This window comes from Segatella paludivivens DSM 17968 = JCM 13650 (assembly GCF_000373185.1).
Taxonomy (GTDB): Bacteria; Bacteroidota; Bacteroidia; order Bacteroidales; family Bacteroidaceae; genus Prevotella; species Prevotella paludivivens.
In genome coordinates, this window is record NZ_KB890686.1 from 1 (window position 1) to 108,745 (window position 108,745).

The following is a 108,745-nucleotide window of genomic DNA, read 5'->3' on the forward strand; positions in this document are numbered from 1 at the left end:
CATCGAAATCAGCATCACCAGCTAGAATTAATTTAGGAAAATCAGAACTATTTGATTGTGACTTCAACTTTATATAAGCCTCTACTAAATGATGAAGATTTTTCTCAGGAACAAAACGACACATACCAAGCACANACTTACCTTCTTCTATTCCTAATTTATTGAAATACTCAGTATTGTGGCAAATATCAGGTTGAGGAACACCATTATAAATTAGATGAACGCTCTTTGTTCTATTATACTTTTTTGATATCAAATCTTTAATAACATTTGATATAACTATCACATCATCGGCAAACATACATCCCATTCTCTCACCTAGCTTAAGAATAGTCTTGGCAGCAATTCCCCACTTATCTCGATCATAGTCTGGTCCATGATGAGTGAAAACAACTTTCATTCCTAACAATTTAGCATAAGGTACAAGTAATGTTGGACCAATAGCATTCACATGAAGTATTTCTGCACCGTTTCTTTTAGCATAATTAATAGCTTTAAAAGTATGAACAATCGCCTCTAAAGACTTTTTCTTTGGCGATTCTATATTAACTAGCTTCACATTTTTCCACACTTTCAAGTCATCATTAACATAATTACGGCGTCTAATGACAGTTACATCTCCCCCTAAACGTACATTGCGAGGAAATAATTCCTCGCAATGTGTTTCCACTCCTCACATTATATTAGGGATTCCACGTGTACCCGTAACAAATATCTTCATTATAATCCAAAACAAAGATTAATACAACTATTATTTATCTTCTTAATTCCTTTTGATATTAATACTGGTATATATATCCCTACAAAAATACTAAACACGTATAATAGCCAAAAAGGAACAATATATTTAATTTCACTATATAAATATAAATACCGAACTCCCATTTGGAAAAATATGCCCATAAGAAAAATTTGATAGGTATAATTTCTATATGAAGAGAATAGATTAGAGAAAAATTTACATAAATTTTGACAAAGTGAAAAAGAGAATATTATCCCAACCAAATTTCGAACAATAGGTACAATCGGAAGTTCAACATTAACAACAACAAATAACATTAACGACAAAATTAATACATATTTGTTTTGTGCATATTCATACCACTTGTATTTTGAAACTAAGATCCCACTATAAAAATAAAATAACATATAAGAGACTTGCCCTAACTGGAAATATTTACATTGTATATTTGAAACTGATAGTATAATAGAAACTACAAGTATTATGTATTCTAACACTTTGTTATGATTTGCAGACTTATATATTGGATATAAAAGCATCAAAATAAACAAAGAAACAACAAACCACATTTCACTTAATGGATTTGTTTTATATAAAATGAAAACATCAACAAAGTAACTCCAGGATATATCCGCAGGATGCTTCATAAGTGTTGGCAATATTACTTTAGGTAATAATGCGACACACGTAAAAAAGATCATTGGTATATAAAGTCTTTTAAACTTAGCTAAAATGGTCGTTCCATATAACTTTTCTTTGTTTATTTTTGTTATATAAAATAAGTATCCAGATATAAACATAAACAAGGGCATGTGAAATCCATATATTGTTGAATGTATTAAATTTACAAAAGGATGTTCAGGATCTACTATTTCATTATTTAAATCAATATGACCTAACACGACTAACAGCATAGCCCATCCCTGCAGAACAGATAACCACGCTATTTTATTTGATTTCATAATCTATCTCTTAAATCACCTTGACATGAATCCTGACCTACATCACACCATTGAGCATCAAGACATGCAGGTTTCCCATTCATACTACGTAGCTTATTTTTCAAAGCCCACATTGCTGGGTATTTTAAATATTTATGCATAACAGGGCTAGCAGTACCGACCATCCAACAGTTTTTAGGACATCGTCTAACCATACTTCTAACTTGTTCTGCTTGTTCGCTGTTCCATATTTCCATAAATGGCTTGTCGTGTATATTACCCATACTCCATGATAATGGAGTACCATGATTAGGAGTTGATGATGCATTATTTTCTGTAGCAGATTGATCGTTCATTTCTCTAACATCAATAGGTTCAGCTATACCATTACATGGCATTACTTCCCCCCATGGGTCAATAAAAAAATTAGCGCTACCTGCCTCACAGGGTAACATACGTTTACCACCATGAATATAATTGATAAGTCCCATGTTAAACCACGCACGGAACCAGCTCTTAGGATGATTTTCTTTTAACTGCCATTCAATAAGTTGCTTGAAGTTATTAGTTACTTCTTCTTTATTTGTTATCACATTATCATCTTTATGGAAGTAATAAGAGTTATGAAAAGCAGCAGTAGCAAATTCCAAACCCAAAGACTGTGACAACTGGTATAACGAAAGCATATCGTTAGAATTATTGTTTGATACTGTGCAGCCAAAGCCTATGTCCTTAAGTCCCATGTGCTTTAATGTCAATAACGTACGAAGTCCTTTATCAAATCCACCTTTATGCCCACGTAATTCATCATTCTTTTGGCTTAATCCCTCTATAGATATTCTTATTCCAATGTTTGGGAAACGTTTAGCCAAAGCCACAACTCTATCTTCAAACCAACCTGAAGTAGAAATTACAATACGATCGGTATGCTTATAACATTCCTCAACGATATCAGCTATATCTTCACGAATGAAAGGTTCTCCACCTGTCAAATTAATAAACTTCAACTTAGGGAGGCTTTTCAAATCTTCTGCCCTAATCTCATCCTTCTTATTTGTAGGATTTTTCCATATATTACACATTACGCATCGCATAGGACAGCGATAAGTCAATATGATACTTGCATCTGTTGGTACATGTATATTTTTATCCATAACACACCTAATTAATTCTTATATATTTTCATAATTTCGTCATAATACTTTTCTGCATTATACCTATCTTGAGAAACTTTTGCTATCTCAGCGTACTGAAATGACGCATTCCACATCTCATCAATCTTACAACGCAAATTTTCGACATTACGACTTTCAAACAACATTCCATTGAAACTTTCATCTATTAGTTCTGGTATTCCACCAATGTTTGCACCAAGAACGGGGGTTCCAAGACATAAGGCTTCTATTACTGACAAAGGATTGTTCTCATACCATTCAGATGGTATTACGATAAATCTTGCATTGCCTACAAGTCCTTTTATTTCATTCCAATCTTTCTTACCGACAAATTCTATTTTATTTGCTGTAGATAATCTTTCCAATTCTTGACGCAAAGGTCCATCACCAATTACTTTTAGTTTATATGGCAAACTATTCGCTGCATTGATTAGTGTTTCAACACCTTTCTCTTCACTCAGCCTTCCAATATAACAATAATAATTCTTTCTGCTATAATTTTCTCTATAGCATTTCTTTATATCAATAAAATTATTTAGAACAAAAAGCTTTTTTTTACTAAATTTTCCTTGATTCATTTTACTTGCCATAAATTTACTTGGGCAAACATAGATATCCGTTATTGATTCTATTTTTTTACGATTCCATTTTGTTGCCTCAAAATAAGACAAATAACTAGCTATCACTGAATTTTTCATGCACTTATAACGCAAAACATTATGCTTGTCATCAAAACATTTCTCACACACTTTAATTCCGTTTTGCAAACAGTCATATCTTGGACATAATAGTTTATAATCATGAAGTGTCCAAATTACCTTAATACCTTTCTTATGTGCTATTTCTGCTATCGCTGGAGACAATTGAGAATGTATATTATTGAGATGTACTACATCTGGGTTAAAATCATTGAGCAACATTGCAAACTTTCTCATTACCTCAGAAGTTCCAAAAGGCCTCATAAAAGCCTCAATCATACCTAAACCAAATTTAAAATTAACTTCTGACGGAAAATATTTATTCCATTCAGTGTTTATATTATTTGGAAAATTCATCGCAAACACAGCTACATCATGACCATGCTGTTTCAACAATTTTTCCAAATTAATCGTATAGATACAATCTCCACCTCTATGATAATAGAATTTATTTGCTAATATTATTCTCATTAAATTTATAATTTATCACACCCAATTGATTCTATTTAACATCTCCTAACTTGGACTATGGAATATATTATACTTGTTTAGAATATTTACTTAATTCAAACAATTTTATATACGAATTTGCGCAAGATTCTATCGATAATTTTTCCTTATATGTACTAATTAGCAAATCCTTATTAATTTTTTGCTTATTATTTATTGCATTTTCTATTGCCTTAATATATGAATCATCTCCAAAATCATGCGCAACAAACCCATTTACCTCATCTTTAATAATGTCATTAAACCCACTTACAGGTGTTCCTACAGGAATACATCCGACACTAAGAGCCTCAATTAATGTTATTGGCATACCTTCATAATCAGAACTTAACGTAAAAAAATCTGCACATTTGAAAAAATCTACAACATTATGTTTTAATCCAAGAAATATAATACCACTACATGCACTTTTCTTTGCAAGGATCCCAATTTCATTATCATAACCACCACCTATAATTAACAACAATGTATCTGGATATTTACTAATAACCTTATTAAAACACCGTACAAGTCTTGGGATATTTTTTTGAGGTTGACAACGACATACAGAAACAAAAATATTTGAAACTCCCGTTTTTCTATAGTTGTCGAAAATTTTTTTTACCTCAAAAAATTTATCCGTTTCTTTTAATAGCTCCCTACCATTATAAATAGTAGCAATTGCCCTCTTTCCAAAAACGTTTAATAGAGAAGTTGAATTCTGATCAGAAATACCAATTAGTTCAAATCTCTTAAATTTAAACAATATCTTTTTTATAAGAAATCTTATGTTACCCCTTTCTGACTCTGCTTGGTTATGAGATGTCACAAAATATCTTGCTTTCCTATGAAATATAAGAGGCAAAACACAAAAAAAAGGAACAGAAGCCAAATGCATGTGAACTATATCAACTTGTTTATTATTAATTACCTTAAACAACTTAAAGAATATAGTTGGTCCAAATTTTCTTAGACCTAATGATTCAACACGTACCTCCTTATGGATATCATTTAAATAGAATCCATAATTCTCATATTTAAGATCTTTCAAAGTAAGTAATGTTACAGAATGTCCTTCTTTTGTAAATTGATTACACAAATCAACAACAAATCTTTCTGCTCCACCAGACGTTAATCCTATTATAATTTCTAAAATTTTCATATTTTTTAATTAAAGAAAACTGACTGATAATGATTAATAGCATCATTGTTAATTATATGTCTAATATGGAGGAAGAAATATATAAACAAAATACTAAACAAAAGGCTTTTTTTAATAATTAAATGTTTTTTACTATTCCAAAGGTAATGGCAATAAAAACTCATTACTATAATTTTATGCAAACTGAAATAATAATTAACCCTTAAAAATATTGTATTAGCAGAAACTATAGGTGTTAAAATTTCGCCTATGACAAATAAATTATAGAAAAAAGAAAAATGATATTTATTATATACTGTTTTGAGCTGAGTTGACGATAATATTAGAAAAAAATCTATTACTAAATATAAGTTTTTTGCTATACCTTCTCCTTGATTAGCAGCTGAATATAATTCGAATTGTTGCATTCTCCAACTATCATTATAATCGGCAATATTTCCGCCCATCAAACCAGCTCCAGCCATCATGATATTTTTAAAATCGCTATAGAATACGGATCCAAGAACACATGATAATAATAAAATACCTAATGTTATATATTTATTTTTAAATAGATCTAACTTTATAAATGGTAACCATATTAAAGACAATATTGATGATTTATGAATGAAGAAACCAAGAAGAGCAATACTAAATATTTTCTTTTTATTTGACTTTTTAAAATATAAGCAATAAGCATAAAACCATAAAAAGAAAGCCGCAATTTGACGCATTACATTTAAACTTTCATTAAAGATTATAGTAAAATAAAAGAAAAAGAAAAGTGGATATAAAAACTTTGCGAATTTTAAGCTTTTGCTTACAGGTATAATTATCAAAAACGTCAGTATTATATTAATAAAAGTAAAAGGCATCCCTAATAATTTAGCAATATAATTTAACAACAAATATCCTCTATCTTGTCCCTCAACAGGAAACTTGTCCGTCTTACAATATATATTATACCAACTTTCATAATTAAGATAGTCAACACCAACTTGATACCTGAATCCAACTATTAATATATAGACAAATAATAAAAGAAACATTGCATATTTTGGTTGCATATTTATGGTTTGCTTTCCATTTTTATCTATAAGATAATCACTTTGGCGAAATATAATACCACATTCTATTATAAAGAACATGAGAAACATATATACAAAAAAAGTCAATATATCCATATTACACTAACCTATAATTTCTTTCAATGTATCTAAATATTTATGACCAAATTTTAAATCGGGTTCCATATAATTACCTTCACCCCACTCATTCCATGAACGCAAAAATAATATACGATGTTCAGGTTTTTTATTTTTCACTATTTCTAACGCCTCAATAACATGTTTCTTAAATAATTCAGGAGTAGAGCCTGTGTATATCACAGCATTCCTTCCACTTCGAGGTGATCTATCCCAATTAGGAACAATTGATGGATAAGAACATTCCATTCTATCATAATCATTAAACAAAAATTTAATAATATCTTTATACTTATACTTGTTTAATGGAGATAGCCATGGACATAATTGGCGCAACTTATGCGTCAGCATTTTTTTAAAATATCCGTTGACCTTAGTTTCTGCATACCATAAATTAGAAGGCGTTATGGCATCAAGTCCCATCTCCAAAACTTTTTGGTAATTTTTTGTCCATCCTGTCGTCATACCTACAAAATGGAAACCATTTAGACCATTTTTTAAAGCCAACTCGTTCCATTTTTCCTTAAATTTTTCAAAATCAGGCATATCCATTGGTGCATAAATTACAAATAACAATTTATTATCAACTTTGATATACCTTTTGTCTTTAAAGGCTTTTAAATATTTATCAAAATGCAAGATATAATCTTTTTCTCCTGGATAATCCATTTTTGCAATTATCTCTTTTCGATTTCCATTGGCAGTCCACGTATTAGTAGCCCAATCATGATTTGCCCATCCCAAGCAAAATGGGAAATCAGGAGATCCACTATCAACAACTTCATTAAAAGGTTGCTCCAAAAGTTCTTTTCCATTGCCAAACCAATAATGCCAATAACAAAAACCTTCAATCCCTGCACTCTTTGCAAGTTCTGCTTGCTGCTCTCTAACCCAACCATTACGCAAATCATAATAACCTAAATCAGCAGGAACTCTAGGTTGGTAATGTCCCTTAAACAAAGGTTTTGCTTTACCAACATTAGTCCATTCGGTGAAACCCTTACCCCAATATTTATCATTCTCTGGAATTGGGTGATATTGTGGGAGATAATATGCTATAACTCGTGCTTTCTTATTCATATAGATTCAGTATCTTAATTATTTAATTATTTTTGCAGGAACCCCACCTACAACAGAATATGCAGGAACATCCTTGGTAACGACAGCATTAGCAGCAATAACAGCTCCATCTCCAATTTTAACACCAGATAAAATAGAAACCTTATCTCCTATCCATACATTATTTCCAATATGTACAGCTCCTTTAGAATTCAACTCTCGCTTTAATGGTTGCTGTAGTAACGTATTATATTCACAATCACCATGATTATTATCAGAAATATAGACATAACGGCCTGTTAAGACACCGTTTCCTATTATTATCTCATTTATTGATGTTATGTGATTGTACTCACCAATGCAACAATTATCACCTATAATAATTCTTGGGTTATATATGACATTAATATATTCCTTCCAACAACCCAATATACAATTTTTAGCTATACATGTGTTATTTCCAATATAAATATTTCGTTGACCACCACCTTGAAACTGAATTCCGGGGGCAAGAGAACTACCATCACCAATAAAACCAACAAAATGCTTTATCCATTCATTGAAAAGAATTTGTTGTAAATATTTGTATTTCTTATACATGTTGTAAGTATAAATTATACTTACAACATGTATAAATATTTTTATTATCTTTTTAAAATAACGCATTGTATTTATATATACATTAATTTGTCATAGTCCTAAATTCAAAAGCCGATATGGCCTAAAATCAGATACAAAAGAAACACTTTGATTAAGGATTGTTCTTAGCATATTTCCCAAGCAATAAAGTATTAAGGCTGTTCTTAATTACATTATTCTTAGTATTATGTATGCGACTTAACATGATATTTTATCTTATTGACTATATCATTTTGCGTATTCGCTCATTATAGTCATTGTATGATTTTTTCACTGAATCTACATATGCCTTTTTTGATGTAGTTTTCAGAGCTTCTAACCGACAACATTCTCTCATATTTTTTTTCTCTTCAGGCGACAATCTGAACATTTTAATTATACACTCTGCAAAAGCTTCAGAATCTTTCAACGGAGCTAAGAAACCAGTATTTTTATCTTTAACGGAATCAATACAAGTTCCCATCTCAAAGCTAATAACAGGTGTTCCACAAGATATTGATTGATTCACCATCATTGGACCTGCATCATTAATTGACGGGCTTAAGAAGGAATCTGATAAAGCATATATTTCGGCCAAGTCATTTGTTTGTAAGAAACCAAGTCCTTTTCCTTCAAAATTCAATTTGTTCAATATTTCTTTAGATTCATTACCTGCAACAAGCAAGTAAAATTTAGAACATTCATCTTTTGTTAGCTTTGCTGAAACAAAATCAAAAGCTTCAATCAAAAAACTCATACCTTTTCTTTCATCAGTAATAGATTGACTACCAAAGAATAGTATAAATTGTTTATTTTCAGGAATACAATATTTTATTCTTAATAGATTTCTGTCCATAGGCTTAAAAATATCCTCTAATATAATTGGAAAAGAAACTGTATGTTGGAGTCCATTCATTATCTCCGATTGATTAAACCATTTAAACATGTATGTATTAGCAATAATCAAAGGATTAATTTCTTTGATTACCTTTTTTCTAAACAAGAAATTGAAATGCGTAAAATCATTTTCGTTACTAGAACATATTGCGGGACATTTACCGCATCCAATTTTGTATCTTTGACAATTTCCTGGAAAATGACAACCTCCAGCAAAAGGACCATAATCAACGCATTCGAAGAAGATCGGGCATTTAATCTTCTTATGAATTGCAAATACTGTTTTATAGCTTAACATTCCCTGCCAGAACTTTATCAACACTAAATCATATTCTCTTTTAATTGATTTTATAACTAGTGATGAAGGAACTGGAGGACAATTCTCGTTTTTATAAAATAAGAAATAAGGTCCAAATTGTTTTGGTATAATTGATAATAAGCGCTGATATAATTTATATGTAAATAAACAGAATTTATTGTTCTTTAAAATATACTTATATTCACTATGATTTTCAACCTCAAATAGTGTTAACACATCAACATTTAGATTATCATTTTCCAATGCATTTTTTGCATCTCTTGCCAAGACCCCAGGACCAGACTCAGGATTAGCAGATGAAATAATCAGTATATTTTTAATGTTTTTTTTCATAGAAATCCCTAATCGCATTTATAACATATTCTACTTCTTCGTTTTTTAGTTCATAAAACAGAGGAAGTCGAATAAGAGTATCTGCAAACCTATCACAATTTGATAGATTAGGAATAATATTATTATGTCGCTTGTAAAACTCGCTAAGATGCAAACTTAAATAATGAAAAACAGCCAATACCCCATTTTCTTTTAAGAATGCAATCAATTCAGTTCTTTCTTCCAAACTACGACATGTCATGTAAAACATATGTGCATTATTTGTTGCATATGAAGGAATATTGGGCAATTTTACGAAACCTTCTAAAGCTAAATCTTTTAAGCCATTATTATACGCATTCCATATATCTCTACGCCTATTTTGAATTTCTGTAAGTGACTCTAATTGAGCATAAAGGAATGCAGCATTAATTTCTGATGGCAAAAAAGAAGATCCAGTATCAACCCAACCATACTTATTAACCATTCCTCGGAAAAATTCTGCACGATTAGTACCTTTCTCCCAAATTATTTCAGCCCTACGAATATATTGTTCATCATTTACTATCAAAAGTCCACCTTCGCCTCCTGCTGTAACATTCTTCGTTTCGTGAAAAGAAACACAGCCAAAATCACCAATACTTCCCAAGGGGCGTCCCTTATAGAATGAATCAATAGCTTGTGCAGCATCTTCCACCACAAAAAGACCATGTCGATGAGCAATATCCATGATTTTGTCCATATCACAAGAAACACCAGCATAATGAACAACAACTATAACCTTAGTTTTATCTGTTATAAGAGATTCTATCTTGTCTGGATCTATATTGGGATTATCATCACAACTGTCAGCAAAAACTATTTTAGCACGCTCTCTCACAAATGCAAGTGCAGAAGATACAAAAGTGTAAGATGGTACTATAACCTCGTCACCTGGATTTATATTACATAAAATTGCAGCCATTTCAAGCGCATCCGAGCCAGATGTTGTCAATATGGCTTTTTTAAAACCATATCGACTTTCAAAAAAATCATGGCATTTTTTTGTAAACTCACCGTTACCAGACAATTTGCCAGCATAAACGGCTTGATAAATATAATGAGCTTCTTTTCCTGTAAGAAAAGGTTTATTAAACGGTATCATACTGTATATATATTTAATTTATATGTTTTACAAACACGTATGTTGTTTTTATAATCTTATAATTAAGATAATTATATAATTGCACAACAGGAGCATTATTAGACGAAATACTAGTTACAACATTTTTGTATTTCTTCTTTAAAACGTCCTGTGCAAGGAAGAGAAAAGAAGGAGTTAACAACCCTAAACCTTGCTCTTGAAAATCATGGAATATGCCACCTAACAATCCATCTAAATTATTTTCATCATCTTTAGCCATGGCAAATCCAATATCGTTATTTTGTTTGCTCGCTACAATAAAAATTGATGTATTATTTTTAAATTCATCTTTCATCCAGTTTATGTAGCGTTTTGTCCCTATCTCTGGACCAAAAACAGGATCAATGCAAATCCGATCTGTAGAAAACATATTTACAGTCACACTAGCAATTAATTTATTAAAATCATCTTGTGAATCAACAATTCTAAAATCCAAATCTGATTTTAATAATTCTATTAAATAATCATTGCTATCAAAACTTTTTATTTTTTTTAACAATCTAAATTGACATTCAATGAAAGTGAAATTTTTGTTAGAGAGTAATATATTAGTTTCTGGCTGATTAACAGGCACCTTAACTACAATATATTCAAAATTTGTTTCAAGATAATTAATATCATCTAATGTTATATTTTCACCTTTATCTAATACAACTTCAACAGTTGAACAATCAAGATTTTTCTTTTCCCAAAAGCAATCAGTTATTTTCATGAATTAAAATTTAAGTATTACCCCCCCCCAACTTAGGCCTACACCAAATCCTGTGACCATCACATGCATTCCTGGTATGATATTTTTGTGAACAAGACAATCCTTTAATCCAATTAAAACTGTAGAAGATACAGTATTACCTGTTTCGCTCAAATTAATATAAAACTTATCTTTAGACAATTGACACACCTTCCTAATCGTATTTAACATAAACTTATTAGCTTGATGAAAGACGTAATAGTCAACATCGTCTTTTTTGATGTTATTTTTTCTCAATATCTGCTTAAACAATTCAGGCACGGCATCCAATGTAAAATTGAAAATCTCGCTACCATTCATATATAGATAATCATCATATTGATAGTGTTCTTCCTCATCAAGCTGAACTTTACTAGTCTTATCTTTCATGCGAGCTCCACCAGACCGTATTATTAACATATCAGCACCACTTCCATCCGTACCTAAAACAAACTCACCGATTTCTGCAAATCCATCTGTTGAAATCAAACAAGCAGCAGCACCATCTCCAAAAATAGATCTATTACTCTTATCACTAGGGTGAAGATATTTTGTATACGTTTCCGCAGTAAGTAATAATACATTCTTTGCTATACCAGCATAAATTAGCCCTTTAGCTATTGCCATACCATACACACAGCCAGAGCATCCTAAGTCATAATCAAAAGCACCAGCTGAAGTTGGTATTCCTAGTTTATGTTGAAGTAAACATGCAGTTGATGGCAAATGGTAATCAGGACTTTGGGTACAAAGTAAAATAAAATCAATATTTTGGGGATTAATACTATATTCTTTAAACAAATTAATAGCTGCTTTTTCTGCCATGTCGCCAGCCGTTTCATCAGCTGCAGCTAAATGTCGAGAATCAACTCCAACCTTTGCTGCAACTTTTTCCACGTTCCACTCAGGAAAATCATTAACTAAATCTTCATTAGTAACAATTGCACTAGGTAAATAATAACTAATTCCTTTTATAAAAGCCTTCATTTATCAGTTCAATTTAATAATACACCCAGCCCAAGAAAGACCTATACCAAATCCAGCTAACATTATTATTTTTGCAGTTTTATCTTTTTCAAGAAATCTCTTTAAAGCAATTGGAATTGTTGATGACGTAGTATTTCCAACATCAGTGACATCATTATAAAATTTAATTTTATCAAAGCCACAAATCTTTCGTATAGAATTAAGAGTAAATTTATTAGCTTGATGAAAGACAAATTCATCAATATCGTTCACATTTAATTCATTTTTTACTAATACATTATTTACTAGCACGGGAACTTTGTCCAATGTGAAACTAAATACCTCAGAACCATTCATATAGAAAAAATCCGATGATTGAAAAGCACCACTTTCATCAATTCCTAAGTCACCAACAATCTTTTGCTTACGTGCGCAACCAGATTCAACAATTATATTTTGAGCACCTGAACCATCTGTTCCAAAAGAAAAATCACATATTTCGGCAAAGCCGTCAGTAGAGACTAATGTTGCACTAGCTGCTTCTCCAAATAACATACGATTTCCTTTATCCTTCTTATTAATGTACATCTGTATTGTATCACCAGTAAGTAAAAGAATATTCTTACACATTCCCCCTAGGATATATCCCTTTGCTATAGATAGCCCATACACAAATCCTGAACATCCCAAATCATAATCAAAAGAGCCACAAGTTGTTGGTAGATTTAATTCTTTTTGAATAATACAAGCAGTAGATGGTAAATGATAATCAGGACTTTGAGTACAGAATAAAACAAAATCTATGTCATTAGTATCTATCTTATTATCTTTAAACAACTGCTTTGCTGCATTTACAGCCATATCTTTTGCAGTTTCTCCATCATCAGATATATGTCTTTCACAAATACCTAAAGATTTAGCTATTTTTTCTATATTTTCAGACGGAAATTCATTTTGTATTTCTTCATTAGTTACTATACGTTTAGGTAGATAATAACTAATCGCTTTAATATATGCTTTCATCTTTTGTTCATGTTAAAATTCCTTCGCCACCACCAGATATATCTATGGCATTACCTGTCATCCAGCTGCTTGCATCAGATAACAAATATAATACAAGATACGCAATATCTTCTGGTTTACCATAACGCTTTAGTGCATATTTATTTTGCAAAACTTCCAAATCTTCTTTTGTAACACCATCTTGTATTATTAAATCTGTCCAAACCATTCCTGGACAAACACAATTAACTCTAATTTTACGTGGTGCAAGCTCTAATCCTAGACATTTTGCATAAGATACAATAGCACCTTTAGATGCACTATAAACAGAATTAGCAATATTAGGATGCTTTGCTCCAATTGAAGATATAAAAACTATTGATGAGTTTTTATTTATTACTTTATGCTGAAGTAATAGAGCTTGAAACAATATTGGAGCATAAGTATTAGGCAAAAAATCATGAGTCAGATTTATCATGTTTATATTTTTACATAATACTCGACTACCGACACCTGCATTATGGACTATACCATCAAGATGAGGAAGTTGAGACACTAAAGCCTCAGCCTCTTTTTCTATAGTAAGATCTGCAATAACTTTCTTATTGAGATTACCTTCCATCATAGATAGAGTTTCGTCCAATTTAAGTTTGTTCCTTCCTGTAATAATTACACGTGCACCCATTTTTGAACATTCTATTGAAATAGCACGTCCTATACCGGAAGAAGCCCCTGTTACAAGGATTGTCTTACCAAATAAAGAAAACGGATTATCCATATTACAACGAAGATACAAAATTAAACAAATCTAGAACCGTGCTGCATGTGCGTATTTCCTTTCCTGTAATACTTTTGCCATATTCTGTCTTAATAAAAGCAATAATAGACAAAGTCGTTAATGAGCTCCATTCATCTAGATCTGAATAAACTGTTTCTGCTGTTATTTCAGACTCGTCTGTATCATCAAACTGTTGAGCAAATTTTGCAATAAAATCTTGTAATTCCATAATATATACTTTAATTTATAATCGATTTTTGTAATCTTATCCTAAAATTTATATTTATCATTCATAATTTTTAAATGCTTTATATTTTATACAGAAAAACCTACGTTTGTTTCTATATTAACTTATTATGATATTTTTACCAACTTCAAACAATAATATAATTATCTACATCAAATTATGTGCTTTCTACAAAAGAATCTATCATAAAACTTACAAAGTTCTAATTTAAGATATTCATTCTCTTCTATTCTGAAAATAAAAAGAGAACCTATAAATACAACTAAACCAACAAATCCTCCTATAATAAATTGAAGATAATAATTATCAAATATCAATAGTACTAAATATATAGCTAATGCTGTCAAAATTGAAATACCAAGTAAATCTTTTGTAAATCCAAGTTGCTTAGATATTGTAATACCACCTGATGTTCTTGCAACTCTCAATGATATATACATTTCTATAATGTTACTTATTACTATACTTAAAGCAATAGCTGTTATATTAATATTAAGTGCTATTATGATTAAAACGAACGAAAATATTCTCTTTATTACGGAAGCTTTAGCATTTAACCCAGCATAACCTAAAGCTACTGAATAATTACCACAATTGTACAAATAAGGGTATGTAATAAAAGAGATACAGAATATTGAAAGCAATGGTGCTGCCTCTACCCATTTTTTTGTAAGTAGAATTATAATCAAAGGTTTTGATAAAACACATATTAAAATCAATATCGGAAATATTGCCATACAAGAAAGACGAAGGTATTTTCTATAAGCTATATCTAATTTGTCTTTATTGTTTTGCAAGCCACAATATATCGGATATATTGTTCTACCTAAGACTTCCATTATGGAAGCTGAAGGTAACATGGATATGGTAAATCCTTTATTATAATATGCAAGTTGTGCAGGCGAATAGATCTTGCCAATGACAAGATTTGTTATTTGGATATAACAAGTAGTTAAGAAATCTGTGAACAGTAATTTTGAACCAAAGCCAAACAAGTTACGAAAAGATTTTATTGAGAAAATAAATCTTGGCATCCAATGAGAAAAAGACATAAGCATAATAGAGGAAAGTAATGTGCTTGATACACTTTGAATAACTAAAGCCCACGCTTCCATACCTTTGTATGCACAATATACACCAATAACTCCACTTATAATAACAGACGTTGTACGGGCTTTTGCCTGTGTTTTAAAATCAAGAACAGCTTGTAACTTTATCAATTGTGTTATAGACAAGCTTGAAAAAATTAAATTCAACGCTATAACACGAGTCAAATTCTTTAGTTCAGGTGCATGATAAAAGTCTGCTATATATGGTGATGATATGAAAATAACAAGATATAATATAACAGCTATAACCATATTAAAAATAAAAACTGTATAATAATCTTTATCAGTCCTATCTTTCTTATGAATTAAAGCGCCCTTAAAACCACCATCAATAAATAATTGAGCAAATGCCATAAATACCTGAACCATAACAACTACACCATATGCAGAAGGAGAAACGAGCCTGGCTATAATTATGCTTATTATAAAAGATATGCCTTGAACAGAAAAGTAATCAACTGCACTCCAAAAAAAGCCTTTAGAAATTTTCGACATTATTCTTTAATTTGTCTATACTTTAGAATAGTTCATTTATAAAATTCGTTCTTGTACAAATCGATAGCAGAACCAATAGCAACATCCATATTACAATATTCCCATTCAGCAAAGCGACCTAGAAGATAAATACCATCTCTAGCCAAAATATCTTTAAGATTACTTATCATATTACGAGTATTATTATCTTGTATTGGATATGTATACTTCTCAAAATTATGCGCTAAATACTTAGGATGAAATGAAATTTTATTTAGGTTATCTATTATATCTTCTTTAGAAATATAATCTGTAAACTCTACAGTTGCAGTCATTTTACCATCAGCATTATTTGTTTCCGAAAAATTACCTGTACATATTATACGATGTGATTCATGAATACGATTAGGTAAATATACCCAACTATATGGATTATTATCTATCTCACAAAACACAGAAGTAGTACCATGCGCCTCAAGATCCTCTATCTGCTTTTCAAATGCCCCCAATGCATACATTTTCGGTAAAGACTTTATATTGCCACAGAATATAACACGATTACATTTTTCACCATTTACCAATAAAATACCATTTATTTTATCTATTTTATCTATCGTAGTATTATATTTTATCGTTAAATTTTCAGCTAACCTATCAGCCAAAAACTGAGAGCCTCCCCTCTTTGCATAATAAAAAGAAGAATGTACAAATTGATGTTCTTCTATATGATTCATATTATTAAAAATCATTTCTTCTACACTTGGCATTGGGAGTTTTCCTTCAAGCCAAGACAGTGGAACTTTGGTAAGATCTCTACGCCATACTTTATAATTATAAGGATGAAAATATAATTTATAAAGAGTTTCACCAAAGCGTCCTTTCAGAAATTCCTCAAAATTATGTGGCGCAGAGGTACTTTTTGTAATTCTTAACAAATCTGCAATAAATGCTTTTTGGGTGTCAACATCAAAATAATACGCATGATTTTCAATAGGATATGGAACAACCAATTTATCATTAAATACAACTGCTGAATTACGAATTGTTTTAGTAAATTCATTCTCCCTATCAAAATAATTCCAAAACCAATTCATAACGTCTTGACGTTTTGTATTGAATACGTGACCACCTGTTCTATGAAAAAGTGAACCATTCACTACGTCACATTTGACCATACCTCCAGGACGAGAGTCTTTTTCAAATACAACTACTTCCTCCCCATGACTCTGTAGTATATTAGCTATTGCAAGACCAGACATACCTGCACCAACAACAATATATTTCATTAATTAAATTTTATATATGATAATAGTTAAAGAGTTTTAAGTAAATTCATTAATTCATGTACTCTTGTTGAGGTATAATGTTTCTTTAAGTATTCGTTATACTTTGAAATATCAACCGGAGTCTTAATAGCTCTATCCATATAATATTCAAATGATTCATAAGATTCTATTGATGGAGAGAAATCACACAATTGATAATACTTTGAATCTGGACATTCAGGATAATGCGCTAGAATATGACATCCACAAGCAACTTGTTCCAAAAATCTTGGGGTTACATGATAAAAGCCGGTAGTAATGCCATCCATTACATAACCTTGAGTACCATATAGACTCACTCTACCTTGTGAAAGTAAATCCATATAACCTTTTCTTGTTTTTATATCACCTAACAATGTTGTTCCATTAATATAATACTGTAAATTTTTCACATTACCATCGCCTTTACCTCTTTCTACATAAGTAACTTCAGGATGTTTTTTTATATACTCCTTAAAAAAAGAATATAATAATGGATCTTGCCTACCCGTAAGTACTATATCATACTTTTTATTAAAAGTTCTGTTATCCAGAGTATATTCATCTGATAAAGAATAAGCCATTAATGCTATTGGAATCGGGCATTTTTTTTCAATTAAATATTCATAATCAAAAGGACTAGACAATAATATTAATTTATTGTTAGAATGTATAGAATAAAAATGTTGTAATTGTTCATCTTTAAGAAAGAAATCAATAATACATGGAATAATATTTTTTTTATTTATCGACAATTCTTCGTCTCTTGCATTTATAACATAATATAAACTATTTTTATATGTAGTAAGAAGAGTTGGAAATATATGAAGACGTTTATATGCTCTTTGAATCTTTGATATGCTTGTTATAGATAAACTCATTTCTTTTGAAATTACATTTTCCCATTCATAGATAATATCTAAAGCATGACATTTCTCCAAATAAGACCTTCTAGAAATAATTTGTTTTATATTCATTTTAAATTATGTATAATTATATATTCTGAAATAAACGATTATAATGATATAGCTGCATTTTTTATATGTTTATTAGTAGAAACTTTACTAATTAGATAATTATATTTTAGAACTAAATCATGAAAAAACAACACTGGAATATTAACAATTAGACAATATATTACATTCCAACTAACTTTTTTAACTCACCCTCTTTAGCTAATGCGTAAACTGTTGGTATTAGAATGCCGACGAAGAGAGATAAGAGAACAATCAGGCTACCCTTTGGTCCAGCTTTCTGCGTAGGGACCGTTGCACTCTGAAGTGTTGTGAATACAGGAGTTACTGCCTGAACCTTGGCATAGGCAGCCTGAAGGCTAGCGGCGAGAGTATTATAATTGTTGAACTGGAGCTGCATATCATTCTCCAAGTCTTCTTGTTTACTTCTCACACTCTCTAAGATTACTTCCTGATTAGCATCACTAAAGGCTCCATATTGCTGACGTACCTTTTCGTAACGACGCTTAGCCTCTATACACAGTCTCTTAGTGGTTTCAAGATCATTGCGAGCCTTGTTAGTACGATACTTTGTGATAAATGTCTGAAGACGAGTCTTTACCGAGTCTGCCATCGTAGCAGCAATCAAAGGGTCTTGATCGGTAACATTGATTGTTATTACCCCTGTTTTGTCATCAACATCGCAGACAACATTATTTTTTATAACAGAGGCTATTGCTGTCTGTTTCTTTGTCAACATGAATGTATTCACCTTTTCACGGCGGATAGTATCTTTTCCGCTGAAAATTTTAGACCACCACGGGGTCTTCTGATAATACAGAAGGTAATCATAATATGTCATTACCTTGCTGCTATCCATGCGATGCACCTTTACATCAAATAAACTAGTCTTGAAATCAACAGAGTTCATTAAATCTGGATAGAGAGTAGGAGTAATGGCATCAGCATCAGCTTTACTGCCGCCAACTTTATAGCCCATAGATGAAGCCAAAGAACTGAGGGCACCTCCTCCTGTTGCTCCACCAAGTTCAGGAGCAAGAGTCACTTGGCACTTATAATATTTAGGCAAGGACTTGGCGTATATTACCCCAATAACTATTGACAGAGGAAGCACTATTATATATAGCAATTTGTGTTTCCATAAGGCTGCGAATATAGCCTTAAAATCAATAGAATTTTCTTCGTTTTCAATTGAGACCTTCGTATCAGGAGTCTCATTTATATTCGTTGACTGCGTGTCTTTTGATTCTAAATCCATTGTATGTAGAAATTATAAAATGGTTTTACTAACGATATTATTTCACGAGATTGCTTATTGTGGCTATCATCGTTGCCAACGAAGCTATACTTGTTCCTATTCCTAGGATATTTCCGATGCCATTGCCCTTTGACTTTGGCTTGCTAGGAACAATAATTTCACATCCTGGCTCTACCTTTCCATGTCCAACCTCGCAGACGGTACCATTCTGATAGACAATAAATGCCTTACTTTTCTTGGCACGAATGCCAAAGCCACCAGCCTGATTGATATAATACTTATATCTTTTGTCTTTCGCGTAAGCTACGGTATTTGGGAACATCACATCACCGCTGACCTTGACAGTTCCATTATATTCAGGAACAACAAGTTTATCCCCCTCGCGAAGCACAATATCATCATTGCTTCCAGGATTTGCTATTGCTTTATCAAGATGAATACCAACATAATAGGTATCACCGAGATCCAATTTAGCTGTTTTTATAGAATCCTTTGCATCCGCATTCTGCATATTGGTGATGCGCAATACATTCTGCATACGAGCACGCTCATCATCATTCATCAAACGTTCTATACGAGCGCCACGAACATAAGCATCACGAGTAGTACCTCCAGCTGCTTTGACGAGTTCACTAAGTCGCATGTTCTTACTATTTAGAGTATATGAACCTGAGAAGAGTACCTCACCCTCGATGCGCACATTACGCTGAATCTGGAAACCTGGGCTGCGACGTACATAAACTTCATCATAAGGTTCTAGTTTAAATTCTTTTTTACCATCAATGACAAATCCATCTTTCAAAGTGAAACTAAATGTCTTGGCAATCTCTCTTGATGACTCTGTTGCCGCTGGGTCCATGATGCGACGAGACACATCTACTTTTGCCGTTGAAGCGGCATCGGTGAGACCGCCAGCCTGCATGATAAAATCCTCAATGGTTTCATTATCTGCATACTGATAGGTTCCAGGGAACTGGATTTCTCCATGAATAGTGATTGAACGGGTTGAAGTACGGTTTGACTGAGTTGGGATGAAAAGTACATCCTCATTCTTCAAAGGAATGTCAGCAACAGTGCCCTTCATGATTCCTGCTATATCAACGGATAGCACTTCAAGCGTGCGGTCTGCTTTCTTACGATGGAGAACAGCATGATCAGTGAAAGCATCTTCAGTTACACCTTCGGCATGGCGAATAAGCGAACGGACACTGTTGATATCATTTCCAAGCTGATACATTCCAGGACGGAAAACAGCACCTTTCACCTCAACCATATTTTCATAGCGATTGAGAATTGAATCTACGCCTAAAGAGTCTCCATCAGCAATGCGGAAATTGCTCATATCAAACTCATTGATATTAAATACTGACTTGCCATTACCTGTGGCACGATTCAGACGAATCGATTTCTTATAAGCATTACCTGCAAAACCTCCAGAATATCGTAACACAGAAGAAACACTTTCGTTCTTGCGCATTTCATAGGTCATTGGGCGCTTTACGGCTCCACCGATATCTACCAAGCAATCATAAGGTCCAACGACAATGACATCATTATCACGCAGGCGAATATTACCTGTGAGGCGACCATTCAAAATATAATCATATACATCGACAACAGTTGCCAAGCGACCATTGCGGAATACTTTGATATTACGAAGTGTTCCTAAGCCATTGATACCTCCAGCCATATAGAGTGCATGGAAGACACTGGCGAAAGCACTGAGAGTATAGGTTCCAGGAACCTTCACCTCTCCCATCACATTTACGATGATGGTGCGAGTCTGACCAATTGAAGTCTTAATCTGGCTGCTACTAAAACGTGAACCAAGGGTAGCACGAATTTTTGCGTTGGCTCTATCGACACTCATACCGCTTACATAGATAGGACCATAACCAGGAACGGTTACAGTTCCTTCTGGTGAAACGGTAAGGGTAAGGCTTTTCTGCGAAGCTCCATAGATTTCGATAACAACTTCATCACCAGGCCCGATTGTATAATTAGTCGGCGTGGCGATATTCATATTCGGTTCGAAACTTAATAGTTTATTATTAAAGATATCTCGTCCAAAAACTTTCTTTCCACTGGGAGTAAGGGTTTCAGAGGTCTGATCTTCATCACCCCGTTCCATCTTGACGTATCTATCTTTTTGCGACTCGTCGTCATTGGATTGCTTATCTTTATCATCGTCAGTATTCGCCTTTGCATCAAGCTTTTTAGAAGTAAAGTCACGACGTTTTGCTCCGTTGTTTTTACGAAGATTGCCAGTTGATCCTGTAGAAGGATCGGCAGAAGACGAAGAATTGGCTGCGTCCTTTGCCTGATTGGTATATTGGTCACGAACACGGCGTATCTGGTCAATGCTGACACCACTTTGCATCAATTTGGTAACAATCTGTCCCTGCGACGTTCCAGCTTTTGCCTCACGTTGATAAAAGCTCATAATTTGACTGTCACTCATCTGAGCGAATGAGCCTAGAGATAAAATAGAGAGGAATAAACTAAAAAGAATCCTTTTCATATAATTTGTTATGATGTTTTTTTAATGTGACGTTAATGAACATAAATACTCCTCCCTCCAGACAAATGCCAAGAGGTGGAAGGGAAACTGCACGATCCGCACCGTTTTGAAGAATAGAGACATGAATATATATGATTAAACTAAAGCTAGAAAAGAATGCGTGCCTGTGAATATTCAAAAAACCAGCTATTAAATTATTCAAATTCAATCAAAATATATAATGGTCGTTGTTATAAAAACATACGATAATAATCACTATTCTTACAGTTCGGGTAATAATAATATCCCTGAAATCGGCACAAAATTACAAAAAATAATAGTAGCATGCTAATTATTAGTTGACAAAAAGCTAAAAATATATTAAAATGGATGGAATGAATGAAAAATAGATACAGAAATCACTTATTGGTATCACACACAGGGAAAAAACATGAAAAAAAGGTAGCGTGCAAACACACTACTATTTGATGTTAATGGTATAAATATTCTACCAAATTAAGCTATCGCCAGCTCTCATTTTTGCGTGAGAAAAACAAAATCATATTGGGAATGAACTACAAACAAAAAAGCCGTTCTTAAATCTATTGTTCTCTTGTTTATTTCATAAGGATAAAAGAGTTGTTTTTAAAGACATGCCGTGCAAACGAGAGCAGAGACATCAAGCTTACTTGAATGCTATGCCGAGTGTAGCCGATTTTCAAAGAATTTAAATGTCGCGTAAACGAAGACTGGGGCAAGTTTACTTGAAGTATGTTGAGTGCAGCTGAACTTCTTCAAAGAAAAATCGCATGTGTGGGTTCTTTGGTGATTGATCGAGTACTCTTACATGAATTTTCTCCCGCAGATAGCGCAGAGGATGCAGAGGAATACAGCAAAGCTGCATTATTTCGCAGAGAAAGATATGTTGGAATTAGTGTGTGTTTGGGGGTTCGTCTGCGATTATCAGCGAGATCTGCGAGAGACATTAGGGTTTCTTTGGTGATTACTTGAGTACTCTTACGTGAATATTCTCCCGCAGATAGCGCAGATCACGCAGAGGAATACAGCTTAGCTGTATTATTTCGCAGAGAAAGACATGTTGAAATTAGTGTGTGTTTGAGGGTTTCGTCTGCGATTATCAGCGAGATCTGCGAGAGACATTGGGTTTTTTTTTGGTGATTACTGGAGTACTCTTGCGTGAATATTCTCCCGCAGATAGTGCAGAGGACACAGAAGAATACAGCAAAGCTGCATTATTTCGCAGAGAAAGACATGTTGAAATTAGTGTGGTTTTGGGGGGCGTCTGCGATTATCAGCGAAATCTGCGGGAGAAATTGGGGGCTCTTTGGTGATTGCTTGAGTACTCTTATGTGAATATTCTCCCGCAGATGGCGCTGATCACGCAGAGGAATTCAGCAGAGCTGCATTATTTCGCAGAGAATTTCGTTTGGATTATTGGAATTATTGGGGTTCGTCTGCGATTATCAGCGAGATCTGCGAGAGACATTGGGGTTTCTTTGGTGATTACTGGAGTACTCTTGCGTGAATATTCTCCCGCAGATAGCGCTGATCACGCAGAGGAATACAGCAAGCTGTATTATTTCGCAGAGAAAGACATGTTGGAATTAGTGTGTTTTGGGGTTCGTCTGCGATTATCAGCGAGATCTGCGAGAGACATTAGGGTTTCTTTGGTGATTGCTTGAGTACTCTTACGTGAATATTCTCCCGCAGATAGCGCTGATCACGCAGAGGAATACAGCTTAGCTGTATTATTTCGCAGAGAAAGATATGTTGGAGTTCGTGTGTGTTTGGGGGTTCGTCTGCGTAAATCTACGGGAGACATTAGGGTTTCTTTGGTGATTGCTTGAGTACTCTTACGTGAATATTCTCCCGCAGATAGCGCTGATCACGCAAAGGAATACAGCTTAGCTGTATTATTTCGCAGAGAAAGACAGATTGTAGTTAGTATAGTTTAGGGGTTTGTCTGCGATTATCTGCGAGATCTGCGAGAGACATTGGGGTTTCTTTGGTGATTGATTGAGTACTCTTGCGTGAATATTCTCTCGCAGATAGCGCTGATCACGCAGAGGAATACAGCCAAGCTGCATTATTTCGCAGAGAAAGACAAATTGGAGTTAGTGTAGTCTAGGGGTTGTCTGCTATTATCAGCGAGATCTGCGAGAGACATTGGGGTTTCTTTGGTGATTGCTTGAGTACTCTCACATGAATATTCTCTCGCAGATAGCGCAGAAGACGCAGAGAAATGCGGAAAGTTTTCGCTAAGTTATGAGCAGAGGAAGCTCACTTACTTTACCAAGCGCAGCTAGATATTCATGAAATAAAACGTCTTCAAAGAAGAAATCTATATGACATATTGGGTTTGACAAAAATTATAGGAAACGCACCTAAAGGTGCTCGGAAAAAATTACAAGGAAGTTGCGAGTATGAAAATTACGATATAATAATTACAAGAAAAGTATGCTGATGATATATTTCTCAAACGAATTTTTTGATAAAGAATATCGGCTACACTCGGCATAGCCAAAGCTAGCTTGGCTCTGCTCTTGCTTGCAAGATATTTTTTCTTTGAAAAAAGTTATTTCATGAGTATCTAGCTGCGTTCGGCATAGCTCAAGCTAGCTTAGCTCTGCTCTTGCTTGCAAGATAGTGCCCTCGCCACAGCATCGTAAGCAAGCTTACTCTGCTCATGGTTTAACGGGAACTTTCATGTCTGTTTTTCTTGGCATTATTAGATTACCTTCATAATAACTGTAGATTACATAAACTCTTAATATTTATAAACTCGCAGTGCGATATTCATTTACCCCCTAATTATTAAAATAAAATTTTAAAAGATTTATCATTAATCTCTATGCTACTACCTATTGAAACTTTACATGTATGAGAAAAATTTTACCTAAAAAATCGCTTAGAGTAACCTTAATATTTGTAGTACCTTCTGATACCGGAGATATTACTCCTCTATCTGAAACTGTAGCAACTTTAGAATCATCGCTACTCTATAAAATTCGAGAGGACTTTTAATCTAAAGGAGTAGAAAATATAGTAAAGACACCTATTTTCATCATGTTAGATCCAGATTATTTATAAATTAAACGACACCAGTAAAAGTGGTATAATGATGTCCATCTATAATAGTTGATTTTTATCATTATGCTCCCACTCCCACAATAATCGATTGTTTTTAATAGTAGCAGCATTTTTTGATTATATATTACTATATTTGCAACAAAGTTTTCTGTATAAAAAATCCATTGTTTATTTTTCCTTCTAGAATCTTTAACCGCATTAGCTAAAACTGATATAGTAAAGATACTTGTTATTTTTAATGGTTTTGCAGAGACTAAAGAAATAAGACTATCGAAAATAATATATCAGCATCAACTAAATTATCATTATTTTTCAAGATCTATTTATTAATAATGTCCTTTGCCTCTACATGAAGGACATACTTTGCAACCATGACAGTGAGATAAAGGAACATTTGCATTACATCCAGGGCACCATTTTGTTCCAGTCTGACCATACGTGGGAACCTCATCATCTATAAAACCAGTTCCATGACATAGCGAACAAACTGCACCACTTGTGGTAGACGAGTAAGCGGAAGATTGAGTGCTACCACTATTCATCGAATTCATAAAACTAAGAAAGTTTCGATTAGCTTGACGCTGTTCATTTATATAGTTTTGATATTCTGCGGTCGCCTTATTTGGTATTGTAAATGTATACATCAGCTTTTGATTATTAATGTCTCTTACTGTTACTCTATCACCTGGTAACACACTCGCAGTTGTAAATATATAAGACATTGAAGCTGCTCCATTTAAGACACTGCTTACATTTATTTCATACCAATTTTCATCATCTTCACTTCTTATTATTTCTACATTACGTGCCTTCTTTGATGTTATAACAACAAGAGAAAATCTATCGTTTGCTTCTGGGAAAACACGGACGATAGTAACAGGATTATTCTCTGCTTCTTGTTCTTGCTGTTGTGCTTGTTCCTGTATAGAATTAAGTAAATTCATTGTCATCTGATACTGTTGCATCTCCAGTATCAGTCCTAAATCAACTTGTGCATTTACTTTAATTGATAATATTATCAGTAAAAATAATAAAGATATTTTTTTCATTATCTCTTCGTTTCTTTAATGGTACAAAATTAGGAATCATTTGCCATATACACAAATGTTAAAATTCGAATTATGTATCATGTTTATCAAATGTGTGCTTGAACTATTAAATTTCATACTTGTTCTAATTAAAACAAACATAGGCATTGCCTTCAATTTAACACTAAGCGAACATGGGTTCAACTACTTATTCATCATTCCATTTTTTACATGTGCAAACGGCATGTTCTCCCGCAGATGCCGCAGAGGAATACAGGCAAGCTGCATTATTTCGCAGAGAAAGATATATTGGAGTTAGTGTAATTGGGGGTTCGTCTGCGTAAATCAGCGAGATCTGCGAGAGTCATTGGCGTTTCTTTGGTGATTACTTGAGTACTCTTATGTGAATATTCTCCCGCAGATAGCGCAGATCACGCAGAGGAATACAGCAAAGCTGCATTATTTCGCAGAGAAAGGCAGATTGTAGTTAGTATAGTTTAGGGGGGCGTCTGCGATTATCAGCGAGATCTGCGAGAGTCATTGGCGTTTCTTTGGTGATTACTTGAGTACTCTTGCGTGAATATTTTCCCGCAGATAGCGCAGATCACGCAGAGGAATACAGCAAAGCTGCATTATTTCGCAGAGAAAGACATATTGTAGTTAGTATAGTTTTGGGGTTCGTCTGCTATTATCAGCGAGATCTGCGAGAGTCATTGGCGTTTCTTTGGTGATTACTTGAGTACTCTTGCGTGAATATTTTCCCGCAGATAGCGCAGATCACGCAGAGGAATACAGCAAAGCTGCATTATTTCGCAGAGAAAGACATATTGTAGTTAGTATAGTTTTGGGGGGCGTCTGCGATTATCAGCGAGATCTGCGGGAGAATATGTAGTTTAAGTTGATACATTAAATCTGCGGGAAAAGGGAAAATTTTCCGCTAACTTTATGATTCGTCAGAACTTGCGGAACGTCAACAGGAGACTGTCGGAACGCAACTGCATTCTATCTGAATTGAGTAACATTATCTTGAATGCTTCCTGCTCTTTATTTATTCCATAAGGACGAAGCGCTGAAACGGGATACATTACATGCCCATCACTGCTAGCGGGTTTCAATTTCAAAGAGTCGGCAGTATGCTCAAAATGAAAATACATATCACTACTGATATTATCATTATAGGCTTTCAGACATAATAGCCTTACCTGAACTGCATAGAACAGTTGATATTCCTTTACATCATTTCTGCCACCAGTGGCAAGAGTATCTATCTGTATCAACTGCCAATTACCATCAAGATTACCATTATCAGAAGTTTCTAACTCACAACTCTGAAACACTAGCAGTGATAGCGCCACGGACAATATATATATTATATTTCTTTTCATTTCTTCTTAAAATTTAGTATGCCACTCTTTGATATCGTAAACTGGAATCCTCTGTTGTTTCCTCTCAGAGCTCCATCATCTAAACCGAATGCCATTTTAGCACTCCATCCGCGAGTGCGGACATGCCCTATTCGTTCTGGCATGGTATATCCTACTTCTGCCAACAGGTTATAACTTCTCTTTATATCTGAATATGGTACGAAATAAGTTCCCCACCCCTTCTGCCATGTCATAAGAAGACGATAGTGCAAACCTTCAACAGGATCTCCACTAATACCGAAATGCCATGACACAAAGCGATTGTCTTTTATATATAAATTACCATCTTCATTGTATACAGGAGACAGATAGAGCGGATTACCAACCACCTGTCCCCAATGCTGCCATCCAACATACGTGCCATGATTATAATAGTCATCACGACCACCGATATGATCTGATATATCTTTTGTATGGTCATAGTAAATAGGTCCTGACTGATATTTGGTATAAAGATATTCTCCGACAAAAGTAGAGACGAAACGATTTTTTGGAAGAGTAACCTCAACACCATACATACCATCCTTTGGATCATAAACAAGGAAACGATTACCGACCTTTTCATTCCACCTATCTCCACTTCCATACGCATCATAATCTAAAAGATACATTTGGGAACCATCTTCAAAATAATGATCGGTGTAGGCACGAAGCTTCCAAGTATTGAATTTATAACTAACAGAAAGAAGTAAAGAACCAAGCATATTGCCTTCTGCCGAATATAAAGACTTATCATCATTACCATTAAAAGGGATGAATGCACTGACATAATCTTTAAATCCTGAAGCATAAGAATATTTATGACCATTACTATAAACAGAGCCACCAAACGTAGTAGCCATTTCCAGTCCCAACATCGCTTCTAAAGGATGCCGATTTTCATTGCCAAGTCTTATATAACCAGCCCTTCCACAATAGAGCACATTTTTCTGATATTTCGCGCCAGATGTATTAAAACGCTCTTGCCAGTCACCGTCTGAAAGAACTCCGTAAGAAACATATCCCTTGAAAGCTAAAAAGCCGTTAGTTCCTGGGATATTCCAAAAGTCAGGAAGGCTAAGACGAACCTGTGGAATAGGTCGTGAGTTGATACCAAAACATTGGCTACCACTGCTAAGTTCCTGATTTTTCTGTTCCATTGGTTGCTCTTTACTACCAACGGTAAGCATACCTTTACGCCAGCGCACATCAACATAAGCTTGTTGGACGACAAAATTACTGGTGAAATTATATGGCGCAACGATATCTGCGCAATAACCTACTGCCCATTTACGCAAAGAATCTCCCTGGATTGATTTCATGACAGCCCCACGGACATATCCATTCCGGGTATCGAGTGAACTCAAACCATATTTATTGGCATTGAGCCACAAGGGGTTATGGCTGCCAGTGCCTGTAGTGTTTTGCATTTCAACTTTATACGTAAGTTGTGCGTAAGTTGGACTTGCAAATATTGTTAGTAGTGGCAAGAACCATTTTAAATCAATCATATTCTCTTTTAAATCTAAGTTATAGTAAAATGTTGTGCTAGCGAGAGCAGAAACTTCAAGTTTACTTGAATGTTATNNCGAGTGCAGCCTATCTTATGCAAAGATAGCGCAAACGAGAGCAGAGACATCAAGTTTACTTGAATGCTATGCCGAGTGCAGCCTATCTTATGCAAAGATAGCGCAANCGAGAGCAGAGACATCAAGTTTACTTGAATGTTATATCGAGTGCAGCCTATCTTATGCAAAAATACTGCAAACGAGAGCAGAAACTTCAAGTTTACTTGAATATTATGCAGATTGCAGCAAATATTATGCAAAGGTAACGCAAACCAATGGAATAATCAAAAATAATTATGTTTTTCCGTTTTTTTCTTTGTTTGTTATCTTTATTGCACTATAAAGACAGGTTAATCACATGATAAAACGGTCGTTCTCACGGGCATGTCGTGGAAACGAAGACTGGGTCAAGCTAGCTTGAACGATGTTTAGTACTGCTAGATATTCATGAAAGAAGACTTCTTTAAAAGAGAATTTCGCCTGAAGAACAAACTAATTAACAAGCTGAATTGCTTACTTCAATTTCAAAAGACACTTCATTGATTTCATCCATAATTTGGCGATTATAAAGGCTCAGTTTGTAAACTTGGGGATTTAACAATTCTAAAAAAAATGCTTATCTTTGCACCATGCAAAGAAAGTCAATAGATTATAAAGAAATACTGTCAATGTTTCTACCATCAGGAATATTGGATTATTTTGAGTTTACCGATTACTCAAATATGGGAAGTTATTATGTGTTTTGCCTTCAGGAAAAGTCTGAAATACCGACAGAGTTAAAGTCTTTATCTTTGGTATCTAAAGGCTTTTATCCAGAAATAACGATAACAGATTTCCCTGTCCGTGACCATACTGTCTATTTTAAAATTAAACGCAGACGCTGGGAAGACAATACGACTGGTCGTACTTATAGTAGAGATTGGAAACTAGTTGCTGACGGAACTCATATAACCAATGAGTTCGGTTCTTTTTTAAAAGAATTACTTGGACACTCATGAAGTGAGCATTAAATCCTTAGCTGATTTCTGTGGAATGAAGTCTTCTACTTTGACAGACTATTACAAGGAACATCTGAGTGACTTCCGCTCATGGAACCAAATTTCACATTCTGATGACTATATATATTTCACCCATAATCTTGGTGAAAGTATTTCCATTGATGAGACTGCATTCAGCAATGGTGAACTGTATACAATAATAACGAACAAGGACGGCCATGGTAAAAAAGGAACGCTTGTTGCCATGATACGAGGTACGAAAGCCGAGGAAGTATGTAAACGTCTTAATAAAATTCCAGAAGGTAGACGCAAGAAAGTCCGGAATATAACATTGCATATGGCAGGAAGCATGTACCAAATTGCAAAGAAATGCTTCCCAAATGCTACACAGACGATAGACAGGTTTCATGTTCAAAAACTTATGCTTGAGGCATTGCAGGATCTCCGCATACAGTACCGATGGAATGTCATGGAACAGGAGAATGATGAAATACGTAAGGCTAAAATACGTAATATCGAATACAAGGCTAAACGTTTCGATAATGGGGACACTTTAAAACAACTACTTGCCAGAAGTAGATATCTCTTGTTTAAATCACCAGAAAAATGGACGAAAAGCCAGAAGCAAAGAGCAGATATTCTATTCTCTCAGTTCGATGACATCAAACAGTTTTATTACTTAGCCCTACAGTTGGGTAAAATATATTCTTTAAAAATAAGTCATGATGCTGCAAGACTGAAGTTAGCATTATGGTTTAACAAAGTTGAACAGTGGGGATATCCACAATTCAACACCGTCATAAATACATTCAAACAACATTATGAGAGAATATTGAATTTCTTCGACAACAGACTTACAAATGCTAATGCTGAATCATTTAATGCAAAGCTAAAAGGGTTTAGGGCCACGTTCAGAGGTGTAGATGATGTCAGATTCTTCCTCTTCAGAGTGGCTAAACTTTATGCATAGAATTGTTAAATCCCCAAGTTTACAAACTGAGCCATTATAAACCTTTTAACCATCTTTGTACTGCAAAACAGGTACAAATGCACCAAAAGTTGTAGTAAAAAAAGGCTCAGTTCACAAGTTCTCATACCAAAGTTAACGGATAGCTTTTAAAACAAATTAAGGGAATCACAACTAACGTTGTAATTCCCTTATTTTCTAAGTTTTTTAACTTTTTTGTAGCGGGGGTGGGACCCGAACCCACGACCTCCGGATTATGAATCCGACGCTCTAACCAGCTGAGCTATCCCGCCATCACAACAAGCATTACTGCTGTTTGCGGGTGCAAAGGTAATACAAAGTTTTTAATTACCAAAATTTATTTGGAAATTATTTTCGATTGATAGAAAAAATATAATTATGACAAAAAAACAGATGCAAAGAATGTTAAGCATATCTAGCATTTTCAATCGTTTTTAGTGTTTTGCAAAACCATGGAAAATGAAAGTATCACATACGCTATAAGAGGTGCTATATACGATGTATATTCCACACTAGGTCCGGGACTATTAGAAGTTGTTTATGAAAAAGCTCTAAAAATCGAATTGGAGACAAAAGGATTTATTGTAAAAGAACAAGGCAACATTATTGTTAATTAGAAAGGACATGAGCTTGACTGCAACTTACGATATGATCTTTTGGTTAATGATTGCGTCATCATTGAATTAAAAGCTGTGGATGAGTTCAATAATGTATTTTTCAAGCAAGTTGTTACATACTTGCGTTTATTAAACTTACGTACGGGCATATTGGTAAGCTTCAACACGGATAATATTCTAAAATCTATGCGTAGAGTGTATAACAATTACTATGACAAGAAATAACTATCATGTTGTTTTGTCGTTTAATCATTTAGTACGAAATATTTATATAAATATGAGAGATCCAAAACGATATTTATCATAAAATAGCTTGCAAAAAAAAGATATATAAAATTTACTTAAGATGCAAACGGCTGTTCTCACTTATGCTATTTTCTTTGAATAGATTTTATCATACAAAGAAACGGCCGTTCTCAGGGGCATGTCGTGCAAACGAGAGCAGAGTCAAGTTTACTTGAACTATGCCAAGCGCAGCTAGATATTCATTGGATAAATAAAATGAAGAAAATTATATTACACGTTAAACTTTTAAAAGTTACAAAAGGCGCACATAGTGGTGACTAGAAAAAAGGAAAGGAAATATGATATAAGGAAATAACAGAAATGCTTATCTCTGAGATATCACACGTATATTTCTCATGAAATACATCAAAAAATTTCTTATTTCTCACAAAAAGAAAGAAAAGCATCGTCGGAGGTTATTTGATAAAAAAGATGAAAAATGGGAGATTTCTAATATTTTTATACTAATTTTGCAAACTAAATTACGCGCACGTGCGTGAATATTACATTAGTACAGATGTTTCGAATAAAGAAATTAGACATATTTATCTCAAAGCAATTCGGAGTGCTTTTCATTGGCACATTCTTCATTTGCCAATTCGTGCTTATGATGCAGTTTCTTTGGAGATATATTGACGAACTTATCGGTAAAGGCCTGTCGATGGAGATACTGGCACAGTTCTTCTGGTATATGGGACTGATGCTTGTTCCACAAGCCATGCCACTAGCCATATTGCTGTCTTCTTTAATCACTTTCGGTAACTTAGGTGAAAGCAGTGAGCTAACAGCAATAAAAGCAGCAGGAATATCACTGATACAATCTTTCAGATCACTTATTGTTCTTACCGTTGTTATCAGCGGCATCTCTTTCTATTTTCAAAATAACATAGGACCTACAGCAAATATGAAAATAGGACAGCTGCTTATATCTATGAAGCAGAAAAGTCCTGAAGTAGAAATTCCTGAAGGTATATTCTATGACGGAATACCTAACAGCAACTTGTATGTTCAGAGAAAAGACGTCAAGACAGGTATGCTATATGGCGTGATGATATACCGAATGACAGGTAGTTACGAAGATCAAGCAATAATCCTTGCCGACTCTGCGATGCTACAAGCTACTGCTGAGAAAAAGCACTTGCTATTACACCTGTGGAGTGGCGAATGGTTTGAGAATATGCAGACTGATGCGTTCGGAAACAGTGCAGCTGTGCCATACCGCAGGGAGACCTTCACGGCAAAAAAGATTGTACTTGATTTTGACGGCGACTTTAATATGGCAGATGCAACCAGTCTATCAAACGATGCCAGAGGAAAAAGCCTCAAGAAAATATTTCATGACATCGACTCGCTCAACATAACCTATGACAGCATAGGAAATGCATATTATAAGGACGAGAAAATGGGTATGTATTTTACGCCGAAGATTAATAAGCGTGACTCCTTAGCCGCTATAAAGGCAGGCATGGCAAACAACTTCAATATAGACTCTACATATAGTCATCTGTCGGCAAGCAAGAAGAGCCAAGTTGTGAACGACGCTTTAGCAAAAACGCAAGCTGCCGTAAACGACCTTGACTTCAAGAGTATGATAACGAAAGACGGCGACAAGATTATTAATGACCACGAGATTGAAGCTATCAATAAGTTTACAGTAGCGTTATCCTGTCTGATATTCTTTTTCATCGGTGCCCCACTGGGAGCAATCATAAGGAAAGGAGGACTGGGAATACCGGTTATTATATCAGTACTTGTGTTTATCGTATATTACATTCTTGACAACTCTGGATACAGAATGGCGCGCGGCGGCATGTGGTCTGTATGGTTTGGAAAGGGACTTGCTCCGGCTGTGCTAACGCCAATAGCAGTATTCGTGACTTACAAGGCTAATAAAGATTCTGTGGTATTCAACATAGACTTGTATAAAGACGTGATGAGAAAGCTGTTGGGACTTAGGATAAAGCGTCACGTATTCGGGAAGGAAGTTGTGATTGAAGACCCTAACTACACTAACGACGCAATGCGCCTTGGAGCAATAAGCAACGATGTGGGTGACTACTCAAAGACACAAAAACTCGTCGGTATGCCTAATCCAATAAACATATTCTTTAAGTATCATCCTGACCATGAGATAAAAAGAATAAGCGAAGAAATGGAAGACGTGATAAACGACTTATCGAACACAAGAGATCACTACATATTGAGTGAACTGAACAACTATCCGGTAGTTTCAGTGAAAGCCCACACACGTCCGTTCGAGCGTAAATGGATGAACATCATATCAGCGGTGATACTACCACTTGGTATATTCTTCTACTTCAGAATGTTGGGATTCAGAATAAGACTGTTGCGTGATCTGAAAACAATAAAACAGACCAACGACAACATCATCAGAAGAATATCGGATATGCAAACAATAAAATAATTAGATTATATATATAAATAGGTATAATAAAATCGAAAGACCTATCATTAAAACAAGATAACTATGGGAGAGTTCAAATTAAGCAGCATCGAAGATGCCATAAAAGATTTCAAAGAAGGTAAGTTTGTCATTGTTGTTGACGATGAGGACCGCGAGAATGAAGGAGACTTGATTATCGCTGCAGAGAAAATTACAGCAGAGAAGGTTAACTTCATGCTAAAGAACGCCCGTGGCGTACTTTGTGCGCCAATAACTCTGTCGAGAGCGGACGAACTAGACCTGCCTCATCAGGTAACAGAGAACACATCAATGCTAGGTACACCTTTTACAATTACAGTAGACAAATTGGAAGGATGCACTACAGGAGTTTCGGCCCATGACCGTGCAGAAACTATCTTGGCCCTCGCCGACTCTACTTCTACTCCAGAGACATTCGGCCGTCCAGGACATATCAACCCACTATATGCACAGGAAAACGGAGTGCTACGCAGAAGCGGGCATACTGAAGCTGCTGTTGACTTATGCAAGATTTCAGGATTATACCCTGCAGGCGCACTGATGGAAATAATGAGTGAAGACGGAACGATGGCACGTATGTCTGAGCTTAAACAAAGAGCAGAGGAATGGGGATTGAAAATTATATCTATCAAAGACCTCATTGCATATAGACTGAAAACAGAATCAACTATAGAAGTTGGGGACGAAGTTGACATGCCGACACAATACGGACATTTCCACCTTATTCCTTTCCGCCAGACAAGTAACGGATTGGAGCACATGGCTATTATAAAAGGTGAATGGAAAGAAGGCGAACCTGTTTTGGTGAGAGTACATTCATCATGCGCAACAGGTGATATCCTTGGCAGCCAACGCTGTGATTGCGGAGAGCAACTTCACAAGTCTATGGAAATGATTGAAAAAGAAGGCAAAGGCGTTGTGATATATATGCAGCAAGAAGGTCGCGGAATAGGACTGATGAACAAGATTGCCGCATACAAACTGCAAGAGCAGGGCTACGACACCGTTGACGCAAATATACACTTGGGATTCAAACCAGACGAAAGAGACTACGGCTGTGGCGCACAGATGTTGAGACATCTTGGAGTACACAAGATGAGACTTATGACAAACAATCCTAAAAAGAGAGTTGGACTTGAAGCTTATGGATTGGAAATCATAGAGAATGTCGCAATAGAGATTGAACCAAACAAATATGATGAGAGATATTTGAAAACTAAACGTGACAGAATGGGACATATTCTACATTTAAAATAACATTTGTTGTTGAATAAGCTATAAATAACGTAAATTATGTCACCTTTTCTTCGCCGAAAAGAATAAAATGCTTACTTTTGCATAAAGTAGGCNNCGNCAAGGCATAACATACAAACAAGCTTGATGATTCTGCACTTGGCTTGCACTACTTTTGCATAAAGTAGGCGGCGGCAAGGCATAACATACAAACAAGCTTGATGATTCTGCGCTTGGCTTGCACTACTTTTAAATAAAGTAGATATATAAAACAAATAACCAGAAGGAAGAATTATTATGGGACAGTTATCAGATCGTTTGAATCGTTTAGCGCCATCAGCAACACTTGCTATGTCGCAGAAAAGTAATGAAATGAAAGCTCAGGGTATTGACGTCATCAATATGAGTGTCGGTGAACCTGATTTCAACACGCCGGACCACATAAAGGCAGCGGCAAAAAAGGCAATTGACGACAACTATTCAAGGTACTCACCAGTTCCTGGTTACGCTGACTTGCGCAAAGCTATTTCAGCCAAACTGAAGAATGAGAACGGACTTGACTATACGATTAATGAGATTCTGGTAAGCAATGGTGCAAAACAGAGTGTATGCAACACCTTGATGGCTTTGGTTAACGACGGAGACGAAGTTATTATACCTACTCCATATTGGGTAAGCTATCCACAGATGGTGAAACTTGCAGGCGGAAATCCAGTATTCGTGAATGCTGGATTTGAGCAGAACTTCAAGATGACTCCAGAACAGCTTGAGGCAGCTATAACACCCAAGACAAAGATGCTTATCCTCTGTTCGCCAAGCAACCCTACAGGTAGCGTTTACTCACAGGAAGAACTTGCTGGTCTTGCAGAAGTAATCAAGAAGCATGACGGCATGTTTGTACTGGCTGACGAGATATACGAACACATTAACTATATTGGTAAGCATGCCAGCATAGCCACAGTTGAGGGAATGAAAGAACGTTCTATCATTGTTAACGGTGTATCAAAAGCCTATGCTATGACAGGATGGAGAATAGGTTATATAGCTGCTCCTGAATGGATCGTAAAGGGATGTAACAAATTGCAGGGACAATATACAAGCGGACCATGCTCAGTAAGTCAGAAAGCTGCAGAAGCCGCTTACACACTAGAGCAAGGTTGCGTAGAGGATATGCGTAAGGCATTTGAACGCCGTCGCAACCTCATCGTAGAACTAGCTAAAAATATTCCTGGACTGGAAGTTAACGTACCAGAAGGTGCATTCTATATATTCCCGAAATGCAGCAGTTTCTTTGGTAAGAGCAATGGCGAGAAGACAATCAACAACTCAACCGACTTTGCACTCTACCTACTGGAAGAAGCTCATGTCGCAACAGTTGGCGGTGATGCATTCGGAGACAAGGAATGTTTCAGAATGAGTTATGCAACAAGTGATGAGAACATTAAAGAGGCTATGCGCAGAATCAAGGAAATTTTAGCAAAGTTAAAATAACTGAAGCGAAACAAAAAAGAAAAATTAATAACAATATGATTAAAATTAAAGCAATCTATCGTTAAAACTTCTTAATTAAGTTCGTAGTTATTCATAAATTGCTATCTTTGCCAAACAAAAAAAGTACGAGGACCGCAAGGCATCTTTTGACAATAACATTAAATCAAATAAACATTAATATTATTAATAACTAAAAATTAAAAATTTTAAATTATGGCAACTACACAAAAAACAGCCAGCCCTAAGAAATCTGAGGGCTTTCAGGGAGTAAGAGGCGCATTCTGGATCATCGTCGTTTGCGGAATCATCGCTTTCACATTGTTCAACCTCTGGTTTGGTAACCCAATGCACTTCCAGGACGGACTAGCAAAGACTACACCAGCTGACGTTTGGGGTACAATCTTCAAGGGTGGTGTTATCGTACCAGTTATTCACACACTTTTGCTTTCTGTATTGGCTATGTCAATCGAGCGCTCACTTGCACTTAAGACAGCTTTCGGTAAGGGTTCACTTCCTAAGTTTGTTGCAAACATCAAGGCAGCTCTTAACGCTAACGATTTCGCAAAAGCACAGCAGCTTTGTGACAAGCAGAAGGGTTCTGTAGCAAATGTTGTTTCAGCTTCTCTTAACGCTTACAAGGAAATGGAATCAGGTGCAAATGCAACTCTTAAGAAGTCACAGAAGGTTTCTAAGATTCAGCAGGCTCACGAGGAGGCAACTCAGCTTGAAATGCCAACTCTTACAATGAACCTTCCTATCGTAGCTACTATCGTAACTCTTGGTACACTTACAGGTCTTCTTGGTACTGTTGTTGGTATGATCCGTTCATTCTCTGCTTTGTCTGCAGGTGGTGGCGCTGACTCAGCTGCACTTTCTGCAGGTATTTCTGAGGCTTTGATCAATACTGCATTCGGTATCGGTACATCATGGTGTGCTGTTGTATCTTACAACTATTTTACAAACAAGGTTGACAAGTTAACATACGCTCTAGACGAAGTAGGTTATTCAATTGCTCAGACATACGAAGCTAACCATACAGAAGAAGCATAATTTTTGCTAACCCTTTAAAAATTTATCGCTATGGGTAAAGTAAAAATTAAGAAAAGTGACGTTTGGATCGATATGACGCCTATGTCAGACGTTATGACCCTTCTGCTTACCTTCTTTATGCTGACATCAACATTCGTAAAGAATGAGCCAGTGAAGGTGAACACTCCGGGTTCTGTGTCTGAGATTAAGGTGCCTGAGAACGGCGTCCTGACCATCTTGGTAAGTCCTGAAAAGGACAAAGCCGGTAAGCCAACAGGCGAAGGTCAGGTATTTATGAGTATAGATAACACCGACCAGTTAGGTCAGCCCCTAGATGCGATGACTGGCAAGTTTGGTGTTACACTAAATGAAAAGCAGTCTAAGACTTTCAAGAACGAATCAACATTCGGTGTTCCAATGAATGAATTGAGCGGTTATTTGGCAATGTCTACACAGGCACGTCAGAAGACTCTTAACACCAAAGGTATTCCATTGGATAGTATCAAAGGCGGCATGAGCGAATTCCAAGAGTGGGTAGATCAAGCTCGTAGAGTAAATACGAACTTAAAGATCGCACTTAAGGCAGACGCAACTACACCTTACAAGACTGTAAAGAAGGTAATGAGTGAGCTCCAGGATATGGACGAAAGTCATTATTATATGATTACACAGCTTAAAAAACAGGGGGACGAATAAATGGCAAAGAAAGAAAGCAAACAGAAAAAGGTTAATGTCCGCGTAGACTTTACACCTATGGTGGATATGCTGATGCTTCTTATCACGTTCTTCATGCTGTGTACTACATTGAGCAAGCCTCAGACAATGGAGCTGACAATGCCAAGTAATGACAAGAACACTCAAGATAATCAGAAGAACGAGGCTAAGGCTTCAGAGTCAATTACTCTGTATGTAACAGCTGATAACAAGATCTTCTATGGTGAGGGTATCCCTCAGTATAGCAATCCAGCATGGCTCAAGGAAACAACTTGGGGTAATGATGGAATTCGTAAGATCTTGAGAAATCACTCTACAGCAAATGGAGTAAAGCCTGTAACACGTATCGAACTTGCAGTTAAAGAACTTAACGCTGATAAGGCTAAGAATCCTAAGATGTATCCAGACAGTATATATCAGAAGAAACTTAGCAAGATCAAGGGTGGTGAGCTCAAAGACGGTAAGGTCCCTACTCTAACTATCATCATCAAACCTTCAGACAATGCATCATATAAGAATATGGTGGATGCTCTCGATGAGATGCAGATTCTAAGTATTGGTACTTACGTTATCGATAAGATTAATTCTGACGACGCGAAACTTCTCAAGTTGAAAGGTATAAGACTCTAATCGATAAGTAACGAAACAATTAAAAAAGAAACAAAATGGCAAAAATAGACTTATTTGATCCTAAATGGGTCGAGATGGTGTTCGACGGAAAGAACAAAACTTATGGAGCATACCAGCTTCGTAAGGGTACTTCCGGTCGAAACATTAAATCTCTTATAATCTTATTCATTGCTGCAGCTCTAGTAGGAGGTTTTCTTGCATGGAAAGTAATTGAACAAAAACAGGCTGAACAGCAAGCAGCTTATATGGAGGCTATGGAACTTTCTAAACTCCAGAAAGAGGCTAAAAAGAACGAGAAAAAAGAGGTTATTAAACCGAAAATTCAACCTAAGAAGGAGATTCCTGTTGCTCGTCAAACTCAGAAATTTACTGCTCCTGTCATCAAAAAGGATGACCTTGTAAAAGAGGAAAATCAGATCAAGCAGATGGATAAGTTGGACGACAAAGTTGCCGTTGGTACTGAAAACCATGATGGAACTAAGGATCGTAATGTAGAGGCAGTGCGCAACGATATCGCTGTAAACACTCCTCCACCAGCTCCAAAGGAAGAAGTTACCAACAAGGTCTTCGACGTTGTAGAAGTTATGCCTTCATTCCCAGGAGGACAAGGCGCACTTCTGAGCTATCTTAGCTCACACGTTAAGTACCCTGTAGTTGCTCAGGAAAATGGTGTTCAAGGTCGTGTAACGGTTTCATTCGTTGTTGAGCGCGATGGTTCTATCACAGATGTACATGTTGTACGCTCTGTTGACCCATCACTTGACCGTGAAGCAGCTCGCGTCGTTAGCAGCATGCCTAACTGGCAACCAGGTAAGCAGAATGGTTCTGCTGTTCGTGTTAAATTTAATGTACCTGTGCAATTTAAATTGCAGTAAATGAATAAGAACATATCTTATATATTTATAGGACTAACCCTATCTTTAGGAGTATTCTCATCTTGCAATGAGAATAAGCCTAAAGGTAGTAGAACTGATACACCGACGTCAGGGACGATTGAATTCGTCTCTGACGAAAGTTTTAGTCCAATCATTGAGGAAGAAAGACAGCAATTTGAGTTTGAATACCCAAAGGCGCATCTGAAACCTCTGTATACAGACGAACTAACCGGTCTGAAGATGATTCGAGACCTAAAGACTTGTCTGTTAATTACTTCACGTGGTTTGAAACCAGGTGAAATAGCCTACATCAAGACTAAAAACATTATACCTTCTGTATTTCCTATCGGTTACGACGGACTTGCACTTATCGTAAACAAGAACAATAACGATACTTGCATGACAGTGAACAACGTTAAGAAAGTATTAAGCGGAAAGGTAAAGAACTGGAATCAAATATATCCAGGATCAAAGAGAGGTGGCATACAGGTTGTGTTTGACAATAGGAGTTCAGCAACATTACATTATGTAGTAGACTCTATACTTGGCGGCAAACCAATCATAAGTGACAACATCGTTGCAGCAAACAGCAGTAAGGAAGTTATCAACTTAGTAAGCAAAACTCCTAACGCCATTGGTGTTATTGGTTCAAACTGGCTTAATGACAAGCGAGACTCCACAAACACCACATTCAAGAAGAATATTCATGTAATGTCTATATCCATTAAGGAAAAGGCTACACCAATGAACAGTTGGAAGCCATATCAGGCATACTTGCTAGATGGAAGATATCCATTCGCAAGAACTATATACGCAATAGTAGTAGACCCAAGCAAAGCATTGCCTTGGAGTTTCGCCAACTATATTTCAAGTCCTAAAGGACAACTTATTATCTTCAAATCAGGCTTACTGCCATATAGAGGTGACATAAGCATAAGAACTGTAAAAGTAAAGAATTAAACATTTCAGATTTAAACTATTCATCCATTTTATCGTCATAGATGAAAGCAGTAAATGTTACATAACTAAACAAGATTATGAAAAAGATTAAATACCTTGTAGCTGGTTTGCTGATGATGGGATTATCAGTACCAGGAATGGCTCAGAACGCAAATTACAACGACTTACTGAAGCCAATAGAGCAGACACTTAAGTCTAACCCAAACCTTGACGCTAAAGGACTAAAGGACTTGACTAAAGAGTATGAAAAAGAATTCAAGAAGGATCCAAAGGCTCTTGTTGCACTTGGTAATACCTTGTTGATGAGTAAAAAATATGACGATGCTTCAGCTATCGGTAACATGGTTATTGCAAAGTTCAAAGATTGTGGTGATGCATACGTACTTCTTGGTGATGTCGCAGCAATGAAAGATGACGGTGGTGATGCTGCCATGTGGTATCAGCAGAGTATGACTATGGATCCTAAGAATCCTAATGGATACATGCGTTATGCAAATGTTTACAGAAAGCGTAGCCCGGAAGAAAGCGAAAGAGCTCTGAACCTTTTGAAGCAAGTTCGCCCAGACTACCCTATTGAGGCTGAAGCTGGAAACAACTTCTATCTTGGTGGAAACTATGCTAAGGCATACGAATATTTCGCAAAGACACAAAAAGAAAGTCTAGACCAATATTATCTTGTAGCTTATGCTGTATCAGCATATATGAACAACAAGAAAGATGAAAGTCTTGACATTGCAAAATTCGGTACACAGAAGTTTGCTCAAAACATAACTTTTGATCGTGTAGCACTTTGGAGTGCAGTAGACACTCAGAAGTTTGACGATGCAATTACTTATGCCAATAAGATTGTCACAACAGACTCTGTTGAAAAGAGTGCCCGTGACTACATATACTATGGTTTAGCACTGAAGGGAAACAAACAGTACCAACAGGCTATTGACCAATACAACAAGGCTTTTGATATGGAGAAGAATAACTTCAAACCATATCAGTATATAGCTGATGCTTATGCAGAAATGGGTCAGGAAGACAAAGCTTTGGAATACAGCGAAAAGTATATGGCAAACAATCAGGATGCAACACCATCTGATTATGCAAAACTCGCTAACATCTACATACAGAAAGCTGCAAAGGGAGACGCTAACAAACAAGCTAACCTAGACAAGGCTTACAATATATATGATCAGATGGCAGTTAAGTGGCCTACTATCGCAGCATGGGTAAACAACATGGCTGGTATGCAAGCTTCTAAGGCTGGTCAAGACGACAAGAGCGTTGAATACTTCAACAAGGTTGTTGCTATGCTTGGTAACAAGGAAAACCGCGAAGAAGATGAAACAAACACATTGAAGTCTGCATTAGCAAACCTTGGTTACTACTATTGGATTACTAAGCAGAACCTTGATGCTGCAAAGCCTATCTACGAACAGTTGGTAAAGCTTGATCCTAATGACAAGAATGCTCGCGCAGCTCTTGGACTGGATAAGCCAGAAGATGTTAAAAAATAATTTTTTAATAATAACACTACACTAAACAGAACAGGCGAGAGAGCGAAAGCTATCTTGTCTGTTTATTGTTTATATACATCTGAGTTATTAGGCCAGCAAAGCTTTATGAAAAGGTACTCTAATTTATGGGCACAAAAAAAAGCGACACTTACGTGTCGCTTATATTTTTTGCATTAATTCCTTACTCAGGAAGGCTGATTGCCTCGTTAGGACAAACATCAGCACATGTACCACACTCTGTACACATATCAGGATCAATAGAATACTTTTCACCCTCAGAAATTGCTCCAGATGGGCACTCATCAATACATGTACCACAAGCGATACAGTCATCACTAATTACGTAAGCCATAATAAATTAAATTTATAATATTAATAATGTTTTTGTAATATGTACCCTGACTTTACGCCAAAAAAGTACGCTGCAAAGATACATATTAAAATCGAAATACCTACTTTTAGGTACGGTTTTTTAAATTATTTATACTTTATCTCAATAAAGAACTATACAATAAGAAATGGTATAATACGTTTATATGATAATGAATATAAAAGCATTTATAATAAGTATTGCCTTTGGTTGCAGCATTCTGGCAAACGGTCAGGAACGAATTGTGCAAAACCGTCCATACGCGGATTTGCGCCCATTTCATTTAGGCATTTCTATAGGTACGCATGTGCAGGACTTAGAACTTATGAATGTTGGACCACAGACAATCAATAACGCAGACGGAACGGTTACAAGGCAACTGATAACAACAGATCAAAGCAGATGGGATATGGGATTCAACGTCGGAGTGTATGGAGAATTCAGAATAAACGAATTTCTACAAATGCGCATAGCACCTACCATGTATTTCGGCTCACGACATATCGTGTTTCACAATAGCACTACAGAGACTGTGACGGAAAATCAACAAGACATGAAGACTGTTTACATCTGTGCACCAATAGACCTTATATTTGCGGCACCACGCTTCAATAATCACCGTCCGTATATACTTGGAGGAATTACGCCAGCAATAAACCTGAGCGGGAAAGATAAAGACTATATCAAATTAAAAAAATATGATACATTTGCAGAAATAGGACTCGGATGTGATTTTTATCTTCCGTTTTTCAAAGTCAGACCTGAACTTAAATTCATGTATAGTCTGATGAACAGTCTAGATAAAGATCATATAAAAAGAATAGAAGACAAGAGTATGCTTCCCTATTCTAATTCGATTAGCGAAGCACACTCTAAGATGATAGTACTTACTTTTTACTTTGAGTAAGATCTAATATCATTTTACCGACATAAATAGCATTTTTGCCATTCTGGTCAACAGGTATTTTCTTTCCATCAAGATTCGTAATATAACGAAGAGTCCTGAAATAAGTATGAGAATGACCACCAAGAACAAGATCAATATTTCTTGAACCAGCAATCATCATCTGGTCTCCCATACCTTTCTCTTCCCAGCCAAGATGAGATATACAGATAACAAGATCACACTTTTTATCCTTCTTCAACATTGTTGCCATTTCATTTGCAACAGCGACTGGGTCCAAGTATTTTATGATGCCATAATTTGCCTTAGATACTAATCCATCCAACTTCGGATCAAGTGCAAAGACTCCTATTTTTACACCATTTCTCTTTATGATAGTATATTTCTTTACAATACTTTCAAGAGGAGTTCCCTTGAGGTCATAATTAGAACACAAGATTGGGAAATTCGCCATTTTGAATATACGAGCCATATTGTCCATACCGTAGTCAAACTCGTGGTTTCCAATTGTTCCTGCATCGTAATGCATTCTGTTCATCAATCCAATTTCAACATCACCTTTGAAAAGAGTATAGAACGGTGAACCCTGAGAAAAGTCACCACTATCAAAAAGGAGCAAATTTTTATCCTTAGCTCTTTCCTGATCTATCATTGAAATACGACGTACAAAACCAGCACGGCCAGCAAGCAAGGTGTCAGCTAAAGTTGTTTTCAAAGGAAGTATACAACTATGCGTATCATTCGTATGCAATATCGTCAGATGCTTCTGTGCAAAACCAACAGAAGTAATGCAGCATAAAACGGAAATAAAAAGATATCTAAATTTCATATAATTCATTTTAATCAATCAAACATTATTTTATAACAACTCTGCCCTCAACTTTAGAATCAACAGCTATACCATGAGCCATTTTATCACGGAAATAATTCATAATAATAAATCTCACATTATTATCATTCCCCTTTGGAGAGACAACAGATGTTCCATACTTGAAAGCATCCAAGCCATCATTACCTTGAGCAAGATAGTCAAGAGTGGCAACACGATAAGTAGCATTGTCATCAATCGCTTTGCCATTAATACTTGACTCAAGGAGTTTACCATCTTTGGTGATAACCAAATTAACTCCATGGCTCAAACCTTCACCGCCCAACTTAGCGATTTCATTAAATAGCTCACGAACTTGAGAACCTGTAAGCGACAAAAAACAAATTTTATTTTCGAAAGGAGCTACATCAACAACATCACCATAAGTAACTTTACCCTTAGCAAATGCTGCCCTTATACCACCAACATTATATAACGCAAAATCAACCTTCTCATTAAATCCATTTCCTCCCCACTGCAAAATGTCAGCAAGAAGATTTGACAACGGACTCTCTGGTCTATGCGAATATAAATATTCAGCAGTTTCGCCAACAACAGGACTCATAATGCTATCTACCTTGTATTGGTAAGGAGCAAGAAAAGCCTGAGCCTCCTTATCTGGAGAAGCATCATAGCAACTATCAACCAAAATACGACTACGGTTAATGTCGATCAACTCATAATGTTGCCTGCAAGAAGACACTCCTAAAGCAGCAGGAACAATTAAAAACAGTAATAATTTCTTGTACATAAGTTTGTAATTAACTGTTACAAAGGTAGTTATTTTGTATGAGAAAATGAAGAAATATTGTTAAATTCAAAAAAAACTTCACAGATAGCAACGGTAAGTCTCAGCTTTTTTGTAACTTTGCACAGCTTTTCGGCGAAACCGCTGGCTGCAGAAGTGTTGCATGCTAAGTTGCGTTGGACGATAAACATATTTAATTATAAGAAATGGATTTAATTAAAGTTGCTGAAGAAGCATTTGCAACCGGCAAAGAGTTACCAAAGTTCAACTCTGGTGACACAATCACAGTCGCTTACAAAATTATCGAGGGTTCAAAAGAGCGTATCCAGCTTTACCGTGGTGTTGTTATCAAAATTTCAGGTCATGGTGATAAAAAACGTTTCACAGTTCGTAAGATGTCAGGAACAATAGGTGTAGAGCGTATCTTCCCTATGGAGTCACCGAGCATCGATTCAATTGAAGTAAACAAGCGTGGTAAAGTACGTCGCGCTAAGTTGTACTATCTTCGCAAGCTTACAGGTAAAAAAGCTCGTATTGCTGAGAAAAGAACTGTTAAGGGAGAATAATCCTGAGAATCTTCAGAGAAGAAATAAAAAGAGGTCATGCATAAAGCATAACCTCTTTTTTTATTCCTTAGTCTTTGTTTTTTTCTCATCATCTAAAAAAGTATCCTTTAAACTTTCCCAATCCTGGAATCCGGCAAACAATGCCAATCTATCCAAGGTTTCATGAGAAGGTTTTTCGGCACCATAAAGATAATGCCAAATCTTCTTCAACGAAGATGACTTGAGATTGATGTGGTGCTGAGAGAAAAAGAGTGACATCTTCTCAAAGTCATTACCAATCTTCGCTTTCTCTACAAGTTTTGTTCCCACTTCCTTTAGCAGGAAACCAATTTTACGTTTCATAACCTAACGAAATAATTTCCAAGTTGCAAAGGTAATAAAAAAAATATGATTATCTTTGCAAAAAGTTTAATTAACCCTCAAGAATGAAAGAATTAGCTTTAAAGTACGGATGTAATCCTAACCAGAAACCTTCCAGAATATATATGGAAGAAGGTGAATTACCAATCGAAGTCATTAACGGTCGCCCTGGCTACATCAATTTCCTTGATGCACTGAACAGTTGGCAATTAGTAAAGGAACTTAAAGAAGCAACAGGGCTGCCAGCGGCAGCAAGTTTTAAACATGTATCACCAGCAGGAGCAGCTATCGGTTTGCCTCTCAGCGATACATTAAAGAAAATTTATTTCGTTGACGACGTAAAGATTCCTCTTACACCATTGGCATGCGCTTATGCACGTGCACGCGGAGCAGACCGCATGTGTTCATACGGAGACTTTGTTGCACTGAGTGATACATGCGACGCAGCAACAGCGACTCTATTGAAACGAGAAGTAAGCGACGGTGTTATCGCACCTGATTACACTCCTGAAGCAATCGAAATCTTGAAGGATAAGCGCAAAGGCACTTACAACGTGATAAAGATTGATCCAGAATACAAACCAACTCAAATAGAGCATAAACAAGTATTCGGAATAACTTTTGAACAAGGACGCAATGAAATAAAGCTGGATGATCCAAAACTATTTGAGAACATTCCTACTAAGAATAAAACTTTCACCGAAGAGGCAAAACGCGATTTAATCATTGCGCTAATAACACTTAAATACACACAGAGTAATTCTGTATGCTACGTAAAAGACGGTCAAGCTATTGGTATCGGTGCTGGTCAGCAAAGTCGTATACATTGTACACGTCTTGCAGGAAGCAAAGCTGATACATGGTGGTTGCGTCAAGCACCAAAGGTAATGAACCTTCCTTTCAAAGAAGGTATCCGCCGTGCTGACCGTGATAATACAATAGACGTTTATATAGGCGAAGAGCATGATGACGTGCTACGTGACGGAACATGGCAAATGTTCTTTACAGAAAAGCCAGAAATATTCACAATGGAAGAAAAGAAAGCATGGATTGCCCAAAATACCAAAGTGGCACTTGGAAGCGATGCATTCTTCCCATTTGGAGACAACATAGAGCGCGCCCACAAGAGCGGTGTAGAATATATCGCACAAGCAGGTGGCTCTATACGTGATGACAATGTTATTGATACATGCGATAAGTATGGCATAACAATGTCGTTCACAGGAGTACGCTTATTCCATCATTAAAATAAATATATGAGTGATATCGACGAAATTATCGAGCAAGGTATAGTCTTTAAAAAACCTTCTAGCGGTGAACCAAAAGAAGAGAAAGTAAAGACTAAGGCCAAAAAGAAAAAGTACATTACCGGTGCTCATGGTTCAGGAAGCGCTCGCCAAAAGGCGAAATACCGCGAACAAAGATCCAACAGACACAAGTAGAAATAAGAAAAGCTCCTTTTATGAAGGAGCTTTTTTTTTATTAATAGTGATAAATCAGACGTATCTTATTAATCTATTTTTTTGCGAAGTAATTACGCTGAGTTTTCACAATACCATTTTTACAGGTAAGCGTGATTTGCTGCAAAGACTTGTTAGCGTTGTCAAATACCGAAGAAGGATCTAATCTATGTCCCTTGAAGAATAGCTCAAAATGTAAATGCTCAGTAGTAGCACGCCCTGTTCTACCAGTAAGTCCTATGACTTGTCCAGCCTTGACTTTATCACCGCTCTTCACCAAATTACGTGATTGATGACCATACAAAGTCTCAAGTCCATTGTTATGTTTTATTTTGATGCAATTACCATATCCAAAATAATTACCTGACATAGTAACGACTCCGTCGAAAGCAGCACATATATTATCATTAGGGTGTGTCTTCAGGTCTACACCTGGATGATGACGAGCACCACCGAAAGGACTTATTACATGACTTCCTGGCAACGGATAAGCCCATTCAGATTTTGGCATACCAGTAAAATCAATTTTATCATCTTTATCAGAAACAATTATACCCTTGAGATCCTTAGACTGTTTTTCTGAATTATCAATAACAGATACATCTACATAAGTTCCATTTTTCTTGCACAAGATAGTCTGCTTACGCAGCAAATGACTATTCAAGTCTATAAAAGTCTTTGGATTAATTCGACCACCATTAACCATCAAGCTGAACTTGCAATATGTATGACCTGCATCAGAACCGACGATAGCCACCGTTTGTCCAGCCTTTACACGCTGTCCAACAGTAACAAGATTCTGAGCATTATTCGCATAAACAGTTTCTATGCCGTTGTCGTGTCTGACAACAACAACATTTCCAGATCCAGTCACGTTTCGAGATAGACGAACTACACCACCAAACATTGCTTTAACAGCATCACCAGCTGAAGTAGAAATCTCAAGTGCCTGATTGTCATCAACTACTTTCACCTTACCAACTGGCAATGGAAAAGAATAGCCATTACTTTGAATAGCACTAAAATCGATGCTAAAAGCATTAGAACGATCAAAAAGTCCAGACGTAGGAATAGCAATCTGTTGCTGTTCAGCAGCAGAGAAAGTTTTTTTTGCTGGGGTCATAGCAGACATTGTCACTATGATAGAAACGCCCAGTAAAAAGTGTTTCAAATTGAAGTTCATAAAGATTCATCAAAGGTTAAATATAAATGAGTTACAGCTTTCTAAAAGCGGATTGACACAATCGGCTATTCAGAAATCATAATTCCAGAGAATATTCTTCCCGAATGCTGTCCAAGCTTGCGGGCTGAGAAATAATCCTCGGAGCGAGAGAAAGTACATATTCCAGACATCAAGATATTTTCATCTTTAAGTCCAGCTTCCCTTAATTGAATATGATTACATTCAGGAAGATTAATATGCCATTTTTCGTACTTCTTGGAAATAAGTGGCATATTGAATCCAACAGCTTCAAACTGTTGATAGACCTCATCACCAACTTCAAAGTTTTCCATAGATATACCAGGTCCTATCACGGCTTTAATGCGTGACGGATTAGATTTATACACATTGCACATTTCCACTATGGCGCGATGTGCAATACGATTGAGAGTTCCACGCCATCCTGCATGCACTGCAGCTATGGCATGGTGTTCATTATCATAAAGAAGAATAGGAATACAATCAGCTGTAGAAACCCCGATACATAAGTTTTTGATATCAGTAAGCACACAGTCTACTCCTTCAAGAAGCATCTTGCGAACACTTTCTGGCATACTAAAAAACTCTGGAGCGATAGTGCGACATTCAATTCTATGAATCTGGTGAGGCATTATAATATTATCAACACCGATACAAAGTTCTTCAGCCAAAGCCTTTTTGTTTTCTGAAATACACGCATCATCGTCACCGCAGAAACCATTAATATTAAACTCACCGAAAGCACCATTACTTGCCCCACCCTTTCGGGTAGAACTGAAAGCTTTGACACAATCGGCAATATCATAATATTTCAATACAGGCTTAATCATTCCGCATCTTTATCTTCATCATATTCGAAGTCATCAAGATCTTCGATGTCGTCATCATCAACAAACTCTAAGTCTTCTTCATCTGCACCTTCTGCATGAATTTCATCAGCAAATACAGCCATATCCTTATCACGATGTACAAGAGTATCTTCTGAAACTATTTCCTGCAACTTATTGCTTTCGCTATTGAGCTCACGCCACAATATGTCCTTAAGCTCATTTAGTCCAAATCCTGTAACTGAAGAAATAAACACTACCGGAAGAGAATCTGGTAAAGTTTCTTTCAGCATTTCAATAAGCTCATCGTCTAGCAAGTCACACTTGGTAACAGCCAACACGCGGTGTTTATCAAGCATTTCAGGATTAAACTTTTTGAGTTCATTAAGCAATACTTCATATTCGTGCTTGATGTCTTCAGTGTCACCAGGAACCATAAATAGGAACAGAGAGTTGCGCTCAATATGTCTAAGGAATCTAAGTCCAAGTCCCTTGCCTTCGCTTGCGCCCTCTATAATACCAGGGATATCAGCCATCACAAACGACTTATTATCATGATATGCAACGATACCCAAAGAAGGTTCCAATGTAGTGAAAGGATAATTAGCTATTTTTGGACGAGCACTTGACAATGAAGAAAGCAAAGTAGATTTACCTGCATTAGGCAATCCAACAAGACCTACATCAGCAAGGAGTTTCAACTCAAGGATGATATTCATCTCCTCCATAGGCTCTCCTGGCTGTGCATAGCGTGGAGCTTGATTAGTAGACGTACGGAACTGGAAATTACCAAGTCCACCACGGCCACCTTTCAGCAACAGTACTTCCTGCCCATCATAAGACACATCACAGATATACTTACCTGTTTCAGCATTATATACCACGGTACCGCAAGGTACATCAATATAGAAGTTCTTGCCATCGGTACCGTGACATTTGTCGCTACTGCCATTGCCACCATGCTCAGCAGCCACGTGGCGCTGATACTTTAAATGAAGCAATGTCCAGTAATTATGATTACCTCTTAAATATACGCTTCCACCATGTCCGCCATCACCGCCGTCAGGACCGCCGTTATATTGGTATTTCACATGACGTAAATGCATGGAGCCTCTTCCGCCCTTACCAGAGCGGCAATAAATCTTAACGTAGTCAACGAAATTGGATTCAGCCATTATTTTGTTTTAATTTAATTAATCAGCAAGGTTATCAATAACGTCAGAAACACGTCCGAAGATTTCCTCTAAAGTTCCGATACCTTTTACATGATAGTGTACACCTTCCTTCTCATACCAGTCGATAAGTGGAGAAGTCTGTGTGTGATAAACGTTTAGACGCTTCTTTATTGTCTCTTCGTTATCATCACTACGTCCACTCTCTTTACCACGATTGATAAGACGAGCCATAAGTTCCTCCTCAGGAACATCAAGTTCTATCATTGCAGCAATTTTGTGACCACGATCTGAAAGCATTTTCTTCAAAGCCTCAGCCTGTGGAGTTGTACGTGGGAAACCATCAAAAATTACACCCTTATGATCTGTTCCGAATGAATCATAAACACTTGCAAGGATATTAACCATCAATTCATCAGGAATGAGCTGACCGTTGTCGATAAATCCCTTAGCAGTCTTGCCAAGTTCTGTACCATTCTTGATTTCGTTACGAAGCACGTCACCAGTAGAGATGTGTCCAAGACCATACTTCTCAATAATTTTGTCACTCTGAGTACCCTTACCGGCACCAGGAGCTCCGAAAATAACAATATTCTTCATCTTTTTTTATTATTATAATTTATTTTGCTGTCTCTTTTTCGTCACAAACAGTATAGATATCTCTAAGCTGGCGACCCTGCTGGTCATAATCCAAGCCATATCCAACAATAAAGTCGTTAGGAATTTCCATAGCAGCATATTCTATATTCAAAGGCACCTGGAGCTTTCCTGGTTTAAATAGAAGAGTACAAATATGAATAGCCTCAGGATTACGTGTACCCAAACTCTCAATCATGCTCTTCATCGTGAAACCTGTGTCAACAATATCCTCAACGATAACGATTGTTCTTCCTGCAAGATCCTCATTTAGACCGATAACCTCTTTTATCTTACCCGTTGAAGTGGTTCCTTGATAAGAAGCTAGTTTCACGAAAGAAATCTCACAAGGAATATTGATATTGCGGATTAAGTCCGCTGCGAATATAAAAGAACCGTTTAATACTGCCAGCAAGAGTGGGTTTTTACCATCCATATCCTTGTTGATCTTGTCAGCAACAACCTTTACACGTTGCAGAATCTCGGATTCAGGAATAAACGTTTTAAACGTTTTGTCCTTGATTTTAACAAAGTCCATAGTGCGAATTAAAATATTTTGTTGCAAAATTACTAAAAATATGTGGAACTATACCTACCGATTAGCATTAATTTTGTATTTTTGCAGCATTATGAAGATATTTAATAGTACTCAAATACATGAGTTGGACAATTATACTATAGAGCACGAGCCTATTTCCTCTATCGACCTTATGGAGAGAGCAGCTAAGGCTTTGACACACGCTATCACTAATATTTGGACGACAAAAACACCATTCGTTGTATTCGCCGGTCCTGGAAATAATGGAGGTGATGCACTTGCCGTTGCACGCATGATGGCTGAAAACGGATATCAGGTGAGTGTTTATCTTTTTAATATACACAGCCATTTGTCTGACGATTGCGAAAACAACAAGAAAAGGATTGCTGAATGCAAGCATATAAAGGCTTTTAATGAAATCAATCTCAATTTCGACCCTCCACAGTTAGATGCAGAGACAGTTGTTATCGACGGATTATTCGGCAGCGGATTAAATAAGCCTCTTGCCGGTGGATTTTCATCATTGGTTAGATACATAAACCAAAGCAAATCAAAAGTTGTAAGCATTGACCTTCCTTCTGGACTAATGGCAGAAGACAACACATACAACATTAGACAGAATATCATACGAGCCAATATCACTTTCACTTTACAACAACTTAAACTATGTATGCTTTTTGCTGACTGTCAGCAATATCTTGGTGAAGTAAGGGTACTGGATATAAGGTTGTCTCATGAATATATTGGTAACACATGCTGCCAACACTATGTATTAGAAGAAAACGATGTACGCACAAGAATAAAAGACCGTAATGACTTTGCCCATAAAGGCAATATGGGAACGGCTCTTCTTATTGCAGGATGTTATGGTATGTCTGGTGCTGCGGTGCTTGCATCAAAAGCATGTCTGAGATCCGGAGCAGGAAAAGTAGTAGTGCATTCTCCAAAACGCAATTACGACATATTGCAAATTTCTGTTCCTGAAGCTGTTTTGCAGTTGGATCAGGAAGAAACAATATATTCTGAGCCTGTTGACACTGATGATTTTAATGTATTGGGGATTGGTCCCGGCATTGGACAAAACGAGACAACAGCGATTGCTCTTATTGCACAGTTGCGCCGTGCTCAATGTCCTGTTGTTGCTGATGCAGATGCTCTTAATATTCTAGGAAGTCACAGGACGTGGATGCAGCAGTTACCGCAAGAAATAATTATGACACCGCATCCAAAAGAATTTGACCGCATAGATGGTAATATAAGTAACGGATGTTACGAACGACTCTCTAAAGCAAGACGACTAGCAGAACATCTTCACTCATTCATTATACTAAAGGGACATTATTCAGCTCTTTGTCTACCAGACGGTAACGTGATATTCAATCCTACGGGTAATTCGGGAATGGCTACAGCTGGTAGCGGAGACGTACTTACAGGAATTATAACAGGTCTTCTCGCACGAGGTTACTCAAGAAAAGACGCTTGTATTGTCGGAATGTATTTGCATGGATTGGCAGGTGATCTTGCGGCACACGAACTAGGAAAAGAATGTCTTATTGCAAGTGATATAATCAAATATTTGCCTATGGCATTTAAAAGAATAAATGATTAATATGAAAAAGATAATTACTTTTATATTATGCGCAATGGCTCTAAATGCCAGCGCACAACAAACGGTAGAGGGAACTACATATTTTCTTCCTAAGACTGCCGTACAATTCAGAATTCTCATAGAGAAGACAACATATACTCCAGGTGAACTGGCTTTGTATGCCGAGAAATATATGAAGATGCAGAATACCGACGAGAATCCGTCGGTTGAATATCGCATATTAAGTACTACTAGCAATAGCTATGGTATACCTGATACTACCAAGCAACATACAGCTGTTGTTGATAAAAAGCATAGCATCATTCGCATTAACAAATATGCAAATGGAATGCTACTAGCTATAAATGCCGAACCAAAAACTATAGAAAGCATAAAGGAGTTCAAGGCTGCTCCAAAACCAGCACCAGTGAATCCACGTGATTTCATGAATGCCGACATTCTTTCTGCTGGTTCAAAAGCAAAAATGGCAGAACTTATCGCACAGGATATTTATGATATTCGCGAAAGTCGCAATCAATTGTCACGTGGTGAAGCCGACTTTATGCCAAAAGACGGAGAGCAATTAAAGATTATGCTTGCCAACTTGAGCAAACAAGAAAATGCTCTGATGCAGGTATTTGAAGGTACAACAGTAAAAGATACAATCGAGAAAGTTATAAATTTTATTCCTGAAAAGGAAGTAAACAAGCAGGTTCTCTTCCGTTTATCTAGTAAGTTAGGGCTCGTTGATTCTGATGATTTGTCAGGACGACCTTTCTATATAAGTGTTACTGACCTGCATAGCATTCCGCCGCTCAAACTTGATATTGATACCAAGAAGAGCAAAGATGATTGTGGCGTATACGTAAATCTACCAGGAAGTATACGTTTATCATTATATGACGGCAACAAGCCATACAAAAGTTTCGATATAAATGCTGCCCAATTCGGTCGGACGGAATCAATAAGCGGTGAACTCTTCGGAAAGAAAATCACCACTCATATTGTACTTAATCCTGTTACAGGAAATGCAGACGAACTAAAGACAGAACCTTTAGAATAAGATTATTGGGGAATCTGACTTCGGATTTGGTAAATTAGCTATCAAATAATACATTCCGAAATGTATAGATTGCTTGAGTAATATGGGCCTTATCACTTCCTACTGCTTTGTAAAACGCGGAGTGATAAGGCCCATATCACTCTGCATTTCGCGAAACAATTTAATTATCGTTGCGATAATTAATCATCACGGTTATTACGACCTTGTACTCCCAATCCCTAACATCTATGTAGGAAACATGTATGATTCATGTATGTTTCATGTATGATATGGCACAAACATACATAAGCATACTTACTGATTATAAGATACTTATCAAAAATGATGTATGTTATGGGTATATTTTTTCTTAAAATTTTTATTTTATATTTTTCATGGTAACAAAATAATTGATATTTGCCACAAAATAAGCCTCTCACAACAAGAAAAATGACTAAGCACCATGAGTTACTTTGGTGCTTAGTCACTTTTTGATAATAGAATTAAGCATTAAAGTAATATATATTACCCCTGCATCTTAATTATATAATTGTATTGAGTAAATTATGCAAAGTCTATTTCATAGGGAACAATCCATATAATTCTGCATCAATCTGATCCGTGATAGTTTGGAAATCCTGCGGACTGTTTTCAAAATCAATATTATCGCCATCAATGATTATAAGATGTCCCTTATAATCATTAATCCAACTTTCATATCTTTTGTTTAGTCCTGTAAGATAATCTATACGTATAGTTTTCTCAAAATCTCTTCCACGTTTTTCGATATGGCTTACAAGAGTAGGAACACTAGTGCGAATATAAATCATAAGGTCAGGTAAGTCAACAAGCGAAATCATAAGATCGAATAGATCAGAATAGTTAGCGAAGTCACGATCGCTCATCATTCCCATACCATGAAGATTTGGAGCAAAGATGCAAGCATCCTCAAAAATAGTACGGTCTTGAATTATAGTCTCCTCGCTCTTTGATATTTCAACAACTTCCTTAAAACGCTTATTAAGAAAATACACCTGTAGATTGAACGACCATCTTTCCATATCAACATAAAAATCAGCCAAATACGGATTATTGTCGACAGGTTCAAATCTAGGATTCCATCCAAATCTCTTGGCAAGCATTTTCGTAAGCGTAGTCTTGCCACTACCTATATTTCCAGCTATTGCTATATGCATAATAAAATAAATTTCAAGTAATTAAAAAAATCCGAACAATGTAGCGTCAATCTTGTCTATTATCCCGGCAAAATCTTTTTTATTGTTTTGATAATCAATATCGTCAACATCCACGACAAGCAACTTTCCTTTATACTTATTATATATAAAATCTTTATATAATCCGTTAAGGTTTTCAAGATACTCCAATGGTATTTTCTGTTCATAGTCACGTCCACGCTTTTGGATATTCTTTACCAAATGTGGAACACTTGATTTAAGATAAATCATTAGGTCGGGATAGTCAAGCACCATTGTCATGGAATTAAAAAGTTCCATGTAGGTATCAAAATCACGCTGAGCAAGATTGCCCATTTTATAATTGTTTGCTGTAAAAACATATACACCTTCATATATAGACCTATCCTGAATAGTTGTTTTATCGGTTGCACTTTTTCTTATATTAAGCAGGTCCTTAAACCGCTCTTTCAGGAAAAATACTTCCATATTAAACGACCATCTTGGAATATCTTTATAATAGTCCTCAAGATATGGATTATAGTCTACAGCCTCATATTTAGGAGTCCAACCATAATATTTTACCAGCAGTTCCGTGAGTGTAGTCTTACCGCTTCCGATATTTCCAGCTATTGCTATATGCACTTTATTCAGATTTTTGACTGCAAATTTAATAATTTTTATTTATAATACCGAATATTAACAGCATAATATCAATCATTATTTTGAGCTCCTAGCTTCTTTATCCTTCTTTCAAAATCCTCACGATCACTTATCGCACTATTCTTCACACGTGCTTTATAATTATAAATTGTATTTACCGAATAATGCAAGAACTCAGCAATCTTTGAGCTATCCTCTATGCCTACTCTTATCAAAGCAAAGATACGAAGCGTTACAGGCATGTGTCCATCATCAGTGAGCATAATTCTCTCCTCTGGAATAAGTAAAGCATTAAATTCCTCTACAAAAGTAGGAAACAAATGAAGAAAAGCATCATCAAAGTTTGTATACAATTCGTCAAGTTCCTTTTCCTTTAAAGAGGTAGACCTTGTTTCCTTAAATAGCTCTTCAAACTGTCTATTCTTTACCCTCTTGTTAACCATTCTACGGAAATCCTCAATCTTGTCTACATACAACGAGCACAATCCCATAAACCGTCCAATATACTCCTCTTTCACACGATTAGACTCACCTAGTTTTGCTATACTCGAGGCTAACTGCCGATTTAGTTCAGATAGTTTTGAATTAATTTCATGTAACTGGGCATTTGAAAACTTTAGTTTTCTTCCTGTCAAAGCAAGTCGCTTACGCTGGCTATTAACATAAAATACAGAAACAAGAAGCATTAATGCAAGCAATGCTGAAAATAAAGCAGCCATTAACAACTGGTTATTCTTATGTTCACTTTCCGTTTTATATTTCTTTGCTATTCTTGCAAGCAAAGGCGATATCTGCCATCGTCTCTAGCGTGAATCATATATATTTGCACAATCGCTAGTAAATGTTATATAATGATAGCTACGTTCTATATCTCCAGATCCTTCCAATTGATTCGCAATCTCCCACATGGACCCCTGATCCATGACGCCATTACGTACATCAGCAAGCGCAGACTCTGCAATCCAATACATCATGTTTGTCGTATCACGAACAGCTTTATATTCCAAATATCTGAACAATGACATCATTGCATACTTATGAGATCCTTTCTTAACATGATGCAGCCATTCCGTGTTAAGTTTCATTGATTCGTGCATTTTACCTTCTGATATAAGTTTTAATTCCAAAACTTGATACCTATAACTATCATGAACAGGGAGACACGCCAATAGCTTATTTTCAAACTCTGTAGCCTTATTATTATATATTGATTTCATGGATTCCACACTTGTATAATATGCTAATTGATTATTCAGCATATACTGTGCCTGATAATATACAACAAGTCCACTTTTACTCAACTCATCAACATTTATCTGCAATAAAAATTTTTCAGCTTCATCATACAGTCCTGTATTTGAGCAGCACAGAGAAAGTCTTGCCAAGCATTCATTTACGTTATTCCTATTATTACTTACTTCAGCAATATAACGACATCTCTCCAAATAATACATAGCCATTTTGTTTTCAAATGGTTTATATTCTTCATAAAGCTGATAACAGACGGCATATTTCAACGTATTATCAGATGCTTTTTCCAACTGCTTTTTTAATAAGTCTATAACTGTTTTCTTTTTGGCTACATATTTATTTGCATGTACTATTTCGTAATCCAGACAACTATATATTGAATCTAAATTACGGATTTGCGAAAACGCATTTATGCATATAAAAAATAGGATTAATAATAAAATATTCTTTCTCATGGAAAAATGTATTCATGTCACGCTAGATGCAAATTATATATTTGCAAAGATAAACTTTTTATCAGCAAATGCAAAATATTGCACATAAAAATCCCATCAAGACAATTGTCAAGATGGGATCAATCAATCTAATTAACCGTAAATAATGTACTCTTATTATTCAAACTGTTTGTGCCAATCATCAAATCAAACTGTCCTGGTTCTAATACTTCTTTGAGATTTACATCATAGAATTTTAATAAATCAGGAGTAATATCAAAGCTGACCTCTTTACTTTCGCCTGACTTTAGATGTATTCTCTTAAAGCCTTTAAGTTCTCTGACAGGGCGAGAGATACTCGCCACCTTGTCATGTATATATAATTGTACTATTTCATCACCATCTCTGTTGCCAGTGTTGGTAACTGTAACAGTAGCCTTAATACTTCCGTCACGTGGCATTTCGTTTGAACTTAAACGAATATCACTATATGAAAAGGTTGTATAACTCAAACCATATCCGAATGGATATAAAGCATCATTGCGAACATCAAGGTAATTGCTTGCATATTTGGCAAAACTTTTAGAGTTCTCTGCTACAGGGCGTCCTGTTGGTAGATGATTGTAATACAAAGGTTCCTGCCCAGTAGACTGTGGCATACTTACGGTAAGTTTTCCGCTAGGATTAACATCACCATATAACACATCACATATTGCACTTGCAGTTTCAGAACCTCCAAACCACACATTCATAATTGCATCAACATTCTCACTCTCCCATTTCATTTCTGTAGCACGGCCTGAGAAATTTAGCAGAACAACTGGTTTGCCTGTAGCAACAAGTTTTTTAAGCAAATTTTTCTGAACATCTGGCAAAGACAAGTCGCTTCTACTTGCACATTCACCACTCATTTCGGCAGTTTCACCAAGGGCAGCTACAATAATATCAGCATTTTTAGCGGCTTCGAGAGCCTCTTTCAAAGCATTATCATCATTAACACGCTTGATTGATTTTCCAAATTCACCAGCTTTCTGTGTAGCCTCATCAGCATACACATTAGACCCCTGAGCATAATAATCAGGTTTCATTATTTCACGTAGTGTACTATATCTATCAGGAGTATAAGCTACACACCATGTACCAGCCATATTAATACGTGAATCTGCAAGCGGACCGACAAGTGCTACTTTCTGACTATGCTTAAGTGGAAGAATGTTATCTTTATTCTTCAACAACACAAAAGTCTCAGCTGCAATTTTTCTAGCTTCATTTCTATTCTGTTGAGTAAAGATTTCTTCCTTTCTGCGTTTGCTATCCAAATATTTATATGGATCTTGAAACAAGCCTAGTTTATATTTTGCCTCAAGAACTCTGCGACATGCAATATCAATATCGGAAACAGAAACAGAACCATCATTCACACTTTGTTCCAATGTTTTTATAAATCCCTGTGAACACATATCCATATCAGTGCCTGCCTTTAGAGCCATGGCTGAATTGCTCTTCAAATCACCTAAACCATGAGCTTCCATTTCACCAATAGAACCATAATCGGTAACAACAAAGCCGTTAAACTTCCACTGTTTGCGCAACACATCATTGAGCAACCAGCTACTTGCTGTAGCAGGAATACCATCAATAAGATTGAAAGATGACATCACACTGCCTACTCCAGCCTCAACAGCAGCCTTATAAGGAGGCAAATACTGATTATACATGCGCACCTTACTCATGTCAACAGTATTATATTCTTTGCCTGACTCCACAGCTCCATAAAGAGCGAAATGTTTAAGGCAAGCCATTATATTATAATTCTTGCTATAATCACCCTGATATCCACGAACCATAGTTTCAGCAATACGTGAACCAAGATAAGGATCTTCACCTGCCCCCTCGGAAACACGACCCCAACGTTGGTCGAGAGCAATATCAACCATTGGAGAATATGTCCAATCTATGCCATCGGCACTTGCTTCCTTCGCTGAAATCTGAGCACAGCGCTCTATAGCCTGAAGATCCCAACTGGCAGAAAGAGCAAGCGGAATTGGAAAAATTGTTTCATATCCGTGAACAACATCCATTCCTACAATAAGTGGAATTCCATGTTTTGTCTTCTTAACAGCAATATCTTGAAGAGTGCGAATCTTATCCACACCCTTAACATTAAAGACACCACCTATAGAACCGTCAGCGATGCCACTACCAACCTTGGTATCTATGGCACCACCTGTAGTGATGTCACCAGCAACCATAAGATTCAACTGACCTATTTTTTCACGCAAAGTCATTTTCGACATCAAGCCATCAATGAACTTATTCATCTTTTCAGTCTGTGCTCCAACATTTATTGCAAGAAGAGACATTGCCAGAATTACTATTGTTTTCTTATTCATATTCTAATAAGCATTTATTACTTTTGAAATACTCGTAAATAATCAACCTTCATTGTTGTTGGCAAAGCTGTTTCGTCAACACCTTTATAACCACCCCAGGCACCACCCCAGGCGAGATTTAATATAGGATAAAATTCTGTATTGAAAGGCCAACCTTCTTTAGTACCATCATTATTGTATTTCAATATCTGCACACCATCAACCAAAAAACTAATAAAATCAGGAGTCCATTCACAACCATATACATGATATTCGGATTCTGCAGTATCTATAAGTTTACTTGCATGCTCAATGGTGGTATTATTGTTGTTGTATTTTGTGCAATGAATAGTTGAAGAAACTATATTTGCATCAACACCAACTTCTTCCATAATATCTATTTCTCCGCATCCAGGCCAAGGATTTGTAGTAAAATTATTGTTAGAAGGCATCATCCAAAAAGCTGGCCATGTGCCTTTGCCTTTTGGCAACTTTATCCTTGCTTCAAAATATCCATATTTCCAACCTGTACCAGCTTTTGCATATACTCTGCCGGAATATATCTTTCCATCGCTACCCTTATAGCAATTTATATTTAATTTACCGTCTGAAAGATTTGTAACACTATTGCTATTTATATAATTTTGTAATTCATTATTTACCCAACCAGATGGCTGTGATTCATGAGTCCAATCATTATTCAACGTCGTACCATCATTAAATTCATCATGCCAAACCAGCTTATAACCTGCAGGAATTGTGACATTATCGTCTGACGCACTTTCCTGAGATACATTAATTGTCAAACTACCAGTACCGTCACCTTCATTAACAACTACTTTTGCTGTACGTGAAAGTAGATTTTGATTTGCTGTGGCTGTTATTGTAAGTTGACCACTACTACCCTTTGTTGCAGTGAGCCAGCTTTCTGAAGACGAAACTGTCCAATTAGCATTTCCTGTAATGACAACATCCTGTGATTCACCCTTAGACATAAGTTCCAAACTGTTGACCGATGCCTTTAAAGGAGCTGCTTGAGTAACAGGAACTGTATAACGAGTTGTTCCTGACTTTACAATAATTTCACCGGTGCGAGAATCACTAGTAGTATTGTCATTAATGGTCACAGCAACAGTTCCAGTTTTTGAATTAGAACCAGATACAGTGACAGCCATCCAGTCTGAAGGAGATGCATAAGCAGTCCACTCTCCACGTGAGCAAGTCACATCAATATTGTAAGTCTTGCTATAAGCTGAAGCTGAAATATGGTCAATACTACAAGTGATATTTGCTTCATTAACTGTACCACCTCCATTATCACTGCTACATGATATAAAAGGAATAACCGCCAACAGAAGGGTCAAAAGTTTTATAGAATGCTTCATTTGTATAATTTATTATAGTTGTAAAACTTTAAAAGGAAAGACGAGGATGAAGCTAACCACCCTCTGTCTTTCCATATTTCATAATGATTATTTTGGATTATGTTTCTGAATAATGATGTTACTGATTTTCAGAACAGCATTTGCAGGAGCTCCACCAAAGTCAAAGACGACCTTACCTTGATCAAAATCAAACTTTGATATTTGTTTAGCAAAACGAACAAGGTTATCACCCTTCTTCAAACTAATCGTTCCATTATAGAATGCAGTAGTAGGATCATTTTTTATATCAGGATCCTTGTTAACTTTGAAAGTCATTCTTTGTATATCCTGACTAGCATTAATCGTGAAACTATAGTCATAGTTATTGTCCTTAACTATTGAAATTGGAACCGTATTTATTGTACATTGACCTTTCCATTCAGCATTTGTTGCATAAGGAGCTGTGATTGTATAGGTTCCGTTAGCATAAGCAAATCCAGGATCAGCAGTCTGCGTCCATGCATCATTGTCTGACCAGAAGAATGTCATCTTACCTGCTGTATTAAATGCCTTACCAAGATTCAGATCTGAGTTTACATCACACCAGTTAATTTTGTCTGGGTCGAAGGCTTCTACAGCTTCATCAGCACCATTTATCAATATTAGCTGCCATGCAATAGTACCAGGCACATCATAAATCAGAGTCATCTTCTTACTAGTCAGGCTTGCGATTTTAAATGTTTCTGTACCAGTCATCATCTTTTGATCTGCCATATATGGGAATAGAGTTTTGGCAGGCAAGGTTATCGTAACCATTCCAGCGGCATCATCATATCCCAAAGAATATTTTGCAGTGGTATTAATACCAGGGAAAGTGGTAGCTACAACATCATAATCAGAACTTGAACTTATTCCAAATGCGGTAACGTCATGATTACAGAATGTCTTTCCATCGGCACCAGCACTATAAGTATACGCATTATTATTGTCAAAAGTAATACGGTCATCATAAACGCCATTAGCTGATTTCTCGTCTGGTGCTGCTTTCCACCATCCTGTGCCATCTGTTCCAGAAGCACCACAAGCAAGATGAGCAGCATCCTTACTTGAGATACGCCATTCCTTAGTGCCACCTGCAGCAAGATTAGCAAGAGTTGGTCCAAAGTCATAACGAGTAGAATCAACCTTGAATGTACCCTTGACTACGCCGTCACTAAATCCATTTTTGTTTCCAAGCTGCAATGTATAATTATATGTACCAGCCAATATGTATTTTTTCTCATAACCATTTACGGTCGTCTTAACATCTGGAGGTCCCTGTATATTCCAAATAGGATAACAACCTTTGTTATTTAATTGGAATGTCACATTATTTGTCGACTGATTTACAGCAACAGTATAGTCGGCATCTGATATTGAAGGTATACCATTGGCATTAGCGCCATCAAAGGTTTCTGGAGAACAGCCGGTTAAGAGCAGTCCCAAAAACAAGAAGCTTGTCAGATATTTAAAAATATTTTTCATATTCTTTCCTCTTTTTGATTAATATTTATTCTGAACCAAAGCTGGGTCTGTATCCAATTCACCTTGTGCGATAGGAATATACTTTTTGCTTTCGGTCCAACTATTCGTACGATAACCATATTTATCAGGAGTTAAAACCTTTGCAGCTTCACCTGTACGAACAAGATCCCAATAACGTTTACCCTCACCGATAAATTCAAGATGACGCTCTTTCAAAACATCGTCAAGAGTAGCCTTGCTGAATTCTCCAAGTCCAGCTCTAGTATGTACTTGATTAAGCCAAGTCTTAGCATCTCCTGTTTCAGAACCACCTGTTCTAAGTGATAATTCAGCAGCATCAAGCAATGTCTCAGCATAACGATAGTAACGATAATTGTTATTATAGTTAAGGTTCTTTGATGTTGGGCAATTTGCATTGTTTGCATCAAAAGGACGATACTTTGCTAACCAAAGATGCGTATCCTGATAACGGGCTGTATAGTCGGTACCTCTAACATCCCAGATTGTAGCGCTACGTCGGGTATCATTGTCACTATACAGTGCATAAGTCTCTAGACGTACAGGGAGGAATCCCCAACCATCCTGACCCTTTGACCAACCATCACCGCCTGGCCAACTGTTAGGACTTATAAGTGTAGGAAGAACTGTTCCGCCAATAGCTAAAGGAGATCCCCAGTCGCGTTCAGAAATAGACTCTTCGTAATTGATTTCAAAAATTGACTCATTACACCATTCGCCACTTTCAGCCCAAATATCACCAAATTTAGGATTGAGTTGATACTGATTACTGCCGATTATTTCATTAAGATAACTCAAAGCTGTAGCATAACGTGATTGATCATTCTGATACATTACCATTTCTGCATACATCATAATAGCAAAAGCCTTTGTTACACGACCATAATCTGCAGTTTTAGACATTTTCATTGGTAAATCACCATTCTTTAGAATGTCTTCCAACTCTACGATAAGTTGACTATAAACATCATCGGCTTTCAGTTGAGGAGCTTTGTATGGAGATTCCATATTGGTAAGATAGAAAGGAATATTTCCAAAGTAGTGCCACAACATATTGTAATAGAATACACGCAATGTACGGGCTTGCATCTCATACCACTTTTTATTGGTATCAGTAAGATTACCAGCGGCATAACCTATATATTTTATAACATCATTACAACGCTTGATACCAGAATAGTCAACGGTCCAAAGTGAACTTAAAGTATTGTTAGCATCACCTTCATAGTTAAAGAGTTTGTGCCAATTCTGCATATCACTAATGTTACTACCACCAACCCAGAAATCATCACCCAGAATCTCAGCATCTATATTCAGGGCATTATACTGTCCTAATCCCCAATCAGGCCAATGCATAGGATCATATGCAGCCACGACAGCTTCTTGGATATGGGCATCTGTTGTATAATATTCTTCCAAAGGCTCGCCTGCAGGATTCTCAACGTTGAGAAAACTATCGTTGCAACTGGTCGTAAGCATTACCGAAACGCCCAGTAAACCTAAAAATATTAATTTATTTTTTTTCATAATTGTAGTCTTGATTAAGATTTAGAACGTTACATTTACACCAATAGTCCAAGTACGAGCCTGCGGATAAATACCACGGTCTATACCAAGAGAAGTTCCACCTGAAGATATTTCAGGATCAAAACCCCAATATTTTGTCCATGTAACAAGATTCTCTGCCATTACGTAGAAACGAATACGATCAATAAAGAATTTCTTGGTTATCATACTTGGTATTGTATAACCCAAAGATATGTTCTTAATACGGAAATAAGATCCATCATGAACATAAAGGTCAGACACAACCCAGTTGTTTGTATCGCCAAGAACCAAACGAGGATACTTATTTGAAGTACCTTCACCCGTCCAACGCTGTAACATCCATGAAGGATAGTTACCAGAGTAGATATCAGAACGATATGTAGCATCAAATACGTCGGCACCACTTACACCTTGAACAAATATATTAAAATCAAAATTCTTCCAAGATGCATCAAACTTCAAGCCGAATGTCCAATCAGGGGTACCATTACCGATGTTTGTACGGTCATCAGATGTTATCTGACCATCACCATTTACATCAACGAAACGCACATCACCAGGAACAGCCTTTGGCTGAATCATTTGCCCCTTTGAATTTGTATAAGCCTTTACATCTGCCATATTCTGGAATATTCCAGCTGTCTTATAACCAAAGAAATAAGGGAAAGGTAGACCGTTAGATCCACGTGTTCCACCACCAGAAATACCTTGGAAACTATCAAGGTCTATATAACCTGTGCTATTACCAAGATTTGTCAATTCATTATGAAGATAAGTTGCGTTACCTTTGATTCCAAATTGTGCATCTGCAACATGCCATCTGTAACCAAGTTCAAATTCAATACCCTTGTTTGTCATATCACCGACATTAGCAAGAGGAGCTGTTTCACCGACATAACTTGGTATTGGACGAGAAATGATCATTCCATTTGTTTTCTTTACATAATAGTCTGCAGAGAAAGTAAGTGCATTATCAAGGAATCCTAAGTCAATACCAATATCAGTCTGTTCGCTTTCCTCCCATTTCAAATCTGGGTTAGGAAGTCTTGTTGCCTTTGAACCATTTGTTTTCTGTGCAACCTGACCGAAGAGGTAGTTATTACCCATTGCGGTAAGTGATGTGTAACCAAAATCAGGAATGTTATCATTACCATTCTTACCCCAACTGAAACGAACCTTAAGATTTGACAACCAATCTTTAGTTACTTTCATGAAATCTTCATTCATGATATTCCATCCAACAGAGAAAGAAGGGAAGGTACCATATTTGTGATTAGAACCAAAACGACTTGAACCATCACGACGAATAGTTGCCTGAGCCATATATTTCTCGTCATAGTTGTAACTCAAACGACCAAATAATGAAGAAATTCTGTGCTCTGTATTAAAACCACCATAAACACCATACTGAACAGTTCCACCAGTAATATTACCAGCATCATCCTTTGTGAGAACCAATGATCCAGTAGCGTAATCAATAGAAGGTTTGTCTACATTTACCAAATTCCAACGATTACCACCAATATAATCACCTTTATACTTCAAAGCTGACTGACCAAGAACTACACCAAAGGTATGCTTACCTATAGTTTTATCCCATGTCAAGGTATTTTCTACCTGCCATGTTGTGCTCTTGTTAGATGAAGCATTCGCACTTGTATGAGTTGCATTGTTGTTTCCTGAAAGATAATACAATGATGTAGTGGCACCATTACTTCCCCAGAAAGCTAAATCCGCACTATATGTGAAATGATATTTTATATTATCCCATATACCTAAGTCAACAGAGAACTTTGGAACAAATTTATGGCTCCAATTACGAGTTGGATTTACCTGCATCATAGCCAAAGGGTTATTCATTTCCTGATAAGTTCCGAAATAACCAACAACTGTATAAGGATTTCCTTCAGGATCTCTTGCCAAATCATATGCTGAATATTTGTCAATCATTGATGTAGCAACAGAACCAAGAGCAACTGGCGACATAAGTGGTGACATATACAATGCAGAACCAAGTACTGACCCAAATTCAGAGTTAGTTGATATACCAGTACTATGTGTACGCATGTATGACATATTCACATTAAGATTCAATGTATTAAGATAGTCACGCTGCTTTGTAGCGTCAATAAGTTTATACTGTGTATTACTACGCAATGTAAGACGGTCATAATTTGACTGTCCGTAATTTCCACCAATAATACCATCCTGTGAATAATAACCAGCTGACAAATAATAGTTGACAGCATCAGAAGCTCCACTAATTGAAACGTCATGATTTACAACTGGGGCATTATCATTAAATACAAGGTTTTGCCAATCAGTTCCATTACCAGTAATGGCATTACCGTTTGTATCAGTCAACTTATAAGGATCTGCATATGGAGCAGCTTGTCCAGCATTGGTATACTTTTCATTCTGCAATATAGCATAATCTGTAGCATTAACTACGTCACGATGTTTCCAAGCACTTTGCCAACCATAAGAGAAATTATAGTTAATCTGTGCTTTGCCTACTTTTCCTTTCTTTGTTGTTACCAATACAACACCATTGGCAGCACGGGCACCATAGATAGCACCAGATGCAGCATCTTTTAATACTTCGATACTCTCAATATCATTAGGATTAACGAAATCAAGACCACCTTCAATAGGCATACCATCTACAATATAAAGAGGGTCGGAATTATTGATAGTACCAGTGCCACGAATACGGATACGTGCTGCTTCACCAGGCTGACCAGATGAAGATGTTACGTTAACACCTGCAGCAAGTCCCTTCAAAGCATTGTCCATACGGACTGGAGCTGTATTAGCAAGATCTGAAGCAGAGACCTTAGCAATAGCTGCTGTAACGACACTCTTTTTCTGAACGCCATAACCAACAACAACAACTTCTTCCAAAGATGCAGAACTTTCTTTTAATACAATGTGAAGATTGTCCGCTACTTTAACACGCTGTGTATCATATCCAATATAAGATATGACTAGCGTCGAACCTGGTGCTACGGAAACCTTAAAATTTCCATCAATGTCAGTAACAGAACCCTGTGAGGTTCCCTGCTGAACAACCGATGCACCAATGATTGGCTCACCCTGACCGTCAACGACTGTGCCAGAATAAAACTTATTCTGAGCAAATGACATCGTTGATACAAGTAAAGCCACAAACAAGAGTAATAGTCTAGATTGTTTCATGCTTAAAACTTTTGATTAACAATTTTAAATATTAGTTATTAGTTATTTTCAACTATGCAAATATAGAACAAATTTGAAAACTCCGTACTTTTCAAAAACACAAAAGTGGATAAAAATATAAGCATTGAAAAATTAAAGTTCTAATAATCAGCACATTACGTTTTTATAGCAGTAGCATAAAAGTGGATTGAATATAGAAACAAAAATAGCCAAAAAAGCACGTTTTCTTCTGTGTGCGGTAACAGTTTTTATAACAAAAGACGTTTTTTTATTTATTCTTATGCTATAAAAAAGTAATAATCACACAACTAGAGTTTTTAGATCACATACATTTTTGTTTTTGTAGCTTTAGTAAGTAATCAAGAATTTCATTATACTACATAAATTCTAAATCGTTTCAAGTATTATCTGAGTGACAAATGCTAATCACTCAACGATTTTAAATAATGTTCAGCTTGTTTTATACCACCGTATTTCTTAAGCAAAGAAAGCACATAATCATAATCATTAATATGTGGATTGCGTTCCATAAATATTCGTGCAGCCCTGTCCATGAGTTTAGCATTCATCAGTTTAACATTAATCATTTTGTTTCCTTCCACTCTACCAAGCTGAATCATTATAGTAGTACTAATCATATCAAGGATCAATTTTTGTGAAGTACCAGCCTTCATACGGGTACTACCTGTAACAAACTCAGGACCTGTAATAAGCTCTACGGTAAAATCAACCTCATGAGAAATAATGCTATCTGCATTATTAACAATACAGCCAGTCGGTATACCACGACTATGGCACCATTTCAATGTAGACAACACAAAAGGTGTAGTACCACTAGCAGAAAATCCGACAACAATATCATCAGCCGTGACACCTCTCTCAACAAGCTGCTGCCAACCATTGTCAAGATCATCCTCACGTGACTCACGAGTTTGCGTAAGATCTTTTATTCCACCAGGAAAAATTGCCTGAATTTGATGCCCATCTGTACCAAAGGTGTTTTGCACCTCAATAGTATCAAGGGTGGCAAGTCTTCCACCAGTACCGCAACCACAATAAAATAGTCTGCCTCCCAACTTTAAGCGAGAAAGGATTTCCTTAATCAGAGTGTTTATCTGTGGTAACGCCTTGTTGATAGCCATAGGAACAGACATATTCTCATGGTTGATATCGGCAGTAATCTCTTCAATGGTCTTCTTCTCAAGATGATCATAGTTAGACGAAAGTTCTGTTAATCGTGTTTCCATACGGCAAATATAATTAAAAAAGCGGAAACATTACTGTTTCCGCTATATTTTTATTGACCTATATTTAAGTCAAAGAGTTGCTTACTGAGCAAGTTTGTTATCAGATGCCAATACATCAACAATCTTGTGCTTGTACATCTTCTCCATTTCGTCACGAGCTGGACCACAGAACTTACGTGGATCAAACTCACCTGGCTTGTCTGCAAATACCTTACGAACTGCAGCAGTGAAAGCAAGACGAGAGTCAGAATCGATGTTAATCTTGCAAACAGCGCTCTTAGAAGCCTTACGAAGCTGCTCCTCTGGGATACCAACTGCGTCTGGCAACTTACCACCATTTTCATTGATCATGTCAACATACTCCTGTGGTACAGAAGAAGAACCATGAAGAACGATTGGGAAACCTGGCAATTTCTCCATTACTGCATCGAGAACGTCGAATGCCAATGGAGGAGGAACCAACTTACCTGTCTTAGGGTCACGTGTGCACTGCTCTGGCTTGAACTTGTAAGCACCATGTGAAGTACCAATAGAAATAGCCAAAGAGTCAACGCCTGTACGTGTAGCGAAGTCGATAACTTCCTCTGGCTTTGTATAATGAGAAACCTCAGCAACTACGTCATCCTCAACACCAGCGAGGACACCAAGTTCACCTTCTACAGTTACATCAAACTGATGAGCATAATCAACAACCTTCTTTGTCAAGGCGATATTCTCCTCATAAGGAAGAGCAGAACCATCGATCATTACAGAAGAGAAACCGAAGTCTACACAACTCTTGCAAATCTCGAAGCTATCTCCGTGGTCAAGGTGAAGAACAATCTCAGGATGAGCACAACCAAGTTCCTTTGCATACTCTACAGCACCCTGTGCCATATAGCGAAGAAGAGTCTGGTTTGCATAGTTACGGGCACCCTTAGAAACCTGAAGGATAACCGGTGACTTGAGCTCAGAAGAAGCCTTTATGATGGCTTGGAGCTGCTCCATGTTATTGAAGTTAAATGCTGGAATAGCATAACCGCCATTAATGGCTCTCTTAAACATCTCGCGAGTATTTACGAGACCTAAATCTTTGTAACTAACTGCCATAATTTTATTATATTTAAAAAATAATCTATTATAAAATCTTTGTGACTGCAAATTTAACATTTTCTTTTGATGGTACAAAATGTTCGCTTGTTTTTTACCATTGCAAAGAGGTTAAAAAATTTAATATTGTTTTAAATCAACTTCTTTAAATATTGTTTTGTAAAACCGAGGTTACAAAAAAGGAAATACCTTTTTGCATGAAACTGCCACAATTAATTATGATTTTCAAGACCTAAATTTATTCCATATTGGACTACGACGCAACATCGTTCCATTCTTTCTTGTAAGCTCAGAAGCAAACAACAATACTATAATATAACCGAATAACGGGATAATGAACGGAATGACCAAATTGGTGTTATCTGCGACAATTCCCATAAGCAAGAATCCACAACCACCGATAGGAGTCATCATAAGCAGAGAGGATGCACTCATCTTTAGATTACCTAATCCGGTAAGTGCAAGTGAGAATATTGTAGGGAACATTATTGCCTCAAAAAGATAATTGCAGATTATAGCGACCATAGACAACTTACCAAGATCAAACAATACAAATATCATACACAAAACACTTCCAGAAGCGCATGTAAGCAACATAATCTCTGCAGGAATGCGACGCATAATCCAACTACCCAAAAAACGTCCAATCATAAAGAATGCCAACGCAACTGTAAGTGTAATACTCGCTACATTATCATTCATCCAACCTTGACCTGTAACAAAGTTTATAAAGTAACTGTTTATAGATATTTCTGCAACCTCATAAGCCAACAAGGCAAAAAGCCCAAACACAAACATTGGATGATGACGGAAAAGCTTCATGATACGTGTGCCACGACTACGGTCTTCATCTGTTTCCTCATGCTGTATTTCAGGCAATTCTACTCTTGAAAACACAATAGCGATAACCAGGACTAAAATTCCTAGTATGGTATAAGGTACAACAACATCATCGCCGTCTGACGCTCCATTGAAAAAGAACTGACCGATTGTAAATGTTGCGAAAAGACTACCAAGACCATTAAAAGACTGAGAAAAATTCAGTCTGCTTGTTCCGGTTTCTTTGTCACCCAATTCTGTAACGTATGGATTTGCTGATGTTTCCAAGAATACCAGACCACAGCCTATAATGAATAATGCTATCAAGTATGCAAAAAATGTGTCCATTGCAGCACACGGTATAAACATCAAAGCACCAATTCCAAACAGCAGAAGTCCTATTACGACACCGAGCCTATAACCATTACGGTTGATAAACCATCCAGCAGGTATCGCCATAAGGAAATATCCAAAATAAGTTGTCACCTGTATCAATGAAGACTGGGTGATACTGATATTAAGTGAATTCTGAAAATGCTTGTTTAATACATCCAAAATAGCCCTTGCAAATCCCCAAAGAAAGAATAAGGATGTTATAAGAACGAATGGTATAAAATACTGTTTACTTGTTAATTTTGTCTTTGCCATAACAGACTATATATGTTATTATATTTATTACTTATTAATATTATTCCGCGAAGTCAACATTTCCACCATCTGCATACATTCCAATGACAACTCCTGTGAATCCTCCAGTAACCTCTGAACTCAGAAGGCTACAATTTAATTCTCCTAGTGACTTATATGATGTTCCATCATCACTGTATTCAAACTTATACATTTTATCATTATATGAAATTCGAAGATTCATCCATTCAGACCATATCTTATCTGATTTTACTATATAATCAATATTTTTAAGTTTGCAACGAAGAGATACATGACCATCTTTGACAAACAAATCATAATGTCCGTCATTTATCTGATACACAGACAAGCCGCCTTCGGCATTACCTTTTGGATGAACACGAAACTCAACACTTCCACAAACCTGTTCCTGTCGTTTACCAACAAACGTAGGCTGATTATTTTCAGACAAGCTACCATGTCCTTTAAACACAAGCTTATTACCATTGAAAGCATAGTTCCCAGAAATGGGATTCTGTATATGTATATACTCAGGTCCTAAATCTGAACGATTAAAATCAAAAGGCAGAGCATGGGGCATCTTATGCTCTTTTAGAGTTACAGCATTCATCAATGTATCTATAGGATTCCCACCATTTATTACTGGCCATTCACCTGTTTTCCATTCTACAGGTGCAAGGCAAGTCTCGCGTCCAAGATGATGATAACTTCCTCCAAAATTACGGTAAGCTAGGAATACAAGCCACCAGCGACCATCCATTGACTGAACGAAATCACCATGTCCTGTACCTTGAATCTGCATGTTCTGCCCTTTTCTACTACAATTTGTCAATATAGGATTAGCAGGATTGCTCTCATAAGGTCCATAGATGTCACGACTACGAGCTATTGTAAGATGATGAGCCAATTCCGTTCCACCCTCAGAAATCAAAAGATAGTAATAACCGTCTTTCTTGTATATATGGGGACCTTCAGGATATCTTCCACCATCACCCTGCCAAAGCATACGGCTTTTGGACAATTGCTTACCAGTTTTGGCATCTATTTCACTAAGCCATACTGCATCACCAGGATTTGAGCACATATAAACCTTGCCATTTTCAAAATACAATGAAGGGTCAATACCCTGTTGAGACAACCAAACAGGTTCACTCCAAGGTCCGGCAGGATTAGTAGCTGTAACAAGAAAGTTTCCACCATTACCGACATTAGTCGTTATCATATAATATGTTCCATTATTATATCTTATCGTTGGCGCATAAATTCCTAACCACGACGAAGCTCCTTTCAATGGAAGCTGCGAATCACGTGTCAACACATTTCCAATCTGTTCCCAATTTATCAAGTCATTACTATGAAAAACTGGAACACCTGGAAAATACTGAAAAGACGAATTAACCAAATAAAAATCATCTCCCACCCTACACACACTTGGATCAGGATGATAACCGGGGATAATCGGATTACGATAACCTTGTGAGAAACTGCTCTCTGAAATAATAATAAAAAAGAACAGACTTAGTATTTTCTTCATTGCGTTATTTAAATTTCAACATACAGATAAGTACGAGATACAACTAGATATGTCAAGTAAATCTATATTTCATGCAAAGATAAAACAAGATGCGGGAAAAACAAAATATAAAATAAAGTTTTCTCTGTTTTATCCCAATAACATTACCACAAATCACGAAATACACATTATTGCCACATAAAAATAGTCTTTAGGGCATAAAAAAAGGAGTACCGCTGTACTCCGACCTTGTTAACCTTAAATCTAATACTATGAAAAACATGGTGCAAATATATTCAGATTTACATTAAAATCCAAACATCGCATATTATATAGTGTTATTTTTACAATTTATTAAAACTTTTATTGGTGTTTTTAAGACAATTAAAGCATAAGGCATAAAAAAAGGGGCTCCGCTGAGTCCCAACCTTTGTTAACCTTAAATCTAATACCATGAAAAACATGGTGCAAAGGTATAACAGTTTTATTCAAAAGCCAAATAAACCTGAGCAGATTTTATTGACCATATTATTTTTTTGATTTACATCAACCAAGCGTTTCGATAGCCATTTTTCATTTAATTTATTATGATTCGTTTATTACCACAGCACCTTCCTGCTTCATGCCATCCATCATTATCTTCAAAGGTTTATCAAACTTTACGTGACGTACATAATCCGTTTCTTCTATTGCTGGCATAGCATCAAGAACATCCTTACGTATAAAGCCTCCGCATTCGGAATTGCAGTCTATCGTAAAATAGCCTACACCAAAAGAGGTTAGATTTTGAAAAAAATGTGTTCCCTGACTAGGATCTACATGATAGTTTTTTAAGGCCAGTTCAACTATTATACGTGCAGCAGATATATGCGGCCATTTCACTGGAACTCCAAGATAATGGTCACTTGATCCCCAACGTCCAGGTCCGATAAGCACATAGTTTTTAGCTTCAGCAAGGAACTTTCTATTTATTCTTTCGATATCATCTGCTACATAATAATTATTCATCGCCGAAAAATTATCATCGTATTTCACGTAGACAACATCAACAACATCATCACTTACGCCATGTCCTAATGAGTTATGTGAACGTAACAGGCAGCTATCATCAGGAATTTTCATAATATCGGTTTCTAATACTCCCTTTGTTTCCACGATAGGACGAATCTGCAACAAATAAAACTCACCAGTTTTGTTTTCATTTATATTGCATGCGAATTCTATCTCAATAGGACGACGCATCGCACTGGAACCATACTTCATAGATAACTGCAAGATCTCTGGCAAAGGAAAAACATCCTGTTGAAGTACACCGGCAAATGATATAATCTTGCGTCCTCCCTCATACAAACCGTCATTAATAATCTGATCGTAGGGATCAAAAGTAGAAACAATATAATTCAGAGATTTATCATGCTCTGCATCCTTTACTTTCAATTTTAGAATATTAAATCCATCATCAACCTTGAAGTCACTTCCGACATCAGACATATCTAACGCATAGAATTGGGTCTGGGTTTCGCGTAAAGCAGTTTCAACTTCACTTGTCTGCATCACTTGATCAGGATGATAAGGAGAGACCCGCAACGTCTGTCCACCATCGACAATATACTTTCCAAGTCCCAAAGCTAAAGAAGCAATACCATCTTCAGCAGTTTCATTCCCAACTGGATAATAGTTGATTGAACGCAATACACCACTAATATTAGGATAAAAATGATTTCCATATTGATGGCCGACGACCTCCTGCAAGATAACTGACATTTTCTCTTGATCGATAACATTACTCGTTGCGGTCATATATGCTTTTGAATCACGATAGTACACAGAAGCATATACACTTTTTATTGCGGCTGCAAGCATCTGTAACATCAGGTACTTGTCTGCAGTATTTGGTATCATATAAGTATTGTATATACCGGCAAAAGGCTGATAATGACTATCTTCAAGCAAACTTGATGATCTCACAGCAATAGGACTTTTGGTCGCATCGAAGAACGTAAAAAAATCTGCGATCAACGAATCAGGAAGTTGTGCTCTAAGAAAATGCTGTAATATCTCATCATCTGGTGCATCACTAAGTGCTATTTGATAAAGATGGTTTTGTTCCATAAACTGATCAAATATATCAGTACAAAGAACTACCGTTTTTGGTATCTGCACTGATGCACCTGAATATTGATTGAATTCAGAATGTGTCTTTATAACATTATCAAGGAAAGCTAAACCACGTCCTTTACCTCCTAGAGAACCTTCACCGATACGTGCAAAATGTGCATAACGGTCGTATTTCATTCTATCGAATACAGCAACAACTCCAATATTTTTCATGTGGCGATACTTCACTATGGCATCAAAAATTATCTGTCTATGAGCATCTACATCCTGCAATTTATGCCAAGTGACATTTTTAAGAAACTGCGACACAGGGAATATAGCACGTGCACTAAGCCAACGGCTCATGTGATTACGACTTACATGATAAAGCATTGAAGCATTTGGTATCTTAAAAATATTATCTTGCAATTCCTTCAATGATCTTATCCTCATTACTTCTTCGTGAGTAGTTGGATCGCGGAAGATGAAATCGCCAAATCCCATGTGCTCTTCCATTATTCGACGCAAGTCAAGACTCATTGTCTTGGAATTTTTGTCAACGAAACGAAAATACTCTGCTTCTGCCTTTTCACGGTATTTGCATTCTGAGCTTTCCATTATTAGTGCAACATACTCATCACGTTTACGAATAGCACGCAACAATTTCAACCCAGCTTCAGGATCTTTATAAACAGCAGAGTCACGCAATGGAGATGGTTGCAACACATTTTCTTTAGGAGAAATCTCCCTCATCGGGAAACGTGCGTCACTGATTACGCCTATACAATTATCAGCAAACTTATTATATATATTCATCGCTTCCTCATAAGTACGTGCAAGCACAACTTTAGGACGTCCACGCATACGAAGCGTTGACTGATGTCTGTTAAGCGCCTCTGTGGCAAAACGCTTACTTTGAGCAAGTATGTAACTATATAAATTGGGTAATATCGAAGAGTAAAAACGAATACTATCCTCCACTAGCAATATCATCTGCACACCACTTTCCTTGGTGTCATGCTCTAGATTCATCTTATCTTCAAGAAGTTTTATTATTGATAGAATAAGATTAGTATTTCCTAGCCAACAGAATACATAATCGAAGATACTTAAATCCTCGTTCTGCATTCTTTTAGTAATACCATGAGAAAAAGGTGTAAGTACAACGCATGGTATATCCGAAAACATACCTTTTATATCTCTTGCCACAGTGAAAGCATCATTATCTGCATTACCTGGCATACAAATCACCAAATCTATATTAGTTGTATTAAGAACTTTAGCAGCCTCATCAGTCGTTGATACCTGAGTAAATGTTGGTGGATATCTAAGTCCTAGCTCCATATACTCATTATATATTTTTTCTTCCACACGTCCGTCATCCTCCAACATGAATGCATCATAAGGATTGGCAACTATGAGTACGCTATATATGCGCCTCATCATAAGATTCGCGAACGTTACATCTTTCAGATAAAACTTATTAAATTCATGGGGTATTTTACTTTCCATGGTTGTTTATAGTTTGCATTATAACTGCAAATATAACATTAATAATTGGCAATACAATGAAAAATTAATTGTATTTTTGTTATCTTTGCACACTAGAGAAACTGATTTAAATAGCATAATTCAAACTATGCTCACTCTCTTGCAATACTTTCATTCACAGGAGGCAGAATAAATAAGACTAGAACGTAACGGACAAAAAATCAAGATTATGGAATTTACAACAAAAGTAAACATAACTAAATCATCATGGACAATTCATCCTTGTGAAAGAATGCTTTTCGTGGGTTCATGCTTTGCTGAGAATATTGGCAAAAGATTTCATGAGGAGAAATTCAATACAGATATAAATCCATATGGTGTAATGTATAATCCGGCGAGCATTCTGCATACTGTTGAAAGATTTTGTGAAGAGTCCGAAAACAAGCCAGATAAGGCTTTCCTTACTCTAGGCACAAACCATGTTTATATTTTAAATGAGACTGGTGAGATTGTAGACAATTGCATGAAAAAGTCACAAAAACTATTTACCGAGAAAGTATTGTCTACAGATGAATGTTACAACTATCTACGCAAAGCAGTTATGAGATTGATGTCTAAGAATCGAGACATTAGAATTATTGTTACAGTAAGTCCTATCCGGTATCGTAAATACGGATATCACGAGAGTCAACTCAGTAAGGCAACTTTGTTGCTAGCTGCAGACCGACTGTCAAAAGAGGAACACGTGGATTATTTTCCTGCCTACGAAATAGTTAATGACGAACTGCGTGACTATCGCTTCTACAAAGAAGACATGCTACATCCTAGCGATCAAGCTGTTGAATATATATGGGAACGATTTGCTGAAATCTATTTTGGCGATGACACGAATAAGTTTCTAAATGAATGGAAGCCGATAAAAGAAGCATTAAACCACAAGCCCTTCAATCCAGAAGGAGATGAATATAAAAGATTTATTGCAGAAGCAAAGAATAAATACGATTTATTGGTAAAGAAATGGGGCATTAACAAATAGGTAAACAAGATACTTTAAAAAGAAAAAGTCTGCATTGTTATCAATATGATACAATGCAGACTTTTATTATTTAATGTAGAATACTAGAGCGTTTTCTTTTGTTTTTTACGTTCTATATATACCGTAAGCAAAACTACAAGCAGAAGTATCAAATAAGAAACATAAGCAATAGTCTCAGTCTGGTCGACACTCTTCGGATAGAATGTAAGCACAACCTTATGACTTCCTGGTGCAACATTCAATGCGCGGAGCACATAGTTCGCACGACCTAGTTCTACAGGTTTACCATCAACAGTCGCAGTCCATTCAGGATAGTATATTTCTGAGAATACAACTACTCCACCTGTTGCACTCTTCACATCATAACACAACTTGTTTGGCTCGTATGAAGTAATCTTAACCAAAGACGTACTGTCTTGCGGTTTAGACTGTCCAAGTTGTTTCTTGAATTTAGAATCAGCAACAGCCTCATGGCGAAGGTCTATTTTTGCAACTTGATCTATTTCCTGATTTGCATTGTCTACATAATCAACTTTGTCAACAAACCAAGCGTTACCATACACATAAGGATTCTGTATTGCTACCGTCTGATTACCCTGCAAAGGAACAATAAAGTATTTTGCATTGAGCATATTAAGTATTGGGAAGATGCTGTCACCGCTAACCTTTGTCATATCACCTCCAGCGGTTGATATTGCAGGCATCAGTTTCTGCATTTCAGGACTGATATAAGCCTCTATCAGTTCTTGATAGCGACGAAGTTTTGCAGCATGATATCCACCAATACTCTTATGATAATAACTTGTTTCGTTCTCATTAAATGTGTTGGTAGACAAATTCAGCACACGATAATCCAAACTCTTATCCTGAAGAATCTGTTTATCAGTTGCCGTCATTGCCGGTGCCTGTTCACGAACACTCTGTTCTACAAACATGTCATCATTAAGATAACGCTTGTTTACCTGCCACATATCAATAAGACAAAGCAAGGTAATAGCACCTATCATATACTGAGCCTTTAGTTTGCCTAACTTGAAAAGGAACAAGAAGAAAGAACCGATAACGATAATCCAGAATGAGCGCCAACAATCTGACGTAAATATATTTTCACGGATACTACGCAAATTAGTCTCCAAAGGACCTATATATTCTGCCGGAATACTCTTTAGAGCCTGCATTTCTGATGAAGAAATGAAGTCTGAGAAGAATACATTAGGCATAATTGCAAAAAGTAATGCAACACCAGCTGTAAGTCCAAAACTAATATAGACAAACTTTATCTTGCTCTTAAGAATCTCTGGTTCATCAACTATCTTCTTTAAAGTGAGCATTGCAAGCAGCGGTATCGTGAATTCGGCAATTACAAGAATCGACGCAACCGTTCGGAACTTACTATACATCGGTATATAGTCTATGAAAAAGTTTGTGAAAGGCATTAAGTTTCGTCCCCACGACAACAGGATACTTAATACCGTGGCACCAAGTAAAGCCCATTTCATAGGTCCTCTTACAATAAACATTCCTAGTATAAACAACATAAGCACAAATGCACCTACATATACAGGTCCACTTGTTCCAGGTTGTTCGCCCCAATACTGACCCATTTGCTGATATATCTGCATGAAATTAGGATCAGCCTTTTCCATAGCCTTGGCATTTGCTGCTAATGGCACAGAAGCACCACCTTTAGTGTTTGGCACAAGTAATGTCCAAGTTTCATCAATACCATAACTCCATTGAGTTATATAGTCACGATCAAGCCCACTGTTTGTTTGGTTAGCTGTATTCTTCTTTACCAATTCACTTTTACCTCTCATACTCTCCTGAGAGTATTGCCATGTATGGTAAAGATTGGATATATTAAGCATTATTCCGATGAGGGCACCGGCAGCACATGCTAACGTAGCCTTTCCGAAATGCTTTAAATTCTTTTGTTTTATAGCCTCTACTAGATATGCGATAATCATGAAGAATATTACAAACAAGAAGTAATATGTCATCTGCACATGATTTGCAGCGACCTCAAACGCAGAGAAAATCGCGGTAACTATAAATCCCCAGAGATACTTCTTTCGATACGAAAGCACAACTCCAGCTATCATAGGCGGAAGATAAGCAAGAGCCATCACCTTCCATATATGTCCTGCTGCTATAATGATAAAGAAATAGGATGAGAAGGCCCAAATAACAGAACCCAAAGCCGCAAGCGATTGTCTGAAATCAAAAGCGCGAAGAAGAATATAGAAACCCAAAAGATATGCAAAAACATACCATACGTTCTCAGGCAACCACAAATGATATGCCTTAATAGCCTGCTGCAAAAAACTTGTACTCTGATAAGTTGGTGCAGTCTGATAAGTTGGCATTCCACTAAATGTAGAATTAGACCATCGTGTTATCTTACCTGTACGGTCATGATATTCGCTTTGTTCCTGACCTGCACCACGTCCAGCTGAAGCATCATGGCGATACAAAATTCGTCCTTCTGTATCAGCAGGAAAGAAATAGGCAAAAGAGATAATTGCAAAAACTACCACAACCAGGAGGTCCGGCAGATATTTCTTTAAAGTTTCCATTATATTTGTATAAACGTTTATATTTTGATATCTGCATGCAAAGATAGTGCAAATATTGAAGAGAACAAAACGATTTTGTCCATTTTTTATCTTAACACAACACCAATCTTCAACAGCTATTAATGATACATGCTAAACATAATAAAAAAACATACGGGACATAACTTTATCGTTATGCCCCGTATGTACAAAAAACCAAAATTAAACTCTATTGTCTATTCTCATTCTTTGTTTTTATGTGTTCTTCATATTCTGCTAATTCACGTTCTCCAACATGTGCAAGTCCATAATGTTCGTCGTGCTGACTAAGGTCTAGACCTATTTCCTCACTTTGAGAACTTACTCGCATTGGAATCATTTTATCTATAAGCCAATATCCGAAATAGCTCATACCAAAAGTATAAACAAATACGATTACAACGGCCAATATGTGATAGAGGAATACTATAAAACCAGCCCAAGTTCCAGATATTAATCCACCTTGGATGAATATACCTGTAAGAACTGTACCGAAAATACCACCAGTTCCATGAGTTGGGAATACGTCTAAGGCATCATCAATTCTAGAATGACTGCGCCAATAAACTGCAATATTACATATGATTGTTATAACAAAAGAAATAAAGATACTCTGTCCAACAGTTACATATCCAGCAGAAGGAGTAATGGCGACAAGACCGACAACACATCCAACAGCAGCACCCATAGCAGAAGGTTTACGTCCACGAAGACAATCAAAGAATATCCATGTCATCATCGCTGTTGCACTTGCAGTGTTTGTATTAAGGAATGCCTTAACTGCTGTACCATCTGCATGAAGTGAACTTCCAGCGTTAAATCCAAACCATCCAAGCCAAAGTAATGCTGCACCAAGTAATACAAATGGAATATTTGCTGGTTCTGCGTCTATAGTTGACTTCTTTCTGCGTCCTAAGAATATAGCTCCTGCCAAAGCCGCCACACCAGAAGATGCATGAACCACAATACCACCCGCAAAATCGACAACTCCCCATTTCAGGAATAAGCCATCAGGATGCCATGTCATGTGGGCCAGCGGACAATAAATCATAACGAAGAAGAATATCATGAAGAACAGGTAGCCAGAAAATCTAACACGTTCGGCAAAAGATCCTGTAATCAAAGAAGGTGTTATAATAGCGAATTTCATTTGGAACAAAGCAAACAAAGCAAGAGGGATAGTAGCACCACCAAGTACTTTACCAGTAGCTGTCATATAGACTCCTGCTCCAACATGCTTAAACATTAAGAACGTCAATGGATTACCTATAATACCTCCAATATCATCACCAAAAGCAAGGCTGAATCCAAAAACTACCCAAAGGATACTGATAAGTCCCATCGCGATGAAACTTTGAAGCATCGTTGAAATAACATTCTTAGCTCCAACCATTCCACCATAGAAGAATGACAGTCCTGGAGTCATCATTAGCACGAAGATTGTTGAAGTGATAAGCCATGCAACATCTGCGGCATTAATCTTTGAGAAATCACATTTGAACGAAGGTTCACCTACGAAAAGCCCTGAAATGGCAATAATAACCATTGAGAGCATAAGTATTATCCATCTCTTTTTCATTACTCTGTTTGTATTGTATACCATAATTATAATAAAATTCTAATCAATCTTTATAAGCCTGCTCATGTATCCCGGTAACTGCCCTTCCGCTAGGGTCATTCATATTTTTAAAAGCCTCATCCCATGCAAGGGCCTCTGCCGTACTGCAAGCAACACTCGGTACACTTGGCACAGTAAGTGCAGCGCTGTCACTTGGGAAATGTTCTGCAAATATAGAACGGTAATAATATTCTTCTTTATTGCGTGGAGGATTAATAGGGAATCGCTCTTCCGCATGTTCCATCTGCTCATCACTAACCTGATCTGACGTTATTTTCTTCAAAGTGTCTATCCATGAATATCCTACTCCGTCACTAAACTGTTCCTTTTGTCTCCAAGCTACCTCTGCCGGCAGCATATCAGCAAAGCCTTCTCTTACGATTTTCTTCTCCATCGTCTGTCCAGGACACATCTTTGCTTCTGGATTTGTTCGCATTGCGATATCAAGAAATTCTTTGTCAAGGAATGGCACACGACCCTCTACTCCCCATGCAGCAAGACTCTTGTTGGCGCGAAGACAATCATACATATAAAGTTTAGACAATTTTCTAACAGTCTCTTCATGGAAAGCCTTTGCCGAAGGTGCCTTATGGAAATAAAGATATCCACCGAAAATTTCATCAGCGCCCTCACCAGATAAAACCATTTTTATACCCATACTCTTTATCACTCTTGCCAAAAGGTACATTGGGGTTGAAGCTCTGACAGTAGTAACATCATAAGTTTCTATGAAATATATAACGTCACGTATTGCGTCAAGACCTTCCTGTATGGTGTAGTTAATTTCATGATGAACTGTTCCTATATGATCTGCCACCAACTTAGCCTTAGCTAAATCAGGAGCGTTCTTTAATCCTACAGCAAAAGAATGAAGTCTTGGCCACCATGCCTTTGTAGAACCGTTATCCTCTACTCTATTCTGAGAAAATTTCTCAGCGACAGCACTAATAACAGAAGAATCTAATCCACCAGAAAGCAAAACGCCATAAGGAACATCACTCATAAGCTGGCGCTTTACAGCATCCTCCAGACCATCGTGAATCTCCTTAACACTAGCCTTATTGTCTTTCACATTATCATAATCCATCCAATCGCGTGTATAATAACGTTTCATCTTACCTTCACGACTGCTATAATAATGTCCTGGCAAAAACACCTCATATCTGTCACAATTGCCTTCAAGAGCTTTAAGTTCACTTGCTACATAAACTTTTCCGTCGTCATCATATCCTATATAAAGAGGTATGACTCCCATTGGATCACGAGCAATAAGGAACTCATCCTTTTCTGCATCATAAAGTGCAAATGCAAAAATACCACTTATATCCTCAAGAAAATCTATTCCTTTTTCTCGATATAAAGCAAGGATGACTTCGCAATCACTTCCTGTTTGGAACTGATACTTACCCGCATATTGTTTTCTTATATCATGATGATTGTAGATTTCACCATTCACCGCGAGAATCTGTTTCTTGTCTGGGCTGAATAAAGGTTGTTTTCCTGATTCAGGATCTACAATTGATAATCTTTCATGAGCTAGAATCGCGGAACAGCCACAATAAATTCCATTCCAATCCGGACCGCGATGACGAATTTTTTGACTCATACGCAAAGCTTTCTGTCTTAGTTCAGAAGTTTGCTCTTTAATATTAAATATTGCTACGATTCCACACATAATAATATGTTCTACTGTTTATTGGTTACAATTTGTTTGCTATTTATGCTGCAAAGTTAGCAAAACGATAGCAAAAAAGGCAAAACACAATACAAAAAGATATTAAAATAGGCAGAAAGTGTAAAACTGTAAGGTCACAGATGTCTGGTAGTTACAATTCGGCGCTATTAAAGCATAAATAGTATTAAAATGAAATAAAGCTTCAAAATGAAGATTTTTTATGTATCAAAGGAACATATAAATGCATAAAACATTTATGTATTTATCCTCAAATGATAGACGCTGGTGCACAATAACTATAAATAACAATAATTTATTTGTTCATAAGATGAGGTTTTTATTAACTTTGCACCAAAGAAAATATATAAAAGATGAAGATAGGAATTATAGTTGCGATGGATAAAGAATTCGCACAACTGGAGAAAGTGTTTCATAATGATGAAAATATCATAATTCAGAAATGCGGCATTGGTAAGGTTAATTCTGCTATTGGTGCAACAAAGATGATATCCGAGCATCATCCTGACCTGATTATTTCAACAGGATGCGCTGGCGGAGCCGACACTACACTGAATGTAGGGGATGTTGTTGTTGCAGAAGAATGTACATACCATGACGCATATTGTGGAGACAACTGCGAATTTGGACAGATTCTCGGTATGCCGGCACGTTTCAAAGCACCTGAAAATTTGGTAAGTGTGGCTTTAAAGCTAAATCACGGAGAACTTAAAATAAAGAAGGGACTTACTGTAAGCGGAGAGTGGTTTGTTGACAGCCAAGAAAAGATGACACAGATAATGGAAAAGTTCCCTACTTCTACAGCTGTAGACATGGAGAGCTGCAGCATAGCACAAACATGCCATATCTTCGGTACACCATTTATCAGTTTCAGAATAATAAGTGATGTTCCACTTAAAGACAACAAGGCACAAATGTATTTCGACTTCTGGGACCGTATGGCTGAGGGAAGTTTCGAAGTTACAAAAAGTTTTATTGACGCAATAAATAAATGATTATGGATAAAATACCAAGTTTTACAATAAATCACGAAGCACTTCTTCGTGGCATTTACGTTAGCCGCAAGGATAATGTCGGTAATGAGACTATCACTACTTTTGACATTAGAATGAAGGAACCTAACAGAGAACCTGTATTGCATAATGGAGCAATACATACTATTGAACATCTTGCTGCAACATATTTGCGCAATGATGCAGAATGGAAAGACCGCATAATATACTGGGGACCTATGGGGTGCCTCACTGGCAATTACCTACTAGTCAAGGGAGACGTTCAGAGCAAGGATATTGTTGAATTAATGAAGAGAACATTTAAGTTTGTAGCCGACTTTGAAGGAAACATTCCAGGAGCTGCGGCAAAGGACTGTGGCAATTATCTTCTTCATGATCTTCCTATGGCAAAATACGAAGCAGCAAAATATCTGCACGAAGTATTAAATAATATCAAAGAAGAAAACATGGTATACCCTAAGTAAACTATTGTTATTGGCAAGTTGGCAATTTCATTATAATTGCCAACTTACTATTTTTCATCAAAACTTATATATTCCTCCATCAATCCATTCGTCATCAGCTTTCAAAACAACTCCTTTTGTAGAACTGTTTACATCTGTAGCAAACAGATTTCCCGTACATGTGGTAACACCACAAAGTGAAATTTTCACATCATCAAAGATCCGTTCATAAATAGTATTTCCTACACCGTCAAGGCATGAAACGGTTATGCTCAGACTACTGGTCGCATCTTGAGGAAAGGTGTATAATTCATAAACTGAGGAATCGGCACGAGCATCCACATCAACATTCCGTATCTCTGTCTGTCGTGAGTTAACACATCCCATACCACTGGCACCATCAAGGGTACTACTACCGCCAGTATAAAAGAACTTTATTTGTTTGACATCCTCAGGAACCTTATCCTTGATCGTGAACAATATCTTTGCGACGCATCTTTTAAGAGTCATCTGATAATCAGAGTTTCCCTTTACATTGATGTCTTCACTATAAACGAATGTATCAGTCACTTTTCCGTTAAAGGTTATTCTATTCATGTTTGTCATTGAAGCATTCGAGCTACAATTATGCGCTAAAGCCACAACCATATAGTTCCCTTCTGGGAGTGACACTTTTATAGTGCCAAAATCATTATCGTTATCAGAACATTGACTAATAGATTTCACCCTATCCCCAATACTGTCATAGACGGCAAAGTTTATCTTATTGCACACTTTCGATACATCTACGATACCACGAGTATCAATATTTCCTACATGGAAATTAAGTTCAAAACCATCTTTGTTCTCAACATCAGACTTATCAAAACTTACCCGCTCGCAAGAAGTCTGTGTAAAAATAAGTATTATTAGTATTAAAGTATTTATTAATTTAGTCATTATCTATTTTACATATCAAATTTATATCCCACAGTCAACGCAAAAAAGTTGCTTTTGGAATCATTCACCTTGTTATTTTTAGTTACACCTATATTATATCTTGCGTCAACTACAACATGCATGTATTCATAAGATACACCCAACGGTATTGACACATCAACACTCTTATATTTATCATTGGTATTTTCATCATGTTTCACCATCGTACCATAAGAATGCTCTCCCGTACGTTCATTTATAGTGAAAGGGGTTACTTCGTATTTTTCATTAGTGTCTACAGGAAAGCCCATCTGCAAACCAGCTTTAATAGCCAATCCATCTGCCACATAATAATTCAATGTAAGCGGAACATTTATGACATTTAAGTTCACCGTATGATCTGCATAACCTTCATAGTTTACAGATGACGAAGCACTTAATCCGCTCTCGTCAAGATAACGGCAGCCCTGCATTGTATATAATGCAGCCAATGACACACTTAACGGTGAGGTCAACTGATATTCAGCCTCTATTCCACCAGTAAAACCGGCTTTGTATTTTGGCGAACAAGCAGTATTCTTCCCAATAATGAAATCATTGTTTGTCATATCAGACAGACATACACCAACCTTTGGAATGATTGAAAATGTTCCAACACGGCTTTGCGCACTGCAAAAAACTGTCGTTGCACAAAGAGATAATAAAAAGAAAAAGCGCTTCATAATAAAAAGTATTTTATTATGAAACGCCTTGATATTGAATTTATTGCATTTAATCTACTGCATTGTAACCTTTTGTACTGTTATGAGCTAACAAATCCTTAAGATTCTGCTCTTTAAATCCGCGTTCTTCCTGTTCTTTATGAATGAGTTCTGCCTCTTCCTTTTCAGCTTCAGAATGCTCGAATGTTATTGTACGGCTCTTCAATTCAGCAATCCCCCATCCTATCAGGGCAACTACTATAAGTGCTATAAAAATGTATAATCCAGTCATAATATAGATCTATTAAATATTAAATCTTATTTGAACGCTTACGCTCCTGGTGATCAAGGATGACCTTACGAATACGCATATTCTTAGGAGTTACCTCTACATATTCATCTTCCTTGATGTATTCTAGACATTCCTCAAGACTCATCACAGTCTTTGGAATTACACGAGCCTTGTCATCACTACCACTGGCACGCACGTTAGTAAGCTGCTTTGCCTTTGTTACATTGATAACTAGGTCATTATCATGAATATGCTCACCTACAACCTGACCATAATAAACTTCTTCTCCTGCGTCAATAAAGAATTTACCACGATCCTGAAGTTTATCAATTGAATAAGCAAATGAAGTACCTGTCTCCATGGCAATCATTGAACCGTTCAAACGGCGTGTGATTTCACCCTTGTATGGCTGATACTCCTTATAAATATGTGCCATGATAGCCTCACCCTGACTTGCAGTAAGTACATTGGTACGAAGACCAATGATACCACGTGAAGGAATATCAAATGTAATATTTACACGATCACCTTCAGTGTCCATACCAGTCAATTCACCCTTACGGCGAGTTACCATATCAACCATCTTACTAGAATAGTCTTGTGGAACGTTGATTGTGAGTTCCTCAATAGGTTCACACTTAACGCCATCAATTTCCTTATAGATTACCTGTGGCTGACCAACCTGAAGTTCATATCCTTCACGGCGCATTGTCTCAACAAGTACACTAAGGTGAAGTACACCACGACCACTAACAACCCATTTATCGGTTGAATCCTCGTAAGGACGTACACGCAAAGCTAGATTCTTTTCTAGTTCTTTCTGCAAACGTTCATTGATATGACGGCTAGTACAGAACTTACCTTCCTTACCAAAGAATGGAGAATCATTAATCGTGAAAAGCATACTCATTGTAGGCTCATCAACAGCGATAGGTGGCAATGCCTCTGGATTTTCCCAGTCTGCGATAGTATCACCAATCTCAAAACGCTCCAAACCAACAACAGCACAGATATCACCACTTTTTACTACGTCGGTAGGCTTGTGACCCATACCTTCGAAAGTACGCAATTCCTTAATTTTGGTTTTTTCCTTAGTTCCGTCACGATGACAGATTGTGATGTTCATACCATTCTTCAATTCACCACGGTGAACACGACCTACAGCTATACGACCTGTATAACTAGAATAGTCAAGAGAAGTAATCAACATCTGAGGAGTTCCGTCAAGATGCTTTGGAGCTGGGATAATTTCAATAATCTTATCAAGAAGATATTCAATATTATCTGTTGGCTTTTGCCAGTCTTCTGCCATCCAACCGTTCTTTGCAGAACCATAAACAACTTTAAAATCAAGCTGCTCTTCAGTGGCATTCAGATCGCACATAAGGTCGAAAACCATTTCATAAACTTCGTCAGGACGACAGTTTGGCTTATCAACTTTATTAACGACAACGATTGGCTTCAATCCGAGTTGCAAAGCTTTCTGCAACACGAAACGAGTCTGAGGCATAGGGCCCTCAAAAGCGTCAACAAGCAAAAGGCAACCATCTGCCATATTCAGCACACGCTCAACCTCTCCACCGAAGTCAGAGTGTCCAGGAGTATCTAGAATATTGATTTTTACACCTTTCCAGTTTATTGATACATTCTTTGAAAGAATGGTTATACCTCGCTCACGCTCCAAATCATTGGAGTCAAGAACTTCGCCACTGTTATCCTGTCCGTCACGGAAGAGTTTTCCAGCGAGCATCATTTTGTCGACCAATGTTGTTTTTCCGTGGTCGACGTGTGCAATTACTGCAACGTTTCTAATGTCTTGCATTTCTTTACCTTAAATATGCTAAATTACAATTTCGATGCAAAATTACAAAAAATAACTGAAGTAATGTTCATTATTGATTACTAATGGTTTACATAGGCACGTTAAAAAACGTTATAACGGATAAAACTATCTAATTATCGCACTTTATTTTTAAGTTTTATTGCTAACTTTGCAGCGCATTTTCGGAGAATCCGATGCATTTGAGAGTGTGGCTGTTGTGATTAAGGCAGTTTGACACCCGAAGGATGTAATGATGCAACTTAATTTAATCAATTTCACAGCTATGTATTTAGACAAAGCAAAGAAGGAAGAAATCTTCAACCAGTATGGTAAGTCAGCTACTGACACAGGTTCTGCAGAGAGTCAGGTCGCACTTTTTACATTCCGTATCAAGCATCTTACTGAGCATGTAAAGGCTAACCGCAAGGACAAAGTGACAACTCGTTCACTGACTCAGCTTGTAGGTAAACGCCGCGCATTGCTTGATTATCTTTACTCTAGCGATATCAATCGCTACCGTGCTATCATCAAGGAACTCGGTCTTCGTAAGTAATCTGGTTATTGGATTAAGAATAAAAAAATCCCGCACCTCTATTGAGTTGCGGGATTTTTTTATCATTACGGTTTTGATACAAAATAACAAAACCTACAATTACTTCTTTTTTAGTATCTCATTTAACGGGGTCATTACAAAATCCCTCTCCTTCATTAAAGGATGAGGAATTTTCAAGTCAGGTTCATCAACCGTAATATCATCATAAATCAATATGTCTATGTCTATTATGCGGTCTTGATACTCATGATTTACCGACTTTCCAACTCTTCCCATGCGCTTTTCAATCTCCTGCGTTGCCTCCAGCAACTGTCTCGGAGCAAGTGGTGTTTCCACACACACGCACATATTTATGAAAAGGTTTGGACTTTCAAACCCCCATGGCTCAGTCTCATAAAGAGCTGACTGACACGTAACAGTACCAATCATGCTTTCCATGTATTGAACAACCTCACGCATATTGCGCTTACGGTTTCCAATATTCGAACCCAAACCTAGGTAAACTTTATGTAAAGCCAATGTTGCTACAAATTATCAATCGTTGAGTATCAGCAGAGAGTCGCCATAGCATCCAAACATATAACCGTTTGCAGCAGCTTTCTTATAACACTCCATAACTATGTCATAACCACCAAAAGCAGCTGTAGACATAAGTAATGTAGAATATGGATGATAGAAGTTGGCAACCATACAGTCTGCCAATCCAAAATCAAATGGAGGGAAGATGAACCTGTTTGTCCATCCAGAGTATTCTTTCAACAAACCGTCTGTACCAACAGCAGTTTCAGTTGCCTTAACAACACTCGTACCAATGGCAAGAACATGATGTCCGCTTTGTTTTGTCTTGTTTACCAAATCACAAGCCTCAGCAGTAATAACCATCTGCTCAGAATCCATCTTGTGTTTTGTCAAATCTTCAACTTCAATAGGATTAAAGTTTCCTAGTCCGCAATGCAAAGTTATATAAGCGTCATTGATACCACGTATTTCCATACGTTTCATCAATTCACGACTAAAATGCAATCCTGTAGCTGGAGCTGTTACCGCCCCTTCATTCTTGGCATATACAGTCTGAAAATCTTCCAAATCCTCAGGTGTAGCGTGATTGCTTTCACGGTTATCTATAATATAACGTGGCAATGGAGACTCTCCTAGTGCGAACAAATCATTTCTGAACTCATCATGATCACAATCATAAAGGAAACGAAGCGTACGACCACGGCTAGTTGTATTATCAATAACCTCGGCAACCATTGTGCTAGTCTCGTCAAAGAATAGTTTGTTTCCAATACGAATCTTGCGAGCTGGCTCTACAAGAACATCCCACAAACGCATCTCCTCATTGAGTTCGCGCAACAAAAACACCTCTATCTTTGCATCAGTCTTCTCCTTCGTGCCATAAAGGCGTGCAGGGAAAACCTTAGTATCATTGAAAACGAAGGTATCGCCTTCATCGAAATAATCGAGTATATTGCGAAATTCCAGATACTCACCCTCAATAGGCTTACCATCGGCATCCTTCTTGAACATGTCTATTTCACCAGATTTTTTGTGAAGCACCATCAGACGACTCTCATCACGACGAGTCACCTTGAAAGATTCCTTGGTGCCATCATCATTGGTGAATTCACGAGTGAAACTGTGAGGATACAGGGCTACCTGCTCCTTATTCAGATTAAATTTGAACTGTGATAACTTCATATTTATTTATCAGTTTGTACTAACCATTCTTTTATTTGCTCGTAATCGAGACATTTATCTATTGTAAAATCACCGACTCTGGTACGTCTCAATGCAGTAAGATATGCTCCACTGCCAAGTGCACGCCCCAAGTCACGTGCCAAAGCGCGTATATAAGTTCCCTTTCCACATACTACATGAATACTGAGCAACATCTTTTCAGCATCGAAATCTGTCACCTCAATCTCATCAATATGTACATTTTTGGTTCTCAGCGTCACTTCTTCACCAGCACGGCGCAAGTCACAAGCACGATCTCCGTTTATCTTCACTGCGCTATATGTAGGCGGAACTTGCTCTATATCGCCAATAAACTGTTTGAGTTTACTGATTATAAGTTCACGAGTAATATGCTCTGTAGGAAAATGCTCATTTTCCTCATGCTCCATATCATAGCTCACCGTTGTAGCACCCAGCTGCAAAATAGCTGTATATTCCTTTGTATGACCTTGAAATTCCTCTATTCTCTTTGTAGCTTTACCGGTACACAATATCAAAACTCCTGTTGCCAAAGGATCAAGCGTTCCGGCATGGCCTATTTTAACTTTATATCCAAGTTCATGTGAAAGCACATAGCGCACATGCGCCAATGCGCCAAAACTTGTTATGTGGTAAGGTTTATCTATTGCAAACACCTCACCTGCCTTGAAATCCTTATTCATCAGCTAGCCATTACTAGTGAATGCCCAGTAAGAAGCATTACCAAAATTATTAATCCAACAACAATACGATACCAACCGAATGCCTTGAAACCATATTTGGCAAGGAAACTTACAAACCATTTCATTGCCAGCAAAGCAACGAAAAATGCGATAACACATCCTACTAACAATAGCATTATATTATGTGGTGTAGCCCATTTTGTACCTTCGCCGAACATTTCTATCAAATCAAGCAGTGTAGCTCCTGCCATTGTTGGTACGGCAAGGAAAAAAGAAAATTCAGCTGCATTCTTACGTGTCAGTTTCTGCTGCATTCCTCCGACAATGGTCGACATACTGCGACTCATACCTGGAATAACAGAAAGGCACTGGAATAAACCTATAAAGAAGGCACGTCTGCAAGTAACCTTATTATCTTCTTTACCTTTATTGAATATTCTGTCACAAAACAGCATAAAGATACCACCTAGCACAAGCATAACAGCAACAACTTCTACACTATCAAGCAGCCAGTCAAGCAATCCTGATTTCTTTGCAGCCAAGCCGATAAATACAGCTGGTATAACGCCAACGATAAGAAGACCATAGAATTTCATCTTACTGATAAATTCCTCATAGTTTCTCATTTGGAAAAATTTTTTCCAATATAAACATACGACAGACAGAATTGCTCCAAACTGTATAATGAAAGTAAAGGCATGAACAAATGGATTGCCTTGTTGGATACCTAGTAAATTCTGAGTTATTATCATGTGACCGGTTGATGATACCGGCAGGAATTCAGTCAAGCCTTCAACAATGGCAATGATGATTGTTTGTATTAAATCCATTATTCAGCAGCGTTATTTTCGTCTTTTGGTTTACGGATAACAGCGTAGATGATAGATATAAAACCTACGAAGCATACTACCGGAGCTACCTTTATGCGAATAGCACTGAATATTTCTGGGTTAAATGTATTCTCTGTAGAACCTGCACCACCCATGAGAATAAACCCGATTATGACAATAGCCACACCGACAGCCAACAATATAAAGTTGGTTTTGTCGAAAGCGAAATTCTTCTTATCCATTGTTTTTTTATTTATATTTCTTATTTATCAAATCTTATAAAGATCACCTGCCTTCATCTTCAAGAACTTGTTGACAGACAGACTTGAACATATTGCTGTAATGATGATTCCAAACAAGAACACAGATATTGCGGTGATAGCAGCTATGTCCCATGTAACGACTGTCAAGACTCCTGGTTCGTAGCTATACAGTGCATATGCACATGCTCCCAAAACGCCAATAGCAACCAAAGCTGCAATCATACCGACCACGATGGCACGCACTACGAAAGGATAACGTATAAAGCTCCATGATGCTCCAACTAGTTTCATTGTATGAATTGAGAATCGGCGTGCATATATTCCAAGACGAACAGTATTGTTTATCAAAGAGAATGATACGAACGTGAGCAATACAGCCAATACAAAAAGTACCAGACTAATCTTTTGTAGATTATCATTCACACTATTTACCAATGCCTGCTGATATGTTATATCACCAACCTTAGGATATTTCTTCAGTTCTTTTGTAATCCATTTTAGCGAATCAGTATTGGCGTAGTCGCCTTTCAACTGAAGTTCTATTGAAGCAAGGAAAGGATTTGTGCCAATGAATTCAGAAGGGTCAGTTCCCATAGCCGCAGTCTGTTCCTTCAAAGCAGCTTCCTTGCTGATATATGTAATCTTCTTTATATACGGACGATGATGAATCATACTGCACAACTGCTGTGCCTCAGGATTTGTAATATCGTCCTGAAGCATCATTGTTACAACAAGATTCTCCTTAACATAAGTAGATAAGTTTCTGGCTGTAAGCACAGAAAAAACTACCATTCCCAACAAGACAAGCACCATTGCAGTGCTTATGCACAAAGTTATAACCTGCAATCCGTGACGACTGCGGGATGTTTTACGTTTCTTTCCCATTTAATAAAAGAGTGTATTACACCAAATATCTTGCAAAGATAGTGCAAAAGTGATGATAACACAATAGTTTAACAGCAATTAACTCTTAACAGAACTAAGTTTAGTCTATTATTTCCAAGGGTAAATCAGCCGGTCTGTATCATATCCTCTACGTGAAGCTTCAGATAATACCAATGCTAATTCTTCTTCTGATAATTCAGGTCTGCGTGAAAGTATCCATAAGTATTTTGAGGAGCTTCCGCCAACCAATGCCCATTTATAGTTTTCAGCTACAGCCAGCACTCTGTAATCTGAATAAAAGATCCAGAAGAAAGACACTCTTAGCAGTCCCGGAACAGAGGTTGTCTTTGCTTTTCCAACAGCACTCTTCACCCTACCTGTTTTTATGTCAACACCTGAATTTACAACTTTGATTGTTCCATTAGGATTAAGCGAATACTCTGCAATCGCATTACCAATGCCACGTTCAAAACGATTGTCAATTCTAGCAATCTCATACCATCTGCCTAGATACTTATCCAGTGCTAGAATTGGAACTGTAGTTATATCTGGTTTCATAAGCTGAATATATTTATTTTACTAAAATCATGACAGCAAGATGTTGCATCAATACGACGCAGTACAAGGTATTCCCGCAGCAATCACTCTATCGCGAATTGCATCTAATTCTTCAGGGGTAGCCTTTTCAAGTTTCTGATCAGGAGTCTCACGATCTATTGTGTATATCATAACCTCCTGAGGTTGAATACTTAACACTGCATCAAGCCAAGGTTTCACATATATTTCACCCGTGTTATCAACATCAACTCCGTCAATGGTCTTACCTTTTAAAAACATAGATTGTATTATCACATGTCCGTTGAAGAGTTTCAGGTCATCAATAATATTACTGATGTCATACGATTTTTGAGTAGGGCGATCTACACGTTGTATGTATGCTGGGTCGACCGTATCCATTTTAAGTATATTATTATCAACCAATAAAAGGGCTTCTCTTACCTTTTCTTTATTAATGAACGTACTGTTACTCAATACACTTATTTTTGCTTCTGGACAATATTGATTTCTAAGTTCTATTGTATCACATATAATATCATAGAAATCCGGATGAGCCGTAGGTTCTCCATTACCTGCAAAGGTAAGCACATCAGGGTGAACATTCTGCAAGTGCATTTCCTTCAGTTTTTTTTCCAGAGCTGAAGCTACTTCGCTTCTAGTTGGGCGTTTTTGCATAGGAATCCGTTGTTTGTTAAATCCACATTCACAGTAAATACAGTCAAATGTGCAAACCTTGCCGTCAGCCGGCATAAGGTTTATACCTAATGAAATACCAAGTCGGCGACTATTAATTGGGCCGAATATTGGTGAAGGATATATTACAGTACTCATATTATATTTTATTACCTGGGCATAGCCAACATATTAACTTTCCCATTTCTTGTATCTGCAAATATATAAAAACAATATTACTCAAACAAATATTTTATTGAAGTTTTAATTTATCCAAACTAATAAAGTTTAATAAGGCAATCACCAAACTGTATTTATTACATCAAAAACAAATATCCGACAGGAAGTGGAGAGAATACTCCCTGCCGAAATATTTGTCATTCATTTGCATGCAGGCTACACTGCATTACTTTGAATATTTTTGTTTATCAAATTATTCTTACAATCGTTTTTTAGCGTAAATTTATTACTTTTCAGCAATGTATCTAGTTTGCTGTTTTATATTAAGACGCAAATTCATCGAAAAAGTTGCACCGGCGTTGTATTTTTCTGTTTTTTTTGCAAGAATTTTTATACAAAGTCCAAGATATCGTCTTTTGTGAATAAAAAAACATAGTATATCATGTGATTCATTGGTATTACTCTTTGTTATATTATATATAAACTCCCCCCTGCGCTTTTGTTTTTTTAGCTACAAGGCTACGTTCTAGCTACAGCATTATTAAAAAGGCCGAAGTAAAAAACAACACAGACAAAAAGCATTCCCATATATATTGTACACGCGCACACTAAAGTTTTTCAAAAAACAAATGTCGAACTGTCGATTAGCTGAGTGCCAATAATTTAGATAGCTTTTGGGGCAAAAACAATTGTCGGTAATTTTTAAAAAAATAAAATCAGCTATCTTTTCATTAACATTGCATTTCTATATAGAAACGCATCTTACTGGAGTGTGAAAAAACGCCTCTGAATTATGAACTATTTTGCTTTTCATCGATAAAAGGCAGAAAAAGCCGTCCCTATACTGTCACTTATTTTTTTACATTATCAGTCGTATATAACTGATAATCAAGCGATAGACACATCGACACTATATTTATTAAAAAGCCTAGGTGATAGAATTAACTGGCATTCAATTATAAAATCGTTTCTACGACATAAAGTTTGCGTTACTACGACATAAAGTTTGCATTACTACGACATAAAGTTTGCATTACATCGATCAAACGTTTGCATTATATCGTCAAAACGCATTCCACATGAAAAATATTGGGGAATATCCTCAAGTAAATTATTTCTTAAAGCCTTAATTATAAAGATCCTTTATCCTTAGCATTTCTAGCATATTCAAATAATGCTAAAGGCAAATGACAATATCCATTCGGATTTTTATCTAGATAATCTTGATGATATTCTTCAGCTGCATAGAAATTTTGAAGGGCTTTAATTTCAACAGCTATTGGTTCGGATAATTCTTTTTGCTGTTGATTAAAAACTTTCTCTATGACAGGAAGCTGATCTTTAGATGTATAGTAGACACCTGTACGATATTGTGTACCACAATCACCACCTTGTTTGTTCACACTTACCGGATCAATCGCTTTGAAGTACATATTAAGTAAAAACTCAAGATTTATTTTCTTCTCATCATATTTAATATACACTGTTTCTGCAAAGCCGGTCGTATCAGTGCACACTTCTTTATATGTCGGATTTTCAGTATGTCCATTTGCAAATCCAACTTTTGTTTCCAATACTCCGTCTATTTGTTTGAAGAAATGTTCTGTTCCCCAGAAACATCCTCCGGCTAAATATATTTCTTTCATAATATACAAAGATAATAATTAGTTTTCAAAACATATAATATTTTGACTATTTTCCCAACAAATGAGGATTGCATAACTTAAAGAACTGTACTTAATAATAAGCCAACGTTCCTAAACTATACCGATCGGTGGTTTTAGAATTATCGTGAAAACAGTATTCTGTACCAACATCAATACAGAGCCGGCTGGATACTGTTTTCACGATCACCCGAGAATACGCAGAAGCGTTATTTTATATTTCCTACTTTGATAAGATACTCTGCAATCTGAACGGCATTCAGGGCTGCACCCTTACGGATCTGATCACCTGTTAGCCATAATGTATTTCCATTATCATCGGCTAGATCCTTGCGAACACGACCTACATAAACATCATCCTTTCCTGCACTTTCAAGTGGCATTGGATATACATAGTTCTGAGGATCGTCTACAAGAGTTACTCCAGGAGCAACCTCAAGAGCCTTACGTATTTCAGCAACATCTACAGGTTTTTCTGTTTCAAACCATACACTTTCAGAATGAGAACGAAGAGAACTTACACGTACGCAAGTGGCACTTGTGCGAACATCGCTGTGCATAATCTTACGAGTCTCGTTATACATCTTCATCTCTTCTTTTGTATAGTCAGTCTCTGTCATTTTATCAATCTGTGGAATCACGTTGTAAGCCAACTGATGAGGGAACTTATTAATAGTCTTAACCTCGCCATCCTCAACCAATTCCTTATATTGCTGCTGGAGTTCTGCCATTGCTGCAGCACCAGCTCCACTTGCACTCTGATAACTAGATATATGGATTTTCTTAATATGGCTGATATCCTCAATAGGCTTCAACACAACAACCATCATGATAGTTGTACAGTTTGGGTTTGCAATAATATTGCGTGGTCTGTCAAGAGCATCCTCAGCATTAACCTCAGGCACTACCAAAGGAACATCATTTTCCATACGGAAAGCACTTGAATTATCAATCATCACAGCACCATATTTTGTTATGGTCTCTGCAAATTCCTCAGAAGTTCCACCACCAGCAGATGTAAATGCGATATCAACATCTTTGAAATCATCATTATGCTGCAAAAGTTTAACTTCGTAGTCTTTTCCCTTAAAATTGTATTTACTTCCGGCACTGCGTTTAGAGCCAAATAAAACTAGTTCATCCATTGGGAAATTCCTTTCTGCAAGAATGCGTAGGAATTCCTGCCCCACGGCTCCACTTGCGCCAACAATTGCTACTTTCATATTGATATCTTTTAAAAAATTAATTTAATTTCAGATGCAAAAATACAACTTTTCATATTAATATCATTCAAAAGTGATATTTTTTTTGCACCTTTGCATTATCATTTATAAATCGTGCAGCTTTTATGCAAAATATATCGCAATATCTACCGATAACAGATCCGACGTGGATATTCTTCATCGTCCTATGTATCATTCTGTTTGCCCCTATCCTAATGGGCAAATTGCGTATTCCGCATCTCATAGGAATGATTCTGGCAGGAGTTATCGTCGGACCGCACGGTTTCAACATATTATCACATGACAGCTCGTTTGAATTGTTCGGTAAAGTAGGACTTTACTACATCATGTTTCTCGCCGGGCTGGAGATGAACATGGCCGACTTCAAGAAAAATAGAATAAAGACTTCAACACATGGTATTCTAGCATTCGCAATACCAATGATCATAGGTTTTGCGCTCAATACGTCGCTACTGAAATATGGAGTTCTTACATCAATACTTCTTGCAAGTATGTATGCATCGCATACACTCATAGCCTACCCTATCGTATTAAGATACGGATTGTCTCAACAACGAAGTGTTACAATTGCAGCCGGAGCAACAGCCATTACAGACACATTGACATTGCTTGTTCTAGCCATTGTCGGTGGGATGTTCAAGGGAGAAGTTAATGGCTTTTTTTGGTTTATGCTGGCAATAAAACTCTTCATCGTATTCTTTATCATCATATATTTCTTCCCACGAATGGCAAGATACTTCTTTCAACGATATGAAGAGAATGTTACACAATTCATATTCGTACTTGCAATGACATTTCTTGGAGCAGGAATGATGGCTTTTATAGGTATGGAAGGATTGCTCGGAGCATTTCTCACGGGACTAGTGCTGAACAGATATGTGCCAAACATATCGCCACTGATGACACACCTTGAGTTTGTGGGCAACGCGCTTTTCATTCCATATTTCCTTATCGGCGTGGGCATGTTGATTAACGTAAACATTATATTCGCAGGCTTCGGCACAATAAAGGTAGCAGGCGTGATGATTGCTGTGGCATTATCAAGTAAATGGATTGCGTCACTAGCCACACAAAAGCTATTCAACATGAAGAGCATTGAGCGCGAACTGATATATGGATTAAGCAACGCACAGGCTGGAGCAACTCTTGCAGCAGTGTTGGTAGGATACAATATAATTCTTCCCAACGGTCAAAGGCTGCTTAATGATGACGTACTCAACGGTACGATTATTCTGATTCTTGTGACATGCATATTCAGTTCGTTTACTACCGAAAGAGCTGCGCGCAAAATAGCACTTACAAACAAGAATAAGATTAACGAAGATAAAACTGCCGATGATGAGAAAGTTCTTATTCCTGTGGAACAAAAAGAAACAGCAAATGAACTGGTGAAGATTGGTATAATGATGAGAAACACCAAACTTAACAGAGGAATAATTGGACTTAACGTAGTTCTTGATGACCTTAATCTGGCATATAACCAAGAAAAAGGAAGAAACACGCTTGAATATATGGAGATGACAGCAAATGCTGCCAACGTGAGAATGATTGTACAAAGCAGAATTGCGACTAACATTAGTAACGGAATATCACATGCTTTTAAAGAATATGCAGCATCAGAAATCATAATGGGTATGCACGAATGCCACGGAAACTACAAAAGCTTCTGGGGAACCATAACGCAAAACCTGTTCAATGACATATCTAGACAGTTGATGATCGTAAGATGTCTACAACCAATCAACACTTTCAGAAGGATACAGGTGGCAGTACCAAAGAAAGCAGAATTTGAACCAGGATTCTACAGATGGCTTGAAAGACTGGCAAGACTGGCAGGAAACCTGAATTGCAGAATACAGTTTCACGGCAACAGAGGTACACTTTCGCTGATTAACGAATACATACAGAACAGACATACTGACGTTAGAGCGGAATATGTAGCCTTTGAAGATTGGGATGAGCTACCGAAATTGGCAATCAATGTCAACGATGATCACCTGTTTGTTGTAATCACAGCCAGAAAGGGAACTATATCATATATACCATCATTTGATTCCCTTCCAGAACAGCTTACCAGATTCTTCAACAGCAACAGTTTGATGATCATCTTCCCTGACCAATACGGGGATTCATCTGGAATGACATTCACGAAACTGCAACTTTCTGAAGAACATAGTCCATACCAGTTCTTCAGACAATGGATGATAAAGAATAAAAACAAGAATTAAATATAAATATTATGATAGATATCAAAGGCATAACAAAAAGTTTTGGAAGCCTACAAGTATTAAAAGGCATAGACTTACATATTAAAAAAGGCGAAATAGTAAGTATAGTCGGACCGTCTGGCGCGGGAAAGACTACTCTATTGCAGATTATCGGCACACTGGACAAGCCAAACAAAGGTACTATCACGATTGACGGAGTTGACGTAAGTACTTTGTCAACAAAGAAGCTCAGCGATTTCCGAAACAAGCATATTGGTTTCGTATTTCAGTTCCACCAGCTTCTACCAGAGTTCTCTGCTCTTGAAAACATTATGATTCCTGCATACATCGCTGGGAAAAGCAACAAAGAAGCAATGAAGAGAGCTAATGAACTGCTCGACTTCATGGGACTCAGCGATAGAGCTAACCATAAGCCTGCCGAGTTGTCAGGAGGTGAAAAACAACGCGTGGCTGTTGCAAGAGCTTTGATAAACAATCCAGCCGTTATCCTTGCGGACGAACCATCAGGTAGTTTGGATTCAAAAAACAAAACAGAACTACATCAGTTGTTTTTTGACTTGAGAGATAAATTCGGTCAGACTTTCGTCATAGTAACTCACGATGAAGGACTTGCTGAAATCACTGACCGCACAATACACATGAAAGACGGATTGTTAGATGATCAAGAGAATGTGGAGAATACCGAGAGTATAACCATTTAATTAACAAAAAGGCATAAGCCTCAGCACGCAAAGTGATTTGATGCTTATATCAAGTAAAACAAAAAATTATGTCAATAGAAATAAAACTTGGAGAATACAATCTCCTACGTGTAAAAGAAGAAGCACGCCGTGAAGGTTTCGGAGAGGTTTTCGGAATATATCTTGACGCAGGTCGCGAGGGAGAAATTCTAATGCCACAGAAATATGTACCTGAAGGAACTAAACCTGGTGACGAGATTGAATGCTTCGTATACCTTGATCAAGACGAAAGACCTATCGCTACAACAGAAAAGCCTTTGGCTAAGGTTGGTGATTTCGCATTTCTGGAATGTTCATGGGTGAATGAATACGGAGCATTCCTTAACTGGGGACTAACAAAAGATATTTTCTGTCCGTTCAGAGAGCAGAAAAAGCGCATGGAGATTGGTGATAGTTATATTGTTCACATACATATTGACGAAGACAGCTACCGTATTGTTGCCAGTGCTAAGATTGAACATTATATGAAAGAAACTGATGACACTTGCGAACTAAAAAGAGGTTCTGAAACAGACATTCTTATCTGGCAGAAGACTGACTTAGGTTTTAAGGTTATCGTAGACAATACATATCCAGGACTGATTTATGAAGATCAGATATTCAAGTATGTACACACGGGCGACCGCATGAAGGCATACGTGAGCAACATGCGACCAGACGGAAAGATTGATCTGACTTTGCAACCTTTAGGAATTGCAGCAGCAGAAGACTTTTCAACAACATTGCTTGACTATATTAAGGGTAATGATGGTCACTGCACTTTCAACGACAAGAGCGATCCTGAAGAAATAAAGCGCCAGTTCCACGTAAGTAAAAAGGTATTTAAGAAGGCAATCGGTGACCTTTATAAGAAGAAGCTGATAACATTAGCCAACGACGGTATTCATCTTGCATAAAGATTATACGCAAAGTATAAAAGACAACACCCCGATGCGGTAACTACTGCATCGGGGTTATTATTTATTTTTCATTCAAATCACCTCATCTTAATATAGGATGAAACAACGAATTAGTTACTTCTTATACTTATCTGTCTGTTGCTTGATCAAAGCAGCATCATTGAAGTAATCAATCTGCATTGCCTTTCTTACTTCGTCCATAGTCTGTGCAGCTGCAGCACGAGCTTCATCACTACCCTTCTTGAGGACATTGAAAATCTCAGGAATATCCTGTTCAAACTCATGGCGACGCTCACGAATAGGATCAAGCATACGATTGATTACATTATTTAGCAACTTCTTGCACTTCATATCGCCTACTCCACCATGGGTGTAAGCATCTTTTAGTGCATCAAGATTACTGTACTCTGGCCAGAAATCAGCAAAATCCTGATCTGTTGAGAATGCATCAAGATATGTGAATACAGCATTTCCTTCTACATGTCCAGGATCACTTAGATTGATATGAGTAGGGTCTGTGTACATACCCTTAACTTTCTTCCAAACAGCATCAGCATCGTCGCTAAGATAAATACAGTTGCCAAGGCTCTTGCTCATCTTTTCCTTACCATCAGTACCAGGGAGGCGACGAGATGTAGCATTCTCAGGCAACATGATGTTTGGCTCTACCAACACTTCACCATAAGTCTGGTTAAAGCGGCGTGCAAGTTCACGAGTGATTTCTATCATCGGCTCCTGATCCTCACCAGCAGGTACTGTTGTAGCTTTGAAAGCGGTGATATCTGCAGCCTGAGAAACAGGATAACAGAAGAACCCCATAGGAATATTGGCCTCAAAATTACGCATTTTGATTTCAGTCTTCACTGTTGGATTACGCTGTACACGAGATACGCTTACAAGATTCATCAGATAAGTTGTCAGTTCAGCCAATTCTGGAATCTGACTCTGAATGAACAAAGTACATTTTACTGGATCAAGTCCAGCAGACAAGTAGTCTAGAGCAACTTCAATAATATTCTGACGAATTTTTTCAGGGTTATCAGCGTTGTCTGTCAATGCCTGAACATCAGCCATAAAAACAAACATACGCTCAAAGTCACCTGAATCCTGAAGCTGAACTCTACGACGGAGACTGCCTACATAATGTCCAAGATGGAGCTTTCCTGTAGGACGATCACCGGTTAGTATTATTTTTCCCATTTTAGAATTCTGCAGTTTTTGGAGTACGTGGGAAAGGAATCACATCACGGATGTTCTGCATTCCTGTAACAAATAGAATAAGACGTTCGAAACCTAATCCGAAACCAGCATGAGGGCAACTTCCATACTTACGAGTATCAAGATACCACCACATGTCCTTCATTGGAATCTGTCTGCGTTCTATTTCACCTACCAACTTATCATAGTTCTCCTCACGTACAGAACCACCGATTATCTCACCAATCTGTGGGAAAAGGACGTCAGTACCCTGAACAGTCTTGTCATCCTCATTAATCTTCATATAGAAAGCCTTGATCTCCTTAGGATAATCTGTCATGATGACAGGCTTCTTAAAATGCTCTTCAACAAGGAAACGCTCATGTTCACTGGCAAGGTCAATACCCCAAGAAACAGGATTTTCAAACTTATGTCCTTTAGCGACTGCCTCTTCAAGAATCTTTATACCTTCTGTATAAGGAAGACGTACGAAGTCCTGCTTCAACACACCTTCAAGTCTCTCAATAAGTCCCTTATCAATCATCTTGTTAAGGAATGCCAAGTCATCCTTGCAATTATCAAGAGCCCAGCGTATACAATACTTTATAAAATCTTCCTCAAGATCCATAAGTCCTTCCTGTTCAAGAAAAGCAACCTCTGGCTCAATCATCCAGAACTCAGCCAAGTGACGAGGTGTGTTACTGTTCTCAGCACGGAATGTAGGACCGAATGTATAGATAGATCCCAAAGCTGTTGCACCAAGTTCACCTTCAAGCTGACCAGATACAGTGAGTGAAGTCATCTTACCGAAGAAATCATCATCATATTTGATTTTACCGTCTTCGTCCTTATCAAGATTGTATAGGTTCTTTGTCGTAACCTGAAACATCTCACCAGCACCCTCACAATCACTTGCTGTGATAAGAGGAGTGTTGAAATAGAAGAATCCATGATCATGGAAATATTTATGTACAGCTATTGCCATATTATGACGAATTCTGAACACAGCGCCAAATGTATTTGTACGCAGACGCAAGTGAGCATACTTGCGCATATATTCAAAACTCTGTCCCTTCTTCTGCATAGGGTAGTCTGAAGGACAAAGACCATATATTTCAATGTTCTTACACTGAATCTCTACAGTTTGTCCGGCGCCCTGACTCTCCACGACAATGCCATCAACACCGATGCAGGCACCTGTTGTGATGCTTTTTAGCTGTTCTTCATCCATTATAGATGGATCAACAACTATCTGAATATTGTTAATGGTAGAACCGTCGTTGAGCGCAATGAAATCAACAGCTTTGCTACTACGATGAGAACGAACCCATCCTTTTACGTTAATGTCTTTGCCATATTCAATGCTTTTGAGGGCATCGATAACTTTTGTTCTTTTCATTTAATTTTTATTCTATTATTCAAACATACCACTACGGAGCATTTCAACTTCCTGCTCTGTGAGGAAGCGCCAATCACCGCGACGTAAGTTTTTCTTTGTTAGACCGGCAAACTGTACACGGTCAAGTTTTACAACACGATATCCGAGACTCTCGAAAATACGACGAACGATACGATTCTTACCACTGTGGATTTCAACTCCAACCTGGCTCTTATCCATATCGTCAGCATATTCAATTGCATCTGCATGAATCTCTCCATCCTCAAGTTCTATACCGTCTACAATCTTCTGCAAATCCATTGCAGTTACGTTCTTGTCAAGATAAGCGTGGTAAACCTTCTTCTTAAGGAACTTAGGATGAGTAAGCTTACTAGCCAAATCACCATCGTTTGTGAGAAGAAGAACACCAGTAGTGTTTCTATCAAGACGACCTACAGGATATATTCGCTCAGGACAAGCATCCTTAACTAAATCCATTACAGTCTTGCGCTGCTGTGGATCATCACTTGTTGTAACATAATCCTTTGGTTTGTTGAGAAGTACATAAACCTTCTTTTCCAAAGATACAGGCTGCTCATGGAACTGAACCTCATCAGCACGCAATACCTTTGTTCCAAGTTCGGTAACAACTTTACCATTTACAGTAACAACACCTGCCTGGATGAATTCATCAGCCTCACGGCGTGAGCAAACTCCAGCGTTGGCAAGGAACTTGTTAAGACGAATTGGCTCGTTAGGATCGACATTCTCTTCCTTATACTCAATACGCTTTTTAAGACTGTATTTTGCATTTGGATCATAATCAGCTGTGCGAGGACGATAACCATCCTGCTGACCATAACCACCACGGTTATTATATCCACCGCGATTATTATTATATTCACCACGGTTGTTATTATAACCACCGCGATTATCGTAACCACCCTGCTGACCATAGCCACCACGATTGTTATTATATCCACCACGGTTGTTGTAACCACCTTGCTGACCATAGCCACCACGGTTGTTATTATATCCGCCACGGTTGTTGTAACCACCTTGCTGGCGTGGCTGATAACCACCTTGATTATCATCATTATTATAACGAGGGCGATAGCCACCTTGATTATCGTCGTTATTGTAACGAGGACGGTAACCACCTTGATTATCATCATTATTGTAACGAGGACGATAGCCACCTTGCTGCTGAGGACGATTATAACCGCCACGGTTGTAACCGCCTTGGTTGTCATCGTTGTTATATCGTGGACGATAGCCACCTTGCTGGCGTGGTTGATAACTGCGCTGTGGACGATCGCTGTTTTGCATACGATCACCTTGCAGACCTGAACCAAAACCTTCAGGGCGGAAACCACCATCATTATTATAACTACGATCAGTGCGTTCTGAGCTATAAGTGCGCTGACTGTGAATACGTGGACGCTGTGTGCGATTTCCAGTTTCATGATAATTGTTGGAATAATTTCCTGATGTTCGTGAGTAGCCCTCACGGGTGCCCTCATTCTGTTCTGTTGACAGATTCTGAGATTTGTTTTCTAATTCTGAATCCATTTTCTAAAAATTTAGTTAGCCTCGCGGCCTGGTTATTATTTTCAATTTAATAATTAATATCTAATAAACCTACATCTGGTTTTTATACACCAGTATAGTTGTGTGGAGTGATTGCCATAAGTTCGGCTTTAACACTGTCACTGACATTCAAATCCTTAATAAACTCATGGATTGTCTCCTCGGTCATCTTAGCATTAGTACGCGTAAGTGCTTTCAAAGCCTCATAAGGATGAGGATAAGCTTCACGGCGAAGTATAGTCTGAATAGCCTCTGCAACAACAGCCCAAGTGTTATCCAAATCTTCGGCTATCTTGTTTTCATTAAGGATAAGCTTACGCAATCCCTTCAATGTGCTTTGAATGGCAATGATACCATGTCCCAATGGTACTCCGATATTACGCAATACAGTGCTGTCTGTAAGATCACGCTGCAATCTACTAACTGGAAGTTTCTGAGCGAGGAACTGAAGTATCGCATTAGCAATTCCAAGGTTGCCTTCACTATTTTCATAGTCAATAGGATTAACCTTATGAGGCATTGCACTTGAACCAACTTCTCCTGCTTTGATTTTCTGCTTGAAATATTCCATTGAAATATACATCCAGAAATCACGATCCAAATCAATAATTATTGTGTTTATTCGGCGAATAGCATCAAAAATAGCACCAAGATAGTCATAATTACTAATCTGAGTAGTCCATTGTTCACGCTCTAATCCTAATTTTTCACTTACGAATTTGTTACCAAATGCTTTCCAGTCATATTCTGGATAAGCAACATGGTGAGCATTGTAGTTACCTGTTGCTCCACCAAACTTAGCGGTAATCTTGCAAGCCTTTAAACTATTAAGTTGTTCGGTGAGACGATATACATAAACCATGATTTCCTTACCCAAGCGAGTAGGAGATGCAGGCTGTCCGTGAGTTTTGGCAAGCATTGGAACATCTTTCCATTCGTCGGCATATTGCTGTAATACGGCAATAAGTTCTTCAACCTGAGGACAATAAACATCAGCAAGAGCTTCCTTAACAGTTAGAGGAACACTAGTATTGTTTATATCCTGAGAAGTCAATCCGAAATGTATGAATTCTTTGTAAGCATCCAAGCCACCTATCTTGTCAAATTCTTCCTTGATAAAATATTCAACAGCCTTTACATCATGGTTTGTTGTTTTCTCAATATCCTTTACACGAGCCGCACATGTCTCATCAAAGTTGCGATATATATCACGAAGTCGTTCAAAAAGAGTTTTATCAAAAGACGCAAGCTGCGGCAAAGGCAACTCACACAATGTGATAAAATATTCGATTTCTACACGTACGCGATAACGTATCAAAGCATACTCTGAAAAATAGTTTGCCAGCGGTTCTGTTTTACCTCTATAACGGCCATCGATAGGCGATATGGCAGTCAATAAATCAAGATTCATAACTATATTACGTAATAATATTATAATAATGTTGCAAAGATATAGATTTTATGTGAGACAAGTTAACTACGAAATGATAAATATCATTAAAAAGACTTCCATGGATAGTTTTAATGATTAATAAAATGGGCATATACAAAAAAAAGACTTAGGAAAAACCTAAGTCTTTT

91 protein-coding genes, 1 tRNA gene and 2 pseudogenes are annotated in these 108,745 nt (G+C 36.9%); 25 read left to right on the forward strand and 69 right to left on the reverse strand.

What is annotated here, in order from left to right:
* The 24 genes and pseudogenes from B045_RS14765 to B045_RS0113575 all read right to left on the reverse strand — a co-directional run.
* Positions 1-670, reverse strand: a 670-nt coding sequence (locus B045_RS14765) for a glycosyltransferase family 4 protein (RefSeq protein WP_018464789.1), incomplete at its 3' end; no start/stop codon positions are given.
* A 50-nt stretch (positions 671-720) separates the two neighbouring features.
* Complete coding sequence (locus tag B045_RS0113450; protein ID WP_018464790.1) at positions 721-1,704, reverse strand: acyltransferase family protein; 984 nt, start codon at positions 1,702-1,704, stop codon at positions 721-723.
* The gene (locus tag B045_RS0113455; protein ID WP_018464791.1) at positions 1,701-2,837 is read right to left on the reverse strand and encodes a radical SAM protein; all 1,137 of its coding nucleotides are present in this window, start codon (positions 2,835-2,837) and stop codon (positions 1,701-1,703) included. The genes B045_RS0113450 and B045_RS0113455 overlap by 4 nt, the downstream gene beginning before the upstream one ends.
* Positions 2,838-2,848: 11 nt before the next feature.
* Positions 2,849-4,027, reverse strand: a complete 1,179-nt coding sequence (locus tag B045_RS0113460) for a glycosyltransferase (RefSeq protein WP_018464792.1) — start codon at positions 4,025-4,027, stop codon at positions 2,849-2,851.
* Between the two features lie 67 nt (positions 4,028-4,094).
* A complete protein-coding gene (locus tag B045_RS0113465; RefSeq protein WP_018464793.1) occupies positions 4,095-5,207 on the reverse strand; it encodes a glycosyltransferase in 1,113 nt (370 codons plus the stop codon).
* A 5-nt stretch (positions 5,208-5,212) separates the two neighbouring features.
* A complete protein-coding gene (locus tag B045_RS0113470; RefSeq protein ID WP_081618645.1) occupies positions 5,213-6,370 on the reverse strand; it encodes an EpsG family protein in 1,158 nt (385 codons plus the stop codon).
* A 6-nt stretch (positions 6,371-6,376) separates the two neighbouring features.
* A complete protein-coding gene (locus B045_RS0113475) occupies positions 6,377-7,471 on the reverse strand; it encodes a glycoside hydrolase family 99-like domain-containing protein (protein ID WP_018464795.1) in 1,095 nt (364 codons plus the stop codon).
* An 18-nt stretch (positions 7,472-7,489) separates the two neighbouring features.
* A complete protein-coding gene (locus B045_RS0113480; protein WP_018464796.1) occupies positions 7,490-8,050 on the reverse strand; it encodes an acyltransferase in 561 nt (186 codons plus the stop codon).
* 262 nt (positions 8,051-8,312) lie between these two features.
* Complete coding sequence (locus tag B045_RS0113485) at positions 8,313-9,617, reverse strand: glycosyltransferase (protein ID WP_018464797.1); 1,305 nt, start codon at positions 9,615-9,617, stop codon at positions 8,313-8,315.
* The gene (rffA, locus tag B045_RS0113490) at positions 9,601-10,740 is read right to left on the reverse strand and encodes a dTDP-4-amino-4,6-dideoxygalactose transaminase (RefSeq protein ID WP_018464798.1); all 1,140 of its coding nucleotides are present in this window, start codon (positions 10,738-10,740) and stop codon (positions 9,601-9,603) included. The genes B045_RS0113485 and rffA overlap by 17 nt, the downstream gene beginning before the upstream one ends.
* Positions 10,741-10,753: 13 nt before the next feature.
* Positions 10,754-11,491, reverse strand: coding sequence for a hypothetical protein (locus tag B045_RS0113495; RefSeq protein ID WP_018464799.1), 738 nt, complete (start codon positions 11,489-11,491; stop codon positions 10,754-10,756).
* Positions 11,492-11,494: 3 nt separating this feature from the next.
* Positions 11,495-12,496, reverse strand: coding sequence for a 3-oxoacyl-ACP synthase III family protein (locus B045_RS0113500; protein WP_018464800.1), 1,002 nt, complete (start codon positions 12,494-12,496; stop codon positions 11,495-11,497).
* Positions 12,497-12,499: 3 nt separating this feature from the next.
* Positions 12,500-13,498 (reverse strand): 3-oxoacyl-ACP synthase III family protein, encoded by a 999-nt coding sequence (locus B045_RS0113505; RefSeq protein ID WP_018464801.1) that lies wholly within the window; start codon positions 13,496-13,498, stop codon positions 12,500-12,502.
* Positions 13,499-13,505: 7 nt separating this feature from the next.
* A complete protein-coding gene (locus B045_RS0113510; protein WP_018464802.1) occupies positions 13,506-14,255 on the reverse strand; it encodes an SDR family NAD(P)-dependent oxidoreductase in 750 nt (249 codons plus the stop codon).
* Position 14,256: 1 nt separating this feature from the next.
* Positions 14,257-14,484 (reverse strand): acyl carrier protein, encoded by a 228-nt coding sequence (locus B045_RS0113515; protein WP_018464803.1) that lies wholly within the window; start codon positions 14,482-14,484, stop codon positions 14,257-14,259.
* A gap of 170 nt (positions 14,485-14,654) precedes the next feature.
* Positions 14,655-16,106: a lipopolysaccharide biosynthesis protein gene (locus B045_RS0113520; protein WP_018464804.1), complete on the reverse strand. Its 1,452-nt coding sequence runs from the start codon at positions 16,104-16,106 to the stop codon at positions 14,655-14,657.
* A 32-nt stretch (positions 16,107-16,138) separates the two neighbouring features.
* A complete protein-coding gene (locus B045_RS0113525) occupies positions 16,139-17,371 on the reverse strand; it encodes a protoporphyrinogen/coproporphyrinogen oxidase (RefSeq protein ID WP_018464805.1) in 1,233 nt (410 codons plus the stop codon).
* A gap of 26 nt (positions 17,372-17,397) precedes the next feature.
* The gene (locus B045_RS0113530) at positions 17,398-18,366 is read right to left on the reverse strand and encodes a hypothetical protein (protein ID WP_018464806.1); all 969 of its coding nucleotides are present in this window, start codon (positions 18,364-18,366) and stop codon (positions 17,398-17,400) included.
* Positions 18,367-18,526: 160 nt separating this feature from the next.
* Positions 18,527-19,621 carry a Wzz/FepE/Etk N-terminal domain-containing protein gene (locus tag B045_RS0113535; RefSeq protein ID WP_018464807.1) on the reverse strand — a complete coding sequence of 365 codons (1,095 nt, stop codon included), beginning with the start codon at positions 19,619-19,621 and terminating at the stop codon, positions 18,527-18,529.
* A 37-nt stretch (positions 19,622-19,658) separates the two neighbouring features.
* Positions 19,659-22,142 carry an SLBB domain-containing protein gene (locus B045_RS0113540; protein WP_025884357.1) on the reverse strand — a complete coding sequence of 828 codons (2,484 nt, stop codon included), beginning with the start codon at positions 22,140-22,142 and terminating at the stop codon, positions 19,659-19,661.
* Positions 22,143-25,003: 2,861 nt separating this feature from the next.
* Positions 25,004-25,129 (reverse strand): annotated as a pseudogene (locus B045_RS15900) (hypothetical protein); the annotation flags it as partial.
* Positions 25,130-25,558: 429 nt separating this feature from the next.
* Positions 25,559-26,281, reverse strand: coding sequence for a hypothetical protein (locus B045_RS0113560; RefSeq protein WP_018464812.1), 723 nt, complete (start codon positions 26,279-26,281; stop codon positions 25,559-25,561).
* A gap of 932 nt (positions 26,282-27,213) precedes the next feature.
* Positions 27,214-27,645, reverse strand: a complete 432-nt coding sequence (locus B045_RS0113570) for a lipocalin-like domain-containing protein (protein ID WP_018464814.1) — start codon at positions 27,643-27,645, stop codon at positions 27,214-27,216.
* The gene (locus B045_RS0113575; protein ID WP_018464815.1) at positions 27,642-29,174 is read right to left on the reverse strand and encodes a capsule assembly Wzi family protein; all 1,533 of its coding nucleotides are present in this window, start codon (positions 29,172-29,174) and stop codon (positions 27,642-27,644) included. The genes B045_RS0113570 and B045_RS0113575 overlap by 4 nt, the downstream gene beginning before the upstream one ends.
* Positions 29,175-29,860: 686 nt before the next feature.
* On the opposite strand from B045_RS0113575, the gene B045_RS15720 reads away from it, so the two are divergent.
* A complete protein-coding gene (locus B045_RS15720) occupies positions 29,861-30,229 on the forward strand; it encodes an ISAon1 family transposase N-terminal region protein (protein ID WP_018464816.1) in 369 nt (122 codons plus the stop codon).
* Position 30,230: 1 nt separating this feature from the next.
* Entirely contained in the window at positions 30,231-31,199 is a 969-nt protein-coding gene (locus B045_RS0113585; protein WP_238312105.1) for an ISAon1 family transposase, read from the forward strand.
* A 216-nt stretch (positions 31,200-31,415) separates the two neighbouring features.
* On the opposite strand, the gene B045_RS0113590 is transcribed toward B045_RS0113585, so the two are convergent.
* Positions 31,416-31,489 (reverse strand) — tRNA-Met (locus B045_RS0113590).
* A 180-nt stretch (positions 31,490-31,669) separates the two neighbouring features.
* Between B045_RS0113590 and B045_RS15560 the strand changes: the two are divergent.
* The 10 genes and pseudogenes from B045_RS15560 to B045_RS0113640 all read left to right on the forward strand — a co-directional run bounded on the left by B045_RS15560 (position 31,670) and on the right by B045_RS0113640 (position 43,002).
* Positions 31,670-32,059 (forward strand): annotated as a pseudogene (locus tag B045_RS15560) (GxxExxY protein).
* A gap of 577 nt (positions 32,060-32,636) precedes the next feature.
* Positions 32,637-34,544 carry an LptF/LptG family permease gene (locus B045_RS0113600; protein ID WP_025883702.1) on the forward strand — a complete coding sequence of 636 codons (1,908 nt, stop codon included), beginning with the start codon at positions 32,637-32,639 and terminating at the stop codon, positions 34,542-34,544.
* Between the two features lie 63 nt (positions 34,545-34,607).
* Complete coding sequence (locus tag B045_RS0113605; RefSeq protein WP_018464820.1) at positions 34,608-35,819, forward strand: bifunctional 3,4-dihydroxy-2-butanone-4-phosphate synthase/GTP cyclohydrolase II; 1,212 nt, start codon at positions 34,608-34,610, stop codon at positions 35,817-35,819.
* Positions 35,820-36,092: 273 nt separating this feature from the next.
* Positions 36,093-37,286: a pyridoxal phosphate-dependent aminotransferase gene (locus B045_RS0113610; protein WP_018464821.1), complete on the forward strand. Its 1,194-nt coding sequence runs from the start codon at positions 36,093-36,095 to the stop codon at positions 37,284-37,286.
* A gap of 213 nt (positions 37,287-37,499) precedes the next feature.
* Positions 37,500-38,336, forward strand: a complete 837-nt coding sequence (locus B045_RS0113615) for a MotA/TolQ/ExbB proton channel family protein (protein ID WP_018464822.1) — start codon at positions 37,500-37,502, stop codon at positions 38,334-38,336.
* 30 nt (positions 38,337-38,366) lie between these two features.
* Positions 38,367-39,011 (forward strand): ExbD/TolR family protein, encoded by a 645-nt coding sequence (locus B045_RS0113620; RefSeq protein WP_018464823.1) that lies wholly within the window; start codon positions 38,367-38,369, stop codon positions 39,009-39,011.
* Entirely contained in the window at positions 39,012-39,659 is a 648-nt protein-coding gene (locus B045_RS0113625; RefSeq protein ID WP_018464824.1) for an ExbD/TolR family protein, read from the forward strand.
* Between the two features lie 35 nt (positions 39,660-39,694).
* Positions 39,695-40,534: an energy transducer TonB gene (locus B045_RS0113630; protein ID WP_018464825.1), complete on the forward strand. Its 840-nt coding sequence runs from the start codon at positions 39,695-39,697 to the stop codon at positions 40,532-40,534.
* The gene (locus B045_RS0113635) at positions 40,535-41,494 is read left to right on the forward strand and encodes a PstS family phosphate ABC transporter substrate-binding protein (protein WP_018464826.1); all 960 of its coding nucleotides are present in this window, start codon (positions 40,535-40,537) and stop codon (positions 41,492-41,494) included.
* A gap of 77 nt (positions 41,495-41,571) precedes the next feature.
* The gene (locus B045_RS0113640; RefSeq protein ID WP_018464827.1) at positions 41,572-43,002 is read left to right on the forward strand and encodes a tetratricopeptide repeat protein; all 1,431 of its coding nucleotides are present in this window, start codon (positions 41,572-41,574) and stop codon (positions 43,000-43,002) included.
* A 181-nt stretch (positions 43,003-43,183) separates the two neighbouring features.
* Here the strand turns inward: B045_RS0113640 and B045_RS0113645 are convergent, their stop codons facing one another.
* Positions 43,184-43,354, reverse strand: coding sequence for a DUF362 domain-containing protein (locus B045_RS0113645; protein ID WP_018464828.1), 171 nt, complete (start codon positions 43,352-43,354; stop codon positions 43,184-43,186).
* Between the two features lie 190 nt (positions 43,355-43,544).
* Between B045_RS0113645 and porT the strand changes: the two genes are divergently transcribed.
* A complete protein-coding gene (porT, locus tag B045_RS0113650; protein WP_025883710.1) occupies positions 43,545-44,279 on the forward strand; it encodes a type IX secretion/gliding motility protein PorT/SprT in 735 nt (244 codons plus the stop codon).
* On the opposite strand, the gene B045_RS0113655 is transcribed toward porT, so the two are convergent.
* Together B045_RS0113655 and B045_RS0113660 are read right to left on the reverse strand one after the other, a co-directional pair.
* Positions 44,260-45,105: a bifunctional metallophosphatase/5'-nucleotidase gene (locus B045_RS0113655; protein WP_025883713.1), complete on the reverse strand. Its 846-nt coding sequence runs from the start codon at positions 45,103-45,105 to the stop codon at positions 44,260-44,262. The two genes, porT and B045_RS0113655, sit on opposite strands and share 20 nt — an antisense overlap.
* A gap of 25 nt (positions 45,106-45,130) precedes the next feature.
* Positions 45,131-45,895 carry a 5'-nucleotidase C-terminal domain-containing protein gene (locus tag B045_RS0113660; protein WP_018464831.1) on the reverse strand — a complete coding sequence of 255 codons (765 nt, stop codon included), beginning with the start codon at positions 45,893-45,895 and terminating at the stop codon, positions 45,131-45,133.
* Positions 45,896-46,098: 203 nt separating this feature from the next.
* On the opposite strand from B045_RS0113660, the gene rplS reads away from it, so the two are divergent.
* A complete protein-coding gene (gene rplS, locus B045_RS0113665) occupies positions 46,099-46,458 on the forward strand; it encodes a 50S ribosomal protein L19 (protein WP_018464832.1) in 360 nt (119 codons plus the stop codon).
* 60 nt (positions 46,459-46,518) lie between these two features.
* Here the strand turns inward: rplS and B045_RS0113670 are convergent, their stop codons facing one another.
* The gene (locus B045_RS0113670; RefSeq protein ID WP_018464833.1) at positions 46,519-46,800 is read right to left on the reverse strand and encodes a hypothetical protein; all 282 of its coding nucleotides are present in this window, start codon (positions 46,798-46,800) and stop codon (positions 46,519-46,521) included.
* Between the two features lie 83 nt (positions 46,801-46,883).
* On the opposite strand from B045_RS0113670, the gene B045_RS0113675 reads away from it, so the two are divergent.
* Both B045_RS0113675 and B045_RS0113680 read left to right on the forward strand, forming a co-directional pair.
* A complete protein-coding gene (locus B045_RS0113675) occupies positions 46,884-48,065 on the forward strand; it encodes a phosphoribosylaminoimidazolecarboxamide formyltransferase (RefSeq protein WP_018464834.1) in 1,182 nt (393 codons plus the stop codon).
* 9 nt (positions 48,066-48,074) lie between these two features.
* Complete coding sequence (locus tag B045_RS0113680; RefSeq protein ID WP_018464835.1) at positions 48,075-48,260, forward strand: hypothetical protein; 186 nt, start codon at positions 48,075-48,077, stop codon at positions 48,258-48,260.
* 73 nt (positions 48,261-48,333) lie between these two features.
* On the opposite strand, the gene B045_RS0113685 is transcribed toward B045_RS0113680, so the two are convergent.
* The 5 genes from B045_RS0113685 to hpt form a co-directional block, all read right to left on the reverse strand.
* Complete coding sequence (locus tag B045_RS0113685; RefSeq protein ID WP_025883718.1) at positions 48,334-49,461, reverse strand: M23 family metallopeptidase; 1,128 nt, start codon at positions 49,459-49,461, stop codon at positions 48,334-48,336.
* A gap of 65 nt (positions 49,462-49,526) precedes the next feature.
* A complete protein-coding gene (gene pgeF / locus B045_RS0113690; RefSeq protein WP_018464837.1) occupies positions 49,527-50,309 on the reverse strand; it encodes a peptidoglycan editing factor PgeF in 783 nt (260 codons plus the stop codon).
* Entirely contained in the window at positions 50,306-51,481 is a 1,176-nt protein-coding gene (gene obgE / locus B045_RS0113695; RefSeq protein ID WP_018464838.1) for a GTPase ObgE, read from the reverse strand. The genes pgeF and obgE overlap by 4 nt, the downstream gene beginning before the upstream one ends.
* Positions 51,482-51,499: 18 nt before the next feature.
* Positions 51,500-52,078 (reverse strand): adenylate kinase, encoded by a 579-nt coding sequence (locus B045_RS0113700; protein ID WP_018464839.1) that lies wholly within the window; start codon positions 52,076-52,078, stop codon positions 51,500-51,502.
* A 19-nt stretch (positions 52,079-52,097) separates the two neighbouring features.
* Positions 52,098-52,652: a hypoxanthine phosphoribosyltransferase gene (hpt, locus tag B045_RS0113705; protein WP_018464840.1), complete on the reverse strand. Its 555-nt coding sequence runs from the start codon at positions 52,650-52,652 to the stop codon at positions 52,098-52,100.
* 91 nt (positions 52,653-52,743) lie between these two features.
* Here hpt and B045_RS0113710 point away from each other — a divergent pair, with 91 nt between their 5' ends.
* Both B045_RS0113710 and B045_RS0113715 read left to right on the forward strand, forming a co-directional pair.
* Positions 52,744-54,261: a bifunctional ADP-dependent NAD(P)H-hydrate dehydratase/NAD(P)H-hydrate epimerase gene (locus B045_RS0113710; RefSeq protein WP_018464841.1), complete on the forward strand. Its 1,518-nt coding sequence runs from the start codon at positions 52,744-52,746 to the stop codon at positions 54,259-54,261.
* A gap of 1 nt (position 54,262) precedes the next feature.
* Positions 54,263-55,303 carry a DUF4831 family protein gene (locus B045_RS0113715; RefSeq protein WP_026234430.1) on the forward strand — a complete coding sequence of 347 codons (1,041 nt, stop codon included), beginning with the start codon at positions 54,263-54,265 and terminating at the stop codon, positions 55,301-55,303.
* Between the two features lie 554 nt (positions 55,304-55,857).
* Here the strand turns inward: B045_RS0113715 and B045_RS0113720 are convergent.
* From B045_RS0113720 to B045_RS0113780, 14 genes are all read right to left on the reverse strand, one after another.
* Positions 55,858-56,478 carry a deoxynucleoside kinase gene (locus tag B045_RS0113720; protein WP_018464843.1) on the reverse strand — a complete coding sequence of 207 codons (621 nt, stop codon included), beginning with the start codon at positions 56,476-56,478 and terminating at the stop codon, positions 55,858-55,860.
* Positions 56,479-56,499: 21 nt separating this feature from the next.
* Positions 56,500-57,120 (reverse strand): deoxynucleoside kinase, encoded by a 621-nt coding sequence (locus tag B045_RS0113725; protein WP_018464844.1) that lies wholly within the window; start codon positions 57,118-57,120, stop codon positions 56,500-56,502.
* A gap of 68 nt (positions 57,121-57,188) precedes the next feature.
* Complete coding sequence (locus B045_RS15725; RefSeq protein ID WP_276202104.1) at positions 57,189-57,929, reverse strand: DUF6377 domain-containing protein; 741 nt, start codon at positions 57,927-57,929, stop codon at positions 57,189-57,191.
* A gap of 12 nt (positions 57,930-57,941) precedes the next feature.
* A complete protein-coding gene (locus B045_RS15730) occupies positions 57,942-58,679 on the reverse strand; it encodes a hypothetical protein (protein WP_238312109.1) in 738 nt (245 codons plus the stop codon).
* 293 nt (positions 58,680-58,972) lie between these two features.
* The gene (gene bglX, locus B045_RS0113735; RefSeq protein WP_018464847.1) at positions 58,973-61,216 is read right to left on the reverse strand and encodes a beta-glucosidase BglX; all 2,244 of its coding nucleotides are present in this window, start codon (positions 61,214-61,216) and stop codon (positions 58,973-58,975) included.
* 17 nt (positions 61,217-61,233) lie between these two features.
* Positions 61,234-62,580, reverse strand: a complete 1,347-nt coding sequence (locus tag B045_RS0113740; protein WP_018464848.1) for a family 16 glycosylhydrolase — start codon at positions 62,578-62,580, stop codon at positions 61,234-61,236.
* Between the two features lie 87 nt (positions 62,581-62,667).
* Positions 62,668-64,083: a hypothetical protein gene (locus B045_RS0113745; protein ID WP_018464849.1), complete on the reverse strand. Its 1,416-nt coding sequence runs from the start codon at positions 64,081-64,083 to the stop codon at positions 62,668-62,670.
* Positions 64,084-64,101: 18 nt separating this feature from the next.
* Positions 64,102-65,628: a RagB/SusD family nutrient uptake outer membrane protein gene (locus B045_RS0113750; protein ID WP_026234431.1), complete on the reverse strand. Its 1,527-nt coding sequence runs from the start codon at positions 65,626-65,628 to the stop codon at positions 64,102-64,104.
* 21 nt (positions 65,629-65,649) lie between these two features.
* Positions 65,650-68,847 carry a SusC/RagA family TonB-linked outer membrane protein gene (locus B045_RS0113755; RefSeq protein ID WP_025883720.1) on the reverse strand — a complete coding sequence of 1,066 codons (3,198 nt, stop codon included), beginning with the start codon at positions 68,845-68,847 and terminating at the stop codon, positions 65,650-65,652.
* Positions 68,848-69,269: 422 nt separating this feature from the next.
* Complete coding sequence (locus tag B045_RS0113760) at positions 69,270-70,094, reverse strand: N-acetylmuramic acid 6-phosphate etherase (RefSeq protein WP_018464852.1); 825 nt, start codon at positions 70,092-70,094, stop codon at positions 69,270-69,272.
* An 81-nt stretch (positions 70,095-70,175) separates the two neighbouring features.
* Positions 70,176-71,183, reverse strand: coding sequence for a class II fructose-bisphosphate aldolase (locus B045_RS0113765; RefSeq protein ID WP_018464853.1), 1,008 nt, complete (start codon positions 71,181-71,183; stop codon positions 70,176-70,178).
* 225 nt (positions 71,184-71,408) lie between these two features.
* The gene (locus B045_RS14775) at positions 71,409-72,650 is read right to left on the reverse strand and encodes an MFS transporter (RefSeq protein ID WP_025883724.1); all 1,242 of its coding nucleotides are present in this window, start codon (positions 72,648-72,650) and stop codon (positions 71,409-71,411) included.
* A gap of 40 nt (positions 72,651-72,690) precedes the next feature.
* A complete protein-coding gene (locus B045_RS0113775) occupies positions 72,691-74,184 on the reverse strand; it encodes a glycoside hydrolase family 43 protein (protein WP_018464855.1) in 1,494 nt (497 codons plus the stop codon).
* A gap of 564 nt (positions 74,185-74,748) precedes the next feature.
* Positions 74,749-77,772, reverse strand: a complete 3,024-nt coding sequence (locus B045_RS0113780) for a PEP/pyruvate-binding domain-containing protein (RefSeq protein WP_018464856.1) — start codon at positions 77,770-77,772, stop codon at positions 74,749-74,751.
* Positions 77,773-77,980: 208 nt separating this feature from the next.
* On the opposite strand from B045_RS0113780, the gene B045_RS0113785 reads away from it, so the two are divergent.
* Positions 77,981-78,787, forward strand: a complete 807-nt coding sequence (locus tag B045_RS0113785) for a GSCFA domain-containing protein (RefSeq protein WP_018464857.1) — start codon at positions 77,981-77,983, stop codon at positions 78,785-78,787.
* Between the two features lie 83 nt (positions 78,788-78,870).
* Here B045_RS0113785 and B045_RS0113790 read toward each other — a convergent pair whose 3' ends face one another.
* The 3 genes from B045_RS0113790 to asnB all read right to left on the reverse strand — a co-directional run bounded on the left by B045_RS0113790 (position 78,871) and on the right by asnB (position 84,674).
* Positions 78,871-81,363 (reverse strand): YfhO family protein, encoded by a 2,493-nt coding sequence (locus B045_RS0113790; RefSeq protein WP_018464858.1) that lies wholly within the window; start codon positions 81,361-81,363, stop codon positions 78,871-78,873.
* Between the two features lie 208 nt (positions 81,364-81,571).
* Positions 81,572-82,960, reverse strand: coding sequence for an ammonium transporter (locus tag B045_RS0113795; RefSeq protein WP_025883728.1), 1,389 nt, complete (start codon positions 82,958-82,960; stop codon positions 81,572-81,574).
* A 43-nt stretch (positions 82,961-83,003) separates the two neighbouring features.
* Positions 83,004-84,674, reverse strand: coding sequence for an asparagine synthase B (gene asnB / locus B045_RS0113800; RefSeq protein WP_018464860.1), 1,671 nt, complete (start codon positions 84,672-84,674; stop codon positions 83,004-83,006).
* Between the two features lie 371 nt (positions 84,675-85,045).
* Here asnB and mtnN point away from each other — a divergent pair, with 371 nt between their 5' ends.
* Entirely contained in the window at positions 85,046-85,687 is a 642-nt protein-coding gene (mtnN, locus tag B045_RS0113805; RefSeq protein ID WP_018464861.1) for a 5'-methylthioadenosine/S-adenosylhomocysteine nucleosidase, read from the forward strand.
* Positions 85,688-85,689: 2 nt separating this feature from the next.
* Entirely contained in the window at positions 85,690-86,169 is a 480-nt protein-coding gene (locus B045_RS0113810; protein ID WP_025883730.1) for an S-ribosylhomocysteine lyase, read from the forward strand.
* Between the two features lie 57 nt (positions 86,170-86,226).
* Here B045_RS0113810 and B045_RS14780 read toward each other — a convergent pair whose 3' ends face one another.
* The 4 genes from B045_RS14780 to typA are packed head-to-tail and all read right to left on the reverse strand — an operon-like array spanning position 86,227 to position 89,881.
* Positions 86,227-87,087: a FimB/Mfa2 family fimbrial subunit gene (locus B045_RS14780; protein WP_018464863.1), complete on the reverse strand. Its 861-nt coding sequence runs from the start codon at positions 87,085-87,087 to the stop codon at positions 86,227-86,229.
* Between the two features lie 8 nt (positions 87,088-87,095).
* A complete protein-coding gene (locus B045_RS0113820) occupies positions 87,096-87,788 on the reverse strand; it encodes a porin family protein (protein ID WP_025883733.1) in 693 nt (230 codons plus the stop codon).
* Between the two features lie 49 nt (positions 87,789-87,837).
* Complete coding sequence (locus B045_RS0113825; protein WP_018464866.1) at positions 87,838-88,059, reverse strand: hypothetical protein; 222 nt, start codon at positions 88,057-88,059, stop codon at positions 87,838-87,840.
* A 19-nt stretch (positions 88,060-88,078) separates the two neighbouring features.
* Positions 88,079-89,881 (reverse strand): translational GTPase TypA, encoded by a 1,803-nt coding sequence (typA, locus tag B045_RS0113830; protein WP_018464867.1) that lies wholly within the window; start codon positions 89,879-89,881, stop codon positions 88,079-88,081.
* A gap of 283 nt (positions 89,882-90,164) precedes the next feature.
* Between typA and rpsO the strand changes: the two genes are divergently transcribed.
* Positions 90,165-90,434, forward strand: coding sequence for a 30S ribosomal protein S15 (rpsO, locus tag B045_RS0113835; protein ID WP_025883736.1), 270 nt, complete (start codon positions 90,165-90,167; stop codon positions 90,432-90,434).
* Positions 90,435-90,533: 99 nt separating this feature from the next.
* On the opposite strand, the gene folK is transcribed toward rpsO, so the two are convergent.
* The 10 genes from folK to B045_RS0113885 form a co-directional block, all read right to left on the reverse strand.
* The gene (gene folK / locus B045_RS0113840; RefSeq protein ID WP_025883738.1) at positions 90,534-90,953 is read right to left on the reverse strand and encodes a 2-amino-4-hydroxy-6-hydroxymethyldihydropteridine diphosphokinase; all 420 of its coding nucleotides are present in this window, start codon (positions 90,951-90,953) and stop codon (positions 90,534-90,536) included.
* A gap of 15 nt (positions 90,954-90,968) precedes the next feature.
* Positions 90,969-92,135, reverse strand: a complete 1,167-nt coding sequence (gene queA, locus B045_RS0113845; RefSeq protein ID WP_018464870.1) for a tRNA preQ1(34) S-adenosylmethionine ribosyltransferase-isomerase QueA — start codon at positions 92,133-92,135, stop codon at positions 90,969-90,971.
* Between the two features lie 2 nt (positions 92,136-92,137).
* Entirely contained in the window at positions 92,138-92,836 is a 699-nt protein-coding gene (gene truB, locus B045_RS0113850) for a tRNA pseudouridine(55) synthase TruB (protein ID WP_018464871.1), read from the reverse strand.
* Positions 92,836-93,666: an undecaprenyl-diphosphate phosphatase gene (locus B045_RS0113855; RefSeq protein ID WP_018464872.1), complete on the reverse strand. Its 831-nt coding sequence runs from the start codon at positions 93,664-93,666 to the stop codon at positions 92,836-92,838. The genes truB and B045_RS0113855 overlap by 1 nt, the downstream gene beginning before the upstream one ends.
* Complete coding sequence (locus tag B045_RS0113860) at positions 93,666-93,908, reverse strand: DUF3098 domain-containing protein (protein ID WP_018464873.1); 243 nt, start codon at positions 93,906-93,908, stop codon at positions 93,666-93,668. Before B045_RS0113860 ends, B045_RS0113855 begins: the two co-directional genes overlap by 1 nt.
* Positions 93,909-93,935: 27 nt before the next feature.
* A complete protein-coding gene (locus B045_RS0113865) occupies positions 93,936-94,814 on the reverse strand; it encodes a cell division protein FtsX (RefSeq protein WP_018464874.1) in 879 nt (292 codons plus the stop codon).
* Between the two features lie 108 nt (positions 94,815-94,922).
* On the reverse strand, positions 94,923-95,372 hold the full coding sequence (locus B045_RS0113870) for a lipocalin family protein (RefSeq protein ID WP_018464875.1): 450 nt from the start codon (positions 95,370-95,372) through the stop codon (positions 94,923-94,925).
* A gap of 48 nt (positions 95,373-95,420) precedes the next feature.
* Positions 95,421-96,203 (reverse strand): radical SAM protein, encoded by a 783-nt coding sequence (locus B045_RS0113875; RefSeq protein ID WP_018464876.1) that lies wholly within the window; start codon positions 96,201-96,203, stop codon positions 95,421-95,423.
* 1,151 nt (positions 96,204-97,354) lie between these two features.
* Positions 97,355-97,870, reverse strand: a complete 516-nt coding sequence (gene msrA, locus B045_RS0113880) for a peptide-methionine (S)-S-oxide reductase MsrA (protein ID WP_018464877.1) — start codon at positions 97,868-97,870, stop codon at positions 97,355-97,357.
* A 227-nt stretch (positions 97,871-98,097) separates the two neighbouring features.
* Positions 98,098-99,111: an aspartate-semialdehyde dehydrogenase gene (locus tag B045_RS0113885; protein ID WP_018464878.1), complete on the reverse strand. Its 1,014-nt coding sequence runs from the start codon at positions 99,109-99,111 to the stop codon at positions 98,098-98,100.
* 125 nt (positions 99,112-99,236) lie between these two features.
* Here B045_RS0113885 and B045_RS0113890 point away from each other — a divergent pair, with 125 nt between their 5' ends.
* The 3 genes from B045_RS0113890 (at position 99,237) to B045_RS0113900 (ending at position 102,996) form a co-directional block, all read left to right on the forward strand.
* Entirely contained in the window at positions 99,237-101,360 is a 2,124-nt protein-coding gene (locus B045_RS0113890) for a cation:proton antiporter (RefSeq protein WP_026234432.1), read from the forward strand.
* Between the two features lie 11 nt (positions 101,361-101,371).
* Positions 101,372-102,061, forward strand: coding sequence for an ABC transporter ATP-binding protein (locus B045_RS0113895; RefSeq protein WP_018464880.1), 690 nt, complete (start codon positions 101,372-101,374; stop codon positions 102,059-102,061).
* Between the two features lie 68 nt (positions 102,062-102,129).
* Complete coding sequence (locus B045_RS0113900) at positions 102,130-102,996, forward strand: CvfB family protein (RefSeq protein WP_018464881.1); 867 nt, start codon at positions 102,130-102,132, stop codon at positions 102,994-102,996.
* Positions 102,997-103,113: 117 nt separating this feature from the next.
* On the opposite strand, the gene trpS is transcribed toward B045_RS0113900, so the two are convergent.
* The 4 genes from trpS to purB form a co-directional block, all read right to left on the reverse strand.
* Positions 103,114-104,199, reverse strand: coding sequence for a tryptophan--tRNA ligase (gene trpS / locus B045_RS0113905; protein ID WP_018464882.1), 1,086 nt, complete (start codon positions 104,197-104,199; stop codon positions 103,114-103,116).
* A gap of 1 nt (position 104,200) precedes the next feature.
* Positions 104,201-105,595 carry an asparagine--tRNA ligase gene (gene asnS, locus B045_RS0113910; RefSeq protein WP_018464883.1) on the reverse strand — a complete coding sequence of 465 codons (1,395 nt, stop codon included), beginning with the start codon at positions 105,593-105,595 and terminating at the stop codon, positions 104,201-104,203.
* 15 nt (positions 105,596-105,610) lie between these two features.
* Positions 105,611-107,146: a pseudouridine synthase gene (locus tag B045_RS0113915; protein WP_018464884.1), complete on the reverse strand. Its 1,536-nt coding sequence runs from the start codon at positions 107,144-107,146 to the stop codon at positions 105,611-105,613.
* Positions 107,147-107,228: 82 nt separating this feature from the next.
* On the reverse strand, positions 107,229-108,575 hold the full coding sequence (gene purB, locus B045_RS0113920) for an adenylosuccinate lyase (RefSeq protein ID WP_018464885.1): 1,347 nt from the start codon (positions 108,573-108,575) through the stop codon (positions 107,229-107,231).
* Between the last annotated feature and the right edge of the window lie 170 nt (positions 108,576-108,745).

Coding starts and splice junctions, on each gene's coding strand:
- B045_RS0113885 (WP_018464878.1), bottom strand. CDS start 99,111: ATGAAAGTAGCAATTGTTGGCGCAAGTGGAGCCGTGGGGCAGGAATTC.
- mtnN (WP_018464861.1), top strand. CDS start 85,046: ATGAAGATAGGAATTATAGTTGCGATGGATAAAGAATTCGCACAACTG.
- purB (WP_018464885.1), bottom strand. CDS start 108,575: ATGAATCTTGATTTATTGACTGCCATATCGCCTATCGATGGCCGTTAT.
- msrA (WP_018464877.1), bottom strand. CDS start 97,870: ATGAAAGAAATATATTTAGCCGGAGGATGTTTCTGGGGAACAGAACAT.
- asnS (WP_018464883.1), bottom strand. CDS start 105,595: ATGAAAAGAACAAAAGTTATCGATGCCCTCAAAAGCATTGAATATGGC.
- B045_RS0113525 (WP_018464805.1), bottom strand. CDS start 17,371: ATGAAATATATTGTTGTTGGTGCAGGTATGTCTGGTCTTGCAATAGCT.
- B045_RS0113455 (WP_018464791.1), bottom strand. CDS start 2,837: ATGGATAAAAATATACATGTACCAACAGATGCAAGTATCATATTGACT.
- B045_RS0113560 (WP_018464812.1), bottom strand. CDS start 26,281: ATGAAAAAAATATCTTTATTATTTTTACTGATAATATTATCAATTAAA.
- B045_RS0113465 (WP_018464793.1), bottom strand. CDS start 5,207: ATGAAAATTTTAGAAATTATAATAGGATTAACGTCTGGTGGAGCAGAA.
- B045_RS15720 (WP_018464816.1), top strand. CDS start 29,861: ATGCAAAGAAAGTCAATAGATTATAAAGAAATACTGTCAATGTTTCTA.
- B045_RS0113755 (WP_025883720.1), bottom strand. CDS start 68,847: ATGAAACAATCTAGACTATTACTCTTGTTTGTGGCTTTACTTGTATCA.
- B045_RS0113875 (WP_018464876.1), bottom strand. CDS start 96,203: ATGAGTACTGTAATATATCCTTCACCAATATTCGGCCCAATTAATAGT.
- B045_RS0113700 (WP_018464839.1), bottom strand. CDS start 52,078: ATGAAGAATATTGTTATTTTCGGAGCTCCTGGTGCCGGTAAGGGTACT.
- B045_RS0113610 (WP_018464821.1), top strand. CDS start 36,093: ATGGGACAGTTATCAGATCGTTTGAATCGTTTAGCGCCATCAGCAACA.
- B045_RS0113775 (WP_018464855.1), bottom strand. CDS start 74,184: ATGAAGAAAATACTAAGTCTGTTCTTTTTTATTATTATTTCAGAGAGC.
- B045_RS0113790 (WP_018464858.1), bottom strand. CDS start 81,363: ATGGAAACTTTAAAGAAATATCTGCCGGACCTCCTGGTTGTGGTAGTT.
- B045_RS0113795 (WP_025883728.1), bottom strand. CDS start 82,960: ATGAAAAAGAGATGGATAATACTTATGCTCTCAATGGTTATTATTGCC.
- B045_RS0113615 (WP_018464822.1), top strand. CDS start 37,500: ATGGCAACTACACAAAAAACAGCCAGCCCTAAGAAATCTGAGGGCTTT.
- B045_RS0113685 (WP_025883718.1), bottom strand. CDS start 49,461: ATGAACTTCAATTTGAAACACTTTTTACTGGGCGTTTCTATCATAGTG.
- B045_RS14780 (WP_018464863.1), bottom strand. CDS start 87,087: ATGACTAAATTAATAAATACTTTAATACTAATAATACTTATTTTTACA.
- rffA (WP_018464798.1), bottom strand. CDS start 10,740: ATGATACCGTTTAATAAACCTTTTCTTACAGGAAAAGAAGCTCATTAT.
- B045_RS0113570 (WP_018464814.1), bottom strand. CDS start 27,645: ATGAAAAGAAATATAATATATATATTGTCCGTGGCGCTATCACTGCTA.
- B045_RS0113825 (WP_018464866.1), bottom strand. CDS start 88,059: ATGACTGGATTATACATTTTTATAGCACTTATAGTAGTTGCCCTGATA.
- hpt (WP_018464840.1), bottom strand. CDS start 52,652: ATGGACTTTGTTAAAATCAAGGACAAAACGTTTAAAACGTTTATTCCT.
- B045_RS0113600 (WP_025883702.1), top strand. CDS start 32,637: ATGTTTCGAATAAAGAAATTAGACATATTTATCTCAAAGCAATTCGGA.
- porT (WP_025883710.1), top strand. CDS start 43,545: ATGAATATAAAAGCATTTATAATAAGTATTGCCTTTGGTTGCAGCATT.
- B045_RS0113760 (WP_018464852.1), bottom strand. CDS start 70,094: ATGGAAACACGATTAACAGAACTTTCGTCTAACTATGATCATCTTGAG.
- B045_RS0113450 (WP_018464790.1), bottom strand. CDS start 1,704: ATGAAATCAAATAAAATAGCGTGGTTATCTGTTCTGCAGGGATGGGCT.
- B045_RS0113765 (WP_018464853.1), bottom strand. CDS start 71,183: ATGGCAGTTAGTTACAAAGATTTAGGTCTCGTAAATACTCGCGAGATG.
- B045_RS0113680 (WP_018464835.1), top strand. CDS start 48,075: ATGAGTGATATCGACGAAATTATCGAGCAAGGTATAGTCTTTAAAAAA.
- B045_RS0113640 (WP_018464827.1), top strand. CDS start 41,572: ATGAAAAAGATTAAATACCTTGTAGCTGGTTTGCTGATGATGGGATTA.
- B045_RS0113660 (WP_018464831.1), bottom strand. CDS start 45,895: ATGTACAAGAAATTATTACTGTTTTTAATTGTTCCTGCTGCTTTAGGA.
- B045_RS0113495 (WP_018464799.1), bottom strand. CDS start 11,491: ATGAAAATAACTGATTGCTTTTGGGAAAAGAAAAATCTTGATTGTTCA.
- bglX (WP_018464847.1), bottom strand. CDS start 61,216: ATGAATAAGAAAACAATAGTAATTCTGGCAATGTCTCTTCTTGCAATA.
- B045_RS0113865 (WP_018464874.1), bottom strand. CDS start 94,814: ATGGGAAAGAAACGTAAAACATCCCGCAGTCGTCACGGATTGCAGGTT.
- B045_RS0113635 (WP_018464826.1), top strand. CDS start 40,535: ATGAATAAGAACATATCTTATATATTTATAGGACTAACCCTATCTTTA.
- B045_RS0113750 (WP_026234431.1), bottom strand. CDS start 65,628: ATGAAAAAAAATAAATTAATATTTTTAGGTTTACTGGGCGTTTCGGTA.
- B045_RS0113900 (WP_018464881.1), top strand. CDS start 102,130: ATGTCAATAGAAATAAAACTTGGAGAATACAATCTCCTACGTGTAAAA.
- B045_RS0113625 (WP_018464824.1), top strand. CDS start 39,012: ATGGCAAAGAAAGAAAGCAAACAGAAAAAGGTTAATGTCCGCGTAGAC.
- B045_RS0113895 (WP_018464880.1), top strand. CDS start 101,372: ATGATAGATATCAAAGGCATAACAAAAAGTTTTGGAAGCCTACAAGTA.
- rplS (WP_018464832.1), top strand. CDS start 46,099: ATGGATTTAATTAAAGTTGCTGAAGAAGCATTTGCAACCGGCAAAGAG.
- B045_RS0113630 (WP_018464825.1), top strand. CDS start 39,695: ATGGCAAAAATAGACTTATTTGATCCTAAATGGGTCGAGATGGTGTTC.
- B045_RS0113740 (WP_018464848.1), bottom strand. CDS start 62,580: ATGAAGCATTCTATAAAACTTTTGACCCTTCTGTTGGCGGTTATTCCT.
- B045_RS0113785 (WP_018464857.1), top strand. CDS start 77,981: ATGGAATTTACAACAAAAGTAAACATAACTAAATCATCATGGACAATT.
- B045_RS0113520 (WP_018464804.1), bottom strand. CDS start 16,106: ATGTCGAAAATTTCTAAAGGCTTTTTTTGGAGTGCAGTTGATTACTTT.
- obgE (WP_018464838.1), bottom strand. CDS start 51,481: ATGGCTGAATCCAATTTCGTTGACTACGTTAAGATTTATTGCCGCTCT.
- B045_RS0113460 (WP_018464792.1), bottom strand. CDS start 4,027: ATGAGAATAATATTAGCAAATAAATTCTATTATCATAGAGGTGGAGAT.
- B045_RS0113475 (WP_018464795.1), bottom strand. CDS start 7,471: ATGAATAAGAAAGCACGAGTTATAGCATATTATCTCCCACAATATCAC.
- truB (WP_018464871.1), bottom strand. CDS start 92,836: ATGAATAAGGATTTCAAGGCAGGTGAGGTGTTTGCAATAGATAAACCT.
- B045_RS0113575 (WP_018464815.1), bottom strand. CDS start 29,174: ATGATTGATTTAAAATGGTTCTTGCCACTACTAACAATATTTGCAAGT.
- B045_RS0113620 (WP_018464823.1), top strand. CDS start 38,367: ATGGGTAAAGTAAAAATTAAGAAAAGTGACGTTTGGATCGATATGACG.
- B045_RS0113530 (WP_018464806.1), bottom strand. CDS start 18,366: ATGAATATAAAACAAATTATTTCTAGAAGGTCTTATTTGGAGAAATGT.
- B045_RS0113535 (WP_018464807.1), bottom strand. CDS start 19,621: ATGGATTTAGAATCAAAAGACACGCAGTCAACGAATATAAATGAGACT.
- B045_RS0113500 (WP_018464800.1), bottom strand. CDS start 12,496: ATGAAGGCTTTTATAAAAGGAATTAGTTATTATTTACCTAGTGCAATT.
- B045_RS0113605 (WP_018464820.1), top strand. CDS start 34,608: ATGGGAGAGTTCAAATTAAGCAGCATCGAAGATGCCATAAAAGATTTC.
- pgeF (WP_018464837.1), bottom strand. CDS start 50,309: ATGATTAAGCCTGTATTGAAATATTATGATATTGCCGATTGTGTCAAA.
- B045_RS0113645 (WP_018464828.1), bottom strand. CDS start 43,354: ATGGCTTACGTAATTAGTGATGACTGTATCGCTTGTGGTACATGTATT.
- B045_RS0113860 (WP_018464873.1), bottom strand. CDS start 93,908: ATGGATAAGAAGAATTTCGCTTTCGACAAAACCAACTTTATATTGTTG.
- asnB (WP_018464860.1), bottom strand. CDS start 84,674: ATGTGTGGAATCGTAGCAATATTTAATATTAAAGAGCAAACTTCTGAA.
- typA (WP_018464867.1), bottom strand. CDS start 89,881: ATGCAAGACATTAGAAACGTTGCAGTAATTGCACACGTCGACCACGGA.
- B045_RS0113745 (WP_018464849.1), bottom strand. CDS start 64,083: ATGAAAAATATTTTTAAATATCTGACAAGCTTCTTGTTTTTGGGACTG.
- B045_RS0113855 (WP_018464872.1), bottom strand. CDS start 93,666: ATGGATTTAATACAAACAATCATCATTGCCATTGTTGAAGGCTTGACT.
- B045_RS14775 (WP_025883724.1), bottom strand. CDS start 72,650: ATGGCAAAGACAAAATTAACAAGTAAACAGTATTTTATACCATTCGTT.
- B045_RS0113480 (WP_018464796.1), bottom strand. CDS start 8,050: ATGTATAAGAAATACAAATATTTACAACAAATTCTTTTCAATGAATGG.
- rpsO (WP_025883736.1), top strand. CDS start 90,165: ATGTATTTAGACAAAGCAAAGAAGGAAGAAATCTTCAACCAGTATGGT.
- B045_RS0113675 (WP_018464834.1), top strand. CDS start 46,884: ATGAAAGAATTAGCTTTAAAGTACGGATGTAATCCTAACCAGAAACCT.
- B045_RS0113540 (WP_025884357.1), bottom strand. CDS start 22,142: ATGAAAAGGATTCTTTTTAGTTTATTCCTCTCTATTTTATCTCTAGGC.
- B045_RS0113715 (WP_026234430.1), top strand. CDS start 54,263: ATGAAAAAGATAATTACTTTTATATTATGCGCAATGGCTCTAAATGCC.
- B045_RS0113515 (WP_018464803.1), bottom strand. CDS start 14,484: ATGGAATTACAAGATTTTATTGCAAAATTTGCTCAACAGTTTGATGAT.
- B045_RS0113655 (WP_025883713.1), bottom strand. CDS start 45,105: ATGAAATTTAGATATCTTTTTATTTCCGTTTTATGCTGCATTACTTCT.
- B045_RS0113915 (WP_018464884.1), bottom strand. CDS start 107,146: ATGGATTCAGAATTAGAAAACAAATCTCAGAATCTGTCAACAGAACAG.
- queA (WP_018464870.1), bottom strand. CDS start 92,135: ATGAAGTTATCACAGTTCAAATTTAATCTGAATAAGGAGCAGGTAGCC.
- B045_RS0113710 (WP_018464841.1), top strand. CDS start 52,744: ATGAAGATATTTAATAGTACTCAAATACATGAGTTGGACAATTATACT.
- trpS (WP_018464882.1), bottom strand. CDS start 104,199: ATGGGAAAAATAATACTAACCGGTGATCGTCCTACAGGAAAGCTCCAT.
- B045_RS0113890 (WP_026234432.1), top strand. CDS start 99,237: ATGCAAAATATATCGCAATATCTACCGATAACAGATCCGACGTGGATA.
- B045_RS0113510 (WP_018464802.1), bottom strand. CDS start 14,255: ATGGATAATCCGTTTTCTTTATTTGGTAAGACAATCCTTGTAACAGGG.
- B045_RS0113720 (WP_018464843.1), bottom strand. CDS start 56,478: ATGCATATAGCAATAGCTGGAAATATAGGTAGTGGCAAGACTACGCTT.
- B045_RS0113780 (WP_018464856.1), bottom strand. CDS start 77,772: ATGGAAAGTAAAATACCCCATGAATTTAATAAGTTTTATCTGAAAGAT.
- B045_RS0113870 (WP_018464875.1), bottom strand. CDS start 95,372: ATGAAACCAGATATAACTACAGTTCCAATTCTAGCACTGGATAAGTAT.
- B045_RS0113820 (WP_025883733.1), bottom strand. CDS start 87,788: ATGAAGCGCTTTTTCTTTTTATTATCTCTTTGTGCAACGACAGTTTTT.
- B045_RS0113810 (WP_025883730.1), top strand. CDS start 85,690: ATGGATAAAATACCAAGTTTTACAATAAATCACGAAGCACTTCTTCGT.
- B045_RS0113505 (WP_018464801.1), bottom strand. CDS start 13,498: ATGAAAGCATATATTAAAGCGATTAGTTATTATCTACCTAAACGTATA.
- B045_RS0113470 (WP_081618645.1), bottom strand. CDS start 6,370: ATGGATATATTGACTTTTTTTGTATATATGTTTCTCATGTTCTTTATA.
- B045_RS0113670 (WP_018464833.1), bottom strand. CDS start 46,800: ATGAAACGTAAAATTGGTTTCCTGCTAAAGGAAGTGGGAACAAAACTT.
- B045_RS0113485 (WP_018464797.1), bottom strand. CDS start 9,617: ATGAAAAAAAACATTAAAAATATACTGATTATTTCATCTGCTAATCCT.